The organism is Pseudomonas sp. FG36 (genome assembly GCF_057809275.1).
This window is the reverse complement of sequence record NZ_JBMDJQ010000009.1, coordinates 1-111,258: the sequence shown is the minus strand read 5'-3', so window position 1 is coordinate 111,258 and position 111,258 is coordinate 1. Positions and strand designations below refer to the sequence as shown.

Annotated in this window: 115 protein-coding genes and 2 tRNA genes (1 of these 117 only partly in view); 47 read left to right on the top strand and 70 right to left on the bottom strand. The window is 64.4% G+C overall.

Features of this window, described 5'->3' with window-relative positions; genetic code table 11:
• The 11 genes from nuoE to ACODS9_RS09765 form a co-directional block, all read left to right on the top strand.
• Positions 1-160, top strand: the end of a protein-coding gene (gene nuoE, locus ACODS9_RS09815; RefSeq protein ID WP_012313767.1) for an NADH-quinone oxidoreductase subunit NuoE. 338 nt of this gene lie to the left of the window's left edge; the window shows 160 of its 498 coding nt (coding positions 339-498); its start codon lies beyond the left edge, outside the window; its stop codon occupies positions 158-160.
• Positions 157-1,521 carry an NADH-quinone oxidoreductase subunit NuoF gene (nuoF, locus tag ACODS9_RS09810; protein WP_139670024.1) on the top strand — a complete coding sequence of 455 codons (1,365 nt, stop codon included), beginning with the start codon at positions 157-159 and terminating at the stop codon, positions 1,519-1,521. Before nuoE ends, nuoF begins: the two co-directional genes overlap by 4 nt.
• Before the next feature lie 132 nt (positions 1,522-1,653).
• Complete coding sequence (gene nuoG, locus ACODS9_RS09805; RefSeq protein WP_367858858.1) at positions 1,654-4,368, top strand: NADH-quinone oxidoreductase subunit NuoG; 2,715 nt, start codon at positions 1,654-1,656, stop codon at positions 4,366-4,368.
• A complete protein-coding gene (gene nuoH / locus ACODS9_RS09800; RefSeq protein ID WP_367858859.1) occupies positions 4,365-5,372 on the top strand; it encodes an NADH-quinone oxidoreductase subunit NuoH in 1,008 nt (335 codons plus the stop codon). The genes nuoG and nuoH overlap by 4 nt, the downstream gene beginning before the upstream one ends.
• Before the next feature lie 11 nt (positions 5,373-5,383).
• Positions 5,384-5,932 (top strand): NADH-quinone oxidoreductase subunit NuoI, encoded by a 549-nt coding sequence (gene nuoI, locus ACODS9_RS09795; protein ID WP_003251442.1) that lies wholly within the window; start codon positions 5,384-5,386, stop codon positions 5,930-5,932.
• 10 nt (positions 5,933-5,942) lie between these two features.
• The gene (gene nuoJ / locus ACODS9_RS09790; protein WP_023631348.1) at positions 5,943-6,443 is read left to right on the top strand and encodes an NADH-quinone oxidoreductase subunit J; all 501 of its coding nucleotides are present in this window, start codon (positions 5,943-5,945) and stop codon (positions 6,441-6,443) included.
• A gap of 3 nt (positions 6,444-6,446) precedes the next feature.
• Positions 6,447-6,755, top strand: a complete 309-nt coding sequence (gene nuoK, locus ACODS9_RS09785) for an NADH-quinone oxidoreductase subunit NuoK (protein ID WP_023631349.1) — start codon at positions 6,447-6,449, stop codon at positions 6,753-6,755.
• Positions 6,752-8,605: an NADH-quinone oxidoreductase subunit L gene (gene nuoL / locus ACODS9_RS09780; protein WP_023631350.1), complete on the top strand. Its 1,854-nt coding sequence runs from the start codon at positions 6,752-6,754 to the stop codon at positions 8,603-8,605. The genes nuoK and nuoL overlap by 4 nt, the downstream gene beginning before the upstream one ends.
• 40 nt (positions 8,606-8,645) lie before the next feature.
• Positions 8,646-10,178 (top strand): NADH-quinone oxidoreductase subunit M, encoded by a 1,533-nt coding sequence (gene nuoM, locus ACODS9_RS09775; RefSeq protein ID WP_038706425.1) that lies wholly within the window; start codon positions 8,646-8,648, stop codon positions 10,176-10,178.
• Positions 10,179-10,185: 7 nt separating this feature from the next.
• Positions 10,186-11,655: an NADH-quinone oxidoreductase subunit NuoN gene (gene nuoN / locus ACODS9_RS09770; protein WP_046855037.1), complete on the top strand. Its 1,470-nt coding sequence runs from the start codon at positions 10,186-10,188 to the stop codon at positions 11,653-11,655.
• A gap of 151 nt (positions 11,656-11,806) precedes the next feature.
• Complete coding sequence (locus tag ACODS9_RS09765) at positions 11,807-13,888, top strand: TonB-dependent receptor family protein (RefSeq protein ID WP_489093820.1); 2,082 nt, start codon at positions 11,807-11,809, stop codon at positions 13,886-13,888.
• 24 nt (positions 13,889-13,912) lie between these two features.
• On the opposite strand, the gene ACODS9_RS09760 is transcribed toward ACODS9_RS09765, so the two are convergent.
• Positions 13,913-14,977: an AI-2E family transporter gene (locus ACODS9_RS09760; RefSeq protein WP_367858861.1), complete on the bottom strand. Its 1,065-nt coding sequence runs from the start codon at positions 14,975-14,977 to the stop codon at positions 13,913-13,915.
• A gap of 122 nt (positions 14,978-15,099) precedes the next feature.
• Between ACODS9_RS09760 and trhP the strand changes: the two genes are divergently transcribed.
• From trhP to ACODS9_RS09735, 5 genes are all read left to right on the top strand, one after another.
• The gene (gene trhP / locus ACODS9_RS09755; protein WP_401109443.1) at positions 15,100-16,434 is read left to right on the top strand and encodes a prephenate-dependent tRNA uridine(34) hydroxylase TrhP; all 1,335 of its coding nucleotides are present in this window, start codon (positions 15,100-15,102) and stop codon (positions 16,432-16,434) included.
• A gap of 79 nt (positions 16,435-16,513) precedes the next feature.
• Complete coding sequence (locus ACODS9_RS09750) at positions 16,514-18,241, top strand: copper resistance system multicopper oxidase (RefSeq protein ID WP_489093819.1); 1,728 nt, start codon at positions 16,514-16,516, stop codon at positions 18,239-18,241.
• Entirely contained in the window at positions 18,234-19,175 is a 942-nt protein-coding gene (locus tag ACODS9_RS09745) for a copper resistance protein B (protein WP_489093818.1), read from the top strand. Before ACODS9_RS09750 ends, ACODS9_RS09745 begins: the two co-directional genes overlap by 8 nt.
• 84 nt (positions 19,176-19,259) lie before the next feature.
• Positions 19,260-19,688 carry a DUF411 domain-containing protein gene (locus ACODS9_RS09740; RefSeq protein WP_401109436.1) on the top strand — a complete coding sequence of 143 codons (429 nt, stop codon included), beginning with the start codon at positions 19,260-19,262 and terminating at the stop codon, positions 19,686-19,688.
• A complete protein-coding gene (locus tag ACODS9_RS09735; RefSeq protein ID WP_401109434.1) occupies positions 19,688-20,125 on the top strand; it encodes a YqaA family protein in 438 nt (145 codons plus the stop codon). The genes ACODS9_RS09740 and ACODS9_RS09735 overlap by 1 nt, the downstream gene beginning before the upstream one ends.
• Positions 20,126-20,180: 55 nt before the next feature.
• Here ACODS9_RS09735 and ACODS9_RS09730 read toward each other — a convergent pair whose 3' ends face one another.
• The 11 genes from ACODS9_RS09730 to ACODS9_RS09680 form a co-directional block, all read right to left on the bottom strand.
• Positions 20,181-21,389, bottom strand: a complete 1,209-nt coding sequence (locus ACODS9_RS09730; protein WP_489093817.1) for a hypothetical protein — start codon at positions 21,387-21,389, stop codon at positions 20,181-20,183.
• Positions 21,390-21,666: 277 nt separating this feature from the next.
• A complete protein-coding gene (locus ACODS9_RS09725) occupies positions 21,667-22,488 on the bottom strand; it encodes a hypothetical protein (RefSeq protein ID WP_489093816.1) in 822 nt (273 codons plus the stop codon).
• Positions 22,489-22,501: 13 nt separating this feature from the next.
• Positions 22,502-23,668, bottom strand: a complete 1,167-nt coding sequence (gene sctE / locus ACODS9_RS09720; protein WP_489093815.1) for a type III secretion system translocon subunit SseC family protein — start codon at positions 23,666-23,668, stop codon at positions 22,502-22,504.
• Complete coding sequence (locus ACODS9_RS09715) at positions 23,658-24,155, bottom strand: SycD/LcrH family type III secretion system chaperone (protein ID WP_489093814.1); 498 nt, start codon at positions 24,153-24,155, stop codon at positions 23,658-23,660. The genes sctE and ACODS9_RS09715 overlap by 11 nt, the downstream gene beginning before the upstream one ends.
• A gap of 8 nt (positions 24,156-24,163) precedes the next feature.
• A complete protein-coding gene (locus tag ACODS9_RS09710; RefSeq protein WP_489093813.1) occupies positions 24,164-25,159 on the bottom strand; it encodes a virulence-associated V antigen in 996 nt (331 codons plus the stop codon).
• Between the two features lie 162 nt (positions 25,160-25,321).
• Positions 25,322-27,421, bottom strand: coding sequence for a type III secretion system export apparatus subunit SctV (sctV, locus tag ACODS9_RS09705; RefSeq protein WP_489093812.1), 2,100 nt, complete (start codon positions 27,419-27,421; stop codon positions 25,322-25,324).
• Positions 27,418-27,747 carry a type III secretion apparatus assembly chaperone SctY gene (gene sctY, locus ACODS9_RS09700; protein ID WP_489093811.1) on the bottom strand — a complete coding sequence of 110 codons (330 nt, stop codon included), beginning with the start codon at positions 27,745-27,747 and terminating at the stop codon, positions 27,418-27,420. Before sctY ends, sctV begins: the two co-directional genes overlap by 4 nt.
• Positions 27,748-27,751: 4 nt before the next feature.
• Positions 27,752-28,117: a type III secretion apparatus assembly protein SctX gene (gene sctX / locus ACODS9_RS09695; RefSeq protein WP_401109413.1), complete on the bottom strand. Its 366-nt coding sequence runs from the start codon at positions 28,115-28,117 to the stop codon at positions 27,752-27,754.
• Positions 28,114-28,491: a hypothetical protein gene (locus tag ACODS9_RS09690; protein WP_489093810.1), complete on the bottom strand. Its 378-nt coding sequence runs from the start codon at positions 28,489-28,491 to the stop codon at positions 28,114-28,116. The genes sctX and ACODS9_RS09690 overlap by 4 nt, the downstream gene beginning before the upstream one ends.
• Complete coding sequence (locus tag ACODS9_RS09685; RefSeq protein ID WP_367858876.1) at positions 28,488-28,772, bottom strand: TyeA family type III secretion system gatekeeper subunit; 285 nt, start codon at positions 28,770-28,772, stop codon at positions 28,488-28,490. Before ACODS9_RS09685 ends, ACODS9_RS09690 begins: the two co-directional genes overlap by 4 nt.
• Positions 28,753-29,601 carry an HrpJ domain-containing protein gene (locus tag ACODS9_RS09680; RefSeq protein WP_489093809.1) on the bottom strand — a complete coding sequence of 283 codons (849 nt, stop codon included), beginning with the start codon at positions 29,599-29,601 and terminating at the stop codon, positions 28,753-28,755. The genes ACODS9_RS09685 and ACODS9_RS09680 overlap by 20 nt, the downstream gene beginning before the upstream one ends.
• 205 nt (positions 29,602-29,806) lie before the next feature.
• Here ACODS9_RS09680 and sctN point away from each other — a divergent pair, with 205 nt between their 5' ends.
• From sctN to sctU, 8 genes are all read left to right on the top strand, one after another.
• On the top strand, positions 29,807-31,135 hold the full coding sequence (gene sctN, locus ACODS9_RS09675) for a type III secretion system ATPase SctN (protein WP_489093851.1): 1,329 nt from the start codon (positions 29,807-29,809) through the stop codon (positions 31,133-31,135).
• Entirely contained in the window at positions 31,126-31,596 is a 471-nt protein-coding gene (gene sctO, locus ACODS9_RS09670; protein WP_489093808.1) for a type III secretion system stalk subunit SctO, read from the top strand. The genes sctN and sctO overlap by 10 nt, the downstream gene beginning before the upstream one ends.
• 428 nt (positions 31,597-32,024) lie before the next feature.
• On the top strand, positions 32,025-32,384 hold the full coding sequence (locus ACODS9_RS09665; protein ID WP_401109399.1) for a type III secretion system needle length determinant: 360 nt from the start codon (positions 32,025-32,027) through the stop codon (positions 32,382-32,384).
• Positions 32,381-33,304, top strand: a complete 924-nt coding sequence (sctQ, locus tag ACODS9_RS09660) for a type III secretion system cytoplasmic ring protein SctQ (protein ID WP_401109396.1) — start codon at positions 32,381-32,383, stop codon at positions 33,302-33,304. Before ACODS9_RS09665 ends, sctQ begins: the two co-directional genes overlap by 4 nt.
• Positions 33,301-33,954 (top strand): type III secretion system export apparatus subunit SctR, encoded by a 654-nt coding sequence (gene sctR, locus ACODS9_RS09655; protein ID WP_489093807.1) that lies wholly within the window; start codon positions 33,301-33,303, stop codon positions 33,952-33,954. Before sctQ ends, sctR begins: the two co-directional genes overlap by 4 nt.
• A 1-nt stretch (position 33,955) precedes the next feature.
• Positions 33,956-34,222 carry a type III secretion system export apparatus subunit SctS gene (gene sctS, locus ACODS9_RS09650; RefSeq protein ID WP_023629663.1) on the top strand — a complete coding sequence of 89 codons (267 nt, stop codon included), beginning with the start codon at positions 33,956-33,958 and terminating at the stop codon, positions 34,220-34,222.
• Entirely contained in the window at positions 34,219-35,007 is a 789-nt protein-coding gene (gene sctT, locus ACODS9_RS09645; protein ID WP_489093850.1) for a type III secretion system export apparatus subunit SctT, read from the top strand. Before sctS ends, sctT begins: the two co-directional genes overlap by 4 nt.
• Positions 35,004-36,056, top strand: a complete 1,053-nt coding sequence (sctU, locus tag ACODS9_RS09640) for a type III secretion system export apparatus subunit SctU (RefSeq protein WP_489093806.1) — start codon at positions 35,004-35,006, stop codon at positions 36,054-36,056. Before sctT ends, sctU begins: the two co-directional genes overlap by 4 nt.
• 39 nt (positions 36,057-36,095) lie before the next feature.
• Here the strand turns inward: sctU and ACODS9_RS09635 are convergent, their stop codons facing one another.
• From ACODS9_RS09635 to ACODS9_RS09575, 13 genes are read right to left on the bottom strand one after another with little or no spacing between them, the layout of a single operon-like run.
• Complete coding sequence (locus ACODS9_RS09635) at positions 36,096-36,284, bottom strand: hypothetical protein (RefSeq protein WP_046855014.1); 189 nt, start codon at positions 36,282-36,284, stop codon at positions 36,096-36,098.
• The gene (locus tag ACODS9_RS09630; protein WP_489093805.1) at positions 36,281-36,916 is read right to left on the bottom strand and encodes an HrpE/YscL family type III secretion apparatus protein; all 636 of its coding nucleotides are present in this window, start codon (positions 36,914-36,916) and stop codon (positions 36,281-36,283) included. The genes ACODS9_RS09635 and ACODS9_RS09630 overlap by 4 nt, the downstream gene beginning before the upstream one ends.
• Positions 36,895-37,509 carry a SctK family type III secretion system sorting platform protein gene (locus tag ACODS9_RS09625; protein WP_489093804.1) on the bottom strand — a complete coding sequence of 205 codons (615 nt, stop codon included), beginning with the start codon at positions 37,507-37,509 and terminating at the stop codon, positions 36,895-36,897. The genes ACODS9_RS09630 and ACODS9_RS09625 overlap by 22 nt, the downstream gene beginning before the upstream one ends.
• A 2-nt stretch (positions 37,510-37,511) precedes the next feature.
• Positions 37,512-38,246, bottom strand: coding sequence for a type III secretion system inner membrane ring lipoprotein SctJ (sctJ, locus tag ACODS9_RS09620; protein ID WP_367858888.1), 735 nt, complete (start codon positions 38,244-38,246; stop codon positions 37,512-37,514).
• Positions 38,247-38,253: 7 nt separating this feature from the next.
• Positions 38,254-38,592 carry a type III secretion system inner rod subunit SctI gene (gene sctI / locus ACODS9_RS09615; protein WP_489093803.1) on the bottom strand — a complete coding sequence of 113 codons (339 nt, stop codon included), beginning with the start codon at positions 38,590-38,592 and terminating at the stop codon, positions 38,254-38,256.
• Positions 38,589-38,819 (bottom strand): hypothetical protein, encoded by a 231-nt coding sequence (locus tag ACODS9_RS09610; RefSeq protein WP_401109375.1) that lies wholly within the window; start codon positions 38,817-38,819, stop codon positions 38,589-38,591. Before ACODS9_RS09610 ends, sctI begins: the two co-directional genes overlap by 4 nt.
• On the bottom strand, positions 38,816-39,154 hold the full coding sequence (locus tag ACODS9_RS09605) for a YscG family type III secretion system chaperone (RefSeq protein WP_401109373.1): 339 nt from the start codon (positions 39,152-39,154) through the stop codon (positions 38,816-38,818). Before ACODS9_RS09605 ends, ACODS9_RS09610 begins: the two co-directional genes overlap by 4 nt.
• 14 nt (positions 39,155-39,168) lie before the next feature.
• Complete coding sequence (locus ACODS9_RS09600; RefSeq protein WP_046855008.1) at positions 39,169-39,429, bottom strand: EscF/YscF/HrpA family type III secretion system needle major subunit; 261 nt, start codon at positions 39,427-39,429, stop codon at positions 39,169-39,171.
• Position 39,430: 1 nt separating this feature from the next.
• Positions 39,431-39,628, bottom strand: coding sequence for an EscE/YscE/SsaE family type III secretion system needle protein co-chaperone (locus tag ACODS9_RS09595; protein WP_489093802.1), 198 nt, complete (start codon positions 39,626-39,628; stop codon positions 39,431-39,433).
• Complete coding sequence (locus ACODS9_RS09590) at positions 39,618-40,535, bottom strand: FHA domain-containing protein (RefSeq protein WP_489093801.1); 918 nt, start codon at positions 40,533-40,535, stop codon at positions 39,618-39,620. Before ACODS9_RS09590 ends, ACODS9_RS09595 begins: the two co-directional genes overlap by 11 nt.
• Positions 40,522-42,087 (bottom strand): type III secretion system outer membrane ring subunit SctC, encoded by a 1,566-nt coding sequence (gene sctC / locus ACODS9_RS09585; protein WP_489093800.1) that lies wholly within the window; start codon positions 42,085-42,087, stop codon positions 40,522-40,524. Before sctC ends, ACODS9_RS09590 begins: the two co-directional genes overlap by 14 nt.
• A complete protein-coding gene (locus tag ACODS9_RS09580; RefSeq protein WP_489093799.1) occupies positions 42,075-42,512 on the bottom strand; it encodes a CesT family type III secretion system chaperone in 438 nt (145 codons plus the stop codon). The genes sctC and ACODS9_RS09580 overlap by 13 nt, the downstream gene beginning before the upstream one ends.
• A 24-nt stretch (positions 42,513-42,536) precedes the next feature.
• Positions 42,537-43,244 (bottom strand): helix-turn-helix transcriptional regulator, encoded by a 708-nt coding sequence (locus tag ACODS9_RS09575; RefSeq protein WP_401109603.1) that lies wholly within the window; start codon positions 43,242-43,244, stop codon positions 42,537-42,539.
• Positions 43,245-43,673: 429 nt separating this feature from the next.
• Between ACODS9_RS09575 and ACODS9_RS09570 the strand changes: the two genes are divergently transcribed.
• A complete protein-coding gene (locus ACODS9_RS09570; protein ID WP_489093798.1) occupies positions 43,674-44,042 on the top strand; it encodes a CesT family type III secretion system chaperone in 369 nt (122 codons plus the stop codon).
• Between the two features lie 7 nt (positions 44,043-44,049).
• Here the strand turns inward: ACODS9_RS09570 and ACODS9_RS09565 are convergent, their stop codons facing one another.
• From ACODS9_RS09565 to ACODS9_RS09540, 6 genes are all read right to left on the bottom strand, one after another.
• Positions 44,050-44,634 (bottom strand): DinB family protein, encoded by a 585-nt coding sequence (locus ACODS9_RS09565; RefSeq protein ID WP_401109356.1) that lies wholly within the window; start codon positions 44,632-44,634, stop codon positions 44,050-44,052.
• An 11-nt stretch (positions 44,635-44,645) separates the two neighbouring features.
• The gene (zapE, locus tag ACODS9_RS09560; RefSeq protein ID WP_489093797.1) at positions 44,646-45,746 is read right to left on the bottom strand and encodes a cell division protein ZapE; all 1,101 of its coding nucleotides are present in this window, start codon (positions 45,744-45,746) and stop codon (positions 44,646-44,648) included.
• Positions 45,747-45,841: 95 nt separating this feature from the next.
• Complete coding sequence (locus ACODS9_RS09555; RefSeq protein WP_489093796.1) at positions 45,842-46,990, bottom strand: PQQ-dependent sugar dehydrogenase; 1,149 nt, start codon at positions 46,988-46,990, stop codon at positions 45,842-45,844.
• A gap of 21 nt (positions 46,991-47,011) precedes the next feature.
• The gene (locus ACODS9_RS09550) at positions 47,012-47,332 is read right to left on the bottom strand and encodes a hypothetical protein (RefSeq protein WP_401109348.1); all 321 of its coding nucleotides are present in this window, start codon (positions 47,330-47,332) and stop codon (positions 47,012-47,014) included.
• A 133-nt stretch (positions 47,333-47,465) separates the two neighbouring features.
• Positions 47,466-48,431 (bottom strand): agmatinase, encoded by a 966-nt coding sequence (speB, locus tag ACODS9_RS09545; RefSeq protein WP_401109345.1) that lies wholly within the window; start codon positions 48,429-48,431, stop codon positions 47,466-47,468.
• 23 nt (positions 48,432-48,454) lie between these two features.
• Positions 48,455-49,534, bottom strand: a complete 1,080-nt coding sequence (locus ACODS9_RS09540) for an extracellular solute-binding protein (protein ID WP_489093795.1) — start codon at positions 49,532-49,534, stop codon at positions 48,455-48,457.
• A gap of 102 nt (positions 49,535-49,636) precedes the next feature.
• On the opposite strand from ACODS9_RS09540, the gene ACODS9_RS09535 reads away from it, so the two are divergent.
• Together ACODS9_RS09535 and ACODS9_RS09530 are read left to right on the top strand one after the other, a co-directional pair.
• A complete protein-coding gene (locus tag ACODS9_RS09535; RefSeq protein WP_401109339.1) occupies positions 49,637-50,533 on the top strand; it encodes a LysR family transcriptional regulator in 897 nt (298 codons plus the stop codon).
• An 86-nt stretch (positions 50,534-50,619) separates the two neighbouring features.
• The gene (locus tag ACODS9_RS09530) at positions 50,620-51,090 is read left to right on the top strand and encodes an LEA/WHy family protein (RefSeq protein ID WP_401109336.1); all 471 of its coding nucleotides are present in this window, start codon (positions 50,620-50,622) and stop codon (positions 51,088-51,090) included.
• 20 nt (positions 51,091-51,110) lie between these two features.
• On the opposite strand, the gene ACODS9_RS09525 is transcribed toward ACODS9_RS09530, so the two are convergent.
• The gene (locus ACODS9_RS09525) at positions 51,111-52,052 is read right to left on the bottom strand and encodes a carbon-nitrogen hydrolase family protein (protein WP_489093794.1); all 942 of its coding nucleotides are present in this window, start codon (positions 52,050-52,052) and stop codon (positions 51,111-51,113) included.
• A 67-nt stretch (positions 52,053-52,119) separates the two neighbouring features.
• Positions 52,120-52,383 (bottom strand): hypothetical protein, encoded by a 264-nt coding sequence (locus ACODS9_RS09520; protein WP_023630897.1) that lies wholly within the window; start codon positions 52,381-52,383, stop codon positions 52,120-52,122.
• A 131-nt stretch (positions 52,384-52,514) separates the two neighbouring features.
• On the opposite strand from ACODS9_RS09520, the gene ACODS9_RS09515 reads away from it, so the two are divergent.
• Entirely contained in the window at positions 52,515-52,835 is a 321-nt protein-coding gene (locus tag ACODS9_RS09515; protein ID WP_401109330.1) for an ElaB/YgaM/YqjD family protein, read from the top strand.
• A gap of 1 nt (position 52,836) precedes the next feature.
• On the opposite strand, the gene ACODS9_RS09510 is transcribed toward ACODS9_RS09515, so the two are convergent.
• Positions 52,837-53,454 carry a MiaE family protein gene (locus ACODS9_RS09510; protein WP_046854995.1) on the bottom strand — a complete coding sequence of 206 codons (618 nt, stop codon included), beginning with the start codon at positions 53,452-53,454 and terminating at the stop codon, positions 52,837-52,839.
• A gap of 157 nt (positions 53,455-53,611) precedes the next feature.
• Between ACODS9_RS09510 and ACODS9_RS09505 the strand changes: the two genes are divergently transcribed.
• Together ACODS9_RS09505 and ACODS9_RS09500 are read left to right on the top strand one after the other, a co-directional pair.
• Positions 53,612-54,475, top strand: a complete 864-nt coding sequence (locus ACODS9_RS09505) for a universal stress protein (RefSeq protein WP_111533035.1) — start codon at positions 53,612-53,614, stop codon at positions 54,473-54,475.
• 81 nt (positions 54,476-54,556) lie between these two features.
• Positions 54,557-55,423 carry a LysR family transcriptional regulator gene (locus ACODS9_RS09500; RefSeq protein ID WP_401109324.1) on the top strand — a complete coding sequence of 289 codons (867 nt, stop codon included), beginning with the start codon at positions 54,557-54,559 and terminating at the stop codon, positions 55,421-55,423.
• Here ACODS9_RS09500 and ACODS9_RS09495 read toward each other — a convergent pair.
• The 5 genes from ACODS9_RS09495 to ACODS9_RS09475 form a co-directional block, all read right to left on the bottom strand.
• The gene (locus tag ACODS9_RS09495; RefSeq protein WP_401109321.1) at positions 55,397-56,554 is read right to left on the bottom strand and encodes an HPP family protein; all 1,158 of its coding nucleotides are present in this window, start codon (positions 56,552-56,554) and stop codon (positions 55,397-55,399) included. The two genes, ACODS9_RS09500 and ACODS9_RS09495, sit on opposite strands and share 27 nt — an antisense overlap.
• A gap of 238 nt (positions 56,555-56,792) precedes the next feature.
• Entirely contained in the window at positions 56,793-58,112 is a 1,320-nt protein-coding gene (locus ACODS9_RS09490) for a sensor histidine kinase (RefSeq protein WP_489093793.1), read from the bottom strand.
• Positions 58,109-58,777 (bottom strand): response regulator transcription factor, encoded by a 669-nt coding sequence (locus ACODS9_RS09485; RefSeq protein WP_102683274.1) that lies wholly within the window; start codon positions 58,775-58,777, stop codon positions 58,109-58,111. The genes ACODS9_RS09490 and ACODS9_RS09485 overlap by 4 nt, the downstream gene beginning before the upstream one ends.
• Complete coding sequence (locus ACODS9_RS09480; protein WP_023632694.1) at positions 58,778-59,092, bottom strand: PepSY domain-containing protein; 315 nt, start codon at positions 59,090-59,092, stop codon at positions 58,778-58,780.
• Positions 59,092-59,400, bottom strand: coding sequence for a PepSY domain-containing protein (locus ACODS9_RS09475; RefSeq protein WP_401109311.1), 309 nt, complete (start codon positions 59,398-59,400; stop codon positions 59,092-59,094). The genes ACODS9_RS09480 and ACODS9_RS09475 overlap by 1 nt, the downstream gene beginning before the upstream one ends.
• A 194-nt stretch (positions 59,401-59,594) precedes the next feature.
• Between ACODS9_RS09475 and ACODS9_RS09470 the strand changes: the two genes are divergently transcribed.
• Both ACODS9_RS09470 and queD read left to right on the top strand, forming a co-directional pair.
• Positions 59,595-60,674 carry a patatin-like phospholipase domain-containing protein gene (locus tag ACODS9_RS09470; protein WP_401109309.1) on the top strand — a complete coding sequence of 360 codons (1,080 nt, stop codon included), beginning with the start codon at positions 59,595-59,597 and terminating at the stop codon, positions 60,672-60,674.
• A gap of 53 nt (positions 60,675-60,727) precedes the next feature.
• Positions 60,728-61,084 (top strand): 6-carboxytetrahydropterin synthase QueD, encoded by a 357-nt coding sequence (gene queD, locus ACODS9_RS09465; RefSeq protein WP_023630589.1) that lies wholly within the window; start codon positions 60,728-60,730, stop codon positions 61,082-61,084.
• 114 nt (positions 61,085-61,198) lie between these two features.
• Here the strand turns inward: queD and ACODS9_RS09460 are convergent, their stop codons facing one another.
• On the bottom strand, positions 61,199-61,678 hold the full coding sequence (locus ACODS9_RS09460) for a DUF1289 domain-containing protein (RefSeq protein WP_046854916.1): 480 nt from the start codon (positions 61,676-61,678) through the stop codon (positions 61,199-61,201).
• A 407-nt stretch (positions 61,679-62,085) separates the two neighbouring features.
• Between ACODS9_RS09460 and acnB the strand changes: the two genes are divergently transcribed.
• On the top strand, positions 62,086-64,695 hold the full coding sequence (gene acnB / locus ACODS9_RS09455; protein WP_367859038.1) for a bifunctional aconitate hydratase 2/2-methylisocitrate dehydratase: 2,610 nt from the start codon (positions 62,086-62,088) through the stop codon (positions 64,693-64,695).
• Positions 64,696-64,817: 122 nt separating this feature from the next.
• Here acnB and prpD read toward each other — a convergent pair whose 3' ends face one another.
• The 6 genes from prpD to ACODS9_RS09425 all read right to left on the bottom strand — a co-directional run bounded on the left by prpD (position 64,818) and on the right by ACODS9_RS09425 (position 73,197).
• Complete coding sequence (prpD, locus tag ACODS9_RS09450) at positions 64,818-66,302, bottom strand: 2-methylcitrate dehydratase (protein ID WP_489093792.1); 1,485 nt, start codon at positions 66,300-66,302, stop codon at positions 64,818-64,820.
• Positions 66,303-66,370: 68 nt separating this feature from the next.
• Complete coding sequence (gene prpF / locus ACODS9_RS09445; protein WP_489093791.1) at positions 66,371-67,561, bottom strand: 2-methylaconitate cis-trans isomerase PrpF; 1,191 nt, start codon at positions 67,559-67,561, stop codon at positions 66,371-66,373.
• Between the two features lie 64 nt (positions 67,562-67,625).
• Positions 67,626-70,214: a Fe/S-dependent 2-methylisocitrate dehydratase AcnD gene (acnD, locus tag ACODS9_RS09440; protein WP_038706439.1), complete on the bottom strand. Its 2,589-nt coding sequence runs from the start codon at positions 70,212-70,214 to the stop codon at positions 67,626-67,628.
• Between the two features lie 156 nt (positions 70,215-70,370).
• Positions 70,371-71,498, bottom strand: a complete 1,128-nt coding sequence (gene prpC, locus ACODS9_RS09435) for a bifunctional 2-methylcitrate synthase/citrate synthase (protein WP_489093790.1) — start codon at positions 71,496-71,498, stop codon at positions 70,371-70,373.
• 95 nt (positions 71,499-71,593) lie between these two features.
• Entirely contained in the window at positions 71,594-72,484 is an 891-nt protein-coding gene (gene prpB, locus ACODS9_RS09430; protein WP_038706441.1) for a methylisocitrate lyase, read from the bottom strand.
• Positions 72,481-73,197, bottom strand: coding sequence for a GntR family transcriptional regulator (locus ACODS9_RS09425; RefSeq protein ID WP_489093789.1), 717 nt, complete (start codon positions 73,195-73,197; stop codon positions 72,481-72,483). The genes prpB and ACODS9_RS09425 overlap by 4 nt, the downstream gene beginning before the upstream one ends.
• Positions 73,198-73,482: 285 nt before the next feature.
• Between ACODS9_RS09425 and rloA the strand changes: the two genes are divergently transcribed.
• The 5 genes from rloA (at position 73,483) to ACODS9_RS09400 (ending at position 78,966) form a co-directional block, all read left to right on the top strand.
• On the top strand, positions 73,483-74,019 hold the full coding sequence (gene rloA / locus ACODS9_RS09420) for a retropepsin-like aspartic peptidase RloA (RefSeq protein WP_023629916.1): 537 nt from the start codon (positions 73,483-73,485) through the stop codon (positions 74,017-74,019).
• A 5-nt stretch (positions 74,020-74,024) separates the two neighbouring features.
• Positions 74,025-75,560: an osmotic stress tolerance membrane protein RloB gene (rloB, locus tag ACODS9_RS09415; RefSeq protein ID WP_046854910.1), complete on the top strand. Its 1,536-nt coding sequence runs from the start codon at positions 74,025-74,027 to the stop codon at positions 75,558-75,560.
• Positions 75,560-76,540, top strand: a complete 981-nt coding sequence (locus ACODS9_RS09410; protein WP_038706442.1) for an alpha-L-glutamate ligase-like protein — start codon at positions 75,560-75,562, stop codon at positions 76,538-76,540. Before rloB ends, ACODS9_RS09410 begins: the two co-directional genes overlap by 1 nt.
• Before the next feature lie 234 nt (positions 76,541-76,774).
• Positions 76,775-78,118: an aminodeoxychorismate synthase component I gene (pabB, locus tag ACODS9_RS09405; RefSeq protein WP_489093788.1), complete on the top strand. Its 1,344-nt coding sequence runs from the start codon at positions 76,775-76,777 to the stop codon at positions 78,116-78,118.
• A gap of 113 nt (positions 78,119-78,231) precedes the next feature.
• Positions 78,232-78,966: a phosphoadenylyl-sulfate reductase gene (locus ACODS9_RS09400; protein ID WP_050705067.1), complete on the top strand. Its 735-nt coding sequence runs from the start codon at positions 78,232-78,234 to the stop codon at positions 78,964-78,966.
• A gap of 37 nt (positions 78,967-79,003) precedes the next feature.
• Here the strand turns inward: ACODS9_RS09400 and cysB are convergent, their stop codons facing one another.
• The 3 genes from cysB to ACODS9_RS09385 form a co-directional block, all read right to left on the bottom strand.
• A complete protein-coding gene (gene cysB, locus ACODS9_RS09395) occupies positions 79,004-79,978 on the bottom strand; it encodes an HTH-type transcriptional regulator CysB (protein WP_011533140.1) in 975 nt (324 codons plus the stop codon).
• Between the two features lie 126 nt (positions 79,979-80,104).
• Positions 80,105-80,602, bottom strand: a complete 498-nt coding sequence (locus ACODS9_RS09390; protein ID WP_046854907.1) for a universal stress protein — start codon at positions 80,600-80,602, stop codon at positions 80,105-80,107.
• Positions 80,603-80,697: 95 nt separating this feature from the next.
• On the bottom strand, positions 80,698-81,660 hold the full coding sequence (locus ACODS9_RS09385; RefSeq protein WP_489093787.1) for a putative 2-dehydropantoate 2-reductase: 963 nt from the start codon (positions 81,658-81,660) through the stop codon (positions 80,698-80,700).
• A gap of 260 nt (positions 81,661-81,920) precedes the next feature.
• On the opposite strand from ACODS9_RS09385, the gene ACODS9_RS09380 reads away from it, so the two are divergent.
• The gene (locus tag ACODS9_RS09380; RefSeq protein WP_011533136.1) at positions 81,921-82,997 is read left to right on the top strand and encodes a 3-deoxy-7-phosphoheptulonate synthase; all 1,077 of its coding nucleotides are present in this window, start codon (positions 81,921-81,923) and stop codon (positions 82,995-82,997) included.
• A 62-nt stretch (positions 82,998-83,059) separates the two neighbouring features.
• Here ACODS9_RS09380 and ACODS9_RS09375 read toward each other — a convergent pair whose 3' ends face one another.
• Positions 83,060-83,341 carry a GNAT family N-acetyltransferase gene (locus ACODS9_RS09375; RefSeq protein WP_031315036.1) on the bottom strand — a complete coding sequence of 94 codons (282 nt, stop codon included), beginning with the start codon at positions 83,339-83,341 and terminating at the stop codon, positions 83,060-83,062.
• Between the two features lie 491 nt (positions 83,342-83,832).
• Between ACODS9_RS09375 and oprI the strand changes: the two genes are divergently transcribed.
• Positions 83,833-84,084 (top strand): outer membrane lipoprotei OprI, encoded by a 252-nt coding sequence (gene oprI / locus ACODS9_RS09370; protein ID WP_003259780.1) that lies wholly within the window; start codon positions 83,833-83,835, stop codon positions 84,082-84,084.
• 244 nt (positions 84,085-84,328) lie between these two features.
• Here oprI and ACODS9_RS09365 read toward each other — a convergent pair whose 3' ends face one another.
• The 3 genes from ACODS9_RS09365 to ACODS9_RS09355 all read right to left on the bottom strand — a co-directional run bounded on the left by ACODS9_RS09365 (position 84,329) and on the right by ACODS9_RS09355 (position 86,344).
• On the bottom strand, positions 84,329-85,303 hold the full coding sequence (locus ACODS9_RS09365; RefSeq protein ID WP_046854905.1) for a L,D-transpeptidase family protein: 975 nt from the start codon (positions 85,301-85,303) through the stop codon (positions 84,329-84,331).
• 95 nt (positions 85,304-85,398) lie between these two features.
• The gene (locus tag ACODS9_RS09360) at positions 85,399-85,680 is read right to left on the bottom strand and encodes a hypothetical protein (protein WP_046854904.1); all 282 of its coding nucleotides are present in this window, start codon (positions 85,678-85,680) and stop codon (positions 85,399-85,401) included.
• A 58-nt stretch (positions 85,681-85,738) separates the two neighbouring features.
• Positions 85,739-86,344 carry an arylesterase gene (locus ACODS9_RS09355; protein ID WP_046854903.1) on the bottom strand — a complete coding sequence of 202 codons (606 nt, stop codon included), beginning with the start codon at positions 86,342-86,344 and terminating at the stop codon, positions 85,739-85,741.
• A gap of 10 nt (positions 86,345-86,354) precedes the next feature.
• Here ACODS9_RS09355 and ACODS9_RS09350 point away from each other — a divergent pair, with 10 nt between their 5' ends.
• On the top strand, positions 86,355-87,038 hold the full coding sequence (locus ACODS9_RS09350; RefSeq protein ID WP_028692620.1) for an ABC transporter ATP-binding protein: 684 nt from the start codon (positions 86,355-86,357) through the stop codon (positions 87,036-87,038).
• Complete coding sequence (locus ACODS9_RS09345) at positions 87,038-89,545, top strand: ABC transporter permease (RefSeq protein WP_489093786.1); 2,508 nt, start codon at positions 87,038-87,040, stop codon at positions 89,543-89,545. Before ACODS9_RS09350 ends, ACODS9_RS09345 begins: the two co-directional genes overlap by 1 nt.
• A gap of 9 nt (positions 89,546-89,554) precedes the next feature.
• Here ACODS9_RS09345 and ACODS9_RS09340 read toward each other — a convergent pair whose 3' ends face one another.
• Positions 89,555-90,757, bottom strand: coding sequence for an MFS transporter (locus tag ACODS9_RS09340; RefSeq protein ID WP_489093785.1), 1,203 nt, complete (start codon positions 90,755-90,757; stop codon positions 89,555-89,557).
• 233 nt (positions 90,758-90,990) lie between these two features.
• Here ACODS9_RS09340 and pdxR point away from each other — a divergent pair, with 233 nt between their 5' ends.
• Positions 90,991-92,451 (top strand): MocR-like pyridoxine biosynthesis transcription factor PdxR, encoded by a 1,461-nt coding sequence (gene pdxR, locus ACODS9_RS09335; RefSeq protein ID WP_489093784.1) that lies wholly within the window; start codon positions 90,991-90,993, stop codon positions 92,449-92,451.
• Here pdxR and greB read toward each other — a convergent pair.
• From greB to ACODS9_RS09315, 4 genes are all read right to left on the bottom strand, one after another.
• On the bottom strand, positions 92,427-92,912 hold the full coding sequence (gene greB / locus ACODS9_RS09330) for a transcription elongation factor GreB (protein WP_217869111.1): 486 nt from the start codon (positions 92,910-92,912) through the stop codon (positions 92,427-92,429). The two genes, pdxR and greB, sit on opposite strands and share 25 nt — an antisense overlap.
• Positions 92,913-93,001: 89 nt before the next feature.
• A complete protein-coding gene (locus ACODS9_RS09325; RefSeq protein ID WP_046854898.1) occupies positions 93,002-93,310 on the bottom strand; it encodes a hypothetical protein in 309 nt (102 codons plus the stop codon).
• 228 nt (positions 93,311-93,538) lie between these two features.
• A complete protein-coding gene (locus ACODS9_RS09320; protein WP_489093783.1) occupies positions 93,539-93,973 on the bottom strand; it encodes a DoxX family protein in 435 nt (144 codons plus the stop codon).
• A gap of 112 nt (positions 93,974-94,085) precedes the next feature.
• Positions 94,086-95,492: an MltF family protein gene (locus ACODS9_RS09315; protein ID WP_489093782.1), complete on the bottom strand. Its 1,407-nt coding sequence runs from the start codon at positions 95,490-95,492 to the stop codon at positions 94,086-94,088.
• Between the two features lie 158 nt (positions 95,493-95,650).
• On the opposite strand from ACODS9_RS09315, the gene ACODS9_RS09310 reads away from it, so the two are divergent.
• The 3 genes from ACODS9_RS09310 (at position 95,651) to ACODS9_RS09300 (ending at position 98,482) form a co-directional block, all read left to right on the top strand.
• Positions 95,651-96,457 carry a TatD family hydrolase gene (locus tag ACODS9_RS09310; protein ID WP_489093781.1) on the top strand — a complete coding sequence of 269 codons (807 nt, stop codon included), beginning with the start codon at positions 95,651-95,653 and terminating at the stop codon, positions 96,455-96,457.
• 86 nt (positions 96,458-96,543) lie between these two features.
• Positions 96,544-98,022 (top strand): methyl-accepting chemotaxis protein, encoded by a 1,479-nt coding sequence (locus ACODS9_RS09305; RefSeq protein WP_489093780.1) that lies wholly within the window; start codon positions 96,544-96,546, stop codon positions 98,020-98,022.
• A 91-nt stretch (positions 98,023-98,113) separates the two neighbouring features.
• A complete protein-coding gene (locus tag ACODS9_RS09300) occupies positions 98,114-98,482 on the top strand; it encodes an Mpo1-like protein (protein ID WP_046854895.1) in 369 nt (122 codons plus the stop codon).
• A 91-nt stretch (positions 98,483-98,573) separates the two neighbouring features.
• On the opposite strand, the gene ACODS9_RS09295 is transcribed toward ACODS9_RS09300, so the two are convergent.
• The 3 genes from ACODS9_RS09295 to ACODS9_RS09285 all read right to left on the bottom strand — a co-directional run bounded on the left by ACODS9_RS09295 (position 98,574) and on the right by ACODS9_RS09285 (position 100,515).
• A complete protein-coding gene (locus tag ACODS9_RS09295; RefSeq protein ID WP_489093779.1) occupies positions 98,574-99,371 on the bottom strand; it encodes an acyl-CoA thioesterase in 798 nt (265 codons plus the stop codon).
• A gap of 83 nt (positions 99,372-99,454) precedes the next feature.
• A complete protein-coding gene (locus ACODS9_RS09290) occupies positions 99,455-100,222 on the bottom strand; it encodes a CHAD domain-containing protein (protein ID WP_489093778.1) in 768 nt (255 codons plus the stop codon).
• A gap of 14 nt (positions 100,223-100,236) precedes the next feature.
• Complete coding sequence (locus tag ACODS9_RS09285) at positions 100,237-100,515, bottom strand: hypothetical protein (RefSeq protein ID WP_046854892.1); 279 nt, start codon at positions 100,513-100,515, stop codon at positions 100,237-100,239.
• 158 nt (positions 100,516-100,673) lie between these two features.
• On the opposite strand from ACODS9_RS09285, the gene ACODS9_RS09280 reads away from it, so the two are divergent.
• Positions 100,674-101,717, top strand: coding sequence for a patatin-like phospholipase family protein (locus ACODS9_RS09280; RefSeq protein WP_046854891.1), 1,044 nt, complete (start codon positions 100,674-100,676; stop codon positions 101,715-101,717).
• Positions 101,718-101,795: 78 nt separating this feature from the next.
• Here ACODS9_RS09280 and ACODS9_RS09275 read toward each other — a convergent pair whose 3' ends face one another.
• From ACODS9_RS09275 to ACODS9_RS09235, 9 genes are all read right to left on the bottom strand, one after another.
• Positions 101,796-103,655, bottom strand: a complete 1,860-nt coding sequence (locus ACODS9_RS09275; protein WP_094011286.1) for a SurA N-terminal domain-containing protein — start codon at positions 103,653-103,655, stop codon at positions 101,796-101,798.
• A 180-nt stretch (positions 103,656-103,835) separates the two neighbouring features.
• Positions 103,836-104,108 carry an HU family DNA-binding protein gene (locus ACODS9_RS09270; RefSeq protein ID WP_023629739.1) on the bottom strand — a complete coding sequence of 91 codons (273 nt, stop codon included), beginning with the start codon at positions 104,106-104,108 and terminating at the stop codon, positions 103,836-103,838.
• Between the two features lie 153 nt (positions 104,109-104,261).
• The gene (lon, locus tag ACODS9_RS09265) at positions 104,262-106,658 is read right to left on the bottom strand and encodes an endopeptidase La (protein WP_046854889.1); all 2,397 of its coding nucleotides are present in this window, start codon (positions 106,656-106,658) and stop codon (positions 104,262-104,264) included.
• 153 nt (positions 106,659-106,811) lie between these two features.
• On the bottom strand, positions 106,812-108,095 hold the full coding sequence (clpX, locus tag ACODS9_RS09260; RefSeq protein WP_489093777.1) for an ATP-dependent Clp protease ATP-binding subunit ClpX: 1,284 nt from the start codon (positions 108,093-108,095) through the stop codon (positions 106,812-106,814).
• A gap of 108 nt (positions 108,096-108,203) precedes the next feature.
• On the bottom strand, positions 108,204-108,845 hold the full coding sequence (gene clpP / locus ACODS9_RS09255; RefSeq protein ID WP_023629742.1) for an ATP-dependent Clp endopeptidase proteolytic subunit ClpP: 642 nt from the start codon (positions 108,843-108,845) through the stop codon (positions 108,204-108,206).
• 91 nt (positions 108,846-108,936) lie between these two features.
• On the bottom strand, positions 108,937-110,250 hold the full coding sequence (tig, locus tag ACODS9_RS09250; RefSeq protein ID WP_489093776.1) for a trigger factor: 1,314 nt from the start codon (positions 110,248-110,250) through the stop codon (positions 108,937-108,939).
• A gap of 248 nt (positions 110,251-110,498) precedes the next feature.
• Complete coding sequence (locus tag ACODS9_RS09245) at positions 110,499-110,798, bottom strand: DUF6388 family protein (RefSeq protein WP_023629743.1); 300 nt, start codon at positions 110,796-110,798, stop codon at positions 110,499-110,501.
• A 151-nt stretch (positions 110,799-110,949) separates the two neighbouring features.
• Positions 110,950-111,025, bottom strand: a tRNA-His gene (locus ACODS9_RS09240).
• A gap of 36 nt (positions 111,026-111,061) precedes the next feature.
• A tRNA-Leu gene (locus ACODS9_RS09235) sits at positions 111,062-111,146 on the bottom strand.
• Positions 111,147-111,258 lie beyond the last annotated feature (112 nt).

The window sequence follows — 111,258 nt, the reverse complement described above, 5'->3', positions numbered from 1 at the left end:
CATCGGCCTCGGCCAGACCACCGCCGATGGCCGCTTCACCCTGCTGCCGGTGTGCTGCCTGGGCAACTGCGACAAGGCCCCGGCGCTGATGATCGACGACGACACCTTTGGCGACGTGCAACCTGCCGGCGTCAGCAAGCTGCTGGAGGGTTACGTATGACCATCACTTCCTTCGGCCCGGCCAACCGCATTGCGCGCAGCGCCGAAACCCACCCGCTGACCTGGCGCCTGCGCGACGACGGCGAGCCGGTCTGGCTGGCCGAGTACGAGTCCAAGAACGGCTATGCCGCTGCCCGCAAGGCGCTGGCCGACATGTCCGCCGACGACATCGTGCAAAGCGTCAAGGACTCCGGCCTCAAGGGCCGTGGCGGCGCGGGCTTCCCCACTGGCGTGAAGTGGGGCCTGATGCCCAAAGACGAATCCATGAACATCCGCTACTTGCTGTGCAACGCGGATGAAATGGAGCCGAACACCTGGAAGGACCGCATGCTGATGGAGCAACAGCCCCATCTGCTGGTCGAGGGCATGCTGATCAGCGCCCGCGCCCTGAAGGCCTACCGTGGCTACATCTTCCTGCGTGGCGAATACACCACCGCAGCGAAGAACCTCAACCGCGCCATCGATGAAGCCAAGGCCGCCGGCCTGCTGGGCAAGAACATCCTCGGTTCGGGCTTCGACTTCGAGCTGTTCGTGCACACTGGTGCCGGGCGTTACATCTGCGGTGAAGAAACCGCGTTGATCAACTCCCTCGAAGGCCGTCGCGCCAACCCGCGCTCCAAGCCGCCCTTCCCTGCCGCCGTCGGCGTGTGGGGCAAGCCGACTTGCGTGAACAACGTCGAGACCCTGTGCAACGTGCCGGCCATCGTCGCCAACGGCAATGACTGGTACAAGTCGCTGGCCCGCGAAGGCAGCGAGGACCACGGCACCAAGCTTATGGGCTTCTCCGGCAAGGTGAAGAACCCGGGCCTGTGGGAGCTGCCGTTCGGCGTCACCGCCCGCGAGCTGTTCGAGGACTACGCCGGTGGCATGCGCGACGGCTTCAAGCTCAAGTGCTGGCAGCCTGGCGGCGCCGGTACCGGCTTCCTGCTGCCCGAGCACCTCGATGCGCAGATGTATGCCGGTGGCATCGCCAAGGTCGGCACCCGTATGGGTACTGGCTTGGCCATGGCGGTGGACGACAGCGTCAACATGGTGTCGCTGCTGCGCAACATGGAAGAGTTCTTTGCCCGCGAATCGTGCGGCTGGTGCACCCCTTGCCGTGACGGCCTGCCGTGGAGCGTGAAGATGCTGCGCGCACTGGAAAACGGCCAGGGCCGCGCCGAAGACATCGAGACGCTGCTGGGGCTGGTCAACTTCCTCGGCCCAGGCCGTACCTTCTGTGCTCATGCACCAGGTGCCGTCGAGCCATTGGGCAGTGCCATCAAGTATTTCCGCTCGGAGTTCGAGGCCGGTGTCGCGCCAGCAACTGCTACCGACACCCTGCGCCCAAACCTGGCGAAGCCGATTGTGGTCGGCGCATAAAAAGATAGAACGCGGGTGGTCCGTGCCACCCGCCAGCCTGCAGGCCGGCCCGCATGAAGCGTGGCGTGCCACAGGCTTACAGATTTCCATTAGCCACGCCCGCTCACGCGGGCCAACGAAGAACTTTGAACAATGGCCACTATCCACGTAGACGGCAAAGCGCTCGAAGTCAACGGTGCGGACAACCTGTTACAGGCATGTCTGTCACTCGGCCTCGACATCCCCTATTTCTGCTGGCACCCGGCGCTCGGTAGCGTCGGCGCCTGCCGGCAGTGCGCGGTCAAGCAGTACACCGACGAGAACGACACCCGTGGTCGTATCGTCATGTCCTGCATGACCCCTGCCTCCGACGGCACCTGGATCTCCATCGAAGACGAAGAGTCCAAGGCGTTCCGCGCCAGCGTCGTCGAATGGCTGATGACCAACCACCCGCACGACTGCCCGGTGTGCGAGGAAGGCGGTCACTGCCACCTGCAGGACATGACGGTAATGACCGGCCACAACGAGCGCCGCTACCGTTTCACCAAGCGTACCCACCAGAACCAGGACCTCGGCCCGTTCATCGCCCATGAGATGAACCGCTGCATCGCCTGCTACCGTTGCGTGCGCTACTACAAGGACTACGCCGGCGGCACCGACCTGGGCGTGTACGGCGCCCACGACAACGTGTACTTCGGTCGCGTCGAAGACGGCGTGCTGGAAAGCGAGTTCTCCGGCAACCTCACCGAGGTCTGCCCGACCGGTGTGTTCACCGACAAGACCCACTCCGAGCGCTACAACCGCAAGTGGGACATGCAGTTCGCCCCGAGCATCTGCCACGGCTGCTCCAGCGGTTGCAACATCAGCCCCGGCGAGCGCTACGGCGAACTGCGCCGCATCGAGAACCGCTTCAACGGCTCGGTGAACCAGTACTTCCTGTGCGACCGTGGCCGCTTCGGCTATGGCTACGTCAACCGCAAGGATCGTCCGCGCCAGCCACACCTGGCCGATGGCACCAAGCTGTCCCTCGACGCCGCCCTGGACAAGGCCGCCGACCTGCTGCGCGGCCGCACCATCGTCGGTATCGGCTCGCCACGCGCCAGCCTCGAGAGCAACTACGGCCTGCGCGAGCTGGTCGGTGCCGAGTACTTCTACTCGGGCATGGAAGCCGGTGAGCTCGCCCGCGTACGCCTGGCCCTGAACGTGCTGAACGACAGCCCGCTGCCGGTCCCGACCCTGCGCGACATCGAAGACCACGACGCCGTGTTCGTGCTCGGCGAAGACCTCACCCAGACCGCTGCCCGTGTCGCCCTGGCCGTGCGCCAGGCCACCAAGGGCAAGGCCGAGGCCATGGCCGACGCCATGCGCGTGCAGCCTTGGCTGGACGCCGCGGTGAAGAACATCGGCCAGCACGCGCTGTACCCGCTGTTCATCGCATCCTTGGCTGAAACCAAGCTGGATGACGTTGCCGAAGAGTGTGTACACGCCGCTCCCGCCGACCTCGCCCGCATCGGTTTCGCCGTGGCCCACGCCATCGACCCGAGCGCGCCTGCCGTTGCCGGCCTGGACGACGAAGCCAAGGCCCTGGCCCAGCGCATCGCCGACGCCCTGGTCGCTGCCCAGCGCCCACTGGTCGTCGCCGGTACCTCGCTGGCGGATCCTGCGCTGATCGAAGCCGCCGCCAACATCGCCAAGGCCCTCAAGCTGCGCGAGAAGAATGGTTCGCTGAGCCTGGTCGTGCCTGAGGCCAACAGCCTCGGTCTGGCGATGATGGGCGGTGAGTCCGTCGACGCGGCGCTGGACGCCGTGATCAGCGGCAAGGCCGACGCCATCGTCGTGCTGGAAAACGACCTGTACGCCCGCGTACCGGCCGCCAAGGTCGATGCAGCCCTGGCCGCGGCCAAGGTGGTAATCGTTGCCGACCACTCGAAAACCCCGACTGTCGACCGCGCCCACCTGGTGCTGCCGGCCGCCTCGTTCGCCGAAGGCGACGGCACTCTGGTCAGCCAGGAAGGCCGTGCCCAGCGCTTCTTCCAGGTGTTCGACCCACAATACCTGGACAGCAGCATCCAGATCCACGAAGGCTGGCGCTGGATGCACGCCCTGCGTGCGACCCTGCTGAACAAGCCGGTGGACTGGACCCAGCTGGACCACGTCACCAGCGCCTGCGCCGAAGCCGCCCCGCAACTGGCCGGCATCGTCAACGCAGCGCCAAGCGCCGCGTTCCGCATCAAGGGCATGAAGCTGGCCCGTGAGCCGCTGCGCTACTCCGGCCGTACCGCCATGCGCGCCAACATCAGCGTGCACGAGCCGCGTACCCCGCAGGACAAGGACACCGCGTTCGCCTTCTCCATGGAAGGCTACTCGGGCTCCGCCGAGCCACGCCAGCAGGTGCCGTTCGCCTGGTCGCCGGGCTGGAACTCGCCGCAAGCCTGGAACAAGTTCCAGGACGAAGTCGGTGGCCACCTGCGTGCCGGTGACCCGGGCGTGCGCCTGATCGAGTCGCAAGGCGATCGCCTGAGCTGGTTCAGCGCCATCCCGGGCGCGTTCAACCCGGCTCGCGGCACCTGGACCGCGGTACCGTTCTTCCACCTGTTCGGCAGCGAAGAGTCCTCCTCCCGCGCCGCCCCGGTGCAGGAGCGCATTCCGGCCGCCTACGTCGGCCTGGCCAAGTCCGAAGCCGACCGCCTGGGCGTCAACGACGGCGCGATGCTGAGCCTGAACGTGGCCGGCGTGTCGCTGCGCCTGCCGCTGCGTATCAATGAAGAACTGGGCGCTGGCCTGGTTGCGTTGCCCAAAGGCCTGGCCGGCATTCCGCCCGCCATCTTCGGTGCAGCCGTCGAAGGCCTGCAGGAGGCAGCACAATGAGCTGGTTCACCCCCGAAGTGATCGACGTGATCATTCAGGTCGTCAAGGCCATCGTGGTGCTGCTGGCCGTGGTGGTCTGCGGCGCCCTGCTCAGCTTCGTCGAGCGTCGTCTGCTGGGCTGGTGGCAGGACCGCTACGGCCCGAACCGCGTCGGCCCGTTCGGCATGTTCCAGATCGCCGCCGACATGCTGAAGATGTTCTTCAAGGAAGACTGGAACCCGCCCTTCGTCGACAAGATGATCTTCACCCTGGCGCCTGTGGTGGCCATGAGTGCGCTGCTGATCGCCTTCTCGATCATCCCGATCACCCCGGGCTGGGGCGTGGCCGACCTGAACATCGGCCTGCTGTTCTTCTTCGCCATGGCCGGCCTGTCGGTCTACGCCGTGCTGTTCGCCGGCTGGTCGTCGAACAACAAGTACGCCCTGCTCGGCAGCCTGCGCGCTTCGGCGCAGACCGTGTCGTACGAAGTGTTCCTGGGCCTGGCGCTGATGGGCGTGGTGGTGCAGGTGGGTTCGTTCAACATGCGCGACATCGTTGACTACCAGGCCCAGAACCTGTGGTTCATCATTCCGCAGTTCTTCGGCTTCTGCACCTTCTTCATCGCTGGCGTCGCCGTGACCCACCGTCACCCGTTCGACCAGCCGGAAGCGGAACAGGAACTGGCCGACGGCTACCACATCGAATACGCCGGCATGAAATGGGGCATGTTCTTCGTCGGTGAGTACATCGGCATCATCCTCATCTCGGCGCTGCTGGTGACCCTGTTCTTCGGTGGCTGGCACGGCCCGTTCGGCATCCTGCCGCAGGTACCGTTCCTGTGGTTCGCGCTGAAGACCGCGTTCTTCATCATGCTGTTCATCCTGCTGCGCGCCTCGATCCCGCGCCCACGCTATGACCAGGTGATGGACTTCAGCTGGAAGTTCTGCCTGCCGCTGACCCTGATCAATTTGCTGGTGACCGCTGCGATCGTGCTCTACAACACGCCAGCCGTCGCGGCCCAGTGAGGATTTGACCCATGTTCAAGTATATCGGCGACATCGTTAAGGGCACCGGCACCCAGCTGCGCAGCCTGGCAATGGTGTTCTCCCACGGGTTCCGCAAGCGCGACACCCTGCAGTACCCCGAAGAACCCGTGTACCTGCCGCCGCGCTACCGTGGCCGCATCGTCCTCACCCGCGACCCCGACGGCGAGGAGCGCTGCGTGGCGTGCAACCTCTGCGCGGTGGCCTGCCCGGTCGGCTGCATCTCGCTGCAGAAGGCCGAGACCGAGGACGGCCGTTGGTATCCCGAGTTCTTCCGCATCAACTTCTCGCGCTGCATCTTCTGCGGCCTGTGCGAAGAGGCGTGCCCGACCACCGCGATCCAGCTGACTCCGGATTTCGAAATGGCCGAGTTCAAGCGTCAGGACCTGGTGTACGAGAAAGAAGATCTGCTGATCTCCGGCCCCGGCAAGAACCCTGACTACAACTTCTACCGTGTTGCGGGTATGGCGATCGCTGGCAAGCCGAAGGGCTCCGCACAGAACGAAGCCGAGCCGATCAACGTGAAGAGCTTGCTCCCATAAGGACAGAAAGATGGAATTCGCTTTCTACTTCGCATCCGGTGTCGCCGTTGTCTCCACGCTGCGCGTGGTGACCGGCACCAACCCGGTGCACGCCCTGCTCTACCTGATCATTTCGCTGATCTCCGTGGCGATGATCTTCTTCTCCCTCGGTGCGCCCTTTGCCGGTGCCCTGGAAGTGATCGCCTACGCCGGTGCCATCATGGTGCTGTTCGTCTTCGTGGTGATGATGCTCAACCTCGGGCCGGCCTCGGTCGCCCAGGAGCGTGGCTGGCTCAAGCCGGGCATCTGGGCGGGGCCGGTGATCCTCGCCGCCCTGCTGCTGCTGGAGCTGCTCTACGTGCTGTTCGTCACCCCGTCGGGCGCGGCCATCAGCGGTACCACCGTCAGCGCCAAAGAGGTCGGCATCAGCCTGTTCGGCCCTTACCTGCTGGTGGTCGAACTGGCCTCGATGCTGCTGCTCGCGGCAGCCGTCACCGCCTTCCACCTGGGCCGCAACGAGGCGAAGGAGTAAATCATGGGTGCTATCCCTCTCGAGCATGGTCTGGCGGTCGCCGGCATCCTGTTCTGCTTAGGTCTGGTTGGCCTGATGGTCCGCCGCAACATTCTCTTCGTGCTCATGAGCCTGGAAGTCATGATGAACGCCGCTGCCCTGGCGTTCATCGTCGCCGGTGCCCGTTGGGTCCAGCCCGACGGCCAGGTGATGTTCATTCTGGTGATCAGCCTGGCAGCCGCCGAGGCCAGCATTGGCCTGGCGATCCTGCTGCAGCTGTATCGCCGCTTCCACACTCTCGACATCGATGCTGCCAGTGAGATGCGCGGATGAACCTTATCTTCCTGACGTTCGTATTCCCCCTGATCGGCTTCCTGCTGCTGTCGTTCTCGCGTGGGCGGTTCTCGGAGAACCTGTCGGCGCTGATCGGCGTCGGCTCGGTCGGTCTGTCGGCGGCCACCGCCGCCTACGTGATCTGGCAGTTCAACGTCGCCCCGCCTGAAGGCGGCGCGTACAGCCAGCTGCTGTGGCAGTGGATGTCGGTGGACGGCTTCGCGCCGAACTTCACCCTGTACGTGGATGGCCTGTCGGTCACCATGCTGGGCGTGGTCACCGGCGTGGGCTTCCTGATCCACCTGTTCGCTTCCTGGTACATGCGTGGCGAAGCCGGCTATTCGCGCTTCTTCTCGTACACCAACCTGTTCATCGCCAGCATGCTGTTCCTGGTGCTGGGCGACAACCTGCTGTTCATCTACTTCGGCTGGGAAGGCGTGGGCCTGTGCTCGTACCTGTTGATCGGTTTCTACTACAGCAACCGCAACAACGGTAACGCGGCACTCAAGGCGTTCATCGTCACCCGTATCGGCGACGTGTTCATGGCCATCGGCCTGTTCATCCTGTTCGTCCAGCTGGGTACCCTGAACGTGCAGGAGCTGCTGGTGCTGGCACCGCAGAAGTTCCAGGCCGGTGACACCTGGATGGTCCTGGCCACCCTGATGCTGCTGGGTGGCGCGGTCGGTAAATCGGCCCAGCTGCCGCTGCAGACCTGGCTGGCCGACGCGATGGCAGGCCCGACCCCGGTTTCGGCACTGATCCACGCCGCCACCATGGTGACCGCGGGCGTGTACCTGATCGCCCGTACCAACGGCCTGTTCCTGCTGGCGCCGGACGTACTGCACCTGGTTGGCGTCGTGGGCGGCGTGACCCTGGTCCTGGCCGGTTTCGCCGCCCTGGTGCAGACCGACATCAAGCGTATCCTCGCCTACTCGACCATGAGCCAGATCGGCTACATGTTCCTGGCCCTGGGCGTCGGCGCCTGGGACGCGGCGATCTTCCACCTGATGACCCACGCCTTCTTCAAGGCCCTGCTGTTCCTTGCCTCGGGTGCGGTGATCGTTGCCTGCCACCATGAGCAGAACATCTTCAAGATGGGCGGCCTGTGGAAGAAGCTGCCGCTGGCCTATGCCAGCTTCGTGGTTGGTGGCGCCGCCCTGGCCGCCCTGCCGATCCTGACCGTGGGCTTCTACTCCAAGGACGAGATCCTCTGGGAAGCCTTCGCCAGCGGCAACAGCGGCCTGCTGTACGCCGGCCTGGTCGGCGCGTTCATGACCTCGCTGTACACCTTCCGCCTGATCTTCATCGCCTTCCACGGCGAAGCCAAGACCGAAGCCCATGCCGGCCACGGCATCAGCCACTGGCTGCCGCTGGGCGTGCTGATCGTGCTGTCGACCTTCGTCGGCGCCTGGATCCACCCGCCACTGGCAGGCGTGCTGCCTGAAAGCGCCGGCCACGCCGGTGGCGAAGCCAAGCACTCGCTGGAAATCGCCTCGGGCGCCATCGCCATCGCCGGTATCCTGCTGTCGGCCCTGCTGTTCCTGGGCAAGCGTCGCCTGGTCACCGCGATCGCCAACAGTGGTATCGGTCGCGTCCTGTCGGCCTGGTGGTTCGCCGCCTGGGGCTTCGACTGGATCTACGACAAGCTCTTCGTCAAACCTTACCTGCTGATCAGCCACATCCTGCGCAAGGATCCGGTTGACCGCAGCATCGGCCTCATTCCTCGCCTGGCTCGCGGCGGTCACGTCGCCATGAGCAAGACCGAGACCGGCCAGCTGCGCTGGTACACCGCTTCGATCGCCGTCGGTGCCGTACTGGTACTCGGTGCCGTGGTAGTGGCCGCGGTATGACCATGAATCTTGCGACTTTGCCAAAGGAAACCAACCCGTCATGATTTTGCCTTGGCTGATCCTGATCCCCTTCATCGGCGGCTTCCTGTGCTGGCTGGGTGAGCGCTTCGGCTCCACCCTGCCGCGCTGGATCGCGCTGCTGACCATGTCCCTGCTGCTCGGCATCGGCCTGTGGCTGTGGGCGAACGGCAACTACACCCTGGCCCCGGCGCCGGGCGCCGAACCGGCCTGGGCCCTCGAATACAAGGTCGAGTGGATCAAGCGCTTCGGCATCAGCATCCACCTGGCCCTCGACGGCCTGTCGCTGCTGATGATCCTGCTTACCGGTCTGCTCGGCGTGCTGTCGGTGCTGTGTTCGTGGAAAGAGATCCAGCGCCACGTCGGCTTCTTCCACCTCAACCTGATGTGGATCCTCGGTGGCGTCGTCGGTGTGTTCCTGGCCCTGGACCTGTTCCTGTTCTTCTTCTTCTGGGAAATGATGCTGGTGCCGATGTACTTCCTCATCGCGCTCTGGGGTCACAGCTCGGCCGATGGCAAGAAGACGCGAATCTACGCGGCGACCAAGTTCTTCATCTTCACCCAGGCCAGCGGCCTGATCATGCTGGTGGCGATCCTCGGCCTGGTGCTGGTCAACTACAACAGCACCGGCGTGATCACCTTCAACTACAGCGACCTGCTCAAGGCCGAGCTGCCGGCTGGCATCGAGTACATCCTGATGCTGGGCTTCTTCATCGCCTTCGCGGTGAAGCTGCCGGTAGTGCCGTTCCACTCCTGGCTGCCTGACGCCCACGCCCAGGCGCCGACCGCAGGTTCCGTGGACCTGGCCGGTATCCTGCTGAAGACCGCGGCCTACGGCCTGCTGCGCTTCGCCCTGCCGCTGTTCCCGAACGCCTCGGCCGAGTTCGCGCCGATCGCCATGACCCTGGGCCTGATCGGTATCTTCTACGGTGCCTTCCTGGCCTTCGCGCAAACCGACATCAAGCGCCTGATCGCCTTCTCCAGCGTCTCGCACATGGGCTTTGTGCTGATCGGCATCTACTCCGGCAGCCAGCAAGCCCTGCAAGGCGCGGTGATCCAGATGCTGGCCCACGGCCTGTCGGCCGCCGCGCTGTTCATCCTGTCCGGCCAGCTGTACGAGCGCCTGCACACCCGTGACATGCGCCAGATGGGTGGCCTGTGGCACCGCATCGCGTATCTGCCAGCCATCAGCCTGTTCTTCGCCGCCGCCTCGCTGGGCCTGCCAGGCACCGGCAACTTCGTCGGCGAGTTCCTGATCCTGATCGGCAGCTTCGCCCACGTCCCATGGATCACCGTGATCGCCACTACCGGCCTGGTGTTCGGCTCGGTGTACTCGCTGATCATGATCCACCGCGCCTACTTCGGCCCGGCCAAGGCCGACACCGTGCTGGCCGGCATGGACAGTCGCGAGCTGATCATGGTGCTGGGCCTGGCTGGCCTCTTGATCCTGCTGGGCGTGTATCCGCAGCCGTTCCTCGACACCTCTGCCGCCACCATGAGCGGTGTGCAGCAGTGGCTCGGTTCCGCTTTCACTCAACTCGCTTCGGCCCGGTAAGAGCGCTATGGAATTCACCACTCAACACTTCATCGCATTGGCGCCGATGCTGATCACCACCATCACCACGGTGGTGGTGATGCTGGCGATCGCCTGGAAGCGCAATCACTCGCAGACTTTCCTGCTGTCCACCGTGGGTCTGAACCTAGCCCTGCTGTCGATCCTGCCGGCACTCAAGGTTGCACCGCTGGCGGTCACCACGCTTGTGACCATCGACAAGTTCGCCTGCCTGTACATGGCGATCATCCTGGTGGCCACCCTGGCCTGCGTCACCCTCGCCCACGCCTACCTCGGCGAAGGCTCCAAAGGTTTCCCGGGCAACCGTGAAGAGCTGTACCTGCTGCTGCTGATGTCGGCACTGGGTGGCCTGGTGCTGGTCAGCGCCAACCACCTGGCCGGCCTGTTCATCGGCCTGGAGCTGCTGTCGGTGCCGGTCTACGGCCTGGTGGCGTATGCGTTCTTCAACAAGCGCTCGCTGGAAGCCGGCATCAAGTACATGGTGCTGTCGGCCGCCGGTTCCGCCTTCCTGCTGTTCGGCATGGCGCTGCTGTATGCCGACGCCGGCGCCCTGACCTTCGACCAGCTGGGCAAGGCCCTGGCCGCCACCAGCATGCCGAGCCTGCTGGCGCAGCTGGGCCTGGGTATGATGCTGGTGGGCCTGGCCTTCAAGCTGTCGCTGGTACCGTTCCACCTGTGGACCCCGGACGTGTACGAAGGCGCCCCGGCGCCGGTGGCCGCGTTCCTGGCCACCGCCAGCAAGGTCGCGGTATTCGCCGTGGTCGTACGCCTGTTCATGCTCTCCCCCGCCGCCAGCAGCGGTGTGCTGAGCACCGTACTGGCAGTCATCGCCGTGGCGTCGATCATCATCGGCAACCTGCTGGCGCTGACCCAGAGCAACCTCAAGCGCCTGCTGGGTTACTCGTCCATCGCCCACTTCGGCTACCTGGTCATCGCCCTGGTCGCCAGCAAGGGCCTGGCCCTGGAAGCCATGGGCGTGTACCTGGTCACCTACGTGATCACCAGCCTCGGCGCCTTCGGCGTGATCACCCTGATGTCCTCGCCATACGCCGGCCGTGACGCCGACGCCCTGTACGAGTACCGCGGCCTGTTCTGGCGCCGTCCGTACCTGACCGCGGTACTGACCGTGATGATGCTGTCGCTGGCCGGTATCCCGCTGACCGCAGGCTTCATCGGCAAGTTCTACATCATCGCCACCGGCGTCGAGTCGCACCTTTGGTGGCTGGTCGGCGCCCTGGTGATCGGTAGCGCCATCGGCGTGTACTACTACCTGCGTGTCATGGTCACCCTGTACCTGGTCGAGCCGAACCTGCGTCGCCACGACGCCCCGCTGAAGTGGGAACAGCGCACCGGCGGCGTGATGCTGCTGGCCATCGCGATCCTTGCCTTCGTGCTGGGCGTGTACCCGCAGCCGCTGCTGGAGATGGTGCAGCAGGCGGGGCTGCAACTGATCGGTTGATCGGCTGACAGCAACACAAGACACCCCGCCTCGGCGGGGTGTTCTTTTTTGGGGCCGCTTTGCGGCCCCATGGCTATTACAGATCGACCACTGTGCTTCGTCTGCCCTTTGCAGCGTCAGACTCCCGCACCCGATCTGGAACCCCGTCCCCATGCGCCCCACCCTGCCCTACTCCCTGCTGGCCCTGTTCGTCGCCGGCACCGCCCAGGCCGCCAACCGCGTCGAACTCGACCAGGTGCTGATCCAGGACCATCAACAGTCCGAGCTGGAAGCCGCCGCCGATCACCTGCGTGAAATTCCCGGCGCCAACAACCTGGTGGACATGGACAAGGTGGGCCAGGGCCGAGTGGCGACCAATCAGGATGTGCTGGCCTACCAGCCGGGAGTATTCGCCCAGTCGGCGGGCAACGACGGCATCAAGCTGTCGATCCGTGGTTCGGGCATCAACCGCGCGCCGGGTGCTCACGGTTCAGGCGTCTACACGATGTTCGACGGCCTGCCGCTGACAGGTCCCGGCGGCACGCCCTATGAGCTGTTCGAACCGCTGTGGCTGAGCCGCGCCGAAGTGCTGCGCGGTGCCAACGGTTTCGACCAGGGCGCGCTGGCGCTGGGCGGCGCGATCAACTACGTGACCCACACCGGCTACGATGCCGCGCCCTTGCAGGTGCGCTACGAAGTCGGCAGCCGTGGCTACCAGCGCCGGCACATCAGCTCCGGACAGGTGCTGGGCAACCTCGACTATTACGTAGCGCTTACCGACGCCGAGTACGACGGCTTCCAGCGGCACAGCAGCGGCAGCGCCAAGGGCATCGCCGCCAACGTCGGCTACCGCTTCAATCCGAACCTGGAGACGCGCTTCTACCTGCGCTACCGCGAGACCGAGAACGACCTGGCCGGACGCCTGACCAAGGACCAGATCAAGCACGATCCACGCGCTGCCAATCCAGTGTATCTGCGCCGCGACGCCAACCGCCCTCAACCTGGTAGCACCTGGCTGGCTAACAAGACGACGTTCTATTTGAACGATGACTCACGCCTAGAAACCGGCCTGGTCTATCACGACTACCCCATGGACCTTCGCGAAGGCGCCAACCGTCTTAAAGTTGCCTACACCGATGTGAGCGGCACACTCAATTACCATCGCCGCGATACGTTGTTCGGCCACGAAAGCAAAACCACAATTGGCTGGAGAACCACCAAGCACCTTCCCAACAGCGGTGCATCGGAGTTCGTTCGTGTGCAGGAAGCCGGCAACGCGCCACTGGCAGTTGGTGAACGAACCCGCGATTTCAGCTATCAGGGCTCCGATACCGTCCTACATCTGGGCAACGACCTGGAACTGGTGCCGAATCTCTGGTTGACCACCGGTCTGGCGATGATCTACACCCGCCGTGAAAGCGATGTGACCTACCCTACTGTTGGCGGCAAGGTCAGCCAGCATGACTGGGACTATGCGCCTCGGGTTGGACTGCGCTACGACATCCGACCTGATTTGCAGGTCTACGGCAATCTGAGTCGTTCGGTCGAACCACCTCATCCCTGGGCGCTCATCTGGAGCTCGCCAAAGGTAAAAGGCGAACAGTTCCAGACGCAGCCAATTGAAATGCAGAATCAGACTGCCACAACGCTTGAACTGGGCGCGCGTGGCGACTCGGTAATCGGTCGTTGGGACTTGGCTTGGTACTACTCTCAGGTACGGCACGAATTGCTGACTGTCGAGATCGAACCGACCGTCACGGGCGAATTCAACGCCAGCCCCACCGTGCACCAAGGCATCGAAGCCGGCCTGGACAGCCTCCTCTGGGAACAACCCGGCACCGGCAAGCTGAGCCTGCGCCAGGCCTACACCTTCAGCGACTTCCACTACCGCGACGACGACAAGTTCGGCGACAACCGCCTGCCCGGCATTCCCATGCACTACTACCAGGCCGAACTGCGCTACGACTGGCCAAGTGGTTTCTACGCCGGAGTCAACACGCAGATGGCGTCCAAGGTGCAGGTGGACTACGCCAACAGCTACCATGCCGACGCCTACGCACTACTCGGCGCACGCCTGGGCTGGGATTCGCCCAAGCGCGACTGGCAGACCTGGTTGGACCTGCGCAACCTGACCAACAAGCGTTACGCGGCGACGGTGACGCCGGGGTACAACGATGCCGGGCAGGACATCGCCCGCTCGACGCCGGGGGAAGGGTTCGGGGTTTATACCGGGGTTTCCTACAGCTTCCGTTGACCCCGGGGGCGCCTTGCGCCCCCTTCAAGACGGCAACTGCACCTGCGGCTTGGTCGAGGCAAAGATCGCCCAGCTGGAAATGAACAGCGCCGCGATCAACGGCCCGATCACAAACCCGTTGAGCCCGAACACCGCCAACCCGCCCAGGGTCGAAACCAATACCAGGTAATCCGGCATGCGCGTGTCCTTGCCCACCAGGATCGGCCGCAACAGGTTGTCCACCAGGCCGATCACCAGCACCCCGAACGCCGTCAGCACGATCCCCTTCCACAGCGCCCCGACCAGCAGGAAGTACACCGCCACCGGCGCCCAGACGATCCCCGCGCCCACCGCCGGCAGCAACGATAGAAAGGCCATCAGCACTGCCCACACCAGCGCGCTGGGGATATCCAGTATCCAGAAGATCAAGCCACCCAGCGCGCCCTGGGTGATCGCCACCAGCAGGTTGCCCTTGACCGTGGCCCGCACCACGCGCTTGAACTTCAGCTGCAGGCGGCGTTTCTGCTGCTCGGGCAGTGGCACCGCCTGGCGCACCTTGCGCGCCAGCTCTGCCCCCTCGCGCAGGAAGAAGAACAGCAGGTACAGCATGATGCCGAAGCTCACCAGGAACTCGAAGGTGCCCTGGCCGAAGCTGAACGCCTGGCCGGCGAGGAACTGGCTGCCCTGGGTCGCCCACTTGGTGATCTTGTCGCGCAGGCCATCGAGGTTGCCCATGCCCATGCGGTCGAGGAAATGCTGGGCATAGGCCGGCAACATGTCCTTGCCCCGTTCGATATAGCCGGCGATATCCAGCTGGCCACTCTCGATGCGCTGGTACAACGCTGCCCCCTCCTGCACCAGCAGGGCGCTGATGATGATCACCGGCAGCACCGCCACCAGCAGGCAGGTGGCCAGGGCTACCGCCGTGGCCAGGTTGCGTCGCCCGCCGCAACGCAACAACAGGTGGCGTTGCAGCGGTGCGAAGAGGATGCCGAGGATCACCGCCCAGAAGATCGCGCCGGAATACGGCAACATGATCCAGATGAAGGCGATGGTCACCAGGGCCAACAACACGGTCAGGGCTTTGTTCTGCAGTACGGTTTCGTTCATCGGCGTTCCTCGAGGGCTCAACCATTTAGTGCACTGCGCATCGGTAAAAGTGCCGTTGACCCAGATCAATACCTGCACGACGCCGCCGCCTTAGCATCCGCGCCTTTTGCCCGGTGCGCACCATGACCTCTCTCGCCACGCCCGAACTGCTCGCCCCCGCCGGCACCCTAAAGACCATGCGCTACGCCTTCGCCTATGGCGCCGACGCGGTCTACGCCGGCCAGCCGCGCTACAGCCTGCGGGTACGCAACAACGAGTTCGATCACGCCAACCTGGCCCTCGGCATCCAGGAAGCCCAGGCCCAGGGCAAGCGCTTCTACGTAGTGGTCAACATCGCCCCGCACAACGCCAAGCTCAAGACCTTCCTCAAGGACCTGGCGCCAGTGATCGAGATGGGCCCGGATGCGCTGATCATGTCCGACCCTGGGCTGATCATGCTGGTTCGCCAGCACTTCCCGCAGATGCCCATCCACCTCTCGGTGCAGGCCAACACGGTCAACTGGGCCAGCGTGAAGTTCTGGCAGGGCATGGGCCTGACCCGGGTGATCCTGTCGCGGGAGCTGTCGCTGGAAGAGATCGAGGAGATCCGCCAGCAAGTGCCGGAGATGGAGCTGGAGGTGTTCGTGCATGGCGCGCTGTGCATGGCTTACTCCGGGCGCTGCCTGCTGTCGGGCTACCTGAACAAGCGCGATGCCAACCAGGGCACCTGCACCAATGCCTGCCGCTGGAAGTATGAGGCGACCCCGGCCACCGAGAACGCCACCGGCGACATCGTCCGCGAATTCGAACCCACGCTGGGCATCGGCACGCCCACCGACCAAGTGTTCCTGTTGCAGGAGTCCAACCGCCCGGGCGAAGAAATGCCGGCATTCGAGGACGAGCACGGCACCTACATCATGAACGCCAAGGACCTGCGCGCCATCCAGCACGTCGAGCGCCTGGCACATATGGGCGTGCATTCGCTGAAGATCGAAGGCCGTACCAAATCGCACTTCTACTGCGCCCGCGCCGTGCAGGCCTACCGCCAGGCCATCGACGACGCAGTGGCCGGGCGGCCATTCGACCGCGGTTTGATGGTCAACCTCGAATCCCTCGCCCAGCGTGGCTACACCGAAGGTTTCCTGCGCCGCCACGTGCACGACGAGTACCAGAACTACCAGCGCGGCAACTCGGTATCCGAGCGCCAGCAGTTCGTCGGCGAGCTGACCGGGGTGCGCGTGGATGGCCTGGCCGAAGTGAAGGTGAAGAACCGTTTCGCCGTGGGCGACCATCTGGAACTGATGACTCCGCGCGGCAACTACCACTTCGACCTGCACCGCCTGTGCGACCGTCAGCAGCAGGCCATCGAGGTGGCGCCGGGCGATGGCCATGTGGTCTACCTGCCTATCCCCGAGCAGGTGTCCCTGGAGTTCGGCCTGCTGATGCGCGACCTGGAAGGCGCCGAGGCCGCTGCCTGACAAATCTGTAATCCGCGCCTCAGGTGGCTGACAGGCGCTGGCGGCAAGGATGGTGGCAATTTTGTAGCGAGAGCACGCCATGCCACCGACTCCAACCCGCCGCACCTTCGTCAAGGGCCTGGGCGCCGCCACCGCCCTGGCCGGCCTTGGCCTGTGGCGCCCGCTGGCCCAGGCAGCAGAGGGGCGCTTGCCGCTGCACGACCTGAGTGGCCAGCAGTTCGAACTGTTCATCGGCCAGACCCCGGTCAACATCACCGGCCGCCCGCGCACCGCGCAGACCATCAACGCCAGCCTGCCCGGCCCGCAGCTGCGCTGGCGCGAGGGCGACACGGTGACCCTGCGCGTGCGCAACCGCCTGGACCAGCCCACCTCGATCCACTGGCACGGCATCATCCTGCCGGCCAACATGGACGGCGTGCCGGGCCTTAGCTTCGCCGGGATCGAACCGGGCGGCGACTACCTCTACCAGTTCACCCTGCGCCAGAGCGGCACTTACTGGTACCACAGTCATTCCGGACTGCAGGAGCAGGCCGGCGTGTACGGCGCCATCGTCATCGAGCCCCGTGAACCTGAACCGCATAACTACCAGCGCGACCATGTGCTGCTGTTCAGCGACTGGTCGGACCAGGCGCCGGAAGCGCTGATGGCTACGCTGAAGAAACAGTCCGACGCCTTCAACTACCACAAGCGCACGGTGGGTGACTTCATAAACGATGTCGCCGAAAGCGGCTGGCGCAACACCCTCGACAACCGCTGGGCCTGGGCAAAGATGCGCATGAGCCCCACCGACCTCGCCGACATCAGCGCCGCCGGCTACACCTACCTGCTCAATGGCCAGCCACCGGACGGCAACTTCACCTGCCTGTTCCAGCCCGGCGAGACCGTGCGCCTGCGCCTGATCAACGCCTCGGCGATGACCTATTTCGACTTCCGCATTCCCGGCCTGAAACTCACGGTGATCGCCGCCGACGGCCTGCCGGTGACCCCAGTGACCGTGGACGAACTACGCATCGCCGTGGCCGAAACCTATGACGTGCTGGTCACCGTGGGCGACCTGCCCGCCTACACCTTGTTCGCCCAGAGCATGGACCGTACCGGCTTCGCCCGTGGCACCCTGGCCCGCGCCGCTGGATTGCAAGCTCCAGTACCCGAGCCGGATCCACGCCCGGTGCTGAGCATGGACGACATGGGGCATGGCGGCATGGGCGAGATGGACCATTCGAACATGCCGGCGATGGACCACGGCAGCATGGCGGGCATGGACCACTCGGCCATGGCCATGATGCAACGCCATCCAGCCAGCGAGTCCGACAACCCGCTGGTGGACATGCAGACCATGGCCCCCCGCGCCAACCTAGCCGATCCCGGCATCGGCCTGCGCGGCAATGGTCGCCGGGTGCTGACCTACGCCGACCTGCGCAGCCCCTACCCCGACCCGGACGGGCGCGAGCCATCGCGGGACATCGAACTGCACCTGACCGGGCACATGGAACGCTTCGCCTGGTCGTTCGACGGCATCAAGTTCAGCGATGCCGAGCCGCTGCGTCTGAAGTATGGCGAGCGGGTGCGCATCACCCTGATCAACGACACCATGATGACCCACCCCATCCACCTGCATGGCATGTGGAGCGACCTGGAAGATGAACAAGGGCGCTTCCTGGTACGCAAGCACACCCTCGACATGCCCCCCGGCAGCCGACGCAGCTACCGTGTGACCGCCGACGCCCTGGGCCGCTGGGCCTACCACTGCCACCTGCTCTACCACATGGAGACCGGCATGTTCCGCGAGGTACGGGTCGATGAATGAGAACTGCAACCGCCGTATCGCCACCAGTGTCGCGCTGCTGGCCATGCTGGCCAGTGAACGGGCCCTGGCCGCAGGCATGGACCACATGAACCATGGCGCCATGCCAATGGATCACAGCCAGATGAACCATGGCAGCATGCCCATGGACCACAGCCAGATGAACCATGGCAGCATGCCCATGGACCACAGCCTGATGAACCACGCGGCAACGCCCCCCGACCAACCACGCACACCCTTGCCGGTAGTCACCGACGCCGACCGCCGCGCCGCCTTCCCGCCCCTGCCGGGGCATCAGGTGCATGACCGGGCAACCAACTGGGCAGTGATCGTCGACCAGCTGGAGTACCAGAACTTCGAAAACAGTAGCGCCCTGAACTGGAACGCGACCGCCTGGGTCGGCGGCGATATCGACCGCCTGTGGCTGCGCACCGAGGGTGAACGCGAACAGGGCAAGACCCACAAGGCCGAGCTGCAGGCCCTCTGGGGCCATGCCATCAGCCCCTGGTGGGAGCTGGTCGGCGGTGTGCGCCAGGACTTCAAGCCCGCCAGCGGCCAGGCCTGGGCCGCCTTCGGCATCCAGGGCACGCCGCTCTACGGCCTGGAGCTGGAAGCCACCGCCTACGCCGGCGAGCGGCAGCAGACCGCGCTGCGCCTGGAGGCCGGTTACGCTATGCTGCTGACCAATCGCTGGATCCTCGAACCCACCGTCGAAGCCAACTTCTTCGGGCGTAACGACGCCGGGCGCGAACAAGGCGCGGGGCTTGCAGAAAGCGAGGTTGGCCTGCGCCTGCGCTACGAGATCACCCGGGCATTCGCGCCCTATGTCGGAGTCAGCTTCAACCGCCTGCACGGCAACCGCGCCGAGCAGGCCCGAGCGGATGACGAGGACAGCGGCCAGACCCGATTGGTGGCCGGGGTCCGCCTGCGTTTCTAAAGTTTGACGCCGGTCCTTTATGAGCTGCTCCTACAGAGTCGGCGCTGATCAACCAGATATGTTTAGTTTCACAGGAGCTTCACCATGCTGCGCAAACACCTGCTCACTCTCGGCCTGCTGGCCTTCACCGGCCTGGCCCAGGCCGCCGAGACCATCGACGTCTACCGCGACCCCAACTGCGGTTGCTGCAAGGAATGGATCAAGCACCTGAGCGACAACGGCTTCACCGTCAACGACCATGTCGAGCCGAACATGAGCGCGGTCAAGCAGCGCCTGGGCGTGGCGCCGCGCCTGGCCTCGTGCCACACCGGGGTAATCAACGGCAAGTTCGTCGAGGGCCATGTGCCGGCCGAGCAGGTACGCCTGCTGGCCAACCGCGACGACCTCAAGGGCCTGGCCGTGCCCGGCATGCCCATGGGCTCGCCGGGCATGGAGATGGGTGACCACAAGGACGCCTACCAGGTCATCGGCGTGACCCAGGACGACCGGGACACCGTGGTCGCCAACTACTGATGCTCAGCCTCTGGGCGCTGTTCCTCAGCGCCTTCGGCGCCGCGACCCTGCTGCCACTGCAATCGGAGGCGGTGCTGGTCGGGCTGCTGCTGCGTGACCCGCAAGCCTGGGCCACCCTGCTAATGGTCGCCACGCTCGGCAATGTGCTGGGGTCCATCGTCAACTGGCTGCTGGGCCGGGCCATCGAGCACCTGCGTGACAAGCGCTGGTTCCCGTTCAGCGCCCGCCAGCTGGAGCGCGCCCAGCAGCGCTACCAGCGCTGGGGGCAATGGTCGTTGCTGCTGAGCTGGATGCCGGTGATCGGCGACCCGCTGACCCTGATCGCCGGGATCATGCGCGAACCCTTCTGGCGCTTCGTGTTGCTGGTCACCCTGGCCAAGGGTGGGCGCTATATCGTGGTGGCGATGATCACCCTGGGCTGGTTTCATACCGGGTGAACAGGCGGGATTCGAAGGGCTGGCTGAAGCTCGCAGGCTTCAGCCAGCGTTACACTCAAGCCGCTTGGGCAGCCCGCAGGTCGCCGAGCAGGCGCCCTGCCATGTCCAGCTTCTTCTGTAGTGTGTCCAGGAATGAGAGCGCGGAGTGGGCCTGCAGCAGATTGGGCTCGAGCTTCCGCGGCCCGAAAAGATCGCCGTAGGAGTGGGCCTGTCCTATCGCCGTGTGGTCCAGGACCATTGAAGCAATTGCCTTTTCGGTGGCACTGCCATGTTCGGCAAGGCGCTCCAGGTGCTCAAACGACTGAGAAAGCGGACTGGTCGGCCGCTGCAGCGAATTCATGGTCGCATAGAAATCATTGCGCGTTGGCAAAGCGACCTCGTCGTCAATCTTGACAAAGTCGAGCTTGATGGCCTTCAACGACGTCACCGGATCAGGCCGTCCGGCAGTCGTCGTGCCATGAATGGCTTCAGGCTCCACAGGCTGTGCATTGCTCGCTCCGCCCAAAGTGCCAGCCATCACTGAAGGGGCATCATCGCGTACATCCACCACGACAGCTGGCGCCTGCGCATCAGACTTCTGGCCGAACAGTTCAATGAACTCGGCATCGACCTCTTTGACAAACTTTACCACCGCTTCAGGCCCCACCTGTTCGGGGTCTGGAAACTCGGCAAATCTCGAAGCCAGGAAAATCACCGCATCGAGCACCTTGGCGGCAGCCATCGGGTCGCTCTGCATCAGTGCGATATTGTCCGGGAACTGAGCCTCCTTCAAAGCATATCCGCCGACAATATCGACCTCGTTGATGCTCGTCTCAACCTTCAGCTCGGGTACAAGCTCGCCCAACTTGACGACATTCGACAACAGGCAGTTGGCGTTACGCATGATGTTGCTGCCCGTGAGCTGCTCCGTATAGCTGGCCATGAACTGCTCGGTTGGCAGGTTTTCCTGCTTGGCCAGTATTCCGCTTGCCTGCAACCTCATGACATCCGGGAGTCCCTTGGCCATCTGTTCGTTGAATGAACGCATCACGTCCGGCGCCGAAGCCGTGGCCTGCGTCCTACCCGTCGCGCCACCGGGGCGAAAACCCAAGAACTCGGCAATCGCAATGAACAGGCGCATCAGGATGCCATTCTTCTGCGGTTCCTCGTGGTGTGCCAGGCGCTGCGCCGACTCGCTGGTTTTTACCTGCGCGCAGCCATTGCTCTCGTTGACAGGGTGCAACTCGGCACCTGACATCCAACTGGTTGAAACCGATTCGATCATCGTGCAAACCTCATCTTGCATCGTTTGACTTGAGGAAAAGACCGCTCTCACACGAGTAAGAACAGAGGTCTTCTCCGAAGTATCTTGCTTCCAACGTTGTGGAAGCTGAGTGAACGATACCGCCGGCACACATCAGGCCCCATCAGCCCTTAGCGTCTTTTTTGCACTTTTCGACGGCAGCCTGCCGTATACGGTGCCCGCAGAATTACTGGCATGAAAAGGCCGCAAGGGTCCATACCCTTGCGGCTCGCAACATCCCTTCAAGCAACCAGGCGTATCAGGCCATGATGCCCGCAGCCCTGAACCCCTGGTTGTCGTTACCCAGGCTCTTCTGGAGGAATTGGAGCATGTCGTCGATCGCTTTCGTCTGATCATCGGTGTAGCGCTGGAACAGTTCCTTCTGGTTGCCGGCAACCGCTGCTGCAAGCTCCTGCTCCTTGGCCCGCACATCCTGCGACGACTTGATGGCGTGGGCGATGCCGGTGCCGAACGCAGCCCCACTTTGTGCCACACCATTGAGCGTGTGCAGAGTGGTGTTGCGGGTATCGATGCCGTTCTGCAGGTGCCTGGTCTCGATACGATTCAAGTCGATCTGCTTTATCGCGGCCACAGTCAGCTCGCCAGGCTGACCATGCCTGGCGGCGTGGCTGGCTTGCTCCAGGCTCTTGATCGTGCGCGCATCACCCAGGTTTCGGAGCATGCCGGTGGTGCCACTGCCCAACGTGAAAACACTCAAAGCACAATTGACCCCCCCCGAGGCGAACAGCGCGTTGCTGGCGGTTCTCATCCAGGCGATCTGCTCCTTGCTGGCCTGCACGCTGATCTCATTCTGAGTTTTGCGCGCTTGCGTGTTACCGTCGCGCCCCTGCGAGAAAGCGCGGATAAGGTCCAGCAGGCACTGAATATACTGGCTGCTGGGCGTCGCCTGTGGCGCATCCAGACCGACTTGCCCTGGTCGCTCGCCGGTCGTCGCTTGCGCTGCCGGACTGGGCATGGCCAGCATCGTCCCCAAGGGCTTCGCGGCATTCTGCCCCTCGATGAGCGATGACGAGGAGTCCAGTGCGGGTAAACGATCGATGTTGGTAATAGACAGACTCATGATTGCTCCTTGATCACGCAATAACATTTCGACAGGCGATATCCGCGCAGGCTTTGTGACGTGCGCTCAGCATTTCCAGCAGTTGCTCGAAGCGTTGCTGCTTCTTTGCGAGTAGTTGTTCAAGTTCCTTGGCCAGTTGCTCGAGATAGCCGTGGCCCTGCTCCAGCACCAAGCGCATTTCGGCCAGTTGCGCCTCGCTGCGCAGCGCCAGCCCTTGCATGACCGAACTGGCCGCCTCACCCGCACCCGACAGCGTGGCGGTCGCCATGTTGGCACCGGTCAAGGTCATCTGCAGCTTGGCCTGGGTGCCCGCGCTGGCAACCGAGGAGCCTCCGCTGGAGGCCACGCCCTGGATTTTCTGGCCCACCGAAAGGGCAACCTGTGCAGCCTTGCCACTCACCTTGCCGGCCAGTTTGGCCGCGACCACCGCAAGGCTGCCGCCACAGGTCAGCACCACCGAGGCAAGCGCCAGGGCGACTTCCACCGCCATTAGCACAGGCCCGAGGTACTTCATCACTTCTTTTGAGATATGCCCGTCCTCGGCCGCCTGGTTCAACGACATGGACACTATCCCCATGCCGCCACCGGCGATCATCAGGGCGCCTGCCACGGCGCCCAGCCCTGTCGCAACCATCACCGTGCCGACCACGATGGACACGATGGCCGCCGCCCAGCCGAAGACCTTGGCAAAAACGCTTGCCGTGCCGGCGTCCTGGTGGCGCTGGGTCACCTCTGCCATTTTCTGCGCGTTGAGCGCCATCTGCTGGCGGTTCTGTTCGGTCATCTGCCGAACCTGCTGCAGGTTGAGTTCGGTCTGGCGGGCGCCCAACCGGCTAAGCAGTTCAGTGAGGTGAATATCCAGTTCGGCATCGGAGATCTCTCCGGTGAAATGCCCGAGTATCAATGCCCCGACATCGGGTACCGTGGCCAATGCCAGCAGCATGAGGCGCCCGGGGTCGACACTTTTATCGATCAGGCCGTGAAGGTGCCATCCTGTTGCCCAGGATTCCTGAATCAGCGGAGGGTCCAACCTGACACTACGATCAGGCCGCAATGGCGTGTCTACCGAGGCCATGCCGGTATCGCCTTGCAAGCGAACGGCAGAACCCGTCACAGGCGTTTCAATCTCGCTTGCAGCCGCGATCACCCGCGGTTCAGCGACGAAATGTTCAGTTCGCATGGCTCGCAGCCTCCTTCTGTCGCAATGCCTCAAGCAGCGCTTGCGCCCTGCTCGCCAAGCCGCCATGTTCACCGCTCTCTGCCAGGGCCTGCGCCTGTTCGTAGCCGCTGCGCGCCGAAACCAGGTCACCCAGATGCTGCTGGCATTCAGCGGCATGCAAGCAAAAGCGAGGGTCCTGCGGCGCGAGCATTGCGCCGTAGGCGTAGGCCGGCAACGCCTCCTGATAACGCTCCAACCCCTGGTAGCTGGCTGCCACCCCGAGAAATGCCCGGGCGTCGTAGTGGTCGAGCGCCGCCAGCCCCTTGAACAGGGTCAAGGCATCCTCCAACCGCCCCGTCTGGTAGAAGCCGAATGCCTGGGCATAGAGCGTTTCAAGCTGTGCCGCGCCAACCCCGCGCAACATGGCGAACGTGCCGCCCTCGGCGAAGAAGCTTTCAATCGCCTCGGCCTCGATAACATCGGCGCCTGTCTGTTGTGCTGCAGTCATCAATCACCTCAGTTCTGCATAATCTTCGACAGCATCGAGAACCACGTCTCGACGAACTTCATCATCACCTCGGTGGAGGTGGTGTACCGCGCCCCCACGTCATTGAGCAGAGTGATCTGTTCCGTCAACTTGTCGTTGACGATGCGGGTGCGATCGCTCAAGGCCTGGGAGAAGTTGGCCAGCGGGTTGTTGTCCTTGTCCCAGGCGTACTTGGCTTTCAGGTCGGTCATCGCTCCGCTGACCTTGTGTAGACGACGATCACTGCCATCGGGCGGAATGCCAGAGGGCGTGCTTTCCAGGAACTGTCGAACCGTCACGGCCAAATCGCTGGGCGAAGCAAGCAATCGGTGTTCAGGGCTGGTTTTCCGGGCAACCGTGTACGAAGCAAGCAATCTGAATTCAGGGCTGGTTTTCCAGGCTGCCTCATCCAGTTCGTACAACTTCCGGTCGAAGAGGTTGAGGCCCGAGTCTGTAAGATCGAAGGTGCCCTTGTTCGCCATCACCACGTTGACCTTGGACTGGATCACGCTGAAGATCTTCAGCTCCGCGGTGAGACTCTTGAGTTGCTCGCTGAGCTCGGTACGCTCGGCTTTCTGCTTGCGCATGCGCAACCCCATCGCCGCCATCACCAGCTCGTCCATGCGTAGCCGTTCGCCCAGGTTCACCAACTGCACGGGTGCGCCCGGCAACCATGCCGCATAGGCTTCCAGCAACTGGATCAGCGCATCGACAGGCTGGTCGGGCAGCGGATGCGGCAGCAGGCTGTCGAAGTAGGGCCGGCTCTGCGCCAATCGCGCCTGCCCCTCGGGGCCCAGCAAGGTCTCGATGACCTGCCACCGGTGCTCGCGGCTCAAAGGCAGGCCTTGATCATCTACGGCCGTGATCGCTTTCTTGTCGAGAAACTGCGCCACCCTCTGAATGTCTACCCCGATCTGCGAGGGTTCCACGCGATCGACAGGCGGCAAGGGCGCTGGGCGATTCAATACGTCGATAGAGCTGCTCATCATCTGTTTCCGGTTGGCTGGGTACCCCGTCTCGAGGCGAGGCTGGCCATGACCAGGCTGAGGTACCGACAGATGAAGTCTATGGAGAAGGTGACGGCCGTTCCGTCAGGCCCGGCCGCGATTTTGTAGTTCAGGGGTACGGTTTCTGACGTCAGAATGGCGTCAGCCAATGCGTCCCAGTGGCTGGATGTTGATCTGCGTGGTGAGTTCCTGAAAGGACAACACCGGCAGATCGGAGTAAACGCCTTCGACCAGCTTGCGCACATAGCGCCGGATGTCCATGGACACTACCAGCACGGGCCTTGCCTGGGCTTCATGCAGGTTGCCCAGCGCAGCCTTGACCTGGGCGAGAAAGGCATCACTCTGCGCCGGTTCCAGGGCCAGGTAGCTGCCAGCGCTGGTCTGGCGGATGCCGTTGCGAATCATCTCCTCGACCGCCGGGTCGAGCAGATAGGCCGGCAACAGGTTGTGGCCACTGGCGTACTTGTAGCAGATGTAGCGTTTGAGGCTGCTGCGCACATATTCGGCCAGCTGCACCACGTCCTTTTCCTTCTGCCCCCATTCGACCAGGGCCTCGAGGATCGAACGCATGTTGCGGATCGAGATGCCCTCGCTCACCAGCCGCTGGAAGACCTCGGTGATTCGCTGCAACGGCAGGATCCGCTGTACCTCCTTGACCAGCTCGGCATAGCCCTGCTCCATCTGCTCCAGCAGGTAGCGGGTCTCCTGGATGCCGACGAAATCCCCGGCGTATTCGCACAACACATGGGACAGGTGCCAGGCGAGCACCTGGTCGACCGCCAGGAAGGCACAGCCGGCATACTCCAGGCGGTCACGCTGGGTCTGCTCCGCCCAAAGGCTCGCACGCCCAGGCAAGAGCGCTTCGCCCTCTACGTAGGGTACGCCGACAAGCTCCAGCTGGCTGGTCTTCTCTTGAACCAGAAGATACCCAGGCATCAGCTTGCCTCGCGCCACTGGCACCTCCTGCAACAGGATGCGGTACTCTCCGGGGCCGAGCGCGCTGTTGAAGCGCAGGCGGATACCAGGGAACGGCACGCCATGGTCCAGGTAGAGCGCCTGACGAACCCGTGCCAGTTCATCGTTCAACGAGGCGGCCTCCAGGGCGGCTTGCAACCCGCTGTCGACATCGATGAGCAAGGGCACCGTCAGGGCAAAGGCCTGCGTATCGCCGCCCGCCTTCGCCTTGCCAGCGGGCTTCAGCGCGGGCGCGCCAGCACCATTGGCCAGCAACGCCGGCAGACCGCCGCTGTGCTGCTGGCCTGCCTCTTCGACGCGCCGCTGGCGAATCGCCCACCAGCCTCCGCCGCCGACCAGCAACGCGAGAATGAAGAACGTGACTGTCGGGAAGCCCGGGATGAGCGCGAACAACCCCAGCAAGGCGCCACCGATCAGCAGCGCCTTGGGCTGTGCCATGACCTGGCTGCCGATATTCGCCCCCAGATCATGGGCACCTTGACCGTCGCGGGTGACGATGATTCCCGCGGTGATGGCGATCAACAACGCCGGCACCTGGCTGACCATGCCGTCGCCGACGGTGAGCACCGCGTAAAGCTGCAGCGCATCTCCCGCGCTCATGCCCTTCTGCATCACGCCGATGGCCAGCCCTGCCAGCAGGTTGACGATGATGATCACCAACCCGGCGATGGCATCACCCTTGACGAACTTCATCGCCCCGTCCATGGCGCCGAACATCTGGCTGGCCTTCTCCACCTCGCCACGGCGCTCACGGGCCTCGTTGACGTCGATGACCCCGGCGCGCAGGTCGCCGTCGATGCTCATCTGCTTGCCCGGCATGGCGTCGAGGGAAAACCGCGCGCTGACTTCCGCCACCCGCTCGGCGCCCTTGGTGATGACCAGGAACTGCACGATGGTGATGATCAGGAACAGGATGCAGCCCACCACCAGGTTGCCACCCACCACGAAGTCGCCGAAGGTCTGCACAATCTGCCCGGCATCGGCCTCCAGCAGGATCATCCGCGTGGTACTGACCGACAGCGCCAGGCGGAACAGCGTGGTGACCAGCAGCACCGAGGGGAACACCGAGAAATGCAGCGGCGAGACCACGTACACCGACATCATCAGCAGCACCACGGCGATGGTGATGTTCAGGGCGATCAGCAGGTCCAGCAGCAGGGGCGGCAGTGGCAGGATCATCATGAACACTACCGCCAGCAACATCACGGCCAGCATCAGGTCCTTGCGCGCGCCGATCTGGCCAAGTATCCGGGTCAGCTGCTTCATGGGCGTGCCTTGCGATGCTGGTACTCGGCATAGGTGGCCTGGGCCTGCTCCAGTCGTCCGGCCATTTGCTGCGCCTGGCTCAGGCACAGCCACAAGGGCGGCCGCAACTCGCCCGCCTCACGCAGCGCCAGGCACTGCCGTTCGGCCCCCGCCCAATCGCCCAGCTCCAGCGCCACCACCACGGCGGCCCGACACCCGCCGCGATGCAGGGGATCGACGCGCAACAGCACCTCCAGCAACACCCGCGCCCGCTCGGGCTTACCGCATTGCAGATGCAACCAGGCCAACAGCTGCAAGACATCCTGCTGTCCGTTCGACAATTTCATGTGTTCACACCTTGAGCAGGAAGTTAACGCAGCACTCCAGCGTGCGCCGGTCGGCCAGCAGCGCTTGCACCATTGCCGCCGCCTCTGGGTCCCCGGGAATCTGCGACGCAAGCAGCTGCTCCACCAACGAGCCCAGCGCATGGGTGAAGCTTTGCGGGTCGTACAGGCTGCGCAGTTCATGCTCGGGCCTGGCGTAGGCCAGCCGCAGGCGTGCCGCCTGATGCTGCGGGTACAGCTCACGCAAGTGCGCCTGCACCGGCTGCCCCTGCATAGGCAAAGCGTCGCATCCTGGCTGGGCAAGCGCCGCATCGACTGGCGCCCATTGCTGCCAGAAACCATCGACCTGCCCGGCCGGCTCGATAACGCTCATGCCGCCAACACCTCGGTGCGTACCCGCGTCAGCAAGCGATAGGCCCGATGCAAGGCCTGTTCGGTCACCCCGTGTTCGTCGAGGCCTGCCAGCAGCACCAGACGATCCTCGGCAAGCAGCCCACAGCGCAGCAGGCAACCGCAGGCCTGGTGTTCGTACACCTGTCTGAGCGCACACTGCATGGCGCGCCCGAACGTCGCCCCATGCACGGAAAACTCCAGCCACAGCGTCAATTGCCCCGCTAGCCGCTCGAGTTGCAGAACGTCGGCACCTGGCAACTCCAGGCGCAGCAACGGCTCCTGCGGGTGTGCGGGTGCCACACCCAGATCGCGACAGAACCGGGCAATGGCTGCCGTGCAAAGATCCATGCTCATGCCTCCCGCGCGCCGCACAGCAACGCCTCCTCATCGTCGACGGCTTGGTCCATGGCCAACTGCCAGATCGCCAACAGATGCTCGCGTTGCGCCTCGTCGCTGAATACCTGCACGGGCAACAAACGGAAGATCCGCTGCAACTCCCGCAGGCACTGGATACGTTGCACCTGCGGGCCAAGCGGCAACGCCGCGAGCAGGCGCTGGATGTCCTGCACCGTCGCCCAGCGTTTATCGATCAACGCCAGCAGGTCGCCGACCAGGTCAGAAGGTCCGTACGCCACTGGGCTCTCCGGCAAGCTGGCGGAACAGCGCGACAGTGTCGCCTTCCAGTTTCTTGAGCGCCTGCACCAGCTTCATGTCGCTGATGACCTGTTGCAGTCGGCTGCTGTCCAGGCTCGAGGACGGACCATTGATATGGCTGGCCAGGCCGTTGAGCATGAACTGCGCGATATCGCCGATGGCGGCATCGCCAAAGCGCACCCGCAGCTCATCCCAGGCATGCCTGAGCCCGCGATAATCGCACAGGAACTCGCAGTACACGCCACGCAGCGCCGCCACTTCGGCCACCCCCTGCGCCTGCGTCGCCTGGGCCAAAGGACCGATCTCGATGCCCAGCTCAATCGCCTGGCCGTGGCTCTGCGTCATGGTTGCCATGGCCTGGTCCAGTTTGTCGGCCAAGCCATGCGCATCGACCGACGTGCCCAGCGCGTCGCGGGCATAGGCCAGCGCCAGGAAGCGATGACAGGCTTCAGCGGAAAATCCATCCAGGCGGGCCTGTAGCTCACCCGGGGTCAGCTGAGGGTGCTGACGCAGCCAGGCCACCAGTTCATCCAGTGACCGACGCTGCACATCCGGCACCTTGGCCAGCATGGCCTCGGCTTCCTGGCCGGCGCGCAATCCCAGCTGGCGCGCATCGGTCACGCGACTGCGGGTACTGAGCCGCGCGTTGGCCAGTGACGAGAACGCCATGGACACCTCCTCCGCCATGCTGGCCTGCTGCGCCATCGGTGTCACCTGCCGCGCTTGCAGGGCCGTCTGCCCCTGCGCCTCCCAACCGGGCAGCATGGCCAGCACCGGTTCACTGCGAAAAAAGCCGACGCCTTCGCTCATCCCCACCTCGTCGTCGCATCAAAGAATGAGCGCCATGCTAGAGGCAAGCTCAGCGCCCCACTGTTGCCACTGGCCGCTTCTTTTTAGCCTGTCGCCAGGCGCGACAGTGGCCGACCGAAAACTAAAAACATGCGCCTCACAGTGAAATCCGCTGCGCAGCAGGCTACCTAGAATGGCGCCCATCATTCGCGCTGCAACCTTGCCCATGCCGCCATCGCTGCTCCAGACTCCCCAGGCCCTGCTGGCCGCCGTGAACAACGCCACCTTGGTGCAGGTCAACGGCAAGGTCACCCAGGTCACCGGCACCCTGATCCGCGCCTTGGCACCCGGCGTGCAAGTCGGCGAGCTGTGCCGGTTGCGCAGGCCGGGCGGCCAGCCTGAACTGCAGGCCGAAGTCATCGGCCTGCAGCAGGACCAGGCGTTGCTCGCCCCGCTGGGCGACATGCAGGGGCTGTGCACGCGCACCGAGGTCTGCCCCACCGGCGGCATGCACCGCATAGGAGTAGGCGAGCACTTGCTGGGGACGGTGCTGGATGGCCTGGGCAAGCCGCTCGACGGCAGCACGCCGGCTACACCCCAAGCCTGGTACCCCGTGCATCGGGACGCGCCATCGCCACTGAGCCGCAAACTGGTCGATACCCCCTTGAGCCTGGGCGTGCGCTGTATCGATGGCTTGCTCACCTGCGCCGAAGGGCAGCGCACAGGCATCTTCGCCCCCGCCGGTGGCGGCAAGAGCACCCTGCTGGCCACGCTGCTGCGCAACGCAGAGGCGGACGTGATCGTGCTCGCCCTGATCGGCGAGCGCGGCCGCGAGGTACGTGAATTCATTCACCACGAACTCGGCGAACACGGCCTGCGCCGTGCGGTACTGGTGGTCGCGACCTCTGACCGGCCGGCCATGGAACGCGCCCGGGCGGCCTTCGTCGCCACCAGCGTCGCCGAATATTTCCGCGACCAGGGCAACAAGGTACTGCTGCTGATGGACTCCCTGACCCGCTTTGCCCGGGCCCAGCGGGAGATCGGCCTGGCCGCGGGCGAACCTCCGACCCGGCGCGGCTTTCCGCCTTCGGTGTTCGCCCAGCTGCCGCGCCTGCTGGAGCGCGCAGGGCAATCGGCCGAGGGTTCGATCACCGCGCTTTACACGGTGCTGGTGGAAGGCGACGACCTGAACGAGCCGATCGCCGAGGAAACCCGTTCGATCCTCGATGGCCATATCGTCCTGTCCCAGGCCCTGGCAGCCGCCAACCACTACCCGGCCATCGACGTGCTGCGCTCGGTCAGCCGGGTCATGAACCAGGTGGTCAGCCCGGAACACCGTGCCGCCGCCGGCCAACTGCGCGAATGGATGGCCCGGTATGAGGAAGTCGAACTGCTGCTCAGGATCGGGGAGTACACACAGGGCCAGGATCCGCTCGCGGACCAGGCCATCGGCAAACGCGAAGCCATCCGCGCCTGGCTGTGCCAGCCTTCCGACGAGAACGTCTCGCTGCGACAAAGCCTCGAACAACTGCTGGAGATCACCCGATGCCCCTGACCGCCCTTGCGAAAATCAAGCAACGCAGACTTCAGCAAGCCGAGCGTGAAGCGCGAAGCCAACTGGCCCTTCTACAGGCGGCAGAACAAGCCGAGGCAAAGGCCCTCGACGCGCACCTGGCGTTTCAACGCGGGTCCCGCGAAGAACAACAGCGCCTGTTCGCCGCGCATGTCGGCCAGTTGATCGACTGTCGTGCCTTGGAGCACTGGCGTCGGCAGGTCGGTCTGCTCGGTGAGCGCGAAGCGAGCCTGCATGGGCAAGCCGTTGCCTGCAAGGGGGCACTGGCGCGCCGGTACACTGCACACCAGCAGGCCCAGGCGCAGCTCGCCCAAACTCGGCAAAAAAGGGACAGCTTCGTCCAACTGCGGGACGAGGCCCATCAACGCGCCACTCGACTGGCGCAATGCAGGCAGGAGCTCGAGTTGGAGGAGCACTGTTTACACGGTGGCCTGCAACCATGAAGACCCTGCCTCTGTCTGCACTGTTGACCCCGTCGACTGACACGCCTCGCTTGCCTGCGCGGAACAGCCAGCGGCTGTTGTTCGAACAGCTGCTGCTAGCACCACCAGAAAGGCAGGGTATGCCTCGGGAATCTGGCCATCTGGGCCTTGGCTACCCGTTGCTGCCTACCATGCCCCGGGCGGCCCACTATCCACCTGTGCCTGGCCCCCCCGCGCTAAACGAGGATGTTGGCAGCCATCCGCTCACCCCGACGACACCCGAAGAAGTCGAGGCGCCTGGGCCGACGGTCCAGAGCGTGCCCGAGGCCATGCCTCGAGACATTCGCGAACACGCAGACAACCTGCCAAGTCGCCTGCAACCACATGAAAGCGCCATACCGGCCCCGGTGCATGCCGTGACCTGTGAACGTGCAGTGGTAGACAGGGTAATGTCCTCCCCAGGCATCACACTCACCGAAGACCTGCAGACACTGGTGGATCGCCTGCAGCTGCAAGTGCTCGGTTGCAAGGCCGACAACCGTGAACTGACCCTGCTGCGTGCTCGGTTGCCGCAGCTGGGACCTGTCGAGGTGCACATGCGCCATGTCGGCGCAGGCTTGCAGGTGGAGATCCAGGCGGCGCCAGCAAGTCTGCGGCAATTGCAGGTGGCTTGCGCGGACCTGCTCGATCGTCTGCAACGGCTTGATCCTGCGCAGCAGGTCAGCCTCGGTTTTGCCGCCAACGGCGGCGGCGAGCAAGGTTCACGCAACCGGCGCCACGTGCTCGACGAGTGGTGGCCCGAACCATGAAACCAGCGAGTTTCCCATCAGCTTCCCAACAGGAGCTGCACCTGCAGCGGCTGCTGAGTCACCGCCAGCGCAGCTATGTCGACGCCGAGCGCCAAGCCTTGCTAGGCATCGCCGCTTGCGAGGACGCCCCCGACCTGGCCGTGCTGGTCGATTGGCAGGGCGTGCCGGCGCGCCTGCTGTGCCGTCGGCAGCATCTGGCGCAATGGTTGGCGCCGCATTTGCAGGAAGCCGACTTCGCCAGCCTGCCGGCGCCATTGCAACTGGCGTTGCTGCAACGGGACAGCCCTTGGATACCGGGCCTGCAATGCCTGGGTATCGAACTGGCAGGTGACTATCAGGGCAAGCCCAGCCTGCAAGTATCGCTGAAGCATGCCGCAAGCGCCCTGACCTGTTGGGTGCAGGGCGATCTTGAGCGCCTGCTGGCCACATTGCCGCGACGCCCGTTGCGCGAACGCCTGAACATCGCGCTGAACCTCTCGCTGCAATGGCGCCCCCTCGAACTGTCGCTGCACGAGCTGCGTGGCCTCGGCATGGGCGACATCCTGCTGCTGCCCGCCGCCGCGTCAGTGCCACCCCGGTTGCTCGGCGTGCTCGACGGCCACCCCTGGGCAGAACTGCTGCTCGACGACACACATCTGGAGCTAGTCCGCATGCACGATTCGTTACCGCTGCCCGATACCGCACTGGGGGAACTGGAGCAATTGCCGATTGCGGTCAGTTTCGAGGTCGGTCGCCAGACCCTCGACCTGCACACGCTGTCGACCCTGCAGCCAGGCGCCCTGATCGAGCTGCACAGCCCGCTGGCGGCCGAGGTGCGCATTCTCGCCAACCAGCGCTGTATCGGCAGCGGCCTGCTGGTGCGCATCGACGGCCGCCTCGGGGTGCGCGTGACCCGGCTGCTGGAAAACGACCCGACATGATCCAGTTGCCGGACGAACTGAGCCTGATCCTCGGCCTGGCGCTGCTGTCGCTGGTCCCCTTCATCGCGGTCATGGCCACCTCGTTCCTGAAGATGACCGTGGTCTTCTCGTTGCTGCGCAATGCCTTGGGTGTGCAGCAGATCCCACCCAACATGGCCCTGTATGGCCTGGCGATCATCCTCAGTATCTACGTCATGGCGCCGGTGGGCATGGCCACCTACGACTACCTGAACACCCATCAGACAGCCCTCGGTGATGCTCACTCGATCGAACGTTTTCTCGACGAAGGCTTGGGGCCGTTTCGCACGTTCCTCGACAAACATGTCAACGAACGCGAGCGCGCCTTCTTCCTCGACAGCACTCGTCAGCTGTGGCCCAACCACTACGCCGAACAGGTCGACGGCGACAGCCTGCTCGTCCTGCTGCCCGCGTTCACCATCAGCGAACTGACCCGGGCCTTCGAGATCGGTTTCCTGATCTACCTGCCGTTCATCGCCATCGACCTGATCATTTCCAACATCCTGCTGGCCATGGGAATGATGATGGTGTCGCCAGTGACCATCTCGCTACCGTTCAAGCTGCTGCTGTTCGTCCTGCTCGATGGCTGGGGGCGCCTCTCCCACGGCCTGGTGCTGAGCTACGGGGGCTGAGATGAGCAGTACCGAAGTCCTGCACTTTGCCAGCCAGGCGCTGTGGCTGATATTGATCCTGTCACTGCCGACGGTGCTGATGGCCGCGCTGGTGGGCACCCTGGTGTCGCTGGTCCAGGCCCTGACCCAGGTGCAGGAACAGACCCTGGGCTTCGTCGCCAAGCTGGTCGCGGTGGTCGTTACCCTGTTCGTCACGGCCGACTGGATGGGCAGCGAGCTCTACCGCTACACCGACCTGGTGCTCGAGCGAGTCCTGTGGGTGCGATGACTGTCCAGGCACTGGAACAGGCCCTGCTGAACTTCAGCCTGATCCTGCCCAGGCTGTTCAGCTGCTTCATCGTGCTGCCGATCCTCGGCAAGCAGGTACTGGGCGGCGCGTTGGTACGCAATGGCGTGGCGTGCTCGCTGGCGCTGTTCATCTACCCCAGCGTGGCAGGCACGCTGCCGCCAGGCCTGGATGGGCTGCAACTGGGACTGCTGATCGGCAAGGAAGTGCTGCTCGGCCTGCTGCTCGGGTTCATCGTGTGCGTCCCGTTCTGGGCGCTGGAGGCCTGCGGCTTTCTCATCGACAACCAACGCGGCGCGACCCTGGCGTCCACCCTCAACCCGTTGCTGGGCAGCCAGACCAGCCCCACCGGAGCGCTGCTGCTGCAGACCCTGGTCACCCTGTTCTTCACCGGTGGCGCCTTCCTGGGACTGCTCGGCGCATTGCTGGGCAGCTACGCCAGCTGGCCGGTGGCGAGCTATTACCCACAGATCAGCGACCAGTGGAGCGCGTTCTTCCTGACCCAGTTCGACTACCTGATGACCCTGTGCATACTGTTCGCCGCCCCGCTGCTGATCGCCATGTTCCTCGCCGAGTTCGGCCTGGCACTCATCAGCCGTTTCGCGCCGACGCTGAACGTATTCATCCTGTCCATGCCGATCAAGAGCCTGGTCTGCAGCGCATTGCTGGTGCCCTACCTGTACCTGCTGATGACGCAGGCCCAGGATCAGGTATTCAGCGCGCTGCACGCGGTGCGCATGCTCGGCCCCTTGCTGGAGCAGCCATGAGCACGGAGAAGACCGAGCATCCCACTCGGGCCAAATTGCGCGATGCACGACGTAACGGCCAGGTGGTCAAGAGCAAGGAACTGGTATCCAGCGTGCTGATCCTGAGCCTGGCCGTGTTGCCCCTGAGCTTTCCCGACTATTTCCTCGGCCACCTGCGAGCGCTGATGCTGCTGCCCGAGCCCCTGCTCCACCTGCCGTTTCGCCAGGCACTGGAGCTGGTGCTGCAGCAGTTGCTGCACGAACTGCTGTGGCTCACCCTGCCGTTCCTGCTGACCACATTGATTGCCGCCAGCGCGGGCAACCTGCTGCAGACCGGCGTGGTGTTCAGCACGCAATCGCTCTCACCCGACCTGAAGAAGATCAGCCCGGTAGAGGGGATGAAGCGAATCTTCTCGGTCAGGAACCTGCTCGACTTTTTCAAATCCTTGCTCAAGGTGCTGTTGCTCGGCGCACTGGTGCTCGGCCTGCTCAGCGACAACCTGCACGTGTTGCTGCGGGTCCCACTGTGCGGCATCGGCTGCATCCTGCCTGTGCTGGGCAGCCTGCTGGGCCAGCTGATCGGCGTCTGTGCCGTTGGTTTCATGGCGATTTCAGCGGCCGACTACGGCCTGGAGCGCAGGCAGCATCATCGGCAGTTGCGCATGAGCAAGGATGAGGTCAAGCGTGAGCACAAGGAGCAGGAAGGCGCGCCGGAGCTCAAGCGCGAACGCCGCAAACGCCACCGTGAGCTGCAGCAAGGGACGTTGCGGGCGGACGTCAGGCGTTCGTCGGTCATCGTCACCAACCCGACCCACATCGCCGTGGGCTTGCGCTACGAGGCCGGGGAAACCCCGTTGCCGCTGGTCACCCTGAAGTACACCGACGAGCAAGCCCTGCGGGTGCGCCGGATCGCCGAGGAAGAAGGCGTGCCGGTGCTGGAACGCATCCCCCTGGCACGAGCGCTTTTCGCCGACAGCCTGGAGGAGCAATACATCCCCGGCGAGCTGATCCAGCCGGTCGCCGAGGTGATCCGCTGGTTGCAGGCGCAAGAGAAGACGCCGCCGGTCTGAACAGGTTTGGCCCGTTTCCGCAGGCCTTGGGGCCAGGTGCTATACCAAGATCCCACGCTGCGGCAATGGCCGGCGCACGGGCAAGATATCCTCCCGCACAGATGGTCGAGCAGGCTGACGAAGCTGTGCCCAGAAGACCAGGAGCTGCGCATCGCGCTCCTGATCATCGCGGATAGCCCGCGCAGCGGCGGCCAGCACCGCCTCATGGCCATGTTCGAGCGGGCTCATGCGGATCCAGGCTCATTGTCAGGAGCTACTTGCGACAACACTCGTTGCAAAGCGCTCAACTGCCCTTCGATGCTGGCGTCGATGACGCAGCCTTCGGTTTCCAGTCGGCAACCGCCGCGCGCAAGCCGAGCATCACCGCAGATTTCCAGGGGGCCCGTGCCGGGAAACTGCTCGAGAATCGCATCGATACGCAGACGAACCTCGAGCACCTGGTCAGGGTGCACGTGCAGGATCAGCTCCTCCCGTGGGCGAACCTGCGCCAACGCCTGACGTGTGGCCGCGAGCGTCAGCTCGATGTCCGGGTATGCCCCCAACACCTTGGCCACCGCCTGGTACACCACCTCGCTTATCTGCCGGTCGGCCCGACGATAGAACTCGTCACAGCGCAATCGCACAGTGTGCACCAGCGCCGCCTGCTCGACCGCGGCCATTTCCAGCCCGACCTCCCGACCAAGCCGATGCTGCGCCTCGAGCACTGCATCGGCCTGTGCATCGATGTCGCTGGCACGCTGGCGAGCGCTTTCGGTCAATGCGCCGGCCTCGAGAAAGCGCTGGTAGTCGGCGCCGCGCAACACGGTACAGCCTGGCTCGAGCATCGGCCGGCAATCATTCAGTTCAATAAATGGCAACATTCCGGGCTCCTGTCTCGGGCCACTTTCAGGCAAAGGATGCGCGCCAGGGCGCGCTGATCGTCGCTCATCGGCCAGGTCGGCAATGCCCCGGTGCCAGGCAGTCGCAGGGCCAGGCGCCGGGCAAAACCGGGATCGGTACAACCGCAGGCCTGTAGCCAGAACGACAGCCCCAGCACGGGCAGTTCCACCTCCAGCGCGCCGCTTGGCAGCGCCTGTTGCCAGCCTGGCGGCCATGGACCGATGAGCAGCCGCCATTTCTCCAGGCAATAGCGCAGGCCTTGATCGCCGAGCACCTGGCGCAAGCGCGTCTGGTCGGCTCGGTCGAGCAGTCGCACAATGGCCTGGCCATGCAACAAGCCGCCAACAGTGGCCAGAACACGTTCGAATGCTGGCTGCGGATAAAGGGCCAGCCCACCCAGCCGCTCCGGTATTTCAAAGGGTTCGGCCAGGTCCAGCGCCGACAGCAACCAACCATTGATCGAGCTGTCCCGACGCCAGTGTGGCAAGGCCTGGGCCACCTGCCGCAACGGTTCAGGGCAATGCGCCTGGTGCAGGTACCGCGCCGGGCAGTAGCGAAGCTGAAACGGGGTCATGCTCATGCCCGCTGGCGCCACCACAGGTACTGCGCGAGATTGCTCAGTACCAGCACCCCCAGCAATGTCCCAATCAGCGCAAGAAGACGCAGGCGCGACCCCTCCATCACGTGAATCGACAACAGCGTCGCATGACGCTCCCCTGGCCACAGCTGGCGAGCCTGCGTTGAAGGCACCAGCACCACACTGATGCGGTCGTAGTCGAGGCCTTCGATGCTGTTGCTCAACAGCTGTTTCATCTGCCCGATGTACAGGTCCAGTGCCGCGTCCGCCGCATGCTTGATGAAGATCGAAGCCGAGGCCGCACGGGCCGTTGCGCGCAGGCTGTCGCGGGGCTCCGGCAACACCACATGCACCCGCGCCACCAGCACGCCATCGATTTCCGACAGGGTGCGCGACAACTCCTGGGACTTCACATAGGCCAACCGCGCGTGCTCCTCCAGCGGCGACGAGATCAGGCTGTCCCGGGGGAACACATCACTGACCGTGGAGAACATCTCCCGTGGGTAGCCCTGGCGCTTGAGCGCGGCTACCGCGTGGCCGATGTCGGCCTCGCCGATCAGGATCTTCACCTTGCCGTCCTTGTCCTGCGCCTTCACCGCATCGATGCCCTCGGCATCCAGCACCGCGAGCATTTCGTTGGCTTCGCGCTGGCCGAGGCCCAGGTACAGCTCGACCTTGCACCCGCCCAGCAGCAGTACCGTCACAAGCAGCAAGCACTGCCATGGATTCTTCACAGGGCACCTACTGGGCTTTCATCAGGGTTTCGATGTTCTGCGTGGTGCGTCCCACGCCCTTGGCAATCAGCTCGACCTGCAGATTGGTGCGTATCAGTGCCCAATGGGCATCCATCAATGCCACCGGATCACCCACGCCCGAGACCAGGCTGGCATGCGCGCCCTGCCTGGCTTCGGCATGTTGCTGGCCGAGCTGTGCGACTTTGTGCAACAACCCCTCCTCGGGGCTGCCGGCACTACTGGATAGCGCCTGCTCGAACTCGGCCACCTGGCGGGAGTCGACGTCCGGTGCCGCCAGGGACTGCAGATCGGTGACCAAACGGGTCACCTCGGCAATGCCATTCATGAGTCGTTCTCCACGGTGAAGGAATCGTTGAGCAGGTCCATCGCCATGGCGAACACTTGCAGACGCTGTTGCTCTGCCAATGCCGGGCCCCGCCTCTGCTCCGGGGCGCCTGGCGCCTGCTCGATCAGGCATGCCTGAAATGCAGCAGCGTCCCGATCCGCAGGAACGGGCTGTGGGATCGAAGCTGTTTGCGCACTCGTCACCAGCGACAGGGTCAACCCGTTCATGCCACCACCTGGGCACGCATACCCTCGGCAAACCGGATCAGATCGCAATCCTCACTCTGCGCCATGCGCTCAAGCCGCCTTTCCAGCGCCGCCATGTAGCCAAGCTGGCGTTCGCACAACGCCAGCCACGGGTCGAGGGATGGCCAGGGCGCCTGGTTGCCTTCTGCCAGGGCCTCCTCGCAGCGTCCCGCCCCCATCAGTCCGGCGATACGTATCGCACAGGCGGCTTCCATGGTTTCCGGCTGCCGGGCAAGCCAACGCGCAATCACCATCGCTTCGTCATTGTGATGGTGCTCGACACCCAGCAAGCCCAGGCGCGCCATCAGATTGTTCACCGAGTACTCCATGCTCAGAACTTCTGCAGGATGCTGCTGATGGTGTTCTTGAAGGTCTGGCCCAAGGTCGCATCGACCTGGAACACGTTGGACCAGATGTTCGAACGGTGGCGCATGTCGGCCAGCAAAGCGGGGTCGTCGCTTTTCTCGTTGAGTTTGCTGAGCGATTCGAGGACGGCCTTGTTGGCCTCTCGCGCCTGTTTGACCATGCCTTCGTGGACCATGTCCATGGTGTTGCTGGTGCCGTCGTGGAATCCGCTGCTGATGCCTGTCATTTCAATGTTCCTTCAGTTTTTCCAGGATGTTCAAGGCCGCTTCAAGGGCCGTTCGCTCGTCATGCGCTGCCTGGAATGCCGTGGGCGGCAAAGGGCGCGACATCTGCTCGACGCGGGCCTGCCGCGCATGTTCCAGCGCCCTGTACATCCGGGCGCGGGTTTGTGGGTCACGTGTTTCCTGCAATAGCTCATCCATCATTGATGGGGCGCTCCTTGAGATTGATCGAGTAGTCCTGCCCACCCTTGCGCAAAGTGATCGCCTGACCATCGATCGCCAGGATGCGGATACCGGAAGGCATCAGCGCGCCTACCGGATAACGGCGGTTGTCCGTCAGCGTCACGTAGGGCACGCGCCCCAGCGACACCGCACGCAGCGGGAAATCGAGTTTCCCGGGCACAGGGGCCCTGCCGTCATCGACCAGCTTCAACAGCGGATATTCGCGGAATGCCTGGCGGAACTGGCGTTGCAGGTTGAGGAAGTCCTGATGCTGGCGGTCATGCAGTGCCCCACGCAGTACCAGGGTGTCACCGCGGTCCTCCAGGGTCAGGGCATCCTCCAGGCGCCATTCGCGCAGCAGTTGGGCCAGGCGCGTCCGGGCCTGTGGAACGGGCAGGCTGTGTGACATGACCTGGGGATCGGCTGCATTCGCTTTGCCCTGCGCTTCGGCCTCTGGAATCAGCAGTCGCGAGAGCAGCGCCAGCAACAGCAGCAAACCGCCGCCAGGGATCATGAACCAGCCAGCCCGCAATCCGGACCGGGGGACCGACTCGGGAGGCCGCTCGGCAAATACCTCGCCCTCTGTACAGAATGCCCAGCACAACGGGCCACAACGCTGGATGGCCAGTGCCTGCAACTCGACATCCGCCGTTACCGTCACCCCGGCCTGCGTAGGCGGTTCGGTGGCCCCCCATTCCAGCAGGCGTACTCCGCCAGGCTCTACCATCAGCACCAGGTGAATGGCGGCGATCCCCGCGTCCACCAGCACCAGATCGGCTTGCGCCGGGTCGGCGCCGATGACTACCCGGCCGGGTGCAAGGGACACTTCGGCCCCCGCATTCAGGCCACTGTAGACCCGCAGTTTCCAACTCATCTCAAGAGCGCTCATCACTGGCAGGTCCTGCCTTCAAACCATTGCCGACGCTTGCAAGCCCAGAATCGATCAGCTTCGGCTCGATCAGGAACAGCCGAACCGATCGGCGTGTGCTGCTGGACTGATAGCGAAACAATGCCCCCAGGAACGGGATGTCCCCCAGCAACGGGACCTTGCGCAGGCTTTCACTCGTCTCGTCGCGGTGGATGCCGCCGATCACCAGGCTCTGCCCCAGGTCGACCCGGGCCAGCGTGTCGATGACCGTGCGGCTGATCGTGGGTATGCCGTCGGGGCCCGTGCTGTTTGGCTTCTGGCTGCCGTCCTCGATATGCAGGCTCAGGCTGATTTCCGGCCGGTCCGCACTGCGGATCAGCCGTGGGGTCATCTTCAACAAGGTGCCGTAGGTGATCGCCTTGAGCTCGGCGACGCGTTCGCCCAGCACCCGGACATAATAGGTTTCGCTGTGGTCCAGCACCGCCAGGGTGTTTTCCTGGGTCAGCAAGGTCGGCCGCGACACCACCTGGGCGCGCCCTTCTCCCTGCATCAGCATCACCTTGGCCAGCAGCCGGTCCACACCCCGGCTGTCGACCAGGCTGCCGGCCAGCGTCCCTTGCGCTTGGCCCGCGCTAGTGCGGATGTCGATCAGTTGGTGCTTGCCAGTGCCAATGCCGACCTGCCACTCCACCCCCAGCTCAGCCAGATGCTCGGCGTTGATGTCCAGGATCGTCAGCCCAACCTCGATGCGTGCCGCCGGCCGGTCCAGCGCCGCCACCAGGCGCCGGTACATGGGCATGCGCTCGGCGTGGTCACGCACGATTATGGCATTGAGCGACGCTTCGGCCTGGACAACGGCCTGACCGGCGCGTACTGGCGCCCCCTGCGCCACAGCCTGGCCTTCGACCGCCCGCACATCGGCGTTCGTCAGCACCCGAGAGAGGAGCGTGGCCACACCGGGTACCGCCACCTTCTGGTCGCGGTAGTCGATTTCGCGGTCCTCGGCTACCGCATGCCTGAGCGCGATCACCTCGACGCTCAGGCTGCCACCGCGTTCGTCCTGCAACACAGCCTGCTGCTCCAGGGCCTTGGCGGTCTGCTCGACGCGGTCGAGATAACGCGGCGGGCCCGAGACATACACCAGCCGCCCACCCGCCGCAGCGCGCCAGGCGAAGCGGGAAGTCCAGCCGCCACCCTCCTGCAGGGCGGCGCGCAATTGCGGCTCGCGCACTTTGTCCAGGTGGACCAGCCGGGTCTGTAGTTCGCTGGACTTGTCGACATGAAGCACCGCGCCGTCGTAGTACCAAGCCAGGTTGAACAGCACGGCGACCTGTTCGAGAAACGCCTCGGGGTCCGGCTGCTCGAACGTGGCACTCACCTGGTCCTTGACCTTGTCGCTGACCACCACTGCCCCCTGGTAGTTGGCGGCGAAGTTGCCCAGTACGTCACGCAGGCTCTCGCCCTGAGAAACGTAGTGGAATGGCTCCTGGGGCCAATCCAGTGGCTCGCCCTGGGCCGCAAGGCTGGCCAACAGCGCCGTCAAGCCGGCGGCAAGCGACCTCAAGGCAGCCATACGCGAGCTCCCCCGTGGGTCACAGGCACTGGATCAGCCTGTTGCTCGCACAGCAGGGCGAGCAGGTCGACCTGAGCACCCAGTACGTGATCCAAGATATCAATATTGGCCTGGGGCAGGTCTACCTGCGCTTCAAGCAGCGGCTCTCTTGCAGGTGTAAGCACCAACCTCTGCGGACAATGCTGCGCCCACGCCGTCAGCATGCCCATCAAGCGGCGCAAGACATGCGGATCGAGTTTGTCGCCTTGGCCGGCCAGCGACGACAGCGAACTGCGAATTAACAGTTGTGTGCCTTGCGGCTCGAGGTACAGGGTGTGCCCCTCGATGCACAGGTGGTAGTCACCGCGCTCATTGGCCAGCCAGGGCGGCATGCCCAGTTGTCGGGCCAATCGGTTCAAAAGTGTGTTCATACGGGCATCGTCCATGCAGCTTGAGGGGCACAAAGGTTGTCAGCCACGGCGGGCATCGCTGGGGGTACGGCCGAACCGTCGGCGGTAGCTCTGGCTGAAATACGACTGGCTGGAAAAGCCGCTTTCCATGGCGATGTCGACAATGCTCATGCGCGTGTTAAGCAGCAGATGGTGCGCGTGGACGATCCTGCGTTCGGTGATCCAGGCTCGTGGCGAGCAGTTGTAGAGGGTGTTGAACAAACTCTTGAACGCTGTCAGGCCCAAGCCGAAGGCCTGGGCGTACTGCTCCAGGCGCCACTCGCGCAGATAGTGCTGTTCCATGAATGCGTGCAGGCGATCGACATGGCGATTGCCCTGTTGCCGCAATGCCGCCAACAAGCTCCGCCCCTGCGGTCCGAAGATGAGCAGCAGCAACAGCTCCTCCAGGCGCAGCATCGCCAGCATCGACGAAGTGCCTTCGCCCCCGAGCGCCGAGAGGCGAGTCACGCACTCCTGCGCCATCGTGCAGGGTCGAAGCCGGAGGGTATTCACACCCACCTCGTCACGGCGTTCGAGGTGCGCAAGGTCTTTGCCATGACGCTGAACGAACGCCTGCACGAAATTCACGTCCAGCGGTAGCCACAGCACTTCGCAGGCCTGCCACTGGGTCGCCACCAGGTAGGTGCCACGCTTGACGAACAACAGTTCGCCTGCCTTTAGGTGAATGATGTCGTCCCTTTCGCGAAGCGCCAGCTCACCCGCCATCACTGCGTAGAAGCCTTCGTGCCCCTGGGACGCGAACCCCGCCCCGACAACATCCAACTGCCGACCTTGCACACACCAGCCCTCAACTGGAGAAATCCCTATCACGCGAGGCCCTGCTTCCCGTAGGACCCTTTACGCATCGTCGGGTAGCAGATCGTGCAAGATTCGAATGACCGTGCAGCCCTTGCCTCCGCGATGCAGACAGGGGCACAGACTACGGCGCCTTCCCAAGAATGAACGCAGGGATTGTCCTAACCAAGATGGAGGCTATTCGCCATAACTTGTAGGAATTTCATCAACCCTGTAAGGCAATACGAAGCAAGCCTTTGCCGAACAGCAGGAAGCCCAGCAGCTAAAAAATGACGACTACACCTGCTATCTTGCAGGTTATGCACTGACTAACGTGGCAAGCCCTTTGATCGAGAGCTCGCCATGTCAGGCACGAACTATGACTATGCATTGACCCAGCTTTACGCTGTCCTGAAGCTGGAGCCCCCCTTGACCTTCGAGCCGGTGATCAGCCTGCGCGTGGGGTCTTTTGTGTGCAACGTTACCGAGCACCCGGCGGACCACTTGCTGATGTTCATCGAAGTCCCCGCAATCGACGATATACGCTGGGGTGAACAGAACCTGTTCTGCCAGGACACCTGCAAGCCTGTGATCGGTGTCGACCCGCTCACCGGCATGCAAATACTGTGGAATCGCCAGCCCCTGGTGCAGCTGGACCGCGCCATGGTGCATCACCAGCTCGAGCAACTGGTGCAGGCCGCCCACGATCTGGCAGGTGACGAAACAGCCTGAGCGCCGCTCAGCGCGGCCCCCAGACCTGCGCCTCACTCCAACCCAGCGCGGCAAAATCCGCGGATCGCAGTGAGGCCTCCTCTTCGCAGAAGAATTCGTCCAACTGCGGTGGCCTGATCGCCGTGTCGCTGAGCATCGCGTGCACCTGGCCACGATGGTGGATCTGGTGCTCGAACAGGTGTGACAGCAAGCGCAAACGTTGCTCCTGTTGCACCCGGTCCGGTCGCACGATGCTCACATAGCGCCGCAACTGGTCGTCGCGCAATTGCCGGCAATAGGCGATCAGGCGCTGGTCGGCCTGGGCCTGCTGGGCCTGCAGGTCGGTGCAGGTGGCGAAGGGCTGCTCGGGTTGGAAGAAGCGCTCGCCGTCCGGGTCCGGCGTTTGGCCGCGTTGCTCGCACTCCAGCGCGTCAAGGTAGAACCAGTCCACCGTCAACAGGTGGTTGAGAGTAGCCTTGATCGACGGGAAAAAACTGCAGCGGGGGGCGACGAACTCGTCCTGGGTCAGTTGCAGGCAAGCCTTGTACAGGCGGTGGTTGGCCCAGCCATTGTTGTAGGCCTGGGTCAGCAGATGATGCGACAACGGCTCCATGGTCGGCTCCTTCAGGCGAAGCGTTGCAGTTGCATCTCCCGTAGCCGGCTCAGGGTCCGTTGGTACGGGAACGCCAGATACCCTTCAGTGTAGAGCGCTTCCAGCGGCACCTCGGCCTCCAGGTACAACAACACCCGACGGTCGTAGCATTCGTCCACCAGGGCAATGAAGCGCCGCACGCTGTCATCCTTCGGCGCCAGCGTCGGCAACTGGCGATCCCCGGCCTCGACGCGGGCGGCCCCGTCCTCGGTACCGCGGGCAATGCGCCCGGCCTGCTGGACGCCACCCAGGGCCGGAATGCCGCTGACCAGGATCGCCGGAAAACGGTCGCACACGGCCATGAAGTCCATGGCGGCCAGGGGCTGCTCGCACAAAGCGCTGAAGTGGCACCAGAGGGCCTGCGTGCTGCGGCGCAGTACGCCGATACGCCGGGAGCCGAGCTGCAGCGGCTGCTCACTGCCTGGATCGGCCGGGCTCAGCTGGCAAAACACCTCGGCGAGCGCGCTCGGTTGCCCTGCCTCGCTGACCCAGTAGCGTTGCTGTTGCAGGCCGGGATGCAGGCGGTGGTCCTGCTCCCCCGCCACCGCCAGCACGCGCATGTGCCGCTCGATGGCGGCGATGGCCGGCAGGAACCGCTCGCGGTTGAAGCCATCGCGGTACAGCTGGTCGGGCGGCTGGTTGGAGGTGGCGACGATCACCACACCGTGATCGAACAACACCTGGAACAGACGGCCGAGGATGATCGCATCGCCGATATCGCTGACGAACAGCTCGTCGAAACACAACACCCGTATCTCTTCGGCCAGCGCCCGGGCCAGGGCCGCGAGCGGGTCGGCGGTGCCATTGAGCTGGAACAGGCGCTGATGCACCCAGGCCATGAAATGGTGGAAATGCTGGCGCCGGGCCGGCAATTGCAGGCTGCGATGGAACAGGTCCATCAACCAGGTCTTGCCCCGACCGACCGGGCCCCAGAGGTACAGGCCTTGCGTCGGCTTACCCTGATACAGGGCGTCGAAGCAGGCCTGCAAGGCCGCCACAGCGGCTGCCTGGGCGGGATCGGGAACGTAACCGCGCTCGGCCAGCGCCTTGTGATAAAGGGATTCGGGAGTCATGCCGCGCATGGTACGCCATCGCGGGGCGAGCCCGCTCCCACAACATTGCCCCAGGGCAACTGTAGTAGCTTGCCCCAGGGCTTACGCCGGTACGATCATCCCTCCGTCAGCCCCACCTTCAGCAAGGCGCCATCCTTGGCATCGGTCAACACGTACAGATAGCCATCCGGCCCTACCCGCACGTCACGAATCCTGGCTTTAAGGTCACCCAACAGCCGTTCTTCATGCACGACCTTGTCGCCATCGAGCTTCAGCCGGATCAACTCCTGTGTAGCCAGCGCACCGATGAACAGGTTGTGGTCCCAGGCCTTGAACGTGGGGCTGTCGTAGAACGCCATGCCGCTGATGCCCGGCGACTTTTCCCACACATGATGGGGGTCGACCATGCCATCGACGTGCTTGCCCTTGGCCTCTGGGATCGGCAGCAACGAGTAGTTGATGCCGTGGGTGGCAATCGGCCAGCCATAGTTCTTGCCCGCCTTGGGGATGTTGATCTCGTCGCCGCCACGCGGGCCGTGCTCGTGGGTCCACAGCTTGCCGGTCCAGGGGTTCAGTGCCGCACCCTGCTGGTTGCGGTGGCCGAACGACCAGATCTCCGGGCGTACGTTGTCGCGGCCGACGAAGGGGTTGTCCTTGGGTACCTCGCCGTCGGGCATGATGCGTACGATCTTGCCCTGCAGCTTGTCCAGGTCCTGCGACGTGGCACGCTGGTTGTTCTCGCCCAAGGCGATGAACAGGTAGCCGTCACGGTCGAACACCAGCCGCGAGCCGAAGTGATTGCCTTCGGACAACTTGGGCTGCTGGCGGAAGATCACCGTGAAGTTCTCCAGGCGCGACTGGTCCTGGGTCAGTTGGCCACGACCGACGGCGGTACCCGCCTTGCCATCGCTACCCTCTTCGGCATATGACAGGTATACGGTTCGGTCCTTGGCGAACTCAGGCGAGAGCACCACGTCGAGCAGGCCACCCTGCCCTTCGGCCCAGACCTTGGGCACGCCGGAGAGCGGCGGCCCGACCTTGCCCTCGGCGTTGACGATGCGCAGGTTGCCGGGGCGTTCGGTGACCAGCATGTCCTTGCCGCCGGGCAGGAAGGCCAGCGCCCAGGGATTGCGCAGGCCGTCGGCAACAGTGCTGACGGTCAGCCGACCCTCCTCGCTGGGGTACTGTTGCTCGGCGGCGGCCTGCGCCAGCAAGGGCAACAGGCTGGCCGCGGCCAGAGTGGTCAACCAGGTGCGTGGGGTCATGCTCGCTTCCTTTGCAAGGGCTCAGGGCACACGTAGGGAGTCGCGTGGTGGCCGGGTGGGTTCCAGGTTCGGGGTCTGCTGCTCGCGGCGCAGGTTTTCACCGTTGCCGATACCGCGGTTGTCGAGGGTGGGGGGGCGCGGGTTGGGTTGCGTGGACGGGCCGCGCACGGGCGGCATTGCCGGTACGCTGCCCTGCCGGCTGTTGGGGTTGGCGCGCATGATCGGGCTGTTGTAGGGGTTGTTGCTGTCGTTGGCGGCAAGCAGTGGCGGCGCCAAGGGCGCGGCCTGCAGTGGCAACGCCAGCACCAGGCCGAGGGCCAGGATTGGCAGTGTGGGATTCATGCTTCACCTCCGGTACGAAAAGGCGCGCTCGAAGGTTGGATAGCCTACGGCGCGCAGGGTTCGACGCAAAAGGATGAATTTGGGTCCTGATGTTTCAGTATGCGCCCCCAGGGGCTGCCATGCAGCCCTGGCGTCACTCGGCTCTATCTACCTTGTGCCGCGCCGCATACAGGCACAGCATCTCCATCGCCAGCGTCGCGCCGGCCAGCGCGGTGATATCGGCATGGTCATAGGCCGGCGCCACCTCCACCAGGTCCATCCCCACCAGGTTGATCCCGCGCAACCCGCCGAGGATCTCCAGCGCCTGCACCGTGCTCAGGCCGCCGCATACCGGCGTGCCGGTGCCGGGGGCGAAGGCCGGGTCCAGGCAGTCGATATCGAAGGTCAGGTACACCGGGCGGTCGCCCACCCGCTGGCGGATGGCAGCGACGATCGCCTCGGTGCCCTGGCGATGCACCTGGCGGGCGTCGAGAATGGCGAAGCCCTGGCTGTCGTCGTTGGTGGTGCGCAGGCCGATCTGCACCGAGCGCGCCGGGTCCACCAGCCCCTCCCGCGCCGCGTGCCAGAACATCGTGCCATGGTCGATGCGCTGGCCCTCCTCGTCCGGCCAGGTGTCGCTGTGCGCGTCGAAGTGCACCAGCGCCAGCGGGCCATGCCGACGGGCATGGGCCTTGAGCAGCGGATAGCTGATGAAATGGTCTCCGCCCAAGGTGAGCATGGCGCAGCCGGCCTCGAGAATGTGCTCGGCATGCGCCTCGATGCTCTGCGGCACCGACTGCGGCGTACCGCTATCGAACGCACAGTCGCCGTAGTCGATCACCGCCAGGTGGTCGAACGGATCGAACGCCCAGGGCCAGTGCCGGGCCCAGGCCTGTTGCACCGAAGCGGCGCGGATCGCCCGCGGACCGAAGCGCGCGCCGGGGCGATTGCTGGTGGCGGTGTCGAACGGCACGCCGCTTACCACCACGTCGACACCCCGCAGGTCGCGGCTGTAGCGGCGCCGTGAAAAGCTGGTGATACCGGCGTAGGTACTTTCGGCAGCGGTGCCATAGAGGCTGTCACGGGTGATGGCCTGGTCGTTGTCCTGGGCTAGGTCCACGGTGTGTCTCCTGTCGTTGTCGTTCACTGGCGGCTGCGGAAGGCGGTCCACAGGCGGTTGCGCTGGCGCAGGTCGGCCAGCGCCATGCTGCGGTCGGCGAACAGGCGCTGGCGCACCTCGGCCGACGGGTAGATGTCCGGATCGTTGCGGATCGCCGCGTCCACCAGCGGGGTGGCGGCCTGGTTGGCGTTGGCGAAGAACAGCGTGTTGGTCAGTGCCGCCACCGAGTCGGGGCGCAGCATGAAAGCGATGAAGGCGCGGGCGGCTTGCGGATGCGGTGCGTCCTTGGGGATCACCAGGTTGTCCTGCCACACCAGCGTGCCCTCGCGGGGGATGCGGTAGATCAGCTCGAAGGGCTTGCCGGCACGGCGCGCCTGGTCGGCGGCCATGGCGGCATCGCCGTTGTAGGTGAGCGCCAGGCACACGCTGCCGTTGGCCAGGTCGTTGATCTGGCGGCCATTGGCCACGTAGCTGATCGACGGTTGCAGTTGCTGCAACAGCGCCTGCGCCGCGTCCAGGTCGGCCTTGTCCTGGCTGTACGGGTCCTTGCCCAGGTAGTTGAGGGTCACGCCGATCACTTCCTGCGGTGAGTCCGGCATGGCGATGCCGCAGTCCTTCAGACGGCTGGCGTACTCAGGCTTGAACAGCAGGTCGAGGCTGTCCAGGGGCACATCGCCCAGGCGCTGGCGTACGGCCTCGACGTTCACCCCCAGCCCCAGCGTACCCCAGGTGTAAGGCACGGCATGGCGGTTGCCGGGGTCGGCCTCGGCCAGCTTGGCCAACAGGTCCGGGTCGAGGTTGGCATAGCCGGGCATCGCCTGCGCCTCCAGCGGCTGCAGGGCGCCGGCCTTGAGGGCTCGGGCCAGCACCGTGGCCGACGGCACCACCACGTCGTAGCCGCTGCCACCGGTGAGCAGCTTGGTCTCCAGCACCTCGGTGGTGTCGAAGGTGTCGTAGCGGACCTTGTAGCCGGTCTCCTTCTCGAAACGTTCCAGGGTTTGCGGGGCGACATAGTCGGCCCAGCTGTACAGGTTGACGACCTTCTCTTCGGCCTGCAGCGGCAGGGCGATCAGCAATGAAAGCAGGCACAACGTCGAACGCATGGCGGACACCTCGGCATAGGGGTGGATGCCGCCAGCATGCCTGCCGGGTTACATTGCAAAAATGGCAACTTTGCGAAGCTGACATTCACCAGGAGCAATGTGATGCTCGGACAATTGCACGACCCGGACCTGCACCTGCTGCGGCTGTTCGTCACTGTAGTCGAGGCCGGCGGCTTCAGCGCCGCCCAGGGTGTGCTCGGGCTCAGCCAGCCCAGCATCAGCCAGCAGATGGCGAAGCTGGAGACCCGCCTGGGTTATCGCCTGTGCAGCCGGGGCAAGGGTGGCTTCCGGCTGACCGAGAAAGGCGAGTTGCTGCTGCAGGCCACCCGCGGCCTGCTGCTGCAGATCGAGCAGTTCCGCCAACAGGCCAACGGTGTTGCCGGGCGCTTGCTGGGCAGCGTGCGCATCGGCCTGGCCGAGAACCAGGACCGTGACGTCAGCCTGCGCCTGGCCCAGGCCATCGCGCGGTTTCGCCAGCGTGAAGAGAGCGTGCGCCTGGAACTGACCAGCGCGCCACCAGCCGAACTCGAACGCTTGCTGCTGGAGCAGCGCCTGGACTGCGCCATCAGCTACTTCTCCGGCAACCAGGCGGCGTTCGACTACCTGCCGCTGTTCGAGGAGCGCCAGAGGCTTTACTGCGGCAAGGGGCACGTGTTGTTCAGCCAGGCCCTGGTAACCCGCGAGCAGTTGCTCGAGTCCGACCAGGTAAGCCACCCCTATCGTTTTCTCAAACAGGGCGAGCCGTTCCAGAGCCGCCACAGCATGGCGGTGGCAGAGCAGATCGACAGCGCGCTGACATTCATCCTGTCAGGGCGACACATCGGCTTTCTGCCGTGTCACTGCGCCGCGCCCTGGGAGGCCCAGGGCCTGTTACGGGCGCTGGATACCGCGCTGGATTTCGTGGTGCCGTTCACCCTGGCCAGGCATCGCGGGCAAACACCCGGTGAGGCGCAGCAAGCCTTCATGGATGACTTGCGTATGACATTCGGCTCGCGTTAGGCCCGCAACGTCGGCAGGCCCCGCTTTCATCGCCGCCACGCATTTGCGACACTGCCGACTCGCCCGTGCCACAAGGCCAGATCCCCATGTATGCCCGCATCTGCCTGATCCTGCTGCTGACCCTTGGCCTGAACGCCTGCGCCCTGTTCCAGGGTCGCGACCCGCTGAACATCAGCGTGATCGGCATCGATCCATTGCCTGGCCAGGATCTGGAGCTGCGCATGGCGGTGAAGATCCGCGTGCAGAACCCCAACGAAACCCCGGTGGATTTCAACGGCATCGCCCTCAACCTGGAAGTCAACGACCAGCCCCTGGCGGCCGGGGTGAGCGACCAGCGTGGGCACATCGGCCGCTACGACGAAGCGGTGCTGGTGGTGCCGGTGAGCGTCACCGCCTTCGCCTTCCTGCGCCAGGCCTACGGCCTGAGCCGGGTGGACTCGCTGCAGGGCCTGCCCTATGTGTTGCGCGGCAAGCTGGCGGGAGGGCCGCTCGGTACCGTGCGTTTTACCGACAAAGGCAAGCTCGACCTGCCAACGGCCGCAGGCCCTGCCTGGTAATCAGCCGGCAGGCTGGCTGATCACTCACCTGCGCTGGATGAACCGACGAAACGTACTCCGGGCCGCGGACGCTCGTCCACGCTGAGCTCGAACACATCCGGCCGCGCATAGTGGCCGACCACATCGAAATCGTAGCGCGCACGCACCAGCTCATCGGTATCGACCTCGGCGCAGAGCAGGCCACGCTCGCCCACCAGCGGCCCGGCCAGCACCTCCCCAAGTGGGCCGACGATCACGCTGCCGCCATTGATCAAAGGCCGCTCGGCCGGCCAGTTGGCCACCTCCAGGCCCAGTGCGGCGGGCGAATCCTGCACCTGGCAGGCGCTGATGACAAAGCAGCGCCCCTCGGCAGCGATGTGGCGCATGCTCACCTGCCACAACTCGCGCTCGTCCACTGTCGGCGCGCACCATAACTGCACCCCTTTGGCGTACATCGCGGTGCGCAGCAGCGGCATGTAGTTCTCCCAGCACACTGCCGCGCCGATTCGCCCGGCACGGCTTTCGATTACCGGCAGTGTGGAGCCGTCACCCTTGCCCCAGATCAGCCGTTCGGTGCCGGTGGGCATCAGCTTGCGGTGCTTGGCCACCAGGCCGGTGTGCGGCTCGAAAAACAGCACCGTGCAATACAGGGTATTGCCGCTGCGCTCGATCACGCCGATCACCAGGCTCGCTCCGGTACGCGCCGACAAGCCGGCCAAAGTGTCGGTCTCGGGCCCTGGCACATCGATGGCATTGGCGAAATAGCGGGCGAAGGCTTCACGCCCCTCAGGCAGGCGATAGCCGAGCTGGGTGCCGAACCCTTCGCCTTTCGGATAGCCACCGAGCAAGGCCTCGGGCATCACCACCAGGTTGGCACCGGCGTCGCGGATGGCCTGCTCGTAGTCGAGGATCTGCGCCAGGGTGGCGGCCTTGCCGCCAGGCAGCGAACCGATCTGCAGGGCGGCGACGATGGACTTGGGCATCGAGGGAACTCCAGTCAGGAAGGTCTGTTGGATTCTCCAGCGCAGGCGTTCGGGGTGTTCGCCTGGCTCAGCGGTTGGCGCTGGCGGCGGCCATCATCTTGTTCACTTCGCTGCGCACCAGCTGGTTGAACTCCGGCGGCGACATGCCGTCGAGTTCGGCGCGCACCCACTCGGCCCACTTGCCCTTGCGCCGTGGCTTCTCTGCGATCAGGCGCGCCGCCTCGCCCTTGGCCTTGCCCAGGTTGTTCTGCCAGTAGTCGAACAAGCGGGCCTTTTCTGCCTCGATCTGTGCCCGTTCCTGGAAGCTCATGTTGGCCAGATTGAAACTCATCGGGTATTACCTGCCGCTGGAAAATGGGCGCTATCTTACACTGCGTCGACGTGCCACCGGTACGCCGCTGCAACTTTCCCGGCAGCGTGGCATCCATTGTTCAACGCCCAACCCTTCACGAGGATGTGTACATGGCCAGGAAAACCGCTGCGCAAGGCAACAACGACCAGATCAAGGATCAGGTGTTCAGCGAACTACAGGCATTGATCGAGGAATCCGAGAAGCTGCTCAGCGACAGCGCGTCGCTGGTCGGCGAGGAAGCCGAAGGCATCCGCGCGCAGTTGGGGCTCAAGTTGCGCCAGGCGCGCGATGCCACCAGCCGCCTGGGCCAGAAGGCGCAGCCGGTGGTCGAGGCGACCCAGGAGTACATCGGTGGCCACCCTTGGCAGACCGTGGCGGTCTCTGCAGGCTTCGGCCTGGTGGTCGGGCTGCTGCTCGGTCGCCGGCAATAGCTCAGGCGGCCTGAGCCTGGGGAATACCGCTGTGGAAGCGCAGTTCCTGGTCGGGCGAGGTGATCAGCCCGACCTCCGCTTCGCGCACCTGCTCCACCACCCGGGCAATGTCCGCTTCATCGCCGTACTGGTGGGCCAGTTTCAAATAGCCTTGATAGTGCCGCGCCTCGCTCTTGAGCAGGCCGTGGTAGAAGGTGCCCAGCTCCTCGTCCAGGTGCGGCACCAGGGCGGCGAAGCGTTCGCAGCTGCGCGCCTCGATAAAGGCCCCCACCACCAGGGTGTCCACCAGTTTCACCGGCTCATGCGCCCGGACCAGCCGCCGCAGCCCCGAGGCATAGCGCCCGGCCGACACCGGCCGTAGCGGCACGCCGCGACGCTTCATCAGGCGCAGCACCTGCTCGTGGTGCACCAGCTCCTCGCGGGCCAGGCGCGACATCATGTTGATCAGGTCGAGGTGAGTGTTGTACTTGGCGATCAGGCTCAGCGCCGTGCTGGCGGCCTTGAACTCGCAATTCTTGTGATCGATCAGCAGGGTTTCCTGGTCGGCCAGTGCCGCCTCGATCCAGGCGTCAGGGGTGCGGCAACCCAGGAAGGCATCGATTTCAGGAATCAGGGACATGGTACTCACAATCGCAGGGGACATCGGCGGGACCGGCGATTATACCGGCGGCGCTGGCGAGCGCCAGTGACTATGCTTGATGCAGGTCAACCGGCGGCAGCCGCCGCGCCGTCTATAGTCAGGCATTGGTCGCCATCCGCGAAAGGAGTTCACGCCCATGCAAGCCGTGCGCAGCATCCTCGTCGTCCTCGACCCCGAGCACGCCCATAGCCGGGCCCTGACCCGGGCCAAACTGATTGCCGGGGTGACCGGTGCGCGCCTGCACCTGCTGATGTGCGACAAGAAGCAGGACCACAGCGCGCTGTTGAGCCTGCTAAGCAGCCAGTTGCATGACGATGGCTACGACAATGTCACCCATGAACAGAAGTGGAAGGACAGCCTGCACCAGTCGATCATCCATGTGCAGCAAGCGGAAGGCTGTGAACTGGTGATCAAGGAGCACCGCCCGGACAATCCCCTGCGCAAGGCACTGCTGACCCCCAGTGACTGGAAGCTGCTGCGCGAGTGCCCCTGCGCGGTGCTGATGGTCAAGAGCGAACGCCCCTGGACCGGCGGCGTGATCCTGGCGGCGGTGGATGTGGGCAACCAGGACGAGGCCCATCGCCTGTTGCATGCCAGCATCATCGATCACGGCTATGACATCGCCAGCCTGGCCAAAGGCCAACTGCACGTGATCAGCGCCCATCCATCGCCGATGCTGTCGGCTTCCGACCCGGTCTACCAGCTCACGGAGACCATCGAGAAACGCTATCGCGAGGCGTGCACGGCGTTCCAGGCGGAATTCGACATTACCGATGACAGGCTGCATATCGCCGAAGGGCCGGCCGACGTACTGATCCCCTATACCGAGAAGAAACTCGACGCGGTGGTGACCATCGTCGGTACCGTGGCCCGCACCGGTATCTCCGGGGCGCTGATCGGCAACACGGCGGAAGTGGTCCTGGATGCGCTGGAAGGTGATGTGCTGGTGCTCAAGAGCGAAGAGGCCACGGCACATCTGGCTGAGCTGGCGCGTGGCTGAACTGGCACGTGGCTGAACCAGCGCCCCAAACAGGTGCAATGGCTCTAGAATAGGCGCCTCTCCAGCCACAGAAGCAGCACCATGGACATCGATCAGGCCCGCACCTTCCTGGAAATCGTCCGCTGCGGCAGCCTGGTCGCCGCCGCCGAACGCCTGTTCGTCTCACAGACGGCGATTAGTGCCCGCGTGCAGCGCCTGGAGCAGCAACTGGGCTGCCAGCTGTTCGTGCGCAGCCGCAACGGCGCCAGCCTGACCACCGATGGCGAGGCGTTCGTCAGCTATGCCAACCAGCTGGTGCAGACCTGGGAAGCGGCGCGCCGTGACCTGCCGCTGCCCCAGGGCTGCCAGCAGGTGCTGCATGTGGGCGCCGAGGTGAGCCTGGGCAACCCGATGCTGCTCGATTGGGTCAGCGCCCTGCACCAGGAACTGCCCAGCCATGCCATCCGCAGCGAGGTCAGCGATGGCGAAGCGCTGCTGCGCAAGGTGGAGATGGGCTTGCTCGACGCCGCGTTGGTCTACCAGCCGACCTATGGCCCCGGCCTGCAGGTCGAACAGTTGATGGAAGAGAAGCTAATCCGCGTGCGCCGGGTCGATGCGCCCGATCCCTACATCTACATCGACTGGGGCGAAGCGTTCCGCCGCCAGCATGACGCCGCCCTGCCCGACCTGTCGCGCCCGGCCCTGAGCTTCAACCTCGGGCCCCTGGCCCTGCAGTTCATTCTCGAGCACGGCGGCAGCGGCTATTTTCGCACCCGGGTGGTCCAGGCCTACCTGCAAAGCGGGGTGTTCGAGCGCGTGCCCCAGGCGCCGGAATTCACCTACCCGACCTTCCTGGTGCATGCCCGCGAACGCGACAGCGACGCGTTGCAGCAGGCCTTTAGCGTGTTGCACCGGCTGGTGGCCGCTGGCGAAAGCGACTGGTCACAGCGCTGGGACCCGGTGATCTGAGCCCTGCGCCGCGGCAGTGAGCAGGTGCCGCTTGAGGCCGGCGATCAGGTCGGTCTGGGTGATCACCCCCACCAGCTTTTCGTCGTCGAGCACCGGCAGGCAGTGCAGCCCCTGTTCACTGAGCAACGGCAACAGGCGCTCCAGCGGATGCTGGCTGCCGACACTGACCACCCGCCGGCTCATCACCTGCTCCAGGCGCACCACCTTGCGCCGGAACAGGCCCCGCCAGCTGAAACGCCCACGGGCCATGGCCGGGCCGACCAGGTCGCTGAGGCTGACGATCCCCACCAGGCGTCCCTCTTCCAGTACCGGCAGGGTCTTGAGGTGATGGCCGGACAACAGCTTCCAGGCCTGTTCGAGGGTGGTGCGCGGCGTTGCCCACTGCACGTCGCGGGACATCACCGAGCTGGCGGTGATGCCGCCCAGGCTGCGGTGCAGGGCGTGCTGCTCGGTGGCCAGGATGATCCGCTCCAGCTCGTCACGGGTGACATCGACGAACTCGCCGATCTCCTCCAGGGCCTGATCCAGGTCCCCGGCGCTGATACCGACCCGCTCGCCCGGCAGCGGGTCGTGGGTGTGGTGCAAGTCGCGGCGCGGGATCGCGCCCTTGGGGTAGCGCACGCCGGTCAGACGGTTGTAGAGCACGGCCACACCTACCAGGATCAGCGCATTGAGCAATACCGGCTCGAGCAGGTGGTCACCCATGGCCACCAGCCCCGGATCGGCCAGCACCGCGCTGGCCGCCACGCCGCCACCGGGCGGGTGCAGACAGCGCAGCAGGCACATTGCCAGGATGGCGATGCCCAACGCCGCCGCCGCGACCCACAGCCCATCGCCGAAGACGTGGCGCATGGCCAGGCCTACGACAGCCGCCAGCGCGTAGCTGCCCAGCACGGGCCAGGGTTGGGCCAACGGACCGGAGTGCACGGCGAACACCAGCACCGCCGAGGCTGCGAGCGGGCCCAGCAGATGCAGGGCGATCGATGGCCCATAGGCCAGGCTGCAAAGATAACCGGCGAGAAACAGGCCGAGCAGCGCGCCAAGACCTGCACGCAACCATTCTCGGGGAGGGATGTTCAGCGGCGCCGGGAGCAGGCGCTGCAAGCGGGATTCGGGACGCGAGGCAGACATCGAGGTGACTTGATCGTGTTCTTCTGATGGTAAAAAGAAAGCCCAGCGCGACCGGCCTGGGCCCTGTGTTGCGCAATGCAGTGGCGCAAGGGGCTCCGTCCTTGGAGAGATGGAAACCGCAAGGTTTCGTGGCCGGCATTGTGCCGGGCGCAAGTGGCGCTGGGCCAATTCAAAAAACTGCGGCTGTACTGCAATTTTTTTGCAGGCTTGATCTGGTCCCCAGCAGGAGCGGCTTGATTCAGCGGACCTTGCGGGGCAGCTCGATACTCACTCGCAATCCGCCCAGCGGGCTTTCCAGCAGTGCGATGCGCCCACCCCAGGCCTCGACGATGTCGCGCACGATGCCCAGCCCCAGGCCATGGCCATCGACCTGCTCGTCCAGCCGCGAGCCGCGCTCGAGCACTTGCAGGCGTTGCGCCTCAGGGATGCCCGGGCCATCGTCATCGACCCACAGCTGGTAACCCTCGGTGGTTGGCGCGATGCCCAGGCGCACCTCGCTGTCGGCCCATTTGCAGGCGTTGTCCAGCAGGTTGCCGAGCAGCTCCAGCAAATCCTCGCGGTCCCAGGGCAGCAACAAGCCTGGAGGCACGTCGCGCTCGAGCAGCAGGCCTTCGCCATGGATCATCCCCAGCGTCGCCAGCAGCCCGGGCAGTTCGGCATCACAGTCGAACTGCGCGCCGGGCAAGGCATCGCCGGCCAGGCGCGCGCGGTTGAGTTCGCGAGCCAGGCGTTGTTGGATCTGCTCCAGTTGCTCACGCATCTGCGCGCGCACCTCGGGCAACGCCTGCAGGCGTTCGCTGGCAGCCAGGCTGACAAGCACCGCCAGCGGCGTCTTCAAGGCATGACCGAGGTTGCCCAGGGCATTGCGCGAACGGCGCAGGCTGTCTTCGGTATGGGTCAGCAGGTGGTTGATCTGGTCCACCAGCGGTTGCAGTTCGCTTGGGACCTCGGCGTCCAGTTGCGAACGCTGGCCCTGCTGCAACTGGGCGATTTGCTGGCGCGCCCGCTCCAGCGGGCGCAACGAGCGGGTGACGGTGAGGCGCTGCAGCACCAGGACCAATATCAACGCCACCAGCCCCAGGCCCAGGCCGATCTGCTGCATGCGTCGAAAGCCCTCGCGCACCGGTGAGTAGTCCTGGGCCACACTGATCGAGATGTCCTGGCCGAGCCGCCGGTAGTCCCCACGATAGGCCAGCAGTTGCTGGCCCTCAGGGCCTAGTTCGTGACCGTCGTCCAGGCCGGGCTTGCCGGGCTTGGGCATGTCCATGTCCCATAACGAACGGGAGCGCCAGGTACCCTGGTCGAAATCGATGCGGAAGTAGTAGCCCGAGAACGGCTGCTGGTAGGCTGCCGACAGCCGTCGCTCGTCCAACTGCAGGCCGGACGGGCCACGCACCAGCGCCACCAGCAGGTTTTCGCTTTCCTTGCGCAGGCCAGCTTCCAGGTAGCGCTGCAGGCCCGCCTCGAACAGCCACAAGGTCAACTGCGCCAGGGCCAGCCCAACCACTACCAGTACCGCCACCAGGCCCAGGCTCAGGCGCGCCTGGATCGACTTCACGCGGCGCTCCCGGCATACACGTAGCCCTGGCCGCGGCGGGTCTCGATCACGCTGCGCCCGAGTTTGCGCCGCAGGTGGTTGACGTGCACTTCCAGCACATTGGAATCACGCTCGGTTTCCCCGTCGTAAAGGTGCTCGGCCAGGTGGCTCTTGGACAGCACCTGCCCCGGATGCAGCATGAAATAGCGCAACAGGCGGAACTCGGCGGCGGTGAGCTGGACATCGACACCCTCACGGCTCACGCACTGGCGCGACTCGTCCAGGTGCAGGCCGGCCGCTTCCAGTTTCGGCTGGTTGGCCAGCCCCTTGGCCCGGCGCAACAGGGCCTGGATGCGCAGTTGCAGCTCCTCGGGGTGGAAGGGCTTGCTCAGGTAGTCGTCGGCCCCGGCCTTGAGGCCCTCGATACGCTCGGCCCAGGAGCCACGGGCGGTGAGGATCAGCACCGGGGTGGCCAGGCCGCTCGCGCGCCATTGCCCCAGCACTTCGAGCCCCGGCAGCCCGGGCAGGCCCAGGTCGAGGATGATCAGGTCGTAGGGTTCGCTCTGGCCCTGGTACACCGCATCGCGGCCATCGGCCAGCCAGTCCACGGCATAACCCTGGCGCTGCAGGGTGGCGGTCAGTTCATCGGCCAGGGGGACATTGTCCTCGACAAGCAGCAGGCGCATTCAGTCGTCTTCCTCGTCTTTGAGCAGCGCGCCGGTGCGGGCGTCGAGCTTGATCTCGCGCACCACCCCCGCCGGGGTCAGCAGCTCGACCTCGTACTCGTAGCGCTCGTGCTTCTCTTCCAGTTCCGCCTCCAGCAGCCGTGCCCCGGGGTAACGCCCCAGGGCGGCTTCGAGCAATTGCTCCAGCGGCAGGATGATGCCCTTTTGCCGAAGCTCCAGGGCTTCATCCTGGTCCAGGTCGCGCGCGGCGGCCAGCGAACAGACGGTCAACAGGGCCAAGGCCAGGTAGCGTGCCGTTCGCGGTAGTGCAGGCATCAGTTGTCTCGCTCGTCCTTTAGGACTTCACCGGTCTTGGCATCCAGGGCCACGTCCCATTCGACGTTCTGGGCATCACGCAGGTCGACCTTGTAGATGTAGCGGCCGTACTCGTCCTCGAGTTCCGAGTCGGTCACGGTGGCGCCGGGATGCTTGGCCACGGCGGCGGCCTTCAGTTCATCCAGCGACTTGATGGTCTTGGCGTTCACTAGCTTGACCACTTCATCGGGCTGCACATCCTTGGCGAAGGCGGCATTGGCACCGAAAGCGAGGGTGGCGGCGGTGAACAGGGCAGTCAAAGTTTTCATGAGGTTCTCTCCAGCGAGATGTGCAATTTGTCTACGGGGTTAAGATTAACCACCGGTCCTTAACTCAACCTGAAAACAGCTGGCCGCATGATAGCGCAGCTTGCGGCCTTGTCGCGGCCACGTGGGGCGGTGATGGCATCGCCGCCTCACAATAAAGCCCTATACTGCCCGCCTGCCCTGCCCGAGACCCCGCCATGAGCGCCATCCACATCAAGTACCCCGCCCTGACCTTCAAGGCCGGCCAGCGCGCCTTGCGGCAGATTCGCGAGCGCGGCCTGCTGGCCGCCGATGTCGGCGTGCTGCCGGGCGCCGCCGGTGGCCCCAAACCCTTGGGAATCCAGGGCCTGGACCTGGCCCTGTTCGGTGAATGGCTGCCGACCGCACCACGGCAACGAGCATTGATCGGCGCCTCGATCGGCTCCTGGCGTTTCGCCAGTGCCTGCCTCGACGACCCGGTGGCCGGCATCCGCCGCCTGGGCGAGCTGTATACCGAGCAGGATTTCGCCAAGGGCGTGACCCCCAGGGAAATCAGCCAGAGCTGCCAACGCATGCTCGACGACCTGCTGCAGGGCCGTGATGGGCAGATCCTCGCCAACCCGCACTATCGCCTGAACATCCTGGTGGTGAAGAGCCACGGCCAGCTCGCCCACGACCACCGTGGCCGCCTGGGTGTGGGGCTGGGCTCGGTGATCGCCAGCAACCTGCTGGGCCGCTCGCACCTGGCCCGGCACTTCGAGCGGGTGATCCTGCACGATGAACGTGCCGCGCCACCGCTGGAGGCGCTCACCGACTTCCCCTCGCGCAGCCTGCCGCTGGACCTGGCCAACCTGCGCCACGCCCTGCTCGCCTCGGGTTCGATCCCGATGGTCATGGAGGGTGTACGCGACATCCCCGGCGCGGGAGCCGGCACCTACCGCGACGGCGGGTTGCTCGACTACCATCTGGACCTGCCCTACCGCGGCGACGACCTGGTGCTCTATCCGCACTTCACCGACAAGGTGGTGCCCGGTTGGTTCGACAAGGCCCTGCCCTGGCGCAAGGGCGATGCCACGCGCCTGCAGAACGTACTGCTGATGACCCCGTCGCCGCAGTACCTGGCCACCCTGCCCTACGGCAAGTTGCCGGATCGCAACGACTTCAAGCGTTTCATGGGCGATGCGCCGAGCCGCAAGCGTTACTGGTACAAAGCCATCGCCGAAAGCCGGCGCCTGGGCGACGAACTGTTGGAGCTGATCGCCACCGGGCGGTTGCAGGATCGGTTGCAAGCCTTGTAGCGGGCATGCTGGTAGACTGCGCGCATCGTTGATTCACACAGAGTTATGCCAGCGTGGAAATCTTTAAGGAATTTACCTTCGAATCGGCTCACCGCCTGCCCAACGTCCCTGCCGGCCACAAGTGCGGCCGCCTGCATGGCCATTCGTTCAAGGTCGCCCTGCACCTGACCGGCCCGCTCGATCCGCACACCGGCTGGATCCGCGACTTCTCCGAGATCAAGGCGATCTTCAAGCCGATCTACGAGCAGCTGGACCACAACTACCTGAACGACATTCCGGGCCTGGAAAACCCCACCAGCGAAGTGATCGCCAAGTGGATCTGGGATCAGGTCAAGCCGCTGCTGCCGGAACTGTCGAAGGTGCGCATCCACGAGACCTGCACCAGCGGCTGCGAGTACACCGGCGACTGATCGAGCATCTGCATGGGCCCTATCGCTGGCAAGCCAGCTCCCACAGGTCTTGCGCACGTTCTTAAGACAGCGCGGAACCTGTGGGAGCTGGCTTGCCAGCGATGAGGGCAACGCTTATTTCTGATCCGCCGCCAAAGCATCACGCAAGAAGCTCGGGGCGATATAGCGCTGGTAATGCGCCTCGGAAAGCAAAAAGAATTCCCGATCAATGGCGTCGCGCAGTTGTGGCAGCTCCCAGTCGCGGAACTCCGGCAGCAAGGCCATCCCGTAGGCCTCCAGGTCGCGAATCATCCGCGCCCCGCGGGCGATCAGCTGGTAGGCCCAGCAATATTCCGACTGCTGTGCCACATAGCGGATCGAGCGCTGTTCGAGCTGCTCGCGCAAGCGCGCCTTGTCGAACACTTCCAGCTTGGCCATCATCACCTGCACCAGCAGTTGCTCCAGGCGCAGCCACACGGCGCGCTTCTGCTCGTCGTCGTAGCCGTTCCAGTGGATCACTTCGTGGTGAAAGCGCTTGCAGCCGCGGCAAACCAGGTCTCCGTAGACGGTGGAGCAGAGGCCGACGCAAGGCGTCTTGATGGATTGGTTGGACATGTAAAAACAACGGCTTGGCGGTGGAACACGGCCCCATGTTAGCCCTTTGTCTAACCAGGGTCACCCGTTAAAGTCTTCTTCGCCGCCTTACTTTCGGCTAATTTTTGCCGTAGAATCACTCCGCCTTTTCAAGGCAACCATGTCCGTTGGAAGCTGTTTTCAAAGCGTCACGAGCACAGTTCATCCGGTAGAACGGCGTTGGCCCTGTCCATGCGAGCGCATGGCCACGGCCAACCCCTCATCAGCCTTCCGTTCTACAGGCGTAAAACTTTGAAAACAGCTTCTGTAAGGATTCTCTGCGACCCTGGCTTGCCGGCTCAAAAAGCCGTCTTCAGCGCATGGGTGCAGAAGAATGCTGGATGAGCGTCCCGGACTCCCTTTAGGGACCACTGATGAGGGTAATAACTGTGCTTGAAGCCTACCGCAAACATATCGAAGAGCGTGCCGCTCTGGGTATCGTGCCCCAGCCGCTGAACGCCGAACAAACTGCAGGCCTGGTCGAGCTGCTGAAAAACCCGCCGGCCGGCGAAGAAGCCTTCCTCGTAGACCTGATCACCAACCGCGTTCCGCCAGGAGTCGACGAAGCCGCCTACGTCAAGGCCGCTTTCCTCTCCGCTGTCGCCAAGGGTGAAGCCAAGTCGCCGCTGATCGACCGCAAGCACGCCACCGAGCTGCTGGGTACCATGCAGGGCGGCTACAACATCGAAACGCTGGTCGCGCTGCTGGACGACGCCGAACTGGGCGCCGTCGCGGCCGAACAGCTCAAGCACACCCTGCTGATGTTCGATGCCTTCCACGACGTGGCCGAAAAAGCCAAGGCGGGCAATGCCCACGCCAAGGCCGTGCTGGAATCCTGGGCTGCCGGCGAGTGGTTCACCTCGCGCCCGGCGATCGCCGACAAGTACACCCTGACCGTGTTTAAGGTGCCTGGCGAAACCAACACCGACGACCTGTCGCCTGCCCCGGACGCCTGGTCGCGCCCTGACATCCCGCTGCACGCCCTGGCCATGCTGAAGATGGCCCGCGACGGTATCGAGCCTTCGCAGCCTGGTTCGGTCGGCCCGCTGGCGCAGATCGAAGCGGTCAAGGCCAAGGGCTTCCCGGTCGCCTACGTCGGTGACGTGGTCGGTACCGGTTCCTCGCGTAAATCGGCCACCAACTCGGTGCTGTGGTTCTTCGGCGACGACATCCCGTATGTACCGAACAAGCGCGCCGGTGGTTTCTGCTTCGGCACCAAGATCGCTCCGATCTTCTACAACACCATGGAAGACGCCGGCGCCCTGCCGATCGAGTTCGACTGCACCAACCTGGGCATGGGCGACGTCATCGACGTCTACCCGTTCAAAGGTGAAGTGCGCCGCCACGACAGCGACGAACTGGTCACCAGCTTCGAGCTGAAGACCGAAGTGCTGCTGGACGAAGTCCGCGCTGGCGGCCGTATCCCGCTGATCGTCGGCCGTGGCCTGACCGAGAAAGCCCGTGCCGAGCTGGGCCTGGCCCCATCGGACCTGTTCAAGAAGCCAGAGCAACCAGCCGCTTCGACCAAGGGCTTCACCCTGGCGCAGAAGATGGTCGGCCGCGCCTGCGGTCTGCCGGAAGGCCAGGGCGTGCGCCCAGGTGCCTACTGCGAGCCGAAGATGACCACCGTCGGCTCCCAGGACACCACTGGCCCGATGACCCGCGACGAGCTGAAAGACCTGGCGTGCCTGGGCTTCTCCGCCGACCTGGTAATGCAGTCGTTCTGCCACACCGCGGCCTATCCGAAGCCGATCGACGTCACCACCCACCACACCCTGCCAGACTTCATCCGCACCCGTGGCGGCGTGTCGCTGCGCCCGGGCGATGGCATCATCCACAGCTGGCTGAACCGCATGCTGATGCCTGACACCGTCGGCACCGGTGGCGACTCGCACACCCGCTTCCCGATCGGCATCTCGTTCCCGGCAGGCTCGGGCCTGGTGGCCTTCGCCGCCGCCACCGGCGTCATGCCGCTGGACATGCCAGAGTCGATCCTGGTGCGCTTCAAGGGCAAGCTGCAGCCTGGCATCACCCTGCGTGACCTGGTCCATGCCATCCCTTACTACGCCATCCAGAAAGGCCTGCTGACCGTCGAGAAGAAAGGCAAGAAGAACGCCTTCTCCGGCCGCATCCTGGAGATCGAAGGCCTCAACGACCTGACCGTCGAGCAAGCCTTCGAGCTGTCCGACGCCTCGGCCGAACGCTCCGCCGCCGGTTGCACCATCAAGCTGCCGGAAAAGGCCATCGCCGAGTACCTGCAGTCCAACATCACCCTGCTGCGCTGGATGATCGGCGAAGGCTACGGCGATGCCCGCACCCTGGAGCGCCGCGCCCAGGCCATGGAAGCCTGGCTGGCCAAGCCTGAGCTGCTGTCGGCCGACGCCGATGCCGAGTACGCCGAAATCATCGAAATCGACCTGGCCGACGTCAAGGAGCCTGTGCTCTGCGCGCCGAACGACCCGGACGACGCCCGCCTGCTGTCCTCGGTACAAGGCGAGAAGATCGACGAAGTGTTCATCGGTTCGTGCATGACCAACATTGGTCACTTCCGCGCTGCCGGCAAGCTGCTGGACAAGGTCAAGGGCGGTATCCCGACCCGTCTGTGGCTGGCCCCGCCAACCAAGATGGACGCTCACCAGCTGACCGAAGAAGGCTACTACGGCATCTACGGCAAGGCTGGCGCGCGCATGGAAATGCCTGGCTGCTCGCTGTGCATGGGTAACCAGGCACGTGTGCAGACCGGTTCGACCGTGGTCTCCACCTCGACCCGTAACTTCCCGAACCGTCTGGGTGACGCCACCAACGTGTACCTGGCCTCGGCCGAGCTGGCTGCTGTCGCTTCGATCATCGGCAAGCTGCCGACCGTTGAAGAGTACATGCAGTACGCCAAGGACATCGACAGCATGGCTGCCGACGTCTACCGCTACCTGAGCTTCGACCAGATCGCCGAGTTCCGCGAAGCCGCGGCCAACGCCAAGATCCCGGTGGTTCAGGCGTAAGCAGCTGCAAGTGGTAAGTTACAAGCGGTAAGAAGAAGCCCCGGTAGAGATACCGGGGCTTTTTTGTTAGAGCCGCCGGCCTCATCGCTGGCAAGCCAGCGATGAGGCCGGAACAGGCAACTTCAGATCACGAACAGATCGACGAACCTGTGCACCGGCATGGCCTCCAGCGCCTGCTGATCCTTGCACACAGCCAAGATTTGCTCGCACCGCTGCCGCGCAAATCGCGTCGCCAGGTTCTCCCTGAACTTCGCCTCCAGCAAAGGCATCCCCTCCTCCCGCCGGCGCCGATGCCCGATCGGGTACTCCACCACCACCTGTGGCGTGTGCGAGCCATCCTTGAAGAACACCTGCACACCATTGGCAATGGAGCGCTTGTCGGCCTCCAGATACTCGCGGCTGAAGCGCGGCTCCTCGACGATCACCATTTTCTCGCGCAAGCGGTCGATGCTCGGGTGCGCGGCATGGAAGGCATCTTCGTAATGCTCGGCCACCAGATCACCGAAAATCAACGGCACCGCCGTCATGTATTGCAGGCAGTGGTCGCGGTCCGCGGCGTTGGCCAGCGGCCCTTCCTTGGAAATGATGCGGATCGCCGATTCGTGGGTGGTGATGACGATGCGGTCTATTTCGTGCAGGCGATTGCGCACCTGCGGGTGCAGGATCACCGCAGCTTCGCAGGCGGTCTGGGCGTGGAATTCGGCAGGGAAGCTGATCTTGAACAGCACGTTTTCCATCACATAGCTGCCCAGCGGCTGCGGCAGGCGCAGTTCACGCTGCGCCTCGGGCTTGAGCGCCAGGTCCTTGTTGGTGTGGCTGAACGACACGTCGTAGAACCCCCACTGCCTGGCGGTCAGCGCACCGGGCACACCCATCTCGCCTCGCAGCGCGATATCGGCCAGGCGCACGCCACGACTGGAGGCATCCCCCGCCGCCCACGACTTGCGCGACCCGGCATTGGGCGCATGACGGTAGGTGCGCAGGGCCTGGCCATCGACGAAGGCGTGAGAGAGTGCTGACAGCAATTGTTCGCGGCTGGCGCCCATGAGCTTGGCACACACTGCTGTCGAGGCGACCTTGACCAACAGCACATGGTCCAGGCCAACCCGGTTGAAGGAGTTCTCCAGCGCCAGCACGCCCTGGATCTCGTGGGCCATGACCATGGCATCGAGCACCTCGCGCATGGCCAGGGGCGCCTCGCCATTGGCCACGTGCTTTTGCGACAGGTGATCGGTGACCGCCAGGATGCCACCGAGGTTGTCCGAGGGATGGCCCCACTCCGCCGCCAACCAGGTGTCGTTGTAGTCCAGCCAGCGAACGATGCAGCCGATGTCCCAGGCCGCCTTGACCGGGTCGAGGCGATAGCTGGTGCCCGGCACGCGGGCGCCATGGGGGACGATCGTGCCTTCGACCAACGGGCCAAGATGCTTGGTGCATTCGGGGAAGCGCAGGGCCAGCAGGCCGCAGCCCAGGGTGTCCATCAGGCAGTGGCGGGCGGTGTTCAGCGCCTCGGAGGATGTGACGCGGTAGCCGAGCACATAGTCGGCGAGGGTCTGCAGGACCTGATCGTAGTCGGGGCGGGTGTTGAGGTCTACGTTTGCGCTCATTCGTGGCTCCTTGATAACAGGGGCCGCAAAGCGGCCCCGCTCAACGAATGCCGAGCACTACTGATGCCTTAGAAACTATCACCGGGCACGCGTACCCAGCCCTCCATCAGCACCCGAGCGCTTCGGCTCATGATTGCCTTGGTCACGGTCCATTGCCCGTCCACCTGACGCGCCTCGGCCCCGACCCGTAGTGTCCCGGACGGATGGCCGAAACGCACGGCACTTCGTTCCCCGCCACCGGCAGCCAGGTTGACCAGCGTCCCGGGAATCGCCGCGGCGGTACCGATGGCCACCGCTGCGGTGCCCATCATCGCGTGGTGCAGCTTGCCCATCGACAGTGCACGCACCAGCAAGTCGATCTCTTCGGCAGGCACGGCTTTGCCACTGGAGGCAGTGTAGGTGCTCGGCGCCGCGACGAAGGCGACTTTCGGCGTGTGCTGGCGCCCGGCGGCCTGATCGATATGTTCGATCAGCCCCATGCGCACGGCACCATGGGCACGGATGGTCTCGAAACGCTGCAACGCGGCGGCATCGCCGTTGATGGCGTCCTGCAACTCGCTACCGGTATAGCCGATATCGGCGGCATTGACGAAGATGGTCGGGATACCGGCATTGATCAGGGTGGCCTTGAAGGTACCGACGCCCGGCACCTCGAGGTCGTCGACCAGGTTGCCGGTGGGGAACATCGCCCCGCCCCCGCCATCCTCGTCGGCGGCCGGGTCGAGGAACTCCAGCTGCACCTCGGCGGCCGGGAAGGTCACACCATCGAGTTCGAAATCGCCGGTTTCCTGCACCTCGCCCTCGGTGACCGGCACATGGGCGATGATGGTCTTGCCAATGTTGGCCTGCCAGATCCGCACGGTAGCGATGCCATTGCGTGGAATGCGGCTCGCATCGACCAGCCCGCCGCTGATGGCGAACGAGCCGACCGCGGCGGACAGGTTGCCGCAGTTGCCGCTCCAGTCGACGAAGGCCTTGTCGATCGAGACCTGGCCGAACAGGTATTCGACGTCGTGGTCGGGCTTGATGCTTTTCGACAGGATCACCGTCTTGCTGGTGCTGGAGGTGGCGCCACCCATGCCGTCGATCTGCTTGCCGTACGGATCGGGGCTGCCGATCACCCGTAACAGCAGGGCGTCGCGAGCCGGGCCTGGGACCTGCGCACGCTCGGGCAAGTCTTGCAGGCGGAAGAACACGCCTTTGCTGGTACCGCCACGGATGTAGGTGGCGGGAATTTTTACCTGTGGTGCATGTGCCATTGCCGTGCTTCCTGATTTTTTCATTGCGACGCAAAGACTGGGGCCGCTCAGCGGCCCCGCTTATTCAGGCCGTGCCTTCCAGGAAGTCCTGGGCAAAGCGCTGCAACACCCCACCCGCCTCATAGATCGACACCTCTTCGGCGGTATCCAGGCGGCAGGTCACCGGCACCTCGACGCGCTCGCCGTTGCGCCGCGTGACCACCAGGGTCAGCGTCGCCCGCGGCTTGCGCTCGCCCAGCACGTCATAGGTCTCGCTGCCGTCCAGGCCCAGGGTATTGCGGTCGGTGCCCGCCTTGAACTCCAGCGGCAGTACGCCCATGCCTACCAGGTTGGTACGGTGGATGCGCTCGAAGCCTTCGGCGACGATCGCCTCGACGCCCGCCAGACGCACGCCCTTGGCCGCCCAGTCACGGGACGACCCCTGGCCGTAGTCGGCACCGGCGACGATGATCAGCGGCTGCTTGCGCTGCATGTAGGTCTCGATGGCCTCCCACATGCGGGTCACCTTGCCTTCCGGCTCGATACGCGCCAACGAACCCTGCTTCACGCTGCCGTCGTCCTTGCGCACCATCTCGTTGAACAGCTTGGGGTTGGCGAAGGTGGCGCGCTGCGCGGTCAGGTGGTCGCCACGGTGGGTGGCGTAGGAGTTGAAGTCTTCCTCCGGCAGGCCCATCTTCGCCAGGTATTCACCGGCGGCGCTATCCAGCAGGATGGCGTTGGACGGCGACAGGTGGTCGGTGGTGATGTTGTCCGGCAGCACCGCCAGCGGGCGCATGCCGCGCAGGGTACGCTCACCGGCCAGGGCGCCTTCCCAGTACGGCGGGCGGCGGATGTAGGTGCTCATCGGACGCCAGTCGTACAGCGGCGCGACCTTCGGCCCCTTGTCTTCCTCGATGGCGAACATCGGGATGTACACCTGGCGGAACTGCTCGGGCTTGACCGAGGCGCGCACCACGGCGTCGATCTCTTCATCGCTCGGCCAGATATCCTTGAGGCGGATTTCCTTGCCGTCGACCACGCCCAGCACGTCCTTCTCGATGTCGAAACGGATGGTACCGGCGATGGCGTAGGCCACCACCAGCGGCGGCGAAGCGAGGAACGCCTGCTTGGCGTAGGGGTGGATACGCCCGTCGAAGTTGCGGTTGCCCGACAGCACGGCGGTGGCGTACAGGTCGCGATCGATGATCTCCTGCTGGATCACCGGGTCGAGCGCGCCGGACATGCCGTTGCAGGTGGTGCAGGCGAAGGCGACGATGCCGAAGCCCAGCTGCTCCAGTTCCTGTTCCAGGCCTGCTTCCTTCAGGTACAGCTGCACCGCCTTGGAGCCCGGCGCCAGCGACGACTTGACCCACGGCTTGCGCACCAGGCCAAGCTTGTTGGCGTTGCGGGCGATAAGGCCAGCGGCGATCACGTTGCGCGGGTTGCTGGTGTTGGTGCAGCTGGTGATCGCGGCGATGATCACCGCGCCATCCGGCATCTGCCCCGGCACTTCCTGCCATTGCCCGGCAATGCCCTTGGCCGCCAGGTCGCTGGTGGCCACGCGCGCGTGCGGGTTGGACGGGCCTGCCATGTTACGCACCACGCTCGACAGGTCGAAGCTCAGGGTGCGCTCATACTCGGCCTTGGCCAGGCTGTCGGCCCACAGGCCGGCGACCTTGGCGTAGGTTTCCACCAACTGCACCTGCTGGTCATCGCGGCCGGTCAGCTTGAGGTAGTCGATGGTCTGCTGGTCGATGGCGAACATCGCCGCGGTGGCGCCGTACTCCGGGGCCATGTTGGAGATGGTGGCACGGTCGCCCAGGGTCAGCGCGCTGGCGCCGGCACCGTGGAATTCGAGGTAGGCGCCGACCACCTTCTGCTTGCGCAGGAACTCGGTCAAGGCCAGTACCAGGTCGGTAGCGGTGATGTTCGGCGCCAGGCGCCCGGTCAGCTCGACGCCAACGATCTCCGGCAGGCGCATCCACGAGGCGCGGCCGAGCATGACGTTTTCGGCCTCCAGGCCACCGACACCGATGGCGATCACGCCCAGGGCGTCGACATGCGGCGTATGGCTGTCGGTGCCGACGCAGGTGTCGGGGTAGGCCAGACCGCGGTCGTTGTGGATCACCGGCGACATCTTCTCCAGGTTGATCTGGTGCATGATGCCGTTGCCCGGCTGGATCACGTCGACGTTCTTGAACGCCTGCTTGGTCCAGTTGATGAAGTGGAAACGGTCTTCGTTGCGGCGGTCTTCGATGGCGCGGTTCTTGTCGAACGCCTGCGGGTCGAAGCCGCCGCATTCCACGGCCAGCGAATGGTCGACGATCAGTTGCACCGGCACCACCGGATTGACCGCCGCCGGGTCGCCGCCTTTGTCGGCGATGGCGTCACGCAGCCCGGCGAGGTCGACCAGGGCGGTCTGGCCAAGGATGTCGTGGCACACCACGCGGGCCGGGAACCAGGGGAAGTCGAGGTCGCGCTTGCGCTCGATCAGTTGCTCGAGCGATGCATCGAGGGTGGCCGGATCGCAGCGGCGCACCAGGTTTTCGGCCAGTACGCGGGAGGTATACGGCAGGCCGTCGTAAGCGCCGGGCTTGATCGCCTCGACCGCGGCACGGGCGTCGAAGTAGTCCAGGGCGGTGCCTGGCAGGTTCTTGCGGAATGCGGTGTTCATATCGTTATCGGGCTCACGGTATTCGGTTTGCAGGTCAGGCCTTGGGGGTGGTGCGCACCCCATCGCCGGCAAGCCGGCTCCCACAGCAACGCGTGGACATTGTGGGAGCCGGCTTGCCGGCGAAAGGGCTGCATGGCAGCCCTAGCGGTCGTTGCCTCAGCGCTGCTCGATCGGCACGAACTGGCGCTGCTCGACGCCGACGTACTCGGCGCTCGGGCGGATGATGCGGTTGTTGGCGCGCTGCTCGAACACGTGCGCGGCCCAGCCGGTCAGGCGCGAGCAGACGAAGATCGGGGTGAACAGCTTGGTCGGGATGCCCATGAAGTGGTACGCCGAGGCATGGTAGAAGTCGGCGTTGGGGAACAGGCGCTTCTGCTCCCACATGGTCTTGTCGATGGCTTCGGAAACCGGGTACAGGACCTTGTCGCCCACCTCGTCGGCCAACTGCCTGGCCCAGCCCTTGATCACTTCGTTGCGCGGGTCGGACTCTTTGTAGATGGCATGACCGAAGCCCATGATCTTGTCCTTGCGCTCGAGCATGCGCAGCAGCTCGGCAGTGGCTTCCTGCGGGCTCTGGAAGCGCTCGATCAGCTCCATGGCCGCCTCGTTGGCACCACCGTGCAGCGGGCCGCGCAGCGAACCGATGGCGGCGGTCACGCAGGAGTACAAATCGGACAGGGTCGAGGCGCAGACCCGGGCGGTGAAGGTCGAGGCGTTGAATTCGTGCTCGGCGTAAAGGATCAGCGAGACGTTCATCACCTTGACGTGCAGCTCGCTCGGCTTCTTGCCGTGCAGCAGGTGCAGGAAGTGGCCGCCGAGGGTGTCTTCGTCGCTGCCGCAGTCGATGCGCACGCCGTGGTGGGTGTAGCGGTACCAGTAGCACATCACCGCCGGGAACAGCGCCAGCAGGCGGTCGGTCTTGTCGCGCTGGGCGTCGAAGGTCAGCTCCGGCTCCAGGGTGCCGAGCACCGAGCACCCGGTACGCATCACGTCCATCGGGTGTGCATCGCGCGGGATGCGCTCAAGCACTTCCTTCAGCGCTTGCGGCAGGTCGCGCAGGCCCTTGAGCTTGCGCTTGTAGTCGGCAAGCTCGGCCTTGCTCGGCAGCTCGCCGTAGAGCAGCAGGTAGGCCACCTCCTCGAACTCGGCGCCTGCGGCCAGGTCGCGCACGTCATAGCCGCGGTAGGTCAGGCCGGCGCCGGCCTGGCCGACGGTCGACAGCGCGGTCTGGCCGGCCACCTGGCCACGCAGGCCCGCGCCACTGAGTACTTTTGCTTCGGCCATGGTGTTTCTCCTTTCTTGAATTTGTTATCGAAGTCTTGCTGGCTAATCCTGGTGATTCGCACCGGCCCTGTCGCAGGGCCGGTACAGGCATTCGCTTACCCTTTCTTCTGCGCGAACAATGCATCGAGGCTCTGCTCGAAGGCGTGGTAGCCGATGGCATCGTAGAGCTCCATGCGGGTCTGCATGGTGTCGATCACGTTCTTCTGGGTGCCGTCGCGGCGCAGCGCGGTGTAGACGTTCTCGGCCGCCTTGTTCATGGCGCGGAAGGCCGACAGCGGATAGAGCACCAGCGACACGTCGACCGAAGCCAGTTCCTCGGTGGTGTACAGCGGCGTGGCGCCGAATTCGGTGATATTGGCCAGGATCGGCGCCTTCACCCGGTCGGCGAAGGTCTTGTACATGTGCAATTCGGTGATCGCTTCAGGGAAGATCATGTCGGCGCCGGCCTCGATGCAGGCGGCGGCACGGTCCAGGGCGGCGTTCAGACCTTCCACCGCCAGGGCGTCGGTGCGCGCCATGATCACGAAGCTGTCGTCGCTGCGGGCATCCACGGCCGCCTTGATGCGGTCGACCATCTCCTGTTGCGAGACGATCTCCTTGTTCGGGCGGTGGCCGCAGCGCTTGGCGCCGACCTGGTCCTCGATATGAATGGCGGCGGCGCCGAACTTGCTCATCGACTTGACGGTGCGGGCGACGTTGAAGGCCGAGGCGCCGAAGCCGGTGTCGACATCCACCAGCAGCGGCAGGTCGCACACATCGGTGATGCGGCGCACATCGGTGAGCACGTCGTCCAGGCCGCTGATGCCCAGGTCCGGCAGGCCCAGGGAGCCGGCGGCGACACCGCCACCGGAGAGGTAGATGGCCTTGAAACCGGCGCGCTTGGCCAGCAGGGCGTGGTTGGCGTTGATGGTCCCGACCACCTGCAGCGGATGTTCGGCGGCGACCGCGTCACGGAAACGCTGGCCGGGCGTGCTCTTCACTGTCATGACTCACCTCGTGGGCTATTGTTGTCGGCACCTTGGTAATGGCGCTCGATATTGCGTTTGGACGCGCCGATGTGGCGGCGCATCAGGAGTTCTGCAAGCTCACCGTCGCGGGCTTCGATGGCATCGAGGATACGGTGGTGCTCGGCGAAGGCCTGGCGCGGGCGGTTGGGCGTGGAGGAGAACTGGATGCGGTACATGCGCACCAGCTGGTACAGCTCGCCGCAGAGCATCTTGTACAAGGTCTGGTTGCCGCTGCCCTGGATGATCCGGTAGTGGAAGTCGTAGTCGCCTTCCTGCTGGTAGTAGCCCTGCCCGGCCTGGAACGCGGCATCGCGCTCATGGGTATCGAGCACATGGCGCAGTTCGTCGATGGCGGCCTGGCTCATGCGCTCGGCGGCCAGGCGGCAGGCCATGCCTTCGAGCGACTCACGGATTTCATACAGCTCGATCAGCTCGGCGTGGCTCAGCGATACCACCCGGGCGCCGACATGCGGCACGCGCACCAGCAGGCGCTGGCCTTCGAGACGGTGGATGGCCTCGCGCAGCGGGCCGCGGCTGATGCCGTAGGTACGCGCAAGCTCAGGCTCGGAAATCTTGCTGCCGGGGGCGATCTCGCCCTTGACGATGGCGGCCTGGATACGCCGGAAGACATGCTCCGAGAGGGTCTCGGTCTCGTCCTGCGGCACTGCCACGGCCTGGTATACATCCAGCATGATTGTCGACACCTTGCAAATCAATGACGGCAAAACTAGCTAAATAGACAGCCACAGTCAAAGACAAAAAGAATATTGTCGACAATCGTCTAATAACGAACTAACCAAGCCTCGCCGCGGTCAGATCGCGGGCGCGCTGGCGTCAAGGCACCGGCGTGATAGAATGCCGCGCTCCTTCGGGAGCATGGATAGTGTGTCTGTCATCATTTCATGCCCATGACAGATCAATGAGGACGCTTGGCCAGTCGCCTTGCCCTGAACTTTGCACAGCACCGCGCCAGGATTATGAGACTCAAACCCGCTTCATTGCTGCTCTGCCTGACCCTGCTGCCGGCACTCGCGCCCGCGGCCGAAAAGACCGTGTACGGTCTCAACGAATACGCCCGCCTGGGCGACCTTGACCTGGAAGTGGCAGCCAAGCTCGATACCGGCGCCAAGACCGCCTCGCTCAGCGCCCGCGACATCAAGCGCTTCAAGCGCAACGGCGAGAGCTGGGTGCGCTTCTACCTGGCCATCGACGCCGCGCACAAGCACCCCATCGAACGCCCCCTGGCCCGCGTCAGCAAGATCAAGCGCCGCGCCGGGGACTATGACGCCGACTCGGGCAAGGCCTACACTGCCCGTCCAGTCATCGAACTCGACATCTGCATGGGCCAGACGCGACGCACCATCGAGGTCAACCTCACCGACCGCAGCGCCTTCCAGTTCCCGCTGCTGATCGGCTCCGAGGCCCTCAAGCACTTCGGTGCGCTGGTCGACCCAAGCCTTAAATACGCGGCCGGCAAACCTGCCTGTGCCACCGAAGCTCCCAAAGCAGAGTAATTCCGATGCGCTCTCTTACCCTCCACCTGAAAGTCCTGATCACCGTCCTGGTGGTGCTGGGCATCGCGATCACGGCCTACCAGATCTTCGCCCTCGGCATCCCGGTGACCGAGGACGAGACCGATGACCTGTGGAACATCGACGCCAAGGTCGAGTTCGTCGCCAGCGCCAAGGACCCGGTCAAGGTGCAGATGTTCGTGCCCCCGCTGAACCGTGACTATGTGAGCCTCAACGAGAGCTTCATCTCCAACAACTACGGGGTCAGCGTCAACCGCGCCGATGGCAACCGCAAGGTGACCTGGTCGGCCCGTCGCGCCAGCGGCAACCAGACCCTCTACTACCGTCTGGTGCTGACCAAGCGCTACAGCACCGAGAAGGCCAAGATCAAGGGCCCGACCTTCCGCGACAGCCTGGCGGTCGAAGGCCCGGAGAAGATCGCCGCCGAAGCACTGATGGCACCGATCCGCCAGCACTCGGCCGACGTCGAGACCTTCGTCAGCGAGACCATCAAGCGGGTCAACAACGCCAACGACGACAACGCCAAGCTGCTGCTGGCCGGCGACAACTCGCCGCTGAAGAAAGCCCAGGTCATCGACCTGCTGCTGTCCATCGCCCACGTCCCGCTGGAGAAAGTCCACACCATCCGCCTGGTGGCCGACACCCCGCAGAGCCCTGAACTGTGGCTGCGCAGCTTCAACGGCAACGACTGGCTGTACTTCAACCCGGAGACCGGCGAGCAAGGCCTGCCCAGCGACCGCCTGCTGTGGTGGACCGGCGACGACAACCTGATCACCGTCGATGGCGGCAAGAAGGCCACCGTCACCTTCAGCATGAACAACAGCGAGATGAACGCCATCCGCCTGGCCAAGCTGACCGACGAGAACACCGACGCCGACTTCCTCGAATACTCGCTGTACGGCCTGCCGCTGCAGACCCAGCAGACCTTCATGATCATGGTGATGATCCCGATCGGCGTGCTGGTGATCCTGGTGCTGCGCAACCTGATCGGCATCCAGACCCTGGGCACCTTCACCCCGGTGCTGATCGCCCTGGCCTTCCGCGAGACGCAACTGGGCTTCGGCATCATCCTGTTCACGGTGATCACCGCCCTGGGCCTGTCGCTGCGCTCGTACCTGGAACACCTCAAGCTGCAGATGCTGCCGCGGCTGTCGGTGGTGCTGACCTTCGTCGTGGTGCTGATCGCCGCCATCAGCCTGTTCAGCCACAAGCTGGGCCTGGAGCGCGGGCTGTCGGTGGCGCTGTTCCCGATGGTGATCCTGACCATGACCATCGAACGCCTGTCGATCACCTGGGAAGAACGTGGCGGCGGCCATGCCATGAAAGTGGCCGTCGGCACCCTGTTCGCCGCCTCCATCGCGCACCTGCTGATGACCGTGCCGGAAGCCGTGTACTTCGTCTTCACCTTCCCGGCGGTGCTGCTGATCCTGGTGGGCTTCATGCTGGCGATGGGTCGCTACCGCGGCTACCGCCTGACCGAGCTCGTGCGCTTCAAGGCATTCCTGAAGAAGGCTGACGCCTGATGTTCGGCCTGATCAAGACCTGGAAAGCCCTGGAGGCCCGGGGCATCATGGGTATCAACCGGCGCAACGCGGACTACGTGTTGAAGTACAACAAGCGCCACCTGTACCCGATCGTCGACGACAAGATCATCACCAAGGAACGCGCCCTGGCGGCCGGGATCCATGTGCCGGAGATGTACGGCATCATCGAGACCGAGAAACAGATCGAGAAGCTCGACGAGATCATCGGCGGGCGCAGCGACTTCGTCATCAAGCCGGCCCAGGGCGCTGGCGGCGACGGCATCCTGGTGATCGCCGACCGCTTCGAGGACCGCTACCGCACGGTTTCGGGCAAGATCATCAGCCACGAGGAGATCGAGCACCAGATCTCCAGCATCCTTACCGGCCTGTATTCGCTGGGCGGGCACCGCGACCGCGCGCTGATCGAGTACCGGGTCACCCCGGACCAGATCTTCAAGAGCATCAGCTACGAGGGCGTGCCCGACATCCGCATCATCGTGCTGATGGGCTACCCGGTGATGGCCATGCTGCGCCTGCCGACCCGCCAGTCCGGCGGCAAGGCCAACCTGCACCAGGGCGCCATCGGCGTCGGCGTAGACCTGGCCACCGGCCTGACACTGCGCGGCACCTGGCTGAACAAGATCATCAGCAAACACCCCGACACCACCAACGCGGTCGACGGCGTGCAACTGCCGAACTGGGACGGTTTCATGAAGCTTGCCGCCAGCTGCTACGAGCTGTGCGGCCTGGGCTACATCGGTGTGGACATGGTGCTGGACCAGGACAAGGGCCCGCTGATCCTCGAGCTCAACGCCCGCCCCGGCCTGAACATCCAGATCGCCAACGACTGCGGGCTCACGCAACGCACCCACGCCATCGAGGCGCACCTGGAGATGCTGGCCAAGGAAGGTCGCAGCGAGGATGCCGAGCAACGCGTGAAGGTCTCGCAAGGCCTGTTCGGGCACGTTCATCCGCAGTGATGCTCGGGGGCTGCTCTGCAGCCCTTTGCGGTTCGTCGCCACGACAAGCCAGCTCCCACAAGGATTACACACCACCTGTGGGAGCCGGCTTGTCGTGACGACGAACCGCGGCGAATGGGTCGCATAGCGACCCCGAGGCGAGACACAACATGCGAATGTCGCTGTCGGCGCTAGGCGCATCCCCCCCACAGGTCTACAATCGCCCTCCTCGCTTTTTCATCGCCGTCCACTCTGATGCCGACCTGTACGCTGCACCCCCTGCCCTACCAGCCCGACCCCGCCTTCTACTTCGAACGCCTGCGCCGCGCGCCCGGCGCGATCCTGCTCGACAGCGCCCGTCCGGGTGCCGAACGCGGTCGCTACGATCTGCTCAGCGCCTGGCCCCTGCAACAGCTGCAGGCACGCAGCGATGAAGACGGCCAGGCTTACCTGCAACGCCTGCGCCAGGCACTGGCGGAACTTGGGGAAGCGCAACTGCCCGAGGGCTTCGAGCTGCCCTTCGCCGGCGGCCTGATCGGCTACCTGAGCTATGACTTTGGCCGGCGCCTGGAGCAATTGCCGACGCACGCTGTCGACGACCTCGGCCTGCCCGACGCCCGCCTGGGGCTGTATGCATGGGCACTGGTGTCCGACCATCGACTGTGCAGCAGCCAGCTGGTGTTCCACCCGCGCCTGCCTGAGGACGAGCGGCAACGGCTCATCGCGTTGTTCGAGGCCAGCACCCCGGGCGATAGCGGTGACTTCCACCTGCTGGCGCCCATGACCGGCGACCTTCGCCCCGAGCAGTACCGGGCGGCGTTCGACCAGGTGCAGCGCTACATCCAGGCCGGCGACTGCTACCAGATCAACCTCACCCAGCGCTTTCGCGCCCCCTGCCAGGGCGACCCATGGCGCGCCTACCAGGCCCTGCGCGCCGCCTGCCCGACGCCGTTCTCCGGCTACCAGCAGCTGGATGAAGGCACGGCGCTGCTGAGCTTCTCGCCCGAGCGTTTCATCCGTGTCAGCCAGGGCGAGGTCGAGACGCGCCCGATCAAGGGCACCCGCCCACGCGCCGCCGACCCGACCGAGGACGCCCGCAACGCCGCCGAGCTGCTGGCCAGCCCCAAGGACCGCTCGGAAAACCTGATGATCGTCGACCTGCTGCGCAACGATATCGGCCGCACCTGCCAGACTGGTTCGGTGAAGGTGCCGGAACTGTTCAGCCTGGAGAGCTACCCCAACGTCCATCACCTGGTCAGTAGCGTGGTCGGCCAGCTGGCCGCCGGCAAGGACGCCCTGGACCTGATCGCCGGCAGCTTCCCCGGCGGCTCGATCACCGGCGCGCCGAAGATCCGCGCCATGCAGATCATCGACGAGCTGGAGCCGACGCGCCGGGCGCTGTACTGCGGCTCGCTGCTGTACCTCGACGTGCGCGGCGAGATGGACAGCTCGATCGCCATCCGCAGCCTGCTGGTCAAGGACGGCCAGGTCAGTTGCTGGGGCGGTGGCGCGGTGGTGGCCGATTCGGATTGGCAGGCCGAATACGAAGAGTCGATCGCCAAGGTGCGCGTGCTGATGGAAACGCTGCAAGCCTTGTAGAACTCCGTGGGAGCGGGCTTGCCCCGCGATCGCCAGGCGTCTGCCCCGCCATTTTTTGTTACCATCTGACCACTACGAGCGCACAGCGCCACTCACCCGATGGAAACCGCCTGATGAGCCAACCCTTCGACGTCGCCGCCCTGGCCGCGACCTACGCCAGCAAGTCCCCGCAGGAGATCCTCAAGCTCGCCTTCGAACACTTCGGCGACGACCTGTGGATCTCCTTCAGTGGCGCCGAGGATGTGGTGCTGGTGGACATGGCCTGGAAACTGAACAAGCAGGTCAAGGTGTTCAGCCTCGATACCGGTCGCCTGCACCCGGAAACCTACCGTTTCATCGACCAGGTGCGCGAGCAGTACAACCTGCCGATCGAAATCCTCAGCCCGGACCGCGACAAGCTCGACCCGTTCGTCAAGGAAAAGGGCCTGTTCAGCTTCTACAAGGACGGCCATGGCGAGTGCTGCGGCATCCGCAAGATCGAGCCGCTGCGCCGCAAGCTGGCCACCGTCAGTGCCTGGGCCACCGGCCAGCGTCGCGACCAGAGCCCCGGCACCCGCAGCCAGGTAGCGGCCCTGGAGATCGACAGCGCCTTCTCCACCCCGGAGCGCACCCTGTACAAGTTCAACCCCCTGGCGCAGATGACCAGCGAGGAAGTCTGGGGCTACATCCGCATGCTCGAGCTGCCCTACAACAGCCTGCACGAGCGCGGCTTCATCAGCATTGGTTGCGAGCCATGCACCCGGCCAGTGTTGCCGAACCAGCATGAGCGCGAAGGACGTTGGTGGTGGGAGGAGTCGACCCAGAAGGAATGCGGGTTGCACGCGGGCAACCTGATCAGCAAGGCATAAACGACTGGGACCGCAAAGCGGCCCCAGTTATTTCAGGTCAGTGCACCGGCAGCTCGACACCCTCGAACAGCTCTTCGAGCTCCTGCTTGTTGTGGCACTGGATCGCCTTGGCCATCACCTCACGGGTCAGGTGCGGCGCGAACTTCTCGATGAAGTCGCACATGAAACCACGCAGGAAGGTGCCGCGACGGAAGCCGATCTTGGTGATGCTGGCCTCGAACAACTCGCTGGCATCCAGGCACACCAGGTCGCTGTCGAGCTTCGGGTCCACCGCCATCTTGGCGACGATACCCACGCCCAGGCCCAGGCGTACATAAGTCTTGATCACGTCGGCGTCAGCCGCGGTGAACACCACCTTCGGCGTCAGGCCACGGTGGTTGAACGCCTCGTCGAGCTTGGAACGACCAGTGAAGCCGAATACATAGGTGACGATCGGATACTCGGCCACTGCCTCCAGGGTCAGCTTCGGCAGCTTGGTCAGCGGGTGTCCCTGTGGCACTACCACGCAACGGTTCCATTTGTAGCACGGCATCATGATCAGGTCGCCGAACAGCTCCAGCGCCTCGGTGGCGATGGCGAAATCGACGGTGCCGTCAGCCGCCATCTCGGCGATCTGCATGGGCGAGCCCTGGTGCATGTGCAGGGCGACTTCCGGGTATTGCTTGATGAAGTTGCTGATCACCGGCGGCAGCGCATAGCGCGCCTGGGTGTGGGTGGTGGCGATCGACAGGGTGCCCTTTTTCTCGTTGGAGAATTCCTGGGCAATCTGCTTGATGCTTTCGACCTTGCGCAGGATCTCGCCGGCGGTATTGATGATGCGCTCGCCCGCCGGGGTGACACGGGTCAGGTGCTTGCCGCTGCGGGCGAAGACTTCGACGCCCAGCTCGTCCTCGAGCAGGCGGATCTGCTTGCTGATCCCGGGCTGGGAGGTGTACAGGCTCTGCGCCGTCGCGGAAACGTTGAGGTCATGGTGCGCCACTTCCCAGATGTAGCGCAGTTGCTGAAGCTTCATAGATATCCCTCAAAGGCGGTAGGTCACCGGCGCGCCGGCAGCGACGAGTTATAACTATATTAGTGGCTAGAGAAATAAATCTAGAACTATTTTGTTACGTTCGCAGGAAAAGCCCTACCGCCAGACTCACACCTTCCTACGCCCAAGATGCTGGGCCAACGGCACCATGTACACCGGCACCGGCGACAGTTGCAGCAGCCGCACCGCCGTGCGACCGATCGGCACGTCCACTCCTGCCCCCGCGCTGTGGCTGCCGAAGATCAGCAGGTCGACCGCCAGGCGCTGGGCCTGCTCGAGGATCACCTGCGCCGGGTCGCCTTGACGCACCCGCACCGCGCGGATCAGCGCCAGGTCGGCGACCTCGCCCAGTTCCTCGCGAAAGTTCTCCAGCACCCGCTGCTCGATATTGGCCATGACCGTCGTCACGCCTTCACTGTGCAATGCATCGAGGGTCTGCTCATCGAGGTAGCTCTGCAACAAGGACTCGGCGAACTGGCCCATGGGCTCCACGGCATGAATCACATACAGTTCCGCGTTGAAGGTCCGCGCCAGGGCCAAGGCGTGCTGCATGACGAAGGGCGCGTAAACACCGAGGTCTGTAGCGAACAGCATGGAACGGATCATTCGACCTCCTCGACTGCCGCTTCGGCAGAGCAAGCTTGAGCTTAGCAGCGCCATGGGCCGTCGCCTGGCCGTCCGGCGCACAGCCGCCGCGGCTTTCAGGCCTGCCGGTTACGCCGGTCGAGAAACGCCAGTGCCTGGTACAACGCCTCCATGCGCCGCAACTCACACCCCGCCGCGCGTGCGCGGGCCAAGGGTTCGGCGTAGATCGCCTGCAGCTCCAGTGGCCGCTGCAAGGCATGGTCGTGGTACATGCTCGGCCAGTAGTCCGGCATCTTCTCGGTGACGCGGAACAGGTGCTCGGCGTAACCCGCCGGCAGCTCACGGCCACAGGCCTTGGCGCCCGCCACCACTTCAGCCATCAACGCCTGGATCAGCGCACGGCTGTCGGCATCGCCCATCAAGGGTGTGGTGCTGGCCTGCAGCAGCACCGAAAGGCCGTTGTAGGGCACGTTCCACACCAGCTTCTGCCAACGCGCCTGGTCAAGGTCGGCCATGGCCTGGGAATCGATGCCCGCAGCCCGGAACAGGGCCGCGCCCTCCTCCACCACGACCACTGCATCATCTTGTGCGGGCCCACTGTGATAGCCAAGGTTCACCGCGCCCAACGACTGGTGACGAATCACCCCGGGGCGCTCGCGGTTGACACAGATGAAGCACAACCCGCCCAGCAGGTGCATGTCCGGGCGCAAGGCCGGGCGCAGTTGCTCCTCGACCCCAAGGCCGTTCTGCAGCAATACCACCCTGGCCTGCGGTGCTGCGGCTTGCACGATCAAGGGCGCCAGCTCGGCATTGCTGGTGGCCTTGGCCCCCACCAGCAGCCAGTCGCAAGGCGGCATGTCGGCGGCAGAGGCGTAGGCCTGCACGGGCATGCGCACTTGGCCATGCACGGCGCTGTCTAGCTGCAGCCCCTGCTCATGCACGACCTGATATTCACTGCGCAGCAGAAAGTGTACGTCGAAACCGGCGCGGGCCAGCATCAGGCCATAGAAGCCACCGATTGCGCCGCTGCCGATGATGCCGATGCGGGGCTTGCCAACCTGAGGGTCGAGGGATGCCATGCCGTGCTCCTGGTCAAGAGTCATTGTTGTTGGTCAGCCACTATACCCAGGTGTCGCTGCCACGGTGAAATAGTCCCGCCAGGCAGCGAGCTCGCGCCCAAATGCCGCTTGGCGGGCAAAAACCCCGTATCGACGGGGCCCAGCCCATTGTCGCGCCCCCGCTAACGCGCTAAGGTTCGGCCTCCCCGCTGCGAACAATCTGCTGCTGGGCCGCACGGGGATTGCTGGCGGCCGGCACCCGTGACCTGACGAGTAACACGATGGCTGATTTACCGATCGATGACCTTAACGTTGCCTCCAACGAGACCTTGATCACCCCTGATCAGCTCAAGAAGGAAATCCCCCTCAGCGCCAAGGCCCTGCAGACCGTGACTGCCGGCCGTGAAGTGGTGCGCAATATCCTCGACGGCAAGGACCATCGCCTGTTCGTGGTGGTCGGCCCGTGCTCGATCCACGACATCAAGGCCGCCCACGAGTACGCCGAGCGCCTGAAGGTACTGGCCGAGGAAGTTTCCGACACCCTGTACCTGGTCATGCGCGTGTATTTCGAGAAGCCGCGCACCACCGTCGGCTGGAAAGGCCTGATCAACGACCCGTACCTGGATGACTCGTTCAAGATCCAGGACGGCCTGCACATCGGCCGCCAACTGCTGCTGGACCTGGCCGAGAAAGGCCTGCCCACCGCCACCGAAGCGCTTGACCCGATCTCCCCGCAGTATCTGCAGGACCTGATCAGCTGGTCGGCCATCGGCGCGCGCACCACCGAATCCCAGACACACCGCGAGATGGCCTCTGGCCTGTCCTCGGCGGTCGGCTTCAAGAACGGTACCGATGGCGGCCTGACCGTGGCGATCAACGCCCTGCAGTCGGTGTCCAAGCCGCACCGCTTCCTGGGCATCAACCAGGAAGGTGGCGTGTCCATCGTCACCACCAAGGGCAACGCCTACGGCCACGTGGTATTGCGCGGCGGCAATGGCAAGCCCAACTATGACTCGGTGAGCGTCGCCCTTTGCGAGCAGGACTTGGCCAAGGCGAAGATCAAGCCGAACATCATGGTCGACTGCAGCCACGCCAACTCCAACAAGGATCCGGCCCTGCAGCCACTGGTCATGGAGAACGTGGCCAACCAGATCCTCGAAGGCAACCAGTCGATCATCGGCCTGATGGTAGAGAGCCACCTGAACTGGGGCTGCCAGGCCATTCCGAAGAACCTCGACGAGCTGCAGTATGGTGTATCGGTCACCGACGCCTGCATCGACTGGGCCGCCACCGAGAAGACCCTGCGCAGCATGCACGCCAAGCTCAAGGATGTGCTGCCCAAGCGTCAGCGCGGCTGAGAAATCGCGCAAACGAAAACGCCGGGCAATGCCCGGCGTTTTCATGTGTGCGTACTGCCCGGTCAGGCCTTGCTCGAATGCCGCTGCTGGCGCTCCATGTAGCGCTCGACATAGGAGCACGACGGGATGACCGTGTAGCCCATCTGCTCGGCGTACTCCAGGGCCTTCTCGGTCAGCGCGGCGGCGATCCCGCGCCCGCGCAGGGCGTTGGGAACGAAGGTGCGATAGATGTCCAGCGTCTGCTTGCCCAGGTCCATGTACGTCAGGTAAGCCCGGTGACCGTCCACGGTGGTCTCGAACTGATGACCGGCCTGGTCATGGTGGATGGTCAGCGTTTCGCTCATCACTACTCCTCGCAGGTCTTGTCGGCAGACCCTTACCTTACCGATGTGGTTTATCCGGCGGAGGAACCTCCACGCCACCTGTTGCCCCTTGGACAGCAGCGCGACCTGGATCGTTCTGCGCCGATGGCACCCTCAAATAGTAGGCGGCACCAGCAAGAATGCTCAAGCTGCCCTGAATGAAAATGCTGACAGCAACGTCTGCACCGCCTGGCAACAGCAACCGGATGTTGTAGGGCTAAGACGCTGACCGACAGTTAAAGTCACCCTTAGTTCAACAAAAAAGTTCCTGTACTACAATCGCTTGCGAACGCTGCCCGTGGTTTTCACAGTTTGTTTACAAACCCCGTCGCCGGAGGCCTCGGCAGCATTTTTTTTGCAGTTCTTGCGCTCAGTCAGTTTACTTACTACAAGTAATGGGTACTATGTACGCCGGCCAGTTTCTCTTTTCCGAGAGATGGCTATTTAATAGAAAGTCCTTGAAGGGGAACACGATGAACAACGTTCTGAAATTCTCTGCTCTGGCTCTGGCCGCAGTTCTGGCTACCGGTTGCAGCAGCGTATCCAAAGAAACCGAAGCTCGCCTGACTGCTACCGAAGACGCAGCAGCTCGCGCCCAGGCTCGTGCAGACGAAGCCTACCGCAAAGCTGACGACGCTCTGGCAGCTGCTCAGAAGGCTCAGCAGACCGCTGACGAAGCCAACGAGCGCGCTCTGCGTATGCTGGACAAAGCCAGCCGCAAGTAATAATCCTCACGGATTGTTATGGAGCCGACCCACTTGTGGGTCGGCTTTTTTATTGCCTGGAAGAAAGCCTGCTGATGCAAGGCCAAACAACAGGGGCCGCTTTGCGCCCCCACCGCACGAAAGGCCCACTCCTACAGCGCAACGCACGACCTGTAGGAGCGGGCCTTTCTCGCTATGGGCCGCAAGGCGGCCCCTAGGATTGTACGAAAAGTACCCTGCTAGTTAGTTACCCGTAGGCAATCGCTTACTGCAACTCCGGTGGAATGCTCGACACCATCGGCGCGCTTGCACCATTGGTGGGCACGGCGATCTCGACCGGCATGCCATCTTCGGCAGCGACCACATCGCGAACCATGTCCCAGTTCATGCGCAAGTTGTTGGCCAGGTCTTCACGCTTGAGCAGCGCGTTGATGACGGCGGTGTGCTTGTCGACCACCGACGGATTGCCGTGATCGTCCAGCGGCGTGTGGGCTTCCAGATAGACTTTGCCGGCACTGATACCGAACTTGTACGGCTCGTTGATGATGCGTACCGGCGTACCCACCGGGACCATCTTCGACAGCGTCAGCACATTGTTGTTGAGCATGCGGAAGCAGCCGTGGCTGGTGCGCATGCCGATGCCGAACTTCTTGTTAGAGCCATGGATCAGGTAGCCCGGCACCCCAAGGGTGAACTTGAACGGACCCAGCGGGTTGTCCGGCCCGGCCGGCACCACGGTCGGCAGGATGTCGCCATCGGCGGCGTGCTCGGCACGGATCGAGGCCGGCGGGGTCCAGGTCGGATTAGGCGTCTTGGCGGTGATCTTGGTGTTCGCGATCGGCGACCCCCAGCCCTCGCGGCCAATACCCAGCGGGAAGGTATGCACCACGTTCTGCCCTTTCGGGTAGTAGTAGAGACGGTACTCGGCCAGGTTGATGACGATGCCTTCACGCGGCCCCGGCGGCAGGATGTAGCGGGTCGGCAGGATGATCTCGGTACCGGCGCCCGGCAGCCACGGGTCGACGCCGGGGTTGGCGGCGATCATCTCCAGGTAGCCCAGGTCGTTGGCGGTGCCGATGTCGGCGAAGGTGTCTTCGTACTTGGCCTGGATGGTGTGGACCTGGCCGACGACGTCCTCACCGGGGGGTGGCAACGGCAGTTCCAGCGCAACAGCGGGGCCTGTCGCCAGCAAGGCGGCCAGGGTCAGGCTACGGGTGACGGCGGGAAAGCGCGGCAACATCCGGGAAATCCTTCGAAAGGTCAGTCAAGGGAATCGATTGTACACCCGCGTCGAAACAAGCGGGAGGCGCAAGCATTTCAGATGATGAAAGGCGCTCAGAGTTCCGGCCACACCGGGCGCATGCCACGCCGCTGGGCATCGAGGATTGCCTTGCACAACTCACACAGGCGCTCGTCACGGTAGATGGCCCGCTCGACGCCCGACCAGCGCGGCTGCGCGGGCAGCAGGCCACCGCACAAGGTACGGTCGACAGGCACGCCGAGTTCGAGCTGGCGGGCGGCGAGGTGGATGCGCACTTCCTGGCAGGCAAACAGGTCGAGCTGCTCGTCGGGCTCGATCAGTTGGTAGGCGTACAGGGACCAGGCAGGGCGCGGCATCGGGGGCACTCGAAACGGGGGGCGCAACATTAGCCGAAAGCGGCCCCCGATAAAAGCGTCACAGCAAGGGTTTTATCGCCGGCCAGGCATTTTCCAGCAAGCGCTGCTGGGCGGCGGCGGCTGGGTGGATGCCATCGGCCTGCATCAGCTCCGGCACCCCGCCCACGCCGTCGAGGAAAAACGGCACCAGCGGCACCTTTTTCTCCGTGGCCAGTTGCTCGTAGACCTGGGCGAACGCCGTGGTGTAGCGCACACCGTAGTTGGGGGGCAGGCGCATGCCCAGCAACACGACCTTGGCCCCCGCGTCGCGGGACTGGTCGATCATTGCCGCAAGATTCTGTTGCAATTGCTGCGGTGGCTGCCCGCGCAGGCCATCGTTGCCACCCAACTCCAGCACCACCAGGTCCGGCTTGTGCGCTGCAAGCAGCGCCGGCAGCCGCGCCTGGCCGCCCGCGCTGGTGTCGCCACTGATGGAGGCATTGACCACCTGGTCGTCAAAACCCTCCTTGCGCAGTTGCTGTTGCAGCAGGTTGACCCAGCCCTGGCGGGTATCCAGGCCAAAACCGGCGCTGATACTATCGCCCACGACCAGCAATGTTCCCGCCGCCGCGCCCTGGGCCAGGCAACACAGGGCCAGACCGGCACTCAACCACCACATTCGCATCGGATTCTCCATGGGCCCCAGCATTCTCGTTGCGCAGAACCTTAGCAAAGTGGTCCCCAGCGCGGAAGGCGACCTGACCATCCTCCACGCCCTCTCCCTCGACCTCGCCCAGGGCGACAGCCTGGCCATCGTCGGTGCCTCCGGTTCCGGCAAGTCCACGCTGTTGGGCCTGCTCGCCGGGCTCGACCGCCCCAGCGCCGGCAAGGTGATTCTCGCCGGACACGATCTCGGCCCCCTCGACGAGGACCAGCGCGCCCGGGTGCGCGCCGAGCACGTCGGCTTCGTGTTCCAGTCGTTCCAGTTGCTCGACAGCCTCAACGCCCTGGAGAACGTCATGCTGCCGCTGGAGCTCGACGGTCGCCGCGATGCCCGCGAGCACGCGCGCGGCCTGCTCGAGCGGGTCGGCCTGGGCAAACGCCTGAGCCACACCCCGCGCCAGCTCTCCGGCGGCGAGCAGCAGCGGGTGGCGATCGCCCGCGCCTTCGCCGCGCAACCGGCCGTGCTGTTCGCCGACGAGCCCACCGGCAACCTCGACAGCCACACCGGCGAGCGCATCAGCGACCTTTTGTTCGAACTGAACCAGGAGCGCGGCACCACCCTGGTGCTGGTGACCCACGACGAACGCCTGGCCAAGCGCTGCCGCCGCCTGATCCGCCTGGATGCCGGACGCCTGGTGGCGCCCCTGGAGCCCTGATGACCCGCCTATCGTTCCCACGCCTGTGCACCCTTGCGCTGCGCCAGTTGCTGCGTGACGCGCGCGCCAGCGAAGTACGCGTGCTGTTCTTCGCCCTGCTGGTGGCGGTGGCGGCCAGTACCGCCATCGGCTACTTCGGCGCGCGGCTCAACGGCGCCATGCAATTGCGCGCCAGCGAGTTCCTCGGCGCCGACCTGGTCCTGCAGGGCAGCGCTGCGCCCAGCGCACAGCAGATCACCGATGGCACGGCGCTGGGCCTGAGCCATGCGCGGGTGGTGGAATTCACCAGCGTGGTCGGTGGCGACAGCGGCATCCAGCTTTCCAGCATCAAGGCGACCGACCCCGCCTACCCGCTGCGCGGGCAATTGCGCAGCGCCCCGGCGCCCTACGCCGAGGAAGTGCCCGGCGGCGGCCCGGCACCGGGTGAAGCCTGGGTCGAGCCGCGCCTGCTCGCGGCGCTCGGCCTGGCCATCGGCGACAGCATCGACGTAGGCATGAAGACCCTGCGCATGAGCCGCGTGCTGACCTACGAGCCCGACCGCGCCGGCAACTTCTACAGCCTTACGCCGCGAGTGCTGATGAACCTCGCCGACCTGGACGCCACCGGCGTGATCCAGCCCGGCAGCCGGGTCAGCTACCGCGACCTGTGGCGCGGTGATATCGACACCTTGCAAAAGTACCGGCAGACGGCGGAAAAAAACCTGGCCGCCAATCAACGCCTGCTCGACACCCGCGACGGTAACCGACAGATCGGCGGCGCACTGGGCAAGGCCGAGCGTTACCTGAACATCGCGAGCCTGGTGGCGGTGCTGCTGGCCGGCGTCGCCGTGGCCTTGTCGGCCAGCCGCTACGCCGCGCGGCGCCTGGATGCCAGTGCCCTGCTGCGCTGCCTGGGCTTGTCCCGGCACCAGGCCCTCGGCCTTTACAGCCTGCAACTGGCAATGCTCGGTGTCGCCGCCGCAGTCATCGGCGCGCTGCTCGGCTGGCTCGCCCAGCTGGGGTTGTTCCGCCTGCTCGAAGGCCTGCTGCCCAGCCAGGTGCCACCCGGTGGCCTCACGCCGGCGCTGGCCGGCATCGGCACCGGATTGGTAGCCCTGGCCGGCTTCGCCTTGCCGCCACTGGCAGCCCTGGGCCGCGTGCCGCCGCTGCGAGTGCTGCGCCGCGACCTGCTGCCACTGCCACCGAGCAGTTGGTTGGTGTACGGCGCCGCACTGCTCGCCCTGGGCCTGATCATGTGGCGCCTGAGCCTGGACTTGCTGCTGACCTTCGCCCTGCTCGGCGGCGGGCTGATCGCCGCCTTGCTGCTGGGTGGATTACTGTTGCTCGGCCTGCGCAGCCTGCGCCGGTTGCTGGCCGGCGCGCCGCTGGCCTGGCGGCTGGGGCTCGGGCAGTTGCTGCGTCACCCGCTGGCCGCCGCCGGCCAGGCCCTGGCCTTCGGCCTGATCCTCCTGGCAATGGGTCTGGTCGCCCTGCTGCGGGCGGAATTGCTCGACACCTGGCAGGCGCAGCTACCCAAGGACGCGCCCAATCATTTCGCCCTGAACATCCTGCCCGACGAGCGCCAGCCGTTCGCCGAGCGCCTGGCCCAGATCAACGCCACCGCCGCGCCACTGTACCCGGTGATTCCCGGCCGCCTGACCCATATCAACGAGCAGCCGGTGCGCCAGCTGGTCAGCAAGGAGTCCACCGGTGAACGCGCCATCCAGCGCGACCTCAGCCTGACCTGGGCCGCTGAACTGCCCCAGGGCAACGCCCTGAGCGCCGGCCAATGGTGGCAGCAGGCACCCGCCAACGATGAAGCCCCCGGGGTTTCCGTGGAGGCGGAGCTGGCGCAGAGCCTGCACCTGCAACTGGGCGACCTGCTGACCTTCGACATCGGCGGCCAACAACGCCAGGCCCGGGTCAGCAGCCTGCGCAGCGTGCACTGGGACAGTTTCCAGCCCAACTTCTACATGATCTTCCAGCCGGGCACCTTGCAAGGCCTGCCCACCACCTACCTCACCAGCTTCTACCTGGCGCCGGGCCACGACCAGGAAATCGTCGCGCTGTCCCGGGCCTTCCCGGCGGTGACCGTGCTCCAGGTCGATGCACTGCTCGCCCAACTGCGCAGCATCCTCGCCCAGGTCACCCTGGCAGTGGAGTACGTGCTGTTGTTCGTGCTGGCCGCGGGGCTGGCGGTACTGTTTGCCGGCCTGCAGGCGACCCTCGACGAACGCATCCGCCAAGGTGCCCTGCTGCGGGCGCTGGGAGCGGCACGCCCGCTGCTGGTAAAGGCCCGACGCATCGAGTTCGGCCTGCTCGGCGCCGCCAGCGGCCTGCTCGCGGCACTGGGCTGCGAGCTGATCACCTTCGGCCTGTACCGTCATGCCTTCGACCTGGCCTGGGCGCCGCACCCGGCGCTGCTCCTGCTGCCGCTGCTGGGCGCGCTGCTGATCGGCGCCGCCGGTGGTTATGGCACCCGGCGGGCACTGAACAGCAGCCCGCTGAGCGTGCTGCGCGAGGGCTGAACCCTGGATTCAGGACTGGCTGGCCTGCAAGCGGTCGCGCAGGCGCAGCCGCCCCACCACCCCCGCCATGAGCACTACCGGGGCAGCGACGGCGATCGCCAGGTGGTTCAGGTCCAGCGGCGGGATGCAACTGAGGAACAGTGAGTACAGGGCGCCGGCCATCATCTGCAGAAAGAAGAACTGCCCCGACGACATGCCGACGTCCTGGCTGACGCAACGCAACAACCCTGCCTGCGTGATCGGGATGACCATGCCGGTACAGACCAGCAGCGCAATCATCGGCAGCAGGAACACCAGCGTCCCCGGCCCCACCAGCAGCAGCCCCAGAAACAGGCCGATGCTACCTCCCAACCCGATCATCGCGGCGAGCGCCAGCAGCGCGTCCAGGTCGTGGGTCTGGCTCAGGCGCCGCGCGGTGGTGCTGCCCACCACATAGCCACAGGCACAGGCGCCGATCAGCGCACCATACTCCAGCTCACTGAAACCTAGCACCTGCTGGAAGGCATGAGAGGAAGACGACAGCAGCGCGAAGTAGCTCATCCACACCAGGCTGATGCAGGCCGCATTGCGCCGATAGTCAGGATTGCCCATATTGCGCCGATATACGCGCCAGATGGCGCCAACCGATCCGATCGCCTGCCCGCCGCCTGCCGTGGGCCGGGTAAAGCCGACGAACACCAGCAACACCAGCAGGTTGAATGCGCCGGCACACAGCAGCACCCCGCGCCACCCCAGCCCAGGCAGCACAGCACCGGCCAGCAATGGCACCACGCAAGGCGTGACGGCAATGGCCGCGGCCAGGGTGCTCAGAACCGGCAGACGCTGCGCTTCGGGATATACCTCCCTGACGACCAGGCGTGTGGTCACGGTACTGACGCAGCCGCCCAGCGATTGCAGCAAACGGCCGAGGATGAACAGCGTAAAGCCCTCGGCGCTGGCCGCCAGCAAGGCGCCGACCAGCGCCAGCGCCAGACCGCCCAACTGCACGGCCCTGGGGCCGAACCGATCGGAAAGCAGCCCGGCCATGATCACCGATACGGCGTAACCGACCATGTACACCACAAGCGTGTTCTGCACGCTCGCCACCCCCACATGGAGGTCCTGGGCCAACCGCGCCGATGCCGGCACCATCACGCCCAGCCCCACCTGCGGCACCACGACGGCGCTCAACAGCGCCAGGGTCAACCAGGGACTCGCGCTCGGCGCACTCATGCCAGCATCACCTGTTCATAGTGCGGGGCCAGCAACATGGGCAACCACTGCAGAACCGTCATGACTCGTTGACTCCTTGCAAAGAATGAATACCGGTTCCGTCTACGCCTGGGCGCACGATGGAATCGGGTGCGCTTCTTTGCGCACCGCAACAAATTGTTACGTGGATTGAGCTTAGGGATTGCGCTGGCTACCATGAAGGTCCATTAAGCCTTCCTGCATGTAGACCACTTATGGCCAGAGGCAAACAACCGCTTGCCCTTGACCTTGCCCTGCCGTTCGAGCTGTCCGCCAAACCTTCGGCCCGCAAGCACCAACTGCTCTATGCCTTCCTGCAAGAGCTGCTCGCCTGTGGCCATCTGGCGCCCGGCACACGCCTGCCCTCCACCCGCACCCTCGCCCAGCGGTGGGGAGTGGCGCGGGGCACTGTCGAGCTGGTTTTCGAACAACTCGCCCTGGAAGGTTGCATCCTGCGCCGACAAGGCGCGGGCTCAGTGGTCGCACCGCTGCGTCCCGACGCGCTGATCGCCGCCAACGACCAGCCCCTGGCCACGCTCGCTCGCCCCCGCGAGCCCGCGCCCTGCCTCAGCCCTGCCGCCCTGCCAGAAGCCCGGTTGCAGAGAGGCGTGCCCTTCGTCGCCCGGCTGGCAGACCCGACGCTGCTTGAACAGCGTCATCTGCAACTGGCCGCCGATGCCCTTGCGACAATCACCGAGAGCGTTCCGCACGCGGGTGACATGTTGCTGCGCAAGGCTATCGCGGCGCACATCCGTCTCTATCGGGGCATCGAGTGCGACGTCGAGGATATCGTCGTGACCCAGGGCATTCGCCACACCCTGCACTTCATCAGCCAGTGGCTGGAACAGGACGACGCCATCGCCCTGGAAGATCCGGGCTACTCCTGGGCCGCACGCATGTTCGAACAGACCGGCAGGCGGGTGATCTGCGTCGCCGTGGACCAGGCAGGCCTGGACGTCGACCAACTGGCCACGCACGACAACGTCCGCGCGGTGCACACCACGCCCGCGCACCAGGCTCCGCTGGGCATCTGCATGAGTGTCCAGCGACGGCAGGCGCTGCTGGACTGGGCACAGATCCGCGATGCCTACATCGTCGAGGATGACTACGACAGCGAATACAACTATGCCTGCGCGCCACTGCCGGCGATCAAGGCGCTCGACCAGCATGACCGGGTGCTGTTCTGCGGCAGCTTCAACAAGACCTTGTTCAGCGGGCTGAGGCTAGGCTTCGCGGTTGTACCGCGAACCTTGCGCGCACGGTTCATCGACTGGCTGGTGGCAACGGGGCAGACGCCGGGGATCATCGCCCAGCGGACGGTGCGCCAGTATCTGCTGCGCGGTCACTATGAACGGCACCTGCGCATCGCAAGGCAGACCTACCAACGCCGCCGGGACCTGCTGCTCGAGCGACTCGCGGCAGAGCCAGGCATGACCGTCAGCGGCGAGCAATCCGGCCTGCACTTCGTCCTCTGGTTACCCCACGGCGTCAGTGAGCAGGCGTTCTGCGAGCGGGCCCGGCAAAGCGGGCTGGTGTTGCAGCCGATCGGCCTGTTCTGCCGCCGGCACACCTGGCCCGCCGGCGTGCTGATCGGCTATGCAGCGCTCACCGATGAGCAGATCGCAGCAGCGGCACAGGTGCTGGTAGAGGTCTATCGGGCATCGCTGCCCAGGTAGCTGATGCGGTTGACGTACCAGGTCGCCTCACCCGTGGGGGTGTGCACCACCACCTCGTCGCCCTCCTCCTTCTTGAGCAACGCCCGGGCCATGGGCGAATCGATGGAGATATAGTCGTTGCGCCCGTGGATCTCGTCATAGCCGACGATGCGAAAGCGCAACTGTTCGCCGTCATCGTTCTCGATGTCCACCCAGGCGCCGAAGAACACCTTGCCCTCCTGCTGGGGCGAGTACTCGACTACCTTAACGTCTTCCAGGCGCTTGCGCAGGTAACGCACGCGGCGGTCGATCTCGCGCAGCAGCTTCTTGTTGTACTGGTAGTCGGCGTTCTCGCTGCGGTCGCCCAGCGAGGCGGCCCAGGTGACCTTCTGGGTGATTTCCGGGCGATAGACCCGCCACAGATGATCGAGCTCCTTTTTCAGGGCCGCGTGACCTTCGGTGGTAATGATGTTGGTGCTCAACGACTGTCTCCTCAGCGCATCCACAGCAGGCGCAAGGCGCCCACCGAGAGACCGAGCTTAACGAAAAACGCCTGGCCGCGACACGCCGCTCAACGGCGGGTGATCAGCCCCTGGCGGGCGATGCGGGTGAGCTGGCCGATGACCTCGTCGGCATCCTGCGCCGCGGGGGCCTGGATCACGGCCAGGTCGAAGCGGTCGTTGCCGTACTGATCGAGCTGGTCACAGCTGTCGGAGAACTGGATGAGGAAGGCACAGGCCTGGCCCTTGCGCCGGGAGAAGCCATCGAGATTGCGCAAAAGCGTGGGTTGATGCTGGCCGCCGAGCAGGATGCGCGGGGTACGGGAAGCCTGGTTCTTGGCCAGGGGGGTCAAACAGACACTGGTACGTGGGCAACTCATGGAGTCTCTCTCCGCCTCGCTGATCCCGCTGGGCAGCGGTGGGAGGCGTCACCGAACCAGCGCTTTAGCGGTATTTCGCAAGACCCGTCGGGGGCCTTGCCTGCGCCCCGCAAGTAGCTGTTTAAATCGGCGCAATCGGTATGCTAGAGGGACACGCCGCAAGTTACAAGCTGCAAGTCGATCGCTTTGACCACTTGCAGCTTGAGGCTTGAAGCTTGCAGCTTTGTTTCAGCGTGCGATCACACGGTCCAGCGACAGGCGGCCCGCACCCTCGATCAGCACCGCCACGGTGCCGGCCAGCAGCGCCAGGGCGAACTCATAACCGTTGTTGGACATGAACAGCCCGTTGCCGATATGCACCGAGAAGATCGCCACTACCAGGGTCACGCTTAGCGCCAGCGCAGCCGGGCGGGCCAAAAGGCCGAGCACCAGCGCCAGGCCGCCAAAGAACTCGGCGCTGCCGGACAGCAGGGCCATGAGGTAGCCCGGAGCCAAGCCGATGCTTTCCATCCACTGGCCGGTGCCTTCCAGGCCGTAGCCACCGAACAGGCCGAAGAGTTTCTGCGCGCCGTGGGCCATGAAGATGACACCGACCAGGATGCGCACGACGCTCAGGCCGTAGCCGGCGCGAGTGATGAAAAGGGCTTTCAGGGAGTTGTTCATGAGGTGCTTCCTTGTTTGAGCAGGTGTGTGTTGGATGGGCGCCATCATAATCAAATCATCGAATAAGAAAATCGCAATAATCGCGTGAATCAAATCGAATAATTAGATTTAATTAGCGCTTGGCCACCCGCTCCAGGGAGGCGCGCTCGCGGTTGAACGCAAGGTAGTACTTGTTGACGCTGTTGACGAAGTTCACCGGCCCCATGCCCACCTGCTCCATGGCAATGCGCTCGGTCTGGAAGAACCACTGGTTGCCATTGAGCCCCCGTCGCCGGGCTTCGGCGCGCATGGCCTGAACCCGCTCCGGCCCGAGGTTGTAGGCAGCCAGGATGAACGCCATGCGCTCGCGCTCGTTGAGCTGGGGGCTGGCGAAGAACTTGCGGCGGATCAGCGCCAGGTAGCGGGCGCTGGCCTGGACGTTGCCATCCACCGTGGCGGTGTTGCTCACGCCTACCCGCTGGGCCGCCGACGGCGTGATCTGCATCAGCCCGTGGGCACCACCAGTGCCCCTTGCCTTGGGATCGAGGGTGGACTCCTTGAACGCCAGGGCGGCCAGGTTGAGCCAGTCGAACTGCTGGTCGCCGCCATGTTTCTGCAGCACCGGGCGCAACGCGGCCAGGCGCTGGCGGTCCTGGCGGGCCAATGGATTGTGCACCCGGTACTGGCGCCGGTAGATACGCTCGAACGCCGCGTCCTGGTTGTCGGGCGCGCGGTAGGTGGCCAGGAAGCGGTCCACCGCCGTGCGCAACATCGGCGCATCCTTGCGCAGATACCAGCGCATGGCCTGGGGCGGTGCCAGTTGCAGCTTGCTGTCGACCCGCAGGCGCGGCATCACCCGCGCCCAGCGCTGGGCGATGGGACGCTCCACCACGGTCAGCGGGTAGATGCCCGCCTGGACCATCTCCAGCACATCCTCCACCGCCAGCGTCGGGTCAACCCACTCCACCTTGATCGGTGCCCGCTTGCGCAGCGCCAGTTGCTGGTTGATCGCCTCGATCGCCGGCCCCGCGGCACTGGCGGTGGTCAGGGCGATGGTGCGCCCGGACAGCTGTTCGGCACGGTTGTAGCCGCGCTCGCCCTTGCGCCCGACCAGTTGCAGGGGAACCTGGTCGAGCACCGGGGCGCTGGCCTCGACGCCGCGCACCAGGCCGGGGTCAAGCAGTTCACCGGGCGCGGCAAGATCGCCCTCGCCGCGCTGCAGCGCACCGAGTAACTGCTCCTTGGCGCGGGGGATGATCTTCAGGGTGATTTCCTGGCCGTCGGCGACCCGGGCATTGAGGGCGTGCTCCAGGGCACGCAGGCGGTAGTACTCGATCCCGACCGGTTCACCCTTTACCTCGCCGGAACTGTTGCGGCTCTGGTTGACCAGCACCCGCAGTACCTTGCTCGAGCGGATCTGCGCCAGGTCCCGGGCTTGGCTGGCAGGCACATGCTGCTGCGGCCCCGCTTCGCCGGCAGCGACCGGCCCGGCGGCCAGCAACCCGGACAGCAACAGGCTGGTGAAAAAGGTTCGCACCATGGCGGTAAGGGTCCGAGGGCGGTTGGCAGGCACCATGCGCTGTGATCGATCCGTGATAAATGACCGCAACAGACCACGGCAAACGTTTGAAGTTCTTGGTTTTTTCGCGATATCGCGGTTTTTGCTATGCTGGCCGCCCCGCGGCAAGAGGTAGCACCATGCAACTGATCGATATCGGCGTCAACCTGACCAACAGCAGTTTCCGCGACCAGCAGGCCGCTATCGTCGAACGTGCCGTGGAAGCCGGCGTGACACAGATGGTCCTTACCGGCACCAGTCTGGATGTCAGCGCCGAAGCGCTGGAGCTCTGCCAACGCCTAGACGAGCCCGGACAGCGTCTGTTCAGTACTGCCGGCGTGCACCCCCACGATGCCAGCCACTGGAGCGCTAACAGCGAACGTCAGCTGCGCGAACTGCTCGCCCAGCCGCGGGTCGTGGCCGTGGGCGAATGCGGCCTGGACTTCAACCGCGACTTCTCCCCACGCCCCGCCCAGGAAAAGGCCCTGGAGGCGCAGCTGGCGCTGGCGGTCGAGTTGCGCCTGCCGGTGTTCCTTCACGAGCGCGAGGCGAGCGAGCGCCTGCTGGCGATCCTCAGGAGCTACCGCGACCACCTGAGCGCGGCGGTGGTGCACTGCTTCACCGGTGAACGCCAGGCACTGTTCGCCTACCTCGACATGGACCTGCACATCGGCATCACCGGCTGGATCTGCGACGAGCGCCGTGGCACCCACCTGCACCCGCTGGTCGGCAACATCCCGGAAGGCCGCCTGATGCTGGAAAGCGACGCGCCCTACCTGCTGCCACGAAGCCTCAGGCCCAAGCCGAAGAACGGCCGCAACGAGCCCGCGTTCCTCCCCGAAGTGCTTCGCGAGGTGGCGCTGCACCGCGGCGAAACGGTGGAACACACCGCCGCCCACACCAGCGCCTGCGCCCGCGCGTTCTTTGGCCTGCCTGAGGTTTCTTGACGCATATCAACGAGGTCCCTGGCCTTGGCGGGCACAATGATGGCACCTTGCCAATAATGTTTCCGCCAACTCAGAGAAGACCTACCATGGGTGCCTGGCTTAGCAACGTTTCCCTCAAATACAAGTTCTGGGCCGTCAACGCAGTGGCCTTCGTCACCACGCTGATGCTGGTGCTCTATGCCGTGCACCTGGAGCAGCAGGCCCGCGCCAGCGGCGCCCAGGCGCAAGCGCAGGCCCAGGCCGAACTGCTCGCGGCCTGGCCCGCCGGGCAGGCGCTACCCACGCAGGCCAACCTGATCAAGTGGCGCAACGGCCAGACACCGCAGTTTGCCGGCGAACCGCTCGAGGCCCTGCGCGATGCCCAGGGCTGGGTCGAACTGCCCAGTGCCTGGATCCTCGGCGACAACCCGCTGCGCGGCGCCCAGGTGCTGCGCCGGGACGAGCAGCACATCGCCGTGCTTGCCCAGTCCCCCAGCCTGCGCCAGGTCTATTTCGACCGTTTCAGCAACTATGCCGTGTGCGTGCTGATCCTGATGCTGGCGATGCTGTGCGCCTCGCAGCTGCTGATCCGCTTCCTGCTCAGCCAGCTCAACACCCTCAAGGACGTGATGCTGCACGTGGAAAAAACCGGCGACCTCTCGGCCCGGGTACCGCTGGCCTGCGGCGACGAAGTCGGGCAGATGGCCGGTGCGTTCAACGCCATGCAGACCACTTACCACCGCGTGGTCAGCACCGTGGCGCGCACCGCCGCGCAGCTCGACTCGGGCGCCGCGCGCCTGGCCGGCAGCATGGACGAGGTGCGCCACGGCATGATCGGCCAGCAGAGCGAGACCGACCAGGCGGCTACCGCGATCAACGAGATGACCGCCACGGTGCACCATATCGCCCAGCACGCCGGCGCCACCCGCGACCTGTCGCAGACCGCCGATACCCTGGCCGGCAGCGGCCAGGCCGTGGTCAGCCGCGTGCAGGACTCTATTGCCGGGCTATCCAGCGGTGTGCAGCAGACTGCCGAGATGATCCGCCAGCTGGCTGACGACAGCCAGAAAATCAATGGCGTGGTGGGGGTCATCCACAGCATTGCCGAACAGACCAACCTGCTTGCCCTCAACGCCGCCATCGAGGCCGCCCGGGCCGGCGACCTGGGCCGGGGCTTCGCCGTGGTCGCCGACGAAGTGCGCAACCTGGCCAAGCGTGTGCAGACCTCTACCGACGAGATCACCACCATGGTCGCCGACCTGCAGGCCGGCACCCGCGACGCAGTGGATTTCATGCAGGAAAGCTCGTACAAGGCCGACGATTGCGTCAAGCAGGCGCGCGAGGCCGGCGAGGCCCTGGCCGAGATCACCAGCGCCGTGGCGCAGATGCGCGAAAGCAACACCCAGATCGCCGTGGCCGCCGAGCAGCAGAGCCAGGTGGCCGAGGAGATGAACCGCGCCGTCGTCAGTATCCGCGACGTGACCGAAGAGACCGTGCAGCAGACCGTGGGCTCGGCCACCACCAGCAGCGAACTGGCGACCCTCGCCGGCGAACTGAACAAGGCCATCGGCCAGCTCAAGCTCTGACCCTCACTGGCTATGGTCACCATAGCCAGCCTCGATTGGCCCCCATGCGGGGGCCGCACTAAGCTTTGCACAGGCCCCCGAGGATCTGTCCATGAGCAAACGACTGCCCAACCTGCCCGCCTGGCAATGGCGCGGCTACCACCACAATCACCGCCACCCCACCAACCTGGTGCTGCATCTGATCGCCGTGCCGCTGTTCATCCTGGGCGCGCTGCTGGTGTTGTCGGGGCTGTTCGGGCTGGACCTGTCGCAGATCGCCGTGGGTGTCATCGCATTGGTGGCCGGGCTCGGCCTGCAACGCCAGGGGCATCGCCTGGAAGCCGAGCAGCCCGAGCCTTTCGCCAATCGCCAGGATGCCGTGCAGCGGCTGCTCACCGAGCAGTTCATCACCTTCCCGCGCTTCGTGCTGAGCGGCGCCTGGTGGCGGGCCTGGCGCGAGCGGCACAAGCATCGCCACTGAGCGAAAACATCGCGGGGCAAGCCCGCTCCCACAAGCGCCATTGAGCGCGGTGGGAACGGGCTTGCCCCGCGATTGACTTGCTGAAGATGGCTCAGGCGAACACGGTCACCGTCTGCCGGCTCAACGCCAGCAACTCCCCTTCGGCCGTCCACAACGCAGCGGCCGCATGCCCATAGCCATCCCGGGCATACTCGGTCTCGACCACATAGCGGCACCAGTCGAGGGTCGACAGCTGCGGCGTGGGCTGCACGAACTCGATCGTCCAGGTCAGCGTGCTGCCGGCGGCGGGCTGCTTGAGATATGGCAGCAGGCTGGGCGGCCAGGCATCGACCAGCGCCAGCAGGTGCGCCACCCCGACCAGCTCCTCGGCGACATCACGCAGGCGTACCCAACCGCCCATATGCCGTGAGTCGTTGCCACTGAACGGCAGGCCGCCCACCGCCCAGCGAAACGCCACGTGCTGCATGAACTCCGGTGTAATGCCCTTGATGAAGGGCAGCTCCGGTGCCGCCTCCTGCACCGGCTTCATCGGCATCGCGGCTGGCGCGTCGACCGCCACCACGGAAGGACGACCGGCACCGAAACTGCCCTGCACCAGGGTCACCACCTGGCCATCCTGCACGGCGCGCCCCAGCAAGGTGCTGACCGCCTTGCCCTCGCGCAGCACTTCCACCTCCAGGCTGATCGGCATATCCGGCGCCGCCGGGCCAACGAAGGTGATGGCCAGCGAACGCACAGGGCGGTTGTCGTCGAGCTTCTGGCGCATCGCTTCGTGCACCATCGCCGCCATCAGGCCGCCGAACACCGCCCGCCCCTGGGCCCAGCCAGCCGGCACGCTGACCGCCTCGGGGTGAGTGCGCGCGGCTGTCAGCAATTCTGTGAAGTTCATGTGCCAGGGCTCCTGCGCGAAAAGAACCGATAGTAACCAGCGATCACGCCAGCCACAGCCCGCATTTCGGTCATTTGCCGGGACTAACGGCGCGCCAGGGCTTTTTGCAATGCCTCGAGAGTCAGATCCGAGCGCCCCTCGGCAGCATGCAGCTCATGCTCCCAGGCCACCTTGCAGCCCGCCAGGTCGCTATGCTCACGCACCTGCAGCAACCACTGCACGCGGTCATGCCAGTCGCCAAGATCGCCTTGCGCTTTTTTCAACAGACGCCGCAGCTTCTTGCCGGCATGCTCGAGCTGGGGGTAGGCCTCGTCCCCATAGCGAACGCGCTTGATCAGCAGGCGCAGACGATGCCGATCATGGGCCGGATCATCCAGTGCCTTGGCCAGCTTGCGCCATTGCTTCTCCAGGCGCTTGTCGATGCGCCTGCGCATGCCTTGCATCAAGCCTTCGCGGTCGGCAGCACGCAAGAACAGCGGGAAGGCGTCGAGAATCGCCAGTACCCGAGTAAGCTGGGCACTGGACGCGACGCCGGCAAAGGTCCGTGCCCTTCCCTCCTGGCGGCGCTCGCCGGCCTGCACATGACCGCGCCCGACCAGTTGCGCGGCCAGCACTTCGCGGTCACGCAACGGTGTGGTGAGCGTGCCCAGTGCCCCCGCCGCTTCCTCCAACTGCTCGACACCCGGCAAGCCACGCAAGGGCCGCAACAAGCTACGCAGCCGCCGCAGGGTGGTGCGCAGGTCGTGCAGCGCCTCGCTATCGGTATCGGCGGCGAGACGCTCGCGGCAGGCCAGCATCCCCACCTGCAGGGCCAGGACCCTGGAAACCACATGGTCGATCATGCTCGGCATGTGACGCTCCTCACTCAACGCCCGGCGCGGGACTCACGAATGTAGAAACGCGCCTTCTCGGCCTTGCGGGTGCAACCTTCAAAGCCTTCGAACTGCTGCTGGGTCTTGGCGCCGGTCAGCAGCGACAACGCCTTGGAATAGCTCACGGTGCCGGCAAAGCCTTCGGCCTTGGCCAGATCCAGTTCCTTCCAGGCGGCATCGAGCTGGGTCGCGCAACTGTCGCGATAGGCCGTCTTGCCCGCGCAGCCGGCCAGGGCCAGGGCAATCAGAGGAAGGGTGATCCAGGCTTTCATCGGTAATACCTCGAGGGTGAAAAACTAAGGTGGCCGTTCGACGGCACAGCAAACGAAAAGTGCCCTGCTCAGCGTAGTTCAGCGCGGGCTACATTGAAGCACAGGTGCCATTAGGTGCATTGTTGGACCATGGTTGCACAGCTGCAGGGGGAATAGTCATGGGCAAACGCGTGGCATTGGTACTGGGCTCCGGTGGCGCCCGAGGGTATGCGCACATCGGCGTGATCGAGGAAATCGAACGGCGCGGCTACGAGATCGCCTGCATCGCCGGTTGCTCCATGGGCGCGGTGATCGGCGGCATCTACGCCGCCGGCAAGCTCGACGAGTACCGCAGCTGGATCGAGAGCCTGGACTACCTCGACGTGCTGCGCCTGGTCGATGTCAGCTTTCGCCTGGGCGCCATTCGTGGCGACAAGGTGTTCGGGCAAATCCGCAAGATCGTCGGCGAGATCAACATCGAGCAGTTGCGCATTCCCTACACGGCAGTCGCCACCGACCTGACCAACCAGCAGGAAATATGGTTCCAGGAGGGCTGCCTGCACCAGGCCATGCGCGCCTCGGCGGCCATCCCCAGCCTGTTCACCCCGGTGGTGCAAGGCAATCGCATGCTGGTCGATGGCGGCATTCTCAATCCGCTGCCGATCGTCCCGGTGGTGTCCAGCCACTGCGACCTGATCATCGCCGTCAACCTCAACGCCACCAACCAGATGCAGTATCAGTTGCCGGTGATCGAGCGTCCGGCGGCGTTCAAGATGCGTTTCGACGCCTTGATCAGCTCGCTGGGGTCGCGCCTGCCGTTCCGACGCAAGCCGGCCGAACAGCTGATCCGTCTGGAGCAGGAGATCGTCGCCGAAGGGCTCGCCGCATCCAACCCCTGGCTGGGCGAGAGCGCCGAACCGCAAGGCCAGCAGCCGGCGGCGGCGCCGCAGAGCGAAGGCGCGCCCAAGTCGGCCACCGGCTCGTTCATCGTCGACAACGTCGGCCCGGCGTCCTTGCTGGACCTGATCAACCAGAGTTTCGAAGTGATGCAGACGTCGTTGGCGCAGTACAAGATCGCCGGGTATCCGCCGGATGTGCTGATCAACGTTCCCAAGCGGGTATGCCGCTTCTTCGAGTTCTACAAGGCGCCGGAGCTGATCGCCCTGGGGCGGGAGATTGCCCGGGACACGCTGGACAATCATGAAGGGGTTCGGCGCTCCTGAGGCCATCGCGATAGCGCCATCAAGCACAAAAACGAAACAGGTCGCATTAAGCGGCCTGTTTCGCGATCAGCACACGACTCAGTAGCGGGTGATGTCGGCACTGCCTTCCAGCAGCTTGCGATAGGCCGCGAAGTCCTGCGAACCGGCACGCGATGCGAGGTAGCGACGGATCTGCGCTTTCTCTTCATCGGTGGCGGCGGCACCTTCGTTGACGCCCTTCAACTGCAGGACCACCAGGCTGCCATCGCCCAGCACCACGCTGCCGTAGACCGGCTTGTCCTTGGCCGCTGGCTTGCCGAGGCGGAACACCGCCTGCAGCTCGGCCGGATCGATGCCGTCCTGGCCGCGAGTGACCGCTTCATGGAGCTTCCAGCCCTGACCTTCGGCCTTGACCGAGCCATCGCGCAGGCCAGCGATCAGTTTGTCGGCCTTGGCCTTGAGTTCGGCAATCGCCTTCTCCTTGGCCAGGTGCTCGCTGATGTTCTTGGCCACGGCCTCCAACGGCAGCTGCTCGGGTTTGCGGTGCTCCTTGACGCGCACGACCACCACAGTTTCCGGATCGAGTTCGATGGCGTTGCTGTTGGCGCCCTCTTCCAGCACCTGCTCGCTGAACGCGGCCTGGATCACCGCACGGTTGGCAGTGATGCCTTCGCCGCCCTCGCGACCGAAGGCTGCGGAAGTGTGTACCTTCAGGCCCAGGTCCTGGGCCGGCTGGGCCAGGTCGGAAGCTTCGAAGGCGGTGTCTTCGAGCTGCTTGGTGGCCTCGACGAAGCGCTGCTCCACCTGCTGGGTCTTCAGCTCGTGGGTCAGTTTGTCCTTCAGGCTGGCGAAGCTCGGTACGTCCGGCGCCTGCACGCCCAGCAGCTTTATCAGGTGGTAGCCGAACTCGGTGCGCACCGGTGCCGATACCTGGTCCTTGTTCAGCTTGTACAGCGCGTCCTCGAAGGCCGGGTCGTACACGCCAGGGCCAGCGAAGCCGAGGTCACCACCGGTGTTGGCCGAACCCGGGTCCTGGGAGAATTCCTTGGCCAGCTTGGCGAAGTCCTCACCCTTGTCCAGGCGCTGCTGGATCTCTTCGATGCGGGCCTTGGCCTTGGCATCGTCAGTCTTGTCGTTGACCTCGATCAGGATGTGCGCGGCATGGCGCTGCTCGCCCAGATTGGCGATTTCCTTCTCGTACAGGGCCTTGAGCTCGCCGTCGTCGACCTTGACCTGGTCGAAGAAGGCCGACTTCTTCAGCTCGAGGTAATCGATGACCACTTGATCCGGGGTCATGAATTCCTTGGCGTGCTGGTCGTAGTGCGCCTTGACCTCGTCGTCGCTCACCTTGACCGCGGCCGGATCGGCCTTGAAGGTCTGCGAGGCGAAATCACGGGTCTGCTTCTCGAGGCGGGCGAAGGCCTCGACCTGCTTGTCGGTGACGAAGCTGCTGCCGGCAAGGCCGGTGCGCAGTTGGCCGATGAGCATTTCCTGGGCGAGCATCTCGCGGAACTGCATGCGGCCGTAGCCCATCTGGCGGATGACCGAATCGAAGCGCTCGGCGCTGAACTTGCCATCGACCTGGAATTCAGGCGTCTGCAGGATCAGCTGATCCAGCGCGGCCTCGGAAAAAGCGAACTTGGCGTCTTCGGCACCCTGCAACAGCAGCTTGCGATCGATCAGCCCCTTGAGCGCGGCTTCGCGCAGCATCTTCTCGTCCAGCAGCGCAGGGTCGAAATCCTTGCCCAACTGTTGCATCAGCTGACGGCGCTGCATGTCCACGGCCTGGCTCAGCTCGTTCTGGCTGATGGTCTGGCCGTTCACCTTGGCGGCGTCCTGGCTATGGCTGGCGGCCTGGAAAATGGCCTCGAAACCGGTCAACGCCATCAGTACGACGATGAGGCCGATGATGGTCTTGGCAATCCAACCTTGTGAATTGTCCCTGATATTCTGCAGCATGCGTCCCCCAGAAACGGCTGTACCACTGCGTCGACAACCGCGGAGCGTGGGTAGAATCCTGATAGAAGAAAGGCGCATCCAGTGGATGCGCCTTTTCGAAGCGAGCGTGCCAGCGGGAACGTTTGCGACCCGCCGTCACGCGGTCGGCCCTGGCGACGCCCGGGCCGGCTGAAAGACGACTTAGTTGACGGCGTCTTTCAGGCCCTTGCCAGCTTTGAAGCCAGGAACCTTGGCGGCAGCGATCTTGATCGCCTTGCCGGTTTGCGGATTACGGCCGGTGCGCTCTGCGCGCTCCTTGACCGAGAAGGTGCCGAAGCCAACCAGGACAACATCGTCACCGGCTTTCAGGGCGCCTTGAACGGATTCGATCACTGCGTCCAGCGCACGGCCGGCTACAGCTTTCGGGATGTCAGCGGATGCGGCGATAGCGTCAATCAGTTCCGACTTGTTCACTCTAAGTCCCCTTATTTCTCTATTGAGTTTGTTTCTAAGTATGTAATGAAAAGCTTATGAAACGAGCGCTGGGTGGCCTGTTGACACTGGCGTGCCGCTTTATAGCAAGGGGCCGAAAATGCTGTCAACCAAAGCCCCCCAGCGAAATACGTACTAGTGCGTGCTGATTCTTTCCTTAGCATCGCCGTCGCGCTTCTCATCTTTCGCGACAATCTCCGGAGCCACATCTGGCAAGGGCTCCGGGGCGTATTGCAGCGCAATTTGGAGGACTTCGTCAATCCATTTGACCGGTTTGATCTGAAGATCTTGTTTGATGTTTTCCGGAATCTCCTTCAAGTCGCGAACATTCTCTTCCGGAATGATCACCGTCTTGATGCCGCCACGGTGTGCCGCCAGGAGTTTTTCCTTGAGCCCGCCAATGGCCAGAACCTGGCCACGCAAGGTGATCTCACCGGTCATCGCCACATCGGCGCGAACCGGGATCTGGGTCAGGGCCGACACCAGCGCGGTGCACATGCCGATACCGGCGCTCGGGCCATCCTTGGGCGTGGCACCTTCGGGCATGTGGATGTGAACGTCGCGCTTCTCGTGGAAGTCTGCAGCGATCCCCAGGCTTTGAGCGCGACTGCGCACCACCGTCTGCGCGGCAGTGATCGACTCGACCATGACGTCGCCGAGCGAACCGGTCTTGATCAATTGCCCCTTGCCGGGAATGACCACGGCCTCGATGGTCAGCAATTCGCCACCCACCTGGGTCCATGCAAGGCCCGTGACCTGGCCGATCTGATCCTGCTGCTCGGCCAGGCCGTAGCGGAACTTGCGCACGCCCAGCAACTGCTCGAGCTGCTCGCCGGTCACCTTGACCTTCACCTGTTTGGCGCCGGTGTGCTCCTTGACCACTTTGCGGCAGACCTTGGCGATCTGGCGCTCCAGGCCACGCACGCCGGCCTCGCGGGTGTAGTAGCGAATGATGTCGCGGATGGCCGAGACGTCGACCTCCAGCTCATCCTTCTTCAAACCATTGGCCTTGACCTGCTTGGGCACCAGGTACTTAACCGCGATGTTGATCTTCTCGTCCTCGGTGTAGCCCGGCAGGCGGATGACTTCCATACGGTCAAGCAGCGCCGGCGGGATGTTCATCGAGTTCGAGGTGCACAGGAACATCACGTCCGAGAGGTCGTAGTCGACTTCCAGGTAGTGGTCGTTGAAGTTGTGGTTCTGCTCGGGGTCGAGCACCTCCAGCAACGCCGAAGCCGGGTCACCACGCATGTCGCTGCCCATCTTGTCGATCTCGTCGAGCAGGAACAGCGGATTGCGTACACCGACCTTGGTCATTTTCTGAATCAGACGACCGGGCATCGAACCGATGTAGGTACGACGGTGGCCACGGATCTCAGCTTCGTCACGCACGCCCCCCAGGGCCATGCGCACGAACTTGCGGTTGGTGGCGGCGGCGATCGACTCGGCCAGCGAGGTCTTGCCCACGCCAGGTGGACCGACCAGGCACAGCACCGGGCCGCGGATCTTCTTCACCCGCTTCTGCACGGCGAGATACTCGAGGATGCGCTCCTTGACCTCTTCCAGGCCATAGTGGTCCGCGTCGAGGATCTCCTCGGCCTTGGTCAGGTCCAGGCGCACCTTGCTCTGGGCCTTCCACGGCACCTGCACCAGCCAGTCGAGGTACGAGCGCACCACGGTGGCTTCGGCCGACATCGGCGACATCTGCTTGAGCTTGTTCAGCTCGGCCTGGGCCTTGGCCAGGGCGTCCTTGGGCAGGCCTGCGGCGTCGATGCGCTTTTTCAGCTCCTCGACTTCGTTGTGACCTTCGTCGCCATCACCGAGCTCCTTCTGAATGGCCTTCATCTGCTCATTCAGGTAGTACTCGCGCTGGCTGCGCTCCATCTGCTTCTTCACGCGACCACGGATGCGCTTCTCGACCTGCAGCAGGTCGATCTCGGCATCGAGCAGCGCCAGCACGTGCTCGACACGCGCCTGCAGCTCGACGATCTCGAGGATCTCCTGCTTCTGCTCGATCTTCAACGCCATGTGCGCGGCCATGGTATCGACCAGGCGTCCAGGCTCTTCGATGCTGTTGAGCGAGGACAACACTTCGGCCGGGACTTTCTTGCCCAGTTGCACGTATTGCTCGAACTGCGACAGCAAGGTGCGCACGAAGACCTCGGACTCGCGCTCGGCGGTCTCGACTTCGTCGATCAGGCTGACTTCAGCACGGATATGGCCATCGACTTCGTTGAAGCGCTCGACAGCGCCACGCTGCTCACCCTCGACCAGCACCTTGACGGTGCCATCGGGCAGCTTGAGCAGTTGCAGCACGGTGGCGACGGTGCCCACGCGATACAGGGCGTCTTCGCCTGGATCGTCGTCGGCAGGATTCTTCTGGGCCAGCAGGAGGATCTGCTTCTCGCCCGTCATCGCGGCCTCGAGGGCCTCGATGGACTTCTCACGCCCCACGAACAGTGGGATGACCATGTGCGGATAGACGACAACGTCGCGCAATGGCAAAAGAGGCAAGTCGAGGGTGGTCTTCATGATTTCGCCTCTACAGCGGCCATGTGGCCGGAAACCGTTGGAAATGGTGCTTGGGGCTAATGTGGGGGCAGCCCTGGGAAATTACAAGCGCCCAGGCCATGAAATGCAAAAAGGGGCCAAAAAGGCCCCTTCCTGTTGCTACCCCGTTCCCGATCAGGCGTCGGGAGCGGCCTTGGCTTGCGGCTCGCTGTTCTCGTAGATCAGCAGCGGCTGCGAAGAGCCTTCGATGACGCTTTCGTCGATCACCACCTTGCTGACATCCTTCTGCGAAGGGATCTCGTACATGGTGTCGAGCAGCACGCCCTCGAGGATCGAACGCAGGCCACGGGCGCCGGTCTTGCGCTCCAGAGCCTTGCGCGCAACGGCCTTGAGCGCATCGCTGCGGAACTCGAGGTCGACGCTTTCCATCTCGAACAGCTTGGCGTATTGCTTGGTCAGCGCGTTCTTCGGCTCGGTGAGGATCTGCATCAGCGCAGCCTCGTCCAGCTCGTCCAGCGTCGCCAGTACCGGCAGACGGCCGACGAACTCCGGAATCAGGCCGAACTTGACCAGATCGTCCGGCTCGACCTCACGCAGCGACTCGCCGACCTTCTTGCCCTCTTCCTTGCTGCGCACTTCGGCACTGAAGCCGATGCCGCCCTTGGTGGAGCGGTTCTGGATGACCTTTTCCAGGCCAGAGAACGCGCCACCGCAGATGAACAGGATGTTGCGGGTATCGACCTGCAGGAACTCCTGTTGCGGGTGCTTGCGACCGCCTTGCGGCGGCACCGAGGCAACAGTGCCCTCGATCAGCTTCAACAGCGCCTGCTGCACGCCCTCGCCCGAGACGTCACGGGTGATGGACGGGTTGTCCGACTTGCGCGAGATCTTGTCGATCTCGTCGATGTAGACAATGCCCATCTGGGCCTTTTCCACGTCGTAGTCGCACTTCTGCAGCAGTTTCTGAATGATGTTCTCGACGTCCTCACCCACATAACCGGCTTCGGTCAGGGTGGTGGCATCGGCAATGGTGAACGGTACGTTCAGCAGGCGCGCGAGCGTCTCGGCCAGCAGCGTCTTGCCCGAGCCGGTCGGCCCGATCAGCAGGATGTTGCTCTTGCCCAGTTCGACTTCGTCGCCCTTCTTGTCACGCTGGTTCAGGCGCTTGTAGTGGTTGTACACCGCTACTGCCAGCACCTTTTTCGCGCGTTCCTGACCAATGACGTACTGGTCCAGGATACCGCTGATTTCTTTCGGCGAGGGTAGCTTGTGCGCGCTGCTCTCGGCCTGGGCTTCCTGCACCTCCTCACGGATGATGTCGTTGCACAGGTCGACGCACTCGTCGCAGATAAATACCGAGGGGCCGGCAATCAACTTGCGCACTTCGTGCTGGCTTTTGCCGCAGAAGGAGCAATAGAGCAATTTGCCGTTGTCCTCGCCGTTACGGGTGTCAGTCATTCGATCGATCCAATCCGGTAGGCTTGAAACACAAGATGAAGGCAATCGCTGGCTTTTTCAAGTCCGCGGGTAGGCGCAATCTGCACCCACCCGCTCTGGCGCATTGCTTCAGGATGCCAGTTGCCGCTTGTCGTAGACCGAGTCGATCAGGCCGTACTCGGCCGCGCGCGCAGCGCTCATGAAGTTGTCACGCTCGGTGTCGCGCTTGATGGTTTCCAGCGGCTGGCCGGTGTGATGGGCCAGCAGCTCGTTCAGGCGCGCCTTGATGTTGAGGATTTCCTGGGCGTGGATCTCGATATCGGTCGCCTGGCCCTGGAAACCGCCCAGCGGCTGGTGAATCATCACCCGCGAGTTGGGCAGGCAGTGGCGCTTACCGGCGGCACCCGCCGCAAGCAGGAAGGCGCCCATGCTGCAGGCCTGGCCGATGCAGATGGTCGAGACGTCCGGCTTGATGAACTGCATGGTGTCGTAGATCGACATGCCAGCCGTCACGGAGCCGCCTGGGGAGTTGATGTAAAGATGGATATCCTTGTCCGGGTTTTCCGCCTCAAGGAACAGCAGTTGCGCCACTACCAGGTTGGCCATGTAGTCCTCTACAGGGCCGACCAGGAAGATCACGCGCTCCTTCAGGAGGCGCGAATAGATGTCGTAGGCGCGTTCGCCACGGGCGGACTGCTCGATAACCATCGGGACCAGGCCGCCCGCGGCCTGGATGTCAGAGCTCTGCTGAATATAAGAATTGCGGGACATGTCCTGCACTCACTCCCAAATAGTCATGGCTTGAATACGCACAAGCCAGCGCGAAGGCTGGCTTGTGGGGGTTTCCTACGAGAGTAGCCTGTTACTCAGCGTCGGCAGCTGCCTGGGCTGGTTTCACCGCTTCTTCGTACGAGACCGATTTGTCGGTCACAGTCGCTTTCTGCAGGACAGTATCTACAACTTGTTCTTCCAGTACAACCGAACGCACTTCGTTCAGTTGCTGGTCGTTCTTGTAGTACCAGGCGATGACCTGCTCAGGCTCCTGGTAGGCCGAGGCCATCTCTTCGATGACTTCGCGAACCTTGGCTTCGTCCGGCTTCAGGTCGAACTGCTTGACCACTTCGGCAACGATCAGACCCAGAACCACGCGGCGCTTGGCCTGCTCTTCGAACATCTCGGCTGGCAGCTGCTCAGGCTTGATGTTGCCACCGAACTGCTGAACGGCCTGCACGCGCAGACGGTTGACTTCGTTTTCCAGCAGGGCTTTCGGCACGTCGACCGGGTTGGCGGCCAGCAGACCGTCCATGACCTGGTTCTTGACCTTGGTCTTGATGGCCTGGCGCAGTTCACGCTCCATGTTCTTGCGAACTTCGGCGCGGAAGCCTTCCAGGGTCGATTCCTTGATGCCGAACTGGGCGAAGAAGGCTTCGTTCAGTTCTGGCAGCACAGGGGCCGAAACGCTGTTGACGGTAATGGTGAACTCGGCGGCCTTGCCTGCCAGGTCCAGGTTCTGGTAGTCCTCAGGGAAGGTCACGTTGACCACGCGCTCTTCGCCAGCCTTGGCGCCAACCAGACCTTCTTCGAAGCCCGGGATCATACGGCCGGAACCCAGCACCAGCTGGGTGCCCTTGGCCGAACCACCGGCGAAGGCTTCACCGTCGATCTTGCCGACGAAGTCGATGTTGACCTGGTCGTCGTTCTGCGCGGCGCGCTCGACGGCCTCGAAGCGGGTGTTCTGCTTGCGCAGGACTTCCAGCATGTTGTCCAGGTCGGAGTCAGCCACTTCGGCGCTCAGGCGCTCGACGGCGATCGAGTCGAAACCGGCAACGGTGAACTCAGGGAAGACTTCGAAGATGGCGACGAACTCGAGGTCCTTGCCTTTTTCGAACGATTTTGGCTCGACGGCAGGAGCGCCGGCCGGGTTCAGCTTCTGCTCGACGATGGCTTCGTAGAAGGAAGCCTGGACCAGGTCACCGAAGGCTTCCTGACGGGCATCGGCCTCGAAACGCTGGCGGATCACGCTCATCGGCACCTTGCCTGGGCGGAAGCCCGCGATCTTGGCGCGCTTGGCAGTCTGCTGCAGACGCTTGTTGACTTCGTTCTCGACGCGCTCGGCCGGAACGGCGATGGTCATGCGGCGCTCGAGAGCGGAAGTGTTTTCAACAGAAACTTGCATGGATATTCCTCGTTGCACAGACGTTAGCCGGCGATAACCCGACTCCAGAATCAAGGGCAAACATTCTAGTGACTCGCGCACCAGAAGTCACCCCACCCGGATTGTCGGCGAAACACGCCGGTCGATTTCCCTGGAAGGCCCGCACGACGGGGCGTCGAGCCTATTCATATAACGACCGCGCGCCACCTCGAATGCCGCGCAGTTGTAAAACCTTGTCAAACAAACAACAGCCTGGGCGATCGCCAGTTTTATTGCGGCTCGATATCGTTGAACTGGCAGTATTCTTCCCAAGCCAGACCCAACGCCTCGGCCACCTCGCGGTGCACCTCCAGGCGCATGGCCTGTAACTGCTCCGGCGACTCGGCGATCAACTGCAACGCGTACTCCCAGGGCTGGACACCCTGCTCCTGGGCTGCATCCTCGAACGCCCATTCGATCTGCTGGGCCTGCTCGCGGGCATCCAGTTCGCGGATTTCTTCGAGCAACTGCGGATTGGCCTCGGCAAAACGCTGCAGCGCCAGGGCCTGGCGCGCCTCTTTTGCAATCATTTGCGCTACTCCTCTGGCAGCCTGTTCGGCCAGGCATTCAACCGGCTGAAATCTAACAGCTTTTATCGCCTGACCACCAGTAGCCACAGGCACCGGATGGCAGAAACAAAAAAGGCGCCCGATCATTCGATCCGGGCGCCTTCTGAAAATATGGGGTGGACGATGGGAATCGAACCCACGACAACCGGAATCACAATCCGGCGCTCTACCAACTGAGCTACGCCCACCATAATGCAGTGTTGCGGTACAGCCTTACAGAAACATGGTGCGGACGAAGAGACTCGAACTCTTACAGCTTGCGCCGCTGGAACCTAAATCCAGTGTGTCTACCAATTTCACCACGTCCGCATGAAACGCTTAGAACAAGGGCGCCGGATCATTCAATCGAGGCGCCCCTGAAAAATCTGGGGTGGACGATGGGAATCGAACCCACGACAACCGGAATCACAATCCGGCGCTC

Coding starts and splice junctions, on each gene's coding strand:
- nuoF (WP_139670024.1), top strand. CDS start 157: ATGACCATCACTTCCTTCGGCCCGGCCAACCGCATTGCGCGCAGCGCC.
- nuoG (WP_367858858.1), top strand. CDS start 1,654: ATGGCCACTATCCACGTAGACGGCAAAGCGCTCGAAGTCAACGGTGCG.
- nuoH (WP_367858859.1), top strand. CDS start 4,365: ATGAGCTGGTTCACCCCCGAAGTGATCGACGTGATCATTCAGGTCGTC.
- nuoI (WP_003251442.1), top strand. CDS start 5,384: ATGTTCAAGTATATCGGCGACATCGTTAAGGGCACCGGCACCCAGCTG.
- nuoJ (WP_023631348.1), top strand. CDS start 5,943: ATGGAATTCGCTTTCTACTTCGCATCCGGTGTCGCCGTTGTCTCCACG.
- nuoK (WP_023631349.1), top strand. CDS start 6,447: ATGGGTGCTATCCCTCTCGAGCATGGTCTGGCGGTCGCCGGCATCCTG.
- nuoL (WP_023631350.1), top strand. CDS start 6,752: ATGAACCTTATCTTCCTGACGTTCGTATTCCCCCTGATCGGCTTCCTG.
- nuoM (WP_038706425.1), top strand. CDS start 8,646: ATGATTTTGCCTTGGCTGATCCTGATCCCCTTCATCGGCGGCTTCCTG.
- nuoN (WP_046855037.1), top strand. CDS start 10,186: ATGGAATTCACCACTCAACACTTCATCGCATTGGCGCCGATGCTGATC.
- ACODS9_RS09765 (WP_489093820.1), top strand. CDS start 11,807: ATGCGCCCCACCCTGCCCTACTCCCTGCTGGCCCTGTTCGTCGCCGGC.
- ACODS9_RS09760 (WP_367858861.1), bottom strand. CDS start 14,977: ATGAACGAAACCGTACTGCAGAACAAAGCCCTGACCGTGTTGTTGGCC.
- trhP (WP_401109443.1), top strand. CDS start 15,100: ATGACCTCTCTCGCCACGCCCGAACTGCTCGCCCCCGCCGGCACCCTA.
- ACODS9_RS09750 (WP_489093819.1), top strand. CDS start 16,514: ATGCCACCGACTCCAACCCGCCGCACCTTCGTCAAGGGCCTGGGCGCC.
- ACODS9_RS09745 (WP_489093818.1), top strand. CDS start 18,234: ATGAATGAGAACTGCAACCGCCGTATCGCCACCAGTGTCGCGCTGCTG.
- ACODS9_RS09740 (WP_401109436.1), top strand. CDS start 19,260: ATGCTGCGCAAACACCTGCTCACTCTCGGCCTGCTGGCCTTCACCGGC.
- ACODS9_RS09735 (WP_401109434.1), top strand. CDS start 19,688: ATGCTCAGCCTCTGGGCGCTGTTCCTCAGCGCCTTCGGCGCCGCGACC.
- ACODS9_RS09730 (WP_489093817.1), bottom strand. CDS start 21,389: ATGATCGAATCGGTTTCAACCAGTTGGATGTCAGGTGCCGAGTTGCAC.
- ACODS9_RS09725 (WP_489093816.1), bottom strand. CDS start 22,488: ATGAGTCTGTCTATTACCAACATCGATCGTTTACCCGCACTGGACTCC.
- sctE (WP_489093815.1), bottom strand. CDS start 23,668: ATGCGAACTGAACATTTCGTCGCTGAACCGCGGGTGATCGCGGCTGCA.
- ACODS9_RS09715 (WP_489093814.1), bottom strand. CDS start 24,155: ATGACTGCAGCACAACAGACAGGCGCCGATGTTATCGAGGCCGAGGCG.
- ACODS9_RS09710 (WP_489093813.1), bottom strand. CDS start 25,159: ATGAGCAGCTCTATCGACGTATTGAATCGCCCAGCGCCCTTGCCGCCT.
- sctV (WP_489093812.1), bottom strand. CDS start 27,421: ATGAAGCAGCTGACCCGGATACTTGGCCAGATCGGCGCGCGCAAGGAC.
- sctY (WP_489093811.1), bottom strand. CDS start 27,747: ATGAAATTGTCGAACGGACAGCAGGATGTCTTGCAGCTGTTGGCCTGG.
- sctX (WP_401109413.1), bottom strand. CDS start 28,117: ATGAGCGTTATCGAGCCGGCCGGGCAGGTCGATGGTTTCTGGCAGCAA.
- ACODS9_RS09690 (WP_489093810.1), bottom strand. CDS start 28,491: ATGAGCATGGATCTTTGCACGGCAGCCATTGCCCGGTTCTGTCGCGAT.
- ACODS9_RS09680 (WP_489093809.1), bottom strand. CDS start 29,601: ATGAGCGAAGGCGTCGGCTTTTTTCGCAGTGAACCGGTGCTGGCCATG.
- sctN (WP_489093851.1), top strand. CDS start 29,807: ATGCCGCCATCGCTGCTCCAGACTCCCCAGGCCCTGCTGGCCGCCGTG.
- sctO (WP_489093808.1), top strand. CDS start 31,126: ATGCCCCTGACCGCCCTTGCGAAAATCAAGCAACGCAGACTTCAGCAA.
- ACODS9_RS09665 (WP_401109399.1), top strand. CDS start 32,025: ATGTCCTCCCCAGGCATCACACTCACCGAAGACCTGCAGACACTGGTG.
- sctQ (WP_401109396.1), top strand. CDS start 32,381: ATGAAACCAGCGAGTTTCCCATCAGCTTCCCAACAGGAGCTGCACCTG.
- sctR (WP_489093807.1), top strand. CDS start 33,301: ATGATCCAGTTGCCGGACGAACTGAGCCTGATCCTCGGCCTGGCGCTG.
- sctS (WP_023629663.1), top strand. CDS start 33,956: ATGAGCAGTACCGAAGTCCTGCACTTTGCCAGCCAGGCGCTGTGGCTG.
- sctT (WP_489093850.1), top strand. CDS start 34,219: ATGACTGTCCAGGCACTGGAACAGGCCCTGCTGAACTTCAGCCTGATC.
- sctU (WP_489093806.1), top strand. CDS start 35,004: ATGAGCACGGAGAAGACCGAGCATCCCACTCGGGCCAAATTGCGCGAT.
- ACODS9_RS09635 (WP_046855014.1), bottom strand. CDS start 36,284: ATGAGCCCGCTCGAACATGGCCATGAGGCGGTGCTGGCCGCCGCTGCG.
- ACODS9_RS09630 (WP_489093805.1), bottom strand. CDS start 36,916: ATGTTGCCATTTATTGAACTGAATGATTGCCGGCCGATGCTCGAGCCA.
- ACODS9_RS09625 (WP_489093804.1), bottom strand. CDS start 37,509: ATGACCCCGTTTCAGCTTCGCTACTGCCCGGCGCGGTACCTGCACCAG.
- sctI (WP_489093803.1), bottom strand. CDS start 38,592: ATGAATGGCATTGCCGAGGTGACCCGTTTGGTCACCGATCTGCAGTCC.
- ACODS9_RS09610 (WP_401109375.1), bottom strand. CDS start 38,819: ATGAACGGGTTGACCCTGTCGCTGGTGACGAGTGCGCAAACAGCTTCG.
- ACODS9_RS09600 (WP_046855008.1), bottom strand. CDS start 39,429: ATGACAGGCATCAGCAGCGGATTCCACGACGGCACCAGCAACACCATG.
- ACODS9_RS09595 (WP_489093802.1), bottom strand. CDS start 39,628: ATGATGGATGAGCTATTGCAGGAAACACGTGACCCACAAACCCGCGCC.
- ACODS9_RS09590 (WP_489093801.1), bottom strand. CDS start 40,535: ATGAGCGCTCTTGAGATGAGTTGGAAACTGCGGGTCTACAGTGGCCTG.
- sctC (WP_489093800.1), bottom strand. CDS start 42,087: ATGGCTGCCTTGAGGTCGCTTGCCGCCGGCTTGACGGCGCTGTTGGCC.
- ACODS9_RS09580 (WP_489093799.1), bottom strand. CDS start 42,512: ATGGACGATGCCCGTATGAACACACTTTTGAACCGATTGGCCCGACAA.
- ACODS9_RS09570 (WP_489093798.1), top strand. CDS start 43,674: ATGTCAGGCACGAACTATGACTATGCATTGACCCAGCTTTACGCTGTC.
- ACODS9_RS09565 (WP_401109356.1), bottom strand. CDS start 44,634: ATGGAGCCGTTGTCGCATCATCTGCTGACCCAGGCCTACAACAATGGC.
- zapE (WP_489093797.1), bottom strand. CDS start 45,746: ATGACTCCCGAATCCCTTTATCACAAGGCGCTGGCCGAGCGCGGTTAC.
- ACODS9_RS09555 (WP_489093796.1), bottom strand. CDS start 46,990: ATGACCCCACGCACCTGGTTGACCACTCTGGCCGCGGCCAGCCTGTTG.
- ACODS9_RS09550 (WP_401109348.1), bottom strand. CDS start 47,332: ATGAATCCCACACTGCCAATCCTGGCCCTCGGCCTGGTGCTGGCGTTG.
- ACODS9_RS09540 (WP_489093795.1), bottom strand. CDS start 49,534: ATGCGTTCGACGTTGTGCCTGCTTTCATTGCTGATCGCCCTGCCGCTG.
- ACODS9_RS09535 (WP_401109339.1), top strand. CDS start 49,637: ATGCTCGGACAATTGCACGACCCGGACCTGCACCTGCTGCGGCTGTTC.
- ACODS9_RS09530 (WP_401109336.1), top strand. CDS start 50,620: ATGTATGCCCGCATCTGCCTGATCCTGCTGCTGACCCTTGGCCTGAAC.
- ACODS9_RS09525 (WP_489093794.1), bottom strand. CDS start 52,052: ATGCCCAAGTCCATCGTCGCCGCCCTGCAGATCGGTTCGCTGCCTGGC.
- ACODS9_RS09520 (WP_023630897.1), bottom strand. CDS start 52,383: ATGAGTTTCAATCTGGCCAACATGAGCTTCCAGGAACGGGCACAGATC.
- ACODS9_RS09515 (WP_401109330.1), top strand. CDS start 52,515: ATGGCCAGGAAAACCGCTGCGCAAGGCAACAACGACCAGATCAAGGAT.
- ACODS9_RS09510 (WP_046854995.1), bottom strand. CDS start 53,454: ATGTCCCTGATTCCTGAAATCGATGCCTTCCTGGGTTGCCGCACCCCT.
- ACODS9_RS09505 (WP_111533035.1), top strand. CDS start 53,612: ATGCAAGCCGTGCGCAGCATCCTCGTCGTCCTCGACCCCGAGCACGCC.
- ACODS9_RS09500 (WP_401109324.1), top strand. CDS start 54,557: ATGGACATCGATCAGGCCCGCACCTTCCTGGAAATCGTCCGCTGCGGC.
- ACODS9_RS09495 (WP_401109321.1), bottom strand. CDS start 56,554: ATGTCTGCCTCGCGTCCCGAATCCCGCTTGCAGCGCCTGCTCCCGGCG.
- ACODS9_RS09485 (WP_102683274.1), bottom strand. CDS start 58,777: ATGCGCCTGCTGCTTGTCGAGGACAATGTCCCCCTGGCCGATGAACTG.
- ACODS9_RS09480 (WP_023632694.1), bottom strand. CDS start 59,092: ATGCCTGCACTACCGCGAACGGCACGCTACCTGGCCTTGGCCCTGTTG.
- ACODS9_RS09475 (WP_401109311.1), bottom strand. CDS start 59,400: ATGAAAACTTTGACTGCCCTGTTCACCGCCGCCACCCTCGCTTTCGGT.
- ACODS9_RS09470 (WP_401109309.1), top strand. CDS start 59,595: ATGAGCGCCATCCACATCAAGTACCCCGCCCTGACCTTCAAGGCCGGC.
- ACODS9_RS09460 (WP_046854916.1), bottom strand. CDS start 61,678: ATGTCCAACCAATCCATCAAGACGCCTTGCGTCGGCCTCTGCTCCACC.
- prpD (WP_489093792.1), bottom strand. CDS start 66,302: ATGAGCGCAAACGTAGACCTCAACACCCGCCCCGACTACGATCAGGTC.
- prpF (WP_489093791.1), bottom strand. CDS start 67,561: ATGGCACATGCACCACAGGTAAAAATTCCCGCCACCTACATCCGTGGC.
- acnD (WP_038706439.1), bottom strand. CDS start 70,214: ATGAACACCGCATTCCGCAAGAACCTGCCAGGCACCGCCCTGGACTAC.
- prpC (WP_489093790.1), bottom strand. CDS start 71,498: ATGGCCGAAGCAAAAGTACTCAGTGGCGCGGGCCTGCGTGGCCAGGTG.
- prpB (WP_038706441.1), bottom strand. CDS start 72,484: ATGACAGTGAAGAGCACGCCCGGCCAGCGTTTCCGTGACGCGGTCGCC.
- ACODS9_RS09425 (WP_489093789.1), bottom strand. CDS start 73,197: ATGCTGGATGTATACCAGGCCGTGGCAGTGCCGCAGGACGAGACCGAG.
- rloA (WP_023629916.1), top strand. CDS start 73,483: ATGAGACTCAAACCCGCTTCATTGCTGCTCTGCCTGACCCTGCTGCCG.
- rloB (WP_046854910.1), top strand. CDS start 74,025: ATGCGCTCTCTTACCCTCCACCTGAAAGTCCTGATCACCGTCCTGGTG.
- ACODS9_RS09410 (WP_038706442.1), top strand. CDS start 75,560: ATGTTCGGCCTGATCAAGACCTGGAAAGCCCTGGAGGCCCGGGGCATC.
- pabB (WP_489093788.1), top strand. CDS start 76,775: ATGCCGACCTGTACGCTGCACCCCCTGCCCTACCAGCCCGACCCCGCC.
- ACODS9_RS09400 (WP_050705067.1), top strand. CDS start 78,232: ATGAGCCAACCCTTCGACGTCGCCGCCCTGGCCGCGACCTACGCCAGC.
- cysB (WP_011533140.1), bottom strand. CDS start 79,978: ATGAAGCTTCAGCAACTGCGCTACATCTGGGAAGTGGCGCACCATGAC.
- ACODS9_RS09390 (WP_046854907.1), bottom strand. CDS start 80,602: ATGATCCGTTCCATGCTGTTCGCTACAGACCTCGGTGTTTACGCGCCC.
- ACODS9_RS09385 (WP_489093787.1), bottom strand. CDS start 81,660: ATGGCATCCCTCGACCCTCAGGTTGGCAAGCCCCGCATCGGCATCATC.
- ACODS9_RS09380 (WP_011533136.1), top strand. CDS start 81,921: ATGGCTGATTTACCGATCGATGACCTTAACGTTGCCTCCAACGAGACC.
- ACODS9_RS09375 (WP_031315036.1), bottom strand. CDS start 83,341: ATGAGCGAAACGCTGACCATCCACCATGACCAGGCCGGTCATCAGTTC.
- oprI (WP_003259780.1), top strand. CDS start 83,833: ATGAACAACGTTCTGAAATTCTCTGCTCTGGCTCTGGCCGCAGTTCTG.
- ACODS9_RS09365 (WP_046854905.1), bottom strand. CDS start 85,303: ATGTTGCCGCGCTTTCCCGCCGTCACCCGTAGCCTGACCCTGGCCGCC.
- ACODS9_RS09360 (WP_046854904.1), bottom strand. CDS start 85,680: ATGCCGCGCCCTGCCTGGTCCCTGTACGCCTACCAACTGATCGAGCCC.
- ACODS9_RS09355 (WP_046854903.1), bottom strand. CDS start 86,344: ATGCGAATGTGGTGGTTGAGTGCCGGTCTGGCCCTGTGTTGCCTGGCC.
- ACODS9_RS09350 (WP_028692620.1), top strand. CDS start 86,355: ATGGGCCCCAGCATTCTCGTTGCGCAGAACCTTAGCAAAGTGGTCCCC.
- ACODS9_RS09345 (WP_489093786.1), top strand. CDS start 87,038: ATGACCCGCCTATCGTTCCCACGCCTGTGCACCCTTGCGCTGCGCCAG.
- ACODS9_RS09340 (WP_489093785.1), bottom strand. CDS start 90,757: ATGAGTGCGCCGAGCGCGAGTCCCTGGTTGACCCTGGCGCTGTTGAGC.
- pdxR (WP_489093784.1), top strand. CDS start 90,991: ATGGCCAGAGGCAAACAACCGCTTGCCCTTGACCTTGCCCTGCCGTTC.
- ACODS9_RS09325 (WP_046854898.1), bottom strand. CDS start 93,310: ATGAGTTGCCCACGTACCAGTGTCTGTTTGACCCCCCTGGCCAAGAAC.
- ACODS9_RS09320 (WP_489093783.1), bottom strand. CDS start 93,973: ATGAACAACTCCCTGAAAGCCCTTTTCATCACTCGCGCCGGCTACGGC.
- ACODS9_RS09315 (WP_489093782.1), bottom strand. CDS start 95,492: ATGGTGCGAACCTTTTTCACCAGCCTGTTGCTGTCCGGGTTGCTGGCC.
- ACODS9_RS09310 (WP_489093781.1), top strand. CDS start 95,651: ATGCAACTGATCGATATCGGCGTCAACCTGACCAACAGCAGTTTCCGC.
- ACODS9_RS09305 (WP_489093780.1), top strand. CDS start 96,544: ATGGGTGCCTGGCTTAGCAACGTTTCCCTCAAATACAAGTTCTGGGCC.
- ACODS9_RS09300 (WP_046854895.1), top strand. CDS start 98,114: ATGAGCAAACGACTGCCCAACCTGCCCGCCTGGCAATGGCGCGGCTAC.
- ACODS9_RS09295 (WP_489093779.1), bottom strand. CDS start 99,371: ATGAACTTCACAGAATTGCTGACAGCCGCGCGCACTCACCCCGAGGCG.
- ACODS9_RS09290 (WP_489093778.1), bottom strand. CDS start 100,222: ATGCCGAGCATGATCGACCATGTGGTTTCCAGGGTCCTGGCCCTGCAG.
- ACODS9_RS09285 (WP_046854892.1), bottom strand. CDS start 100,515: ATGAAAGCCTGGATCACCCTTCCTCTGATTGCCCTGGCCCTGGCCGGC.
- ACODS9_RS09280 (WP_046854891.1), top strand. CDS start 100,674: ATGGGCAAACGCGTGGCATTGGTACTGGGCTCCGGTGGCGCCCGAGGG.
- ACODS9_RS09275 (WP_094011286.1), bottom strand. CDS start 103,655: ATGCTGCAGAATATCAGGGACAATTCACAAGGTTGGATTGCCAAGACC.
- lon (WP_046854889.1), bottom strand. CDS start 106,658: ATGAAGACCACCCTCGACTTGCCTCTTTTGCCATTGCGCGACGTTGTC.
- clpX (WP_489093777.1), bottom strand. CDS start 108,095: ATGACTGACACCCGTAACGGCGAGGACAACGGCAAATTGCTCTATTGC.
- clpP (WP_023629742.1), bottom strand. CDS start 108,845: ATGTCCCGCAATTCTTATATTCAGCAGAGCTCTGACATCCAGGCCGCG.
- tig (WP_489093776.1), bottom strand. CDS start 110,250: ATGCAAGTTTCTGTTGAAAACACTTCCGCTCTCGAGCGCCGCATGACC.
- ACODS9_RS09245 (WP_023629743.1), bottom strand. CDS start 110,798: ATGATTGCAAAAGAGGCGCGCCAGGCCCTGGCGCTGCAGCGTTTTGCC.